This is a genomic window from Peribacillus suis (assembly GCF_059384845.1).
On sequence record NZ_CM182019.1, the window covers coordinates 2,536,395 to 2,651,737 of the forward strand.

Annotated in this window: 120 protein-coding genes and 2 riboswitches (1 of these 122 only partly in view); of the genes, 24 read left to right on the top strand and 96 right to left on the bottom strand. The window is 41.0% G+C overall.

The genetic code is table 11. The features are described 5' to 3' along the window. The 11 genes from sigF to spoIIM form a co-directional block, all read right to left on the bottom strand. Positions 1-398 carry the 5' portion of an RNA polymerase sporulation sigma factor SigF gene (sigF, locus tag AC503W_RS12325; RefSeq protein ID WP_402869281.1) on the bottom strand. 370 nt of this gene lie to the left of the window's left edge, so the window shows 398 of its 768 coding nt (coding positions 1-398); the start codon lies at positions 396-398; its stop codon lies beyond the left edge, outside the window. A 13-nt stretch (positions 399-411) separates the two neighbouring features. Then, on the bottom strand, positions 412-852 hold the full coding sequence (spoIIAB, locus tag AC503W_RS12330) for an anti-sigma F factor (RefSeq protein ID WP_402869282.1): 441 nt from the start codon (positions 850-852) through the stop codon (positions 412-414). A gap of 1 nt (position 853) precedes the next feature. Beyond that, positions 854-1,204 (bottom strand): anti-sigma F factor antagonist, encoded by a 351-nt coding sequence (gene spoIIAA / locus AC503W_RS12335; protein ID WP_402869284.1) that lies wholly within the window; start codon positions 1,202-1,204, stop codon positions 854-856. 130 nt (positions 1,205-1,334) lie between these two features. Further along, the gene (locus tag AC503W_RS12340) at positions 1,335-2,501 is read right to left on the bottom strand and encodes a D-alanyl-D-alanine carboxypeptidase family protein (protein WP_402956634.1); all 1,167 of its coding nucleotides are present in this window, start codon (positions 2,499-2,501) and stop codon (positions 1,335-1,337) included. A 207-nt stretch (positions 2,502-2,708) separates the two neighbouring features. Next, on the bottom strand, positions 2,709-4,013 hold the full coding sequence (locus tag AC503W_RS12345) for a pyrimidine-nucleoside phosphorylase (protein ID WP_402869288.1): 1,305 nt from the start codon (positions 4,011-4,013) through the stop codon (positions 2,709-2,711). Between the two features lie 66 nt (positions 4,014-4,079). Beyond that, complete coding sequence (locus tag AC503W_RS12350; RefSeq protein WP_402956632.1) at positions 4,080-4,892, bottom strand: purine-nucleoside phosphorylase; 813 nt, start codon at positions 4,890-4,892, stop codon at positions 4,080-4,082. A 12-nt stretch (positions 4,893-4,904) separates the two neighbouring features. Further along, complete coding sequence (deoB, locus tag AC503W_RS12355; RefSeq protein WP_402956630.1) at positions 4,905-6,092, bottom strand: phosphopentomutase; 1,188 nt, start codon at positions 6,090-6,092, stop codon at positions 4,905-4,907. A gap of 300 nt (positions 6,093-6,392) precedes the next feature. Continuing rightward, entirely contained in the window at positions 6,393-7,286 is an 894-nt protein-coding gene (gene xerD, locus AC503W_RS12360; RefSeq protein ID WP_402869293.1) for a site-specific tyrosine recombinase XerD, read from the bottom strand. Between the two features lie 5 nt (positions 7,287-7,291). After that, positions 7,292-7,519: a YqzK family protein gene (locus AC503W_RS12365; RefSeq protein WP_402869295.1), complete on the bottom strand. Its 228-nt coding sequence runs from the start codon at positions 7,517-7,519 to the stop codon at positions 7,292-7,294. A gap of 179 nt (positions 7,520-7,698) precedes the next feature. Further along, positions 7,699-8,157, bottom strand: coding sequence for a ferric iron uptake transcriptional regulator (gene fur, locus AC503W_RS12370; RefSeq protein ID WP_402869878.1), 459 nt, complete (start codon positions 8,155-8,157; stop codon positions 7,699-7,701). A gap of 123 nt (positions 8,158-8,280) precedes the next feature. Continuing rightward, positions 8,281-8,925, bottom strand: a complete 645-nt coding sequence (gene spoIIM, locus AC503W_RS12375; protein ID WP_402956628.1) for a stage II sporulation protein M — start codon at positions 8,923-8,925, stop codon at positions 8,281-8,283. A gap of 150 nt (positions 8,926-9,075) precedes the next feature. On the opposite strand from spoIIM, the gene AC503W_RS12380 reads away from it, so the two are divergent. Continuing rightward, the gene (locus AC503W_RS12380) at positions 9,076-9,639 is read left to right on the top strand and encodes a GNAT family N-acetyltransferase (RefSeq protein ID WP_402956626.1); all 564 of its coding nucleotides are present in this window, start codon (positions 9,076-9,078) and stop codon (positions 9,637-9,639) included. A gap of 179 nt (positions 9,640-9,818) precedes the next feature. Here AC503W_RS12380 and AC503W_RS12385 read toward each other — a convergent pair whose 3' ends face one another. The 3 genes from AC503W_RS12385 to AC503W_RS12395 all read right to left on the bottom strand — a co-directional run bounded on the left by AC503W_RS12385 (position 9,819) and on the right by AC503W_RS12395 (position 13,417). Then, positions 9,819-11,339, bottom strand: coding sequence for a CoA-acylating methylmalonate-semialdehyde dehydrogenase (locus AC503W_RS12385; protein ID WP_402956623.1), 1,521 nt, complete (start codon positions 11,337-11,339; stop codon positions 9,819-9,821). Between the two features lie 356 nt (positions 11,340-11,695). Then, a complete protein-coding gene (locus AC503W_RS12390; protein ID WP_402956621.1) occupies positions 11,696-12,865 on the bottom strand; it encodes an endonuclease Q family protein in 1,170 nt (389 codons plus the stop codon). After that, positions 12,866-13,417, bottom strand: coding sequence for an NUDIX hydrolase (locus tag AC503W_RS12395; protein ID WP_402869305.1), 552 nt, complete (start codon positions 13,415-13,417; stop codon positions 12,866-12,868). A gap of 75 nt (positions 13,418-13,492) precedes the next feature. On the opposite strand from AC503W_RS12395, the gene mciZ reads away from it, so the two are divergent. The 3 genes from mciZ (at position 13,493) to AC503W_RS12410 (ending at position 15,282) form a co-directional block, all read left to right on the top strand. After that, positions 13,493-13,651, top strand: a complete 159-nt coding sequence (gene mciZ, locus AC503W_RS12400; protein ID WP_402869307.1) for a Z-ring formation inhibitor MciZ — start codon at positions 13,493-13,495, stop codon at positions 13,649-13,651. Positions 13,652-13,708: 57 nt separating this feature from the next. Continuing rightward, positions 13,709-14,617 (top strand): aldo/keto reductase, encoded by a 909-nt coding sequence (locus tag AC503W_RS12405; RefSeq protein WP_402956619.1) that lies wholly within the window; start codon positions 13,709-13,711, stop codon positions 14,615-14,617. Positions 14,618-14,856: 239 nt separating this feature from the next. Next, the gene (locus AC503W_RS12410) at positions 14,857-15,282 is read left to right on the top strand and encodes an Ohr family peroxiredoxin (protein WP_402869311.1); all 426 of its coding nucleotides are present in this window, start codon (positions 14,857-14,859) and stop codon (positions 15,280-15,282) included. 58 nt (positions 15,283-15,340) lie between these two features. Here AC503W_RS12410 and AC503W_RS12415 read toward each other — a convergent pair whose 3' ends face one another. Together AC503W_RS12415 and AC503W_RS12420 are read right to left on the bottom strand one after the other, a co-directional pair. Next, a complete protein-coding gene (locus tag AC503W_RS12415; RefSeq protein WP_494914324.1) occupies positions 15,341-15,778 on the bottom strand; it encodes a MarR family winged helix-turn-helix transcriptional regulator in 438 nt (145 codons plus the stop codon). A gap of 251 nt (positions 15,779-16,029) precedes the next feature. After that, complete coding sequence (locus AC503W_RS12420; RefSeq protein WP_402869318.1) at positions 16,030-16,293, bottom strand: YqkE family protein; 264 nt, start codon at positions 16,291-16,293, stop codon at positions 16,030-16,032. A 124-nt stretch (positions 16,294-16,417) separates the two neighbouring features. Between AC503W_RS12420 and AC503W_RS12425 the strand changes: the two genes are divergently transcribed. Then, on the top strand, positions 16,418-17,326 hold the full coding sequence (locus AC503W_RS12425; protein ID WP_402869321.1) for an alpha/beta hydrolase: 909 nt from the start codon (positions 16,418-16,420) through the stop codon (positions 17,324-17,326). Positions 17,327-17,372: 46 nt separating this feature from the next. Here the strand turns inward: AC503W_RS12425 and AC503W_RS12430 are convergent, their stop codons facing one another. From AC503W_RS12430 to AC503W_RS12440, 3 genes are all read right to left on the bottom strand, one after another. After that, positions 17,373-17,696, bottom strand: coding sequence for an iron-sulfur cluster biosynthesis family protein (locus tag AC503W_RS12430; protein ID WP_402956617.1), 324 nt, complete (start codon positions 17,694-17,696; stop codon positions 17,373-17,375). 102 nt (positions 17,697-17,798) lie between these two features. Further along, positions 17,799-18,131, bottom strand: a complete 333-nt coding sequence (locus AC503W_RS12435) for a YolD-like family protein (RefSeq protein ID WP_402956615.1) — start codon at positions 18,129-18,131, stop codon at positions 17,799-17,801. A 25-nt stretch (positions 18,132-18,156) separates the two neighbouring features. Next, positions 18,157-19,416: a Y-family DNA polymerase gene (locus AC503W_RS12440; protein WP_402869326.1), complete on the bottom strand. Its 1,260-nt coding sequence runs from the start codon at positions 19,414-19,416 to the stop codon at positions 18,157-18,159. A gap of 396 nt (positions 19,417-19,812) precedes the next feature. On the opposite strand from AC503W_RS12440, the gene AC503W_RS12445 reads away from it, so the two are divergent. Next, on the top strand, positions 19,813-20,472 hold the full coding sequence (locus AC503W_RS12445; RefSeq protein ID WP_402956613.1) for an NlpC/P60 family protein: 660 nt from the start codon (positions 19,813-19,815) through the stop codon (positions 20,470-20,472). A 55-nt stretch (positions 20,473-20,527) separates the two neighbouring features. On the opposite strand, the gene AC503W_RS12450 is transcribed toward AC503W_RS12445, so the two are convergent. From AC503W_RS12450 to AC503W_RS12460, 3 genes are all read right to left on the bottom strand, one after another. Beyond that, positions 20,528-21,061 carry a DUF3221 domain-containing protein gene (locus AC503W_RS12450; protein ID WP_402956611.1) on the bottom strand — a complete coding sequence of 178 codons (534 nt, stop codon included), beginning with the start codon at positions 21,059-21,061 and terminating at the stop codon, positions 20,528-20,530. Positions 21,062-21,214: 153 nt separating this feature from the next. Continuing rightward, a complete protein-coding gene (locus AC503W_RS12455) occupies positions 21,215-22,006 on the bottom strand; it encodes an SDR family NAD(P)-dependent oxidoreductase (protein ID WP_402869331.1) in 792 nt (263 codons plus the stop codon). Then, positions 22,003-22,998 (bottom strand): MBL fold metallo-hydrolase, encoded by a 996-nt coding sequence (locus tag AC503W_RS12460; RefSeq protein ID WP_402869333.1) that lies wholly within the window; start codon positions 22,996-22,998, stop codon positions 22,003-22,005. The genes AC503W_RS12455 and AC503W_RS12460 overlap by 4 nt, the downstream gene beginning before the upstream one ends. Before the next feature lie 521 nt (positions 22,999-23,519). Here AC503W_RS12460 and proC point away from each other — a divergent pair. Continuing rightward, positions 23,520-24,365, top strand: a complete 846-nt coding sequence (gene proC, locus AC503W_RS12465) for a pyrroline-5-carboxylate reductase (protein WP_402956608.1) — start codon at positions 23,520-23,522, stop codon at positions 24,363-24,365. 374 nt (positions 24,366-24,739) lie between these two features. After that, on the top strand, positions 24,740-25,291 hold the full coding sequence (locus AC503W_RS12470) for a MerR family transcriptional regulator (RefSeq protein ID WP_402956605.1): 552 nt from the start codon (positions 24,740-24,742) through the stop codon (positions 25,289-25,291). A 172-nt stretch (positions 25,292-25,463) separates the two neighbouring features. Here AC503W_RS12470 and AC503W_RS12475 read toward each other — a convergent pair whose 3' ends face one another. The 5 genes from AC503W_RS12475 to rnz all read right to left on the bottom strand — a co-directional run bounded on the left by AC503W_RS12475 (position 25,464) and on the right by rnz (position 30,313). Beyond that, positions 25,464-26,258, bottom strand: coding sequence for an ABC transporter ATP-binding protein (locus AC503W_RS12475; protein ID WP_402869338.1), 795 nt, complete (start codon positions 26,256-26,258; stop codon positions 25,464-25,466). After that, a complete protein-coding gene (locus tag AC503W_RS12480; RefSeq protein ID WP_402956603.1) occupies positions 26,233-27,261 on the bottom strand; it encodes an ABC transporter permease in 1,029 nt (342 codons plus the stop codon). Before AC503W_RS12480 ends, AC503W_RS12475 begins: the two co-directional genes overlap by 26 nt. Positions 27,262-27,294: 33 nt before the next feature. Beyond that, complete coding sequence (locus AC503W_RS12485) at positions 27,295-28,290, bottom strand: ABC transporter substrate-binding protein (protein WP_402869342.1); 996 nt, start codon at positions 28,288-28,290, stop codon at positions 27,295-27,297. A gap of 206 nt (positions 28,291-28,496) precedes the next feature. Next, positions 28,497-29,315, bottom strand: coding sequence for a squalene/phytoene synthase family protein (locus AC503W_RS12490; protein WP_402956601.1), 819 nt, complete (start codon positions 29,313-29,315; stop codon positions 28,497-28,499). A gap of 65 nt (positions 29,316-29,380) precedes the next feature. After that, the gene (gene rnz, locus AC503W_RS12495; RefSeq protein ID WP_402869346.1) at positions 29,381-30,313 is read right to left on the bottom strand and encodes a ribonuclease Z; all 933 of its coding nucleotides are present in this window, start codon (positions 30,311-30,313) and stop codon (positions 29,381-29,383) included. Between the two features lie 216 nt (positions 30,314-30,529). Here rnz and zwf point away from each other — a divergent pair, with 216 nt between their 5' ends. Beyond that, positions 30,530-32,026, top strand: coding sequence for a glucose-6-phosphate dehydrogenase (gene zwf / locus AC503W_RS12500; protein WP_402869348.1), 1,497 nt, complete (start codon positions 30,530-30,532; stop codon positions 32,024-32,026). Between the two features lie 42 nt (positions 32,027-32,068). Here zwf and AC503W_RS12505 read toward each other — a convergent pair whose 3' ends face one another. Continuing rightward, positions 32,069-32,221 carry a hypothetical protein gene (locus AC503W_RS12505; protein ID WP_402869350.1) on the bottom strand — a complete coding sequence of 51 codons (153 nt, stop codon included), beginning with the start codon at positions 32,219-32,221 and terminating at the stop codon, positions 32,069-32,071. Between the two features lie 272 nt (positions 32,222-32,493). On the opposite strand from AC503W_RS12505, the gene AC503W_RS12510 reads away from it, so the two are divergent. Further along, entirely contained in the window at positions 32,494-32,667 is a 174-nt protein-coding gene (locus AC503W_RS12510; RefSeq protein ID WP_402956599.1) for an asparagine synthase, read from the top strand. A gap of 95 nt (positions 32,668-32,762) precedes the next feature. On the opposite strand, the gene gnd is transcribed toward AC503W_RS12510, so the two are convergent. The 5 genes from gnd to mce form a co-directional block, all read right to left on the bottom strand. Then, complete coding sequence (gene gnd / locus AC503W_RS12515; RefSeq protein ID WP_402869354.1) at positions 32,763-34,172, bottom strand: NADP-dependent phosphogluconate dehydrogenase; 1,410 nt, start codon at positions 34,170-34,172, stop codon at positions 32,763-32,765. A gap of 28 nt (positions 34,173-34,200) precedes the next feature. Continuing rightward, positions 34,201-35,466: a DNA polymerase IV gene (locus tag AC503W_RS12520; protein ID WP_402956597.1), complete on the bottom strand. Its 1,266-nt coding sequence runs from the start codon at positions 35,464-35,466 to the stop codon at positions 34,201-34,203. 328 nt (positions 35,467-35,794) lie between these two features. Next, positions 35,795-36,916 (bottom strand): tripeptidase T, encoded by a 1,122-nt coding sequence (locus tag AC503W_RS12525; RefSeq protein WP_402956969.1) that lies wholly within the window; start codon positions 36,914-36,916, stop codon positions 35,795-35,797. 147 nt (positions 36,917-37,063) lie between these two features. Further along, positions 37,064-38,614 (bottom strand): acyl-CoA carboxylase subunit beta, encoded by a 1,551-nt coding sequence (locus tag AC503W_RS12530; RefSeq protein ID WP_402869359.1) that lies wholly within the window; start codon positions 38,612-38,614, stop codon positions 37,064-37,066. Continuing rightward, a complete protein-coding gene (gene mce, locus AC503W_RS12535) occupies positions 38,611-39,033 on the bottom strand; it encodes a methylmalonyl-CoA epimerase (RefSeq protein ID WP_402869361.1) in 423 nt (140 codons plus the stop codon). Before mce ends, AC503W_RS12530 begins: the two co-directional genes overlap by 4 nt. Before the next feature lie 169 nt (positions 39,034-39,202). Here mce and prli42 point away from each other — a divergent pair, with 169 nt between their 5' ends. Next, positions 39,203-39,298, top strand: a complete 96-nt coding sequence (gene prli42 / locus AC503W_RS12540; RefSeq protein ID WP_402869363.1) for a stressosome-associated protein Prli42 — start codon at positions 39,203-39,205, stop codon at positions 39,296-39,298. A gap of 37 nt (positions 39,299-39,335) precedes the next feature. Here prli42 and AC503W_RS12545 read toward each other — a convergent pair whose 3' ends face one another. The 15 genes from AC503W_RS12545 to AC503W_RS12615 all read right to left on the bottom strand — a co-directional run bounded on the left by AC503W_RS12545 (position 39,336) and on the right by AC503W_RS12615 (position 58,182). Next, positions 39,336-39,851, bottom strand: coding sequence for a L,D-transpeptidase (locus AC503W_RS12545; RefSeq protein ID WP_402869365.1), 516 nt, complete (start codon positions 39,849-39,851; stop codon positions 39,336-39,338). 31 nt (positions 39,852-39,882) lie between these two features. Continuing rightward, positions 39,883-40,872: an aromatic acid exporter family protein gene (locus tag AC503W_RS12550; RefSeq protein ID WP_402956594.1), complete on the bottom strand. Its 990-nt coding sequence runs from the start codon at positions 40,870-40,872 to the stop codon at positions 39,883-39,885. Between the two features lie 188 nt (positions 40,873-41,060). Further along, a complete protein-coding gene (locus tag AC503W_RS12555) occupies positions 41,061-41,783 on the bottom strand; it encodes an amino acid ABC transporter ATP-binding protein (protein WP_402956592.1) in 723 nt (240 codons plus the stop codon). Then, complete coding sequence (locus AC503W_RS12560; RefSeq protein WP_402869370.1) at positions 41,776-42,435, bottom strand: amino acid ABC transporter permease; 660 nt, start codon at positions 42,433-42,435, stop codon at positions 41,776-41,778. Before AC503W_RS12560 ends, AC503W_RS12555 begins: the two co-directional genes overlap by 8 nt. A gap of 125 nt (positions 42,436-42,560) precedes the next feature. Then, a complete protein-coding gene (locus tag AC503W_RS12565; RefSeq protein ID WP_402956967.1) occupies positions 42,561-43,364 on the bottom strand; it encodes a transporter substrate-binding domain-containing protein in 804 nt (267 codons plus the stop codon). Positions 43,365-43,701: 337 nt separating this feature from the next. Beyond that, positions 43,702-44,139 carry a BrxA/BrxB family bacilliredoxin gene (locus AC503W_RS12570; RefSeq protein WP_402869372.1) on the bottom strand — a complete coding sequence of 146 codons (438 nt, stop codon included), beginning with the start codon at positions 44,137-44,139 and terminating at the stop codon, positions 43,702-43,704. A 127-nt stretch (positions 44,140-44,266) separates the two neighbouring features. Then, positions 44,267-45,424, bottom strand: coding sequence for a methylmalonyl Co-A mutase-associated GTPase MeaB (gene meaB / locus AC503W_RS12575; protein ID WP_402956589.1), 1,158 nt, complete (start codon positions 45,422-45,424; stop codon positions 44,267-44,269). Beyond that, complete coding sequence (scpA, locus tag AC503W_RS12580) at positions 45,424-47,616, bottom strand: methylmalonyl-CoA mutase (protein ID WP_494914335.1); 2,193 nt, start codon at positions 47,614-47,616, stop codon at positions 45,424-45,426. The genes meaB and scpA overlap by 1 nt, the downstream gene beginning before the upstream one ends. Beyond that, positions 47,613-49,496: a methylmalonyl-CoA mutase family protein gene (locus AC503W_RS12585; protein ID WP_494914336.1), complete on the bottom strand. Its 1,884-nt coding sequence runs from the start codon at positions 49,494-49,496 to the stop codon at positions 47,613-47,615. Before AC503W_RS12585 ends, scpA begins: the two co-directional genes overlap by 4 nt. Before the next feature lie 333 nt (positions 49,497-49,829). Next, positions 49,830-51,104 carry a dihydrolipoamide acetyltransferase family protein gene (locus AC503W_RS12590; RefSeq protein WP_402869380.1) on the bottom strand — a complete coding sequence of 425 codons (1,275 nt, stop codon included), beginning with the start codon at positions 51,102-51,104 and terminating at the stop codon, positions 49,830-49,832. Positions 51,105-51,127: 23 nt separating this feature from the next. After that, entirely contained in the window at positions 51,128-52,111 is a 984-nt protein-coding gene (locus tag AC503W_RS12595; protein WP_402869381.1) for an alpha-ketoacid dehydrogenase subunit beta, read from the bottom strand. Positions 52,112-52,123: 12 nt separating this feature from the next. Then, positions 52,124-53,119, bottom strand: coding sequence for a thiamine pyrophosphate-dependent dehydrogenase E1 component subunit alpha (locus AC503W_RS12600; RefSeq protein ID WP_402869882.1), 996 nt, complete (start codon positions 53,117-53,119; stop codon positions 52,124-52,126). A 22-nt stretch (positions 53,120-53,141) separates the two neighbouring features. Beyond that, on the bottom strand, positions 53,142-54,563 hold the full coding sequence (gene lpdA / locus AC503W_RS12605) for a dihydrolipoyl dehydrogenase (protein WP_494914338.1): 1,422 nt from the start codon (positions 54,561-54,563) through the stop codon (positions 53,142-53,144). A 69-nt stretch (positions 54,564-54,632) separates the two neighbouring features. Then, a complete protein-coding gene (gene bcd / locus AC503W_RS12610; RefSeq protein WP_402869385.1) occupies positions 54,633-55,730 on the bottom strand; it encodes a branched-chain amino acid dehydrogenase in 1,098 nt (365 codons plus the stop codon). A gap of 385 nt (positions 55,731-56,115) precedes the next feature. Continuing rightward, entirely contained in the window at positions 56,116-58,182 is a 2,067-nt protein-coding gene (locus AC503W_RS12615; RefSeq protein ID WP_494914340.1) for a sigma 54-interacting transcriptional regulator, read from the bottom strand. A 173-nt stretch (positions 58,183-58,355) separates the two neighbouring features. On the opposite strand from AC503W_RS12615, the gene AC503W_RS12620 reads away from it, so the two are divergent. Beyond that, on the top strand, positions 58,356-58,592 hold the full coding sequence (locus AC503W_RS12620) for a DUF2627 domain-containing protein (protein ID WP_402869389.1): 237 nt from the start codon (positions 58,356-58,358) through the stop codon (positions 58,590-58,592). A 45-nt stretch (positions 58,593-58,637) separates the two neighbouring features. Here AC503W_RS12620 and AC503W_RS12625 read toward each other — a convergent pair whose 3' ends face one another. The 28 genes from AC503W_RS12625 to AC503W_RS12760 all read right to left on the bottom strand — a co-directional run bounded on the left by AC503W_RS12625 (position 58,638) and on the right by AC503W_RS12760 (position 84,879). Further along, a complete protein-coding gene (locus AC503W_RS12625; RefSeq protein ID WP_494914342.1) occupies positions 58,638-59,369 on the bottom strand; it encodes a glycerophosphodiester phosphodiesterase in 732 nt (243 codons plus the stop codon). Positions 59,370-59,443: 74 nt separating this feature from the next. Next, the gene (locus tag AC503W_RS12630; RefSeq protein ID WP_402956579.1) at positions 59,444-61,021 is read right to left on the bottom strand and encodes a flagellar assembly protein A; all 1,578 of its coding nucleotides are present in this window, start codon (positions 61,019-61,021) and stop codon (positions 59,444-59,446) included. Between the two features lie 357 nt (positions 61,022-61,378). Next, the gene (spo0A, locus tag AC503W_RS12635; RefSeq protein ID WP_402869392.1) at positions 61,379-62,170 is read right to left on the bottom strand and encodes a sporulation transcription factor Spo0A; all 792 of its coding nucleotides are present in this window, start codon (positions 62,168-62,170) and stop codon (positions 61,379-61,381) included. A gap of 311 nt (positions 62,171-62,481) precedes the next feature. Beyond that, positions 62,482-63,783 (bottom strand): SpoIVB peptidase, encoded by a 1,302-nt coding sequence (spoIVB, locus tag AC503W_RS12640; protein WP_402869393.1) that lies wholly within the window; start codon positions 63,781-63,783, stop codon positions 62,482-62,484. Between the two features lie 153 nt (positions 63,784-63,936). After that, a complete protein-coding gene (recN, locus tag AC503W_RS12645; protein WP_402869395.1) occupies positions 63,937-65,652 on the bottom strand; it encodes a DNA repair protein RecN in 1,716 nt (571 codons plus the stop codon). Positions 65,653-65,674: 22 nt separating this feature from the next. Further along, entirely contained in the window at positions 65,675-66,124 is a 450-nt protein-coding gene (ahrC, locus tag AC503W_RS12650) for a transcriptional regulator AhrC/ArgR (protein WP_402869397.1), read from the bottom strand. A 334-nt stretch (positions 66,125-66,458) separates the two neighbouring features. Next, positions 66,459-67,286 carry a TlyA family RNA methyltransferase gene (locus AC503W_RS12655; RefSeq protein WP_402869399.1) on the bottom strand — a complete coding sequence of 276 codons (828 nt, stop codon included), beginning with the start codon at positions 67,284-67,286 and terminating at the stop codon, positions 66,459-66,461. A 4-nt stretch (positions 67,287-67,290) separates the two neighbouring features. Next, positions 67,291-69,183, bottom strand: coding sequence for a 1-deoxy-D-xylulose-5-phosphate synthase (dxs, locus tag AC503W_RS12660; RefSeq protein ID WP_494914345.1), 1,893 nt, complete (start codon positions 69,181-69,183; stop codon positions 67,291-67,293). A gap of 247 nt (positions 69,184-69,430) precedes the next feature. Continuing rightward, complete coding sequence (locus tag AC503W_RS12665; protein WP_402869403.1) at positions 69,431-70,324, bottom strand: polyprenyl synthetase family protein; 894 nt, start codon at positions 70,322-70,324, stop codon at positions 69,431-69,433. Position 70,325: 1 nt separating this feature from the next. Further along, entirely contained in the window at positions 70,326-70,559 is a 234-nt protein-coding gene (locus tag AC503W_RS12670; RefSeq protein WP_402869405.1) for an exodeoxyribonuclease VII small subunit, read from the bottom strand. Continuing rightward, positions 70,556-71,908 carry an exodeoxyribonuclease VII large subunit gene (xseA, locus tag AC503W_RS12675; RefSeq protein WP_402869407.1) on the bottom strand — a complete coding sequence of 451 codons (1,353 nt, stop codon included), beginning with the start codon at positions 71,906-71,908 and terminating at the stop codon, positions 70,556-70,558. Before xseA ends, AC503W_RS12670 begins: the two co-directional genes overlap by 4 nt. Positions 71,909-72,057: 149 nt before the next feature. Further along, positions 72,058-72,933, bottom strand: a complete 876-nt coding sequence (gene folD, locus AC503W_RS12680; protein WP_402869409.1) for a bifunctional methylenetetrahydrofolate dehydrogenase/methenyltetrahydrofolate cyclohydrolase FolD — start codon at positions 72,931-72,933, stop codon at positions 72,058-72,060. Between the two features lie 67 nt (positions 72,934-73,000). Next, the gene (gene nusB, locus AC503W_RS12685) at positions 73,001-73,393 is read right to left on the bottom strand and encodes a transcription antitermination factor NusB (RefSeq protein WP_402869411.1); all 393 of its coding nucleotides are present in this window, start codon (positions 73,391-73,393) and stop codon (positions 73,001-73,003) included. A gap of 465 nt (positions 73,394-73,858) precedes the next feature. Further along, positions 73,859-74,272, bottom strand: a complete 414-nt coding sequence (locus AC503W_RS12690) for an Asp23/Gls24 family envelope stress response protein (RefSeq protein WP_402869413.1) — start codon at positions 74,270-74,272, stop codon at positions 73,859-73,861. Positions 74,273-74,301: 29 nt separating this feature from the next. Then, the gene (accC, locus tag AC503W_RS12695) at positions 74,302-75,654 is read right to left on the bottom strand and encodes an acetyl-CoA carboxylase biotin carboxylase subunit (RefSeq protein WP_402869415.1); all 1,353 of its coding nucleotides are present in this window, start codon (positions 75,652-75,654) and stop codon (positions 74,302-74,304) included. 14 nt (positions 75,655-75,668) lie between these two features. Beyond that, positions 75,669-76,163: an acetyl-CoA carboxylase biotin carboxyl carrier protein gene (gene accB, locus AC503W_RS12700; protein ID WP_402869417.1), complete on the bottom strand. Its 495-nt coding sequence runs from the start codon at positions 76,161-76,163 to the stop codon at positions 75,669-75,671. A gap of 592 nt (positions 76,164-76,755) precedes the next feature. Beyond that, complete coding sequence (locus AC503W_RS12705) at positions 76,756-77,340, bottom strand: SpoIIIAH-like family protein (RefSeq protein WP_402869419.1); 585 nt, start codon at positions 77,338-77,340, stop codon at positions 76,756-76,758. Positions 77,341-77,354: 14 nt separating this feature from the next. Next, positions 77,355-78,026 (bottom strand): stage III sporulation protein AG, encoded by a 672-nt coding sequence (spoIIIAG, locus tag AC503W_RS12710; protein WP_402869421.1) that lies wholly within the window; start codon positions 78,024-78,026, stop codon positions 77,355-77,357. Positions 78,027-78,029: 3 nt separating this feature from the next. Then, positions 78,030-78,644, bottom strand: a complete 615-nt coding sequence (spoIIIAF, locus tag AC503W_RS12715) for a stage III sporulation protein AF (RefSeq protein WP_402869423.1) — start codon at positions 78,642-78,644, stop codon at positions 78,030-78,032. 16 nt (positions 78,645-78,660) lie between these two features. Beyond that, complete coding sequence (gene spoIIIAE / locus AC503W_RS12720) at positions 78,661-79,908, bottom strand: stage III sporulation protein AE (protein WP_402869427.1); 1,248 nt, start codon at positions 79,906-79,908, stop codon at positions 78,661-78,663. Positions 79,909-79,942: 34 nt separating this feature from the next. Further along, positions 79,943-80,323 carry a stage III sporulation protein AD gene (spoIIIAD, locus tag AC503W_RS12725; protein WP_402869884.1) on the bottom strand — a complete coding sequence of 127 codons (381 nt, stop codon included), beginning with the start codon at positions 80,321-80,323 and terminating at the stop codon, positions 79,943-79,945. Between the two features lie 23 nt (positions 80,324-80,346). Next, positions 80,347-80,550 carry a stage III sporulation protein AC gene (gene spoIIIAC, locus AC503W_RS12730; RefSeq protein ID WP_034308319.1) on the bottom strand — a complete coding sequence of 68 codons (204 nt, stop codon included), beginning with the start codon at positions 80,548-80,550 and terminating at the stop codon, positions 80,347-80,349. Between the two features lie 22 nt (positions 80,551-80,572). Beyond that, positions 80,573-81,088, bottom strand: coding sequence for a stage III sporulation protein SpoIIIAB (spoIIIAB, locus tag AC503W_RS12735; RefSeq protein WP_403079326.1), 516 nt, complete (start codon positions 81,086-81,088; stop codon positions 80,573-80,575). Further along, positions 81,081-82,013, bottom strand: a complete 933-nt coding sequence (spoIIIAA, locus tag AC503W_RS12740; protein ID WP_402869432.1) for a stage III sporulation protein AA — start codon at positions 82,011-82,013, stop codon at positions 81,081-81,083. The genes spoIIIAB and spoIIIAA overlap by 8 nt, the downstream gene beginning before the upstream one ends. Before the next feature lie 168 nt (positions 82,014-82,181). After that, the gene (gene efp, locus AC503W_RS12745) at positions 82,182-82,739 is read right to left on the bottom strand and encodes an elongation factor P (protein WP_402869434.1); all 558 of its coding nucleotides are present in this window, start codon (positions 82,737-82,739) and stop codon (positions 82,182-82,184) included. A gap of 26 nt (positions 82,740-82,765) precedes the next feature. Next, entirely contained in the window at positions 82,766-83,827 is a 1,062-nt protein-coding gene (locus AC503W_RS12750; RefSeq protein ID WP_402956571.1) for a M24 family metallopeptidase, read from the bottom strand. Beyond that, positions 83,824-84,273 (bottom strand): type II 3-dehydroquinate dehydratase, encoded by a 450-nt coding sequence (aroQ, locus tag AC503W_RS12755; protein WP_402956569.1) that lies wholly within the window; start codon positions 84,271-84,273, stop codon positions 83,824-83,826. The genes AC503W_RS12750 and aroQ overlap by 4 nt, the downstream gene beginning before the upstream one ends. Before the next feature lie 93 nt (positions 84,274-84,366). Further along, complete coding sequence (locus tag AC503W_RS12760; RefSeq protein WP_494914352.1) at positions 84,367-84,879, bottom strand: YqhR family membrane protein; 513 nt, start codon at positions 84,877-84,879, stop codon at positions 84,367-84,369. 347 nt (positions 84,880-85,226) lie between these two features. Between AC503W_RS12760 and AC503W_RS12765 the strand changes: the two genes are divergently transcribed. Next, positions 85,227-86,180, top strand: a complete 954-nt coding sequence (locus tag AC503W_RS12765) for a DUF1385 domain-containing protein (RefSeq protein ID WP_402986208.1) — start codon at positions 85,227-85,229, stop codon at positions 86,178-86,180. Positions 86,181-86,310: 130 nt separating this feature from the next. Next, a complete protein-coding gene (locus tag AC503W_RS12770; protein WP_494914354.1) occupies positions 86,311-86,685 on the top strand; it encodes an SA1362 family protein in 375 nt (124 codons plus the stop codon). Positions 86,686-86,704: 19 nt separating this feature from the next. Here AC503W_RS12770 and AC503W_RS12775 read toward each other — a convergent pair whose 3' ends face one another. Beyond that, positions 86,705-87,586 carry a patatin-like phospholipase family protein gene (locus AC503W_RS12775; RefSeq protein WP_402869446.1) on the bottom strand — a complete coding sequence of 294 codons (882 nt, stop codon included), beginning with the start codon at positions 87,584-87,586 and terminating at the stop codon, positions 86,705-86,707. A gap of 79 nt (positions 87,587-87,665) precedes the next feature. After that, a complete protein-coding gene (gene splB / locus AC503W_RS12780) occupies positions 87,666-88,691 on the bottom strand; it encodes a spore photoproduct lyase (RefSeq protein ID WP_494914358.1) in 1,026 nt (341 codons plus the stop codon). A gap of 135 nt (positions 88,692-88,826) precedes the next feature. On the opposite strand from splB, the gene AC503W_RS12785 reads away from it, so the two are divergent. Next, entirely contained in the window at positions 88,827-89,009 is a 183-nt protein-coding gene (locus AC503W_RS12785; protein WP_407408362.1) for a hypothetical protein, read from the top strand. Between the two features lie 29 nt (positions 89,010-89,038). Here the strand turns inward: AC503W_RS12785 and AC503W_RS12790 are convergent, their stop codons facing one another. Next, on the bottom strand, positions 89,039-90,283 hold the full coding sequence (locus tag AC503W_RS12790; RefSeq protein WP_403079318.1) for an MFS transporter: 1,245 nt from the start codon (positions 90,281-90,283) through the stop codon (positions 89,039-89,041). A 327-nt stretch (positions 90,284-90,610) separates the two neighbouring features. Between AC503W_RS12790 and AC503W_RS12795 the strand changes: the two genes are divergently transcribed. Both AC503W_RS12795 and AC503W_RS12800 read left to right on the top strand, forming a co-directional pair. Further along, entirely contained in the window at positions 90,611-91,453 is an 843-nt protein-coding gene (locus tag AC503W_RS12795; protein WP_494914361.1) for a sialate O-acetylesterase, read from the top strand. Continuing rightward, positions 91,450-91,989, top strand: a complete 540-nt coding sequence (locus tag AC503W_RS12800) for a PadR family transcriptional regulator (RefSeq protein ID WP_494917345.1) — start codon at positions 91,450-91,452, stop codon at positions 91,987-91,989. The genes AC503W_RS12795 and AC503W_RS12800 overlap by 4 nt, the downstream gene beginning before the upstream one ends. Before the next feature lie 202 nt (positions 91,990-92,191). Here the strand turns inward: AC503W_RS12800 and AC503W_RS12805 are convergent, their stop codons facing one another. Both AC503W_RS12805 and AC503W_RS12810 read right to left on the bottom strand, forming a co-directional pair. Continuing rightward, positions 92,192-94,762: a vitamin B12-dependent ribonucleotide reductase gene (locus tag AC503W_RS12805; protein WP_402869454.1), complete on the bottom strand. Its 2,571-nt coding sequence runs from the start codon at positions 94,760-94,762 to the stop codon at positions 92,192-92,194. Positions 94,763-95,149: 387 nt separating this feature from the next. Further along, positions 95,150-95,986, bottom strand: a complete 837-nt coding sequence (locus tag AC503W_RS12810) for a lipoate--protein ligase family protein (protein WP_403079315.1) — start codon at positions 95,984-95,986, stop codon at positions 95,150-95,152. Positions 95,987-96,182: 196 nt separating this feature from the next. Between AC503W_RS12810 and AC503W_RS12815 the strand changes: the two genes are divergently transcribed. After that, positions 96,183-96,566 (top strand): rhodanese-like domain-containing protein, encoded by a 384-nt coding sequence (locus AC503W_RS12815; protein ID WP_402869458.1) that lies wholly within the window; start codon positions 96,183-96,185, stop codon positions 96,564-96,566. A gap of 159 nt (positions 96,567-96,725) precedes the next feature. Here the strand turns inward: AC503W_RS12815 and gcvPB are convergent, their stop codons facing one another. The 3 genes from gcvPB to gcvT are packed head-to-tail and all read right to left on the bottom strand — an operon-like array spanning position 96,726 to position 100,648. Next, a complete protein-coding gene (gcvPB, locus tag AC503W_RS12820) occupies positions 96,726-98,183 on the bottom strand; it encodes an aminomethyl-transferring glycine dehydrogenase subunit GcvPB (protein WP_407406250.1) in 1,458 nt (485 codons plus the stop codon). After that, positions 98,180-99,523 (bottom strand): aminomethyl-transferring glycine dehydrogenase subunit GcvPA, encoded by a 1,344-nt coding sequence (gcvPA, locus tag AC503W_RS12825; RefSeq protein WP_403079312.1) that lies wholly within the window; start codon positions 99,521-99,523, stop codon positions 98,180-98,182. Before gcvPA ends, gcvPB begins: the two co-directional genes overlap by 4 nt. 18 nt (positions 99,524-99,541) lie before the next feature. After that, complete coding sequence (gcvT, locus tag AC503W_RS12830; protein WP_494914364.1) at positions 99,542-100,648, bottom strand: glycine cleavage system aminomethyltransferase GcvT; 1,107 nt, start codon at positions 100,646-100,648, stop codon at positions 99,542-99,544. A 97-nt stretch (positions 100,649-100,745) separates the two neighbouring features. Continuing rightward, a riboswitch (glycine riboswitch) is annotated at positions 100,746-100,830 on the bottom strand. A gap of 3 nt (positions 100,831-100,833) precedes the next feature. Further along, positions 100,834-100,928: riboswitch (glycine riboswitch) on the bottom strand. 320 nt (positions 100,929-101,248) lie between these two features. Between gcvT and AC503W_RS12835 the strand changes: the two genes are divergently transcribed. The 3 genes from AC503W_RS12835 (at position 101,249) to AC503W_RS12845 (ending at position 105,711) form a co-directional block, all read left to right on the top strand. Next, positions 101,249-102,937, top strand: coding sequence for a DEAD/DEAH box helicase (locus tag AC503W_RS12835; RefSeq protein ID WP_403079309.1), 1,689 nt, complete (start codon positions 101,249-101,251; stop codon positions 102,935-102,937). Then, a complete protein-coding gene (locus AC503W_RS12840) occupies positions 102,915-103,712 on the top strand; it encodes a YqhG family protein (RefSeq protein ID WP_403079308.1) in 798 nt (265 codons plus the stop codon). Before AC503W_RS12835 ends, AC503W_RS12840 begins: the two co-directional genes overlap by 23 nt. Before the next feature lie 193 nt (positions 103,713-103,905). Further along, positions 103,906-105,711, top strand: a complete 1,806-nt coding sequence (locus tag AC503W_RS12845; RefSeq protein ID WP_494917347.1) for an IS1182 family transposase — start codon at positions 103,906-103,908, stop codon at positions 105,709-105,711. Here the strand turns inward: AC503W_RS12845 and AC503W_RS12850 are convergent. The 9 genes from AC503W_RS12850 to AC503W_RS12890 form a co-directional block, all read right to left on the bottom strand. Continuing rightward, positions 105,621-105,833 carry a YqzE family protein gene (locus tag AC503W_RS12850; protein WP_494914373.1) on the bottom strand — a complete coding sequence of 71 codons (213 nt, stop codon included), beginning with the start codon at positions 105,831-105,833 and terminating at the stop codon, positions 105,621-105,623. The two genes, AC503W_RS12845 and AC503W_RS12850, sit on opposite strands and share 91 nt — an antisense overlap. Positions 105,834-105,901: 68 nt before the next feature. Continuing rightward, entirely contained in the window at positions 105,902-106,258 is a 357-nt protein-coding gene (gene comGG / locus AC503W_RS12855; RefSeq protein WP_403079307.1) for a competence type IV pilus minor pilin ComGG, read from the bottom strand. Positions 106,259-106,280: 22 nt separating this feature from the next. Beyond that, complete coding sequence (gene comGF, locus AC503W_RS12860) at positions 106,281-106,760, bottom strand: competence type IV pilus minor pilin ComGF (RefSeq protein ID WP_403079306.1); 480 nt, start codon at positions 106,758-106,760, stop codon at positions 106,281-106,283. Continuing rightward, positions 106,708-107,046 (bottom strand): hypothetical protein, encoded by a 339-nt coding sequence (locus AC503W_RS12865; RefSeq protein WP_402869475.1) that lies wholly within the window; start codon positions 107,044-107,046, stop codon positions 106,708-106,710. The genes comGF and AC503W_RS12865 overlap by 53 nt, the downstream gene beginning before the upstream one ends. Beyond that, positions 107,033-107,437, bottom strand: coding sequence for a competence type IV pilus minor pilin ComGD (gene comGD, locus AC503W_RS12870; RefSeq protein WP_402869477.1), 405 nt, complete (start codon positions 107,435-107,437; stop codon positions 107,033-107,035). The genes AC503W_RS12865 and comGD overlap by 14 nt, the downstream gene beginning before the upstream one ends. Positions 107,438-107,477: 40 nt before the next feature. Next, positions 107,478-107,786 carry a competence type IV pilus major pilin ComGC gene (gene comGC, locus AC503W_RS12875; RefSeq protein ID WP_402869479.1) on the bottom strand — a complete coding sequence of 103 codons (309 nt, stop codon included), beginning with the start codon at positions 107,784-107,786 and terminating at the stop codon, positions 107,478-107,480. An 81-nt stretch (positions 107,787-107,867) separates the two neighbouring features. After that, the gene (comGB, locus tag AC503W_RS12880; RefSeq protein ID WP_494914377.1) at positions 107,868-108,926 is read right to left on the bottom strand and encodes a competence type IV pilus assembly protein ComGB; all 1,059 of its coding nucleotides are present in this window, start codon (positions 108,924-108,926) and stop codon (positions 107,868-107,870) included. Then, on the bottom strand, positions 108,886-109,962 hold the full coding sequence (gene comGA / locus AC503W_RS12885) for a competence type IV pilus ATPase ComGA (RefSeq protein WP_403079302.1): 1,077 nt from the start codon (positions 109,960-109,962) through the stop codon (positions 108,886-108,888). Before comGA ends, comGB begins: the two co-directional genes overlap by 41 nt. A gap of 101 nt (positions 109,963-110,063) precedes the next feature. Beyond that, positions 110,064-110,444, bottom strand: coding sequence for a Spx/MgsR family RNA polymerase-binding regulatory protein (locus AC503W_RS12890; protein WP_402869485.1), 381 nt, complete (start codon positions 110,442-110,444; stop codon positions 110,064-110,066). Positions 110,445-110,658: 214 nt separating this feature from the next. Here AC503W_RS12890 and AC503W_RS12895 point away from each other — a divergent pair, with 214 nt between their 5' ends. Then, on the top strand, positions 110,659-111,360 hold the full coding sequence (locus tag AC503W_RS12895; protein ID WP_402956539.1) for a helix-turn-helix transcriptional regulator: 702 nt from the start codon (positions 110,659-110,661) through the stop codon (positions 111,358-111,360). Between the two features lie 85 nt (positions 111,361-111,445). Further along, the gene (locus tag AC503W_RS12900) at positions 111,446-111,688 is read left to right on the top strand and encodes a DUF2626 domain-containing protein (RefSeq protein ID WP_402869489.1); all 243 of its coding nucleotides are present in this window, start codon (positions 111,446-111,448) and stop codon (positions 111,686-111,688) included. 50 nt (positions 111,689-111,738) lie between these two features. Here AC503W_RS12900 and AC503W_RS12905 read toward each other — a convergent pair whose 3' ends face one another. Beyond that, on the bottom strand, positions 111,739-112,836 hold the full coding sequence (locus AC503W_RS12905; protein WP_407408271.1) for a class I SAM-dependent methyltransferase: 1,098 nt from the start codon (positions 112,834-112,836) through the stop codon (positions 111,739-111,741). A 111-nt stretch (positions 112,837-112,947) separates the two neighbouring features. Next, on the bottom strand, positions 112,948-113,574 hold the full coding sequence (locus tag AC503W_RS12910; RefSeq protein ID WP_402986246.1) for an MBL fold metallo-hydrolase: 627 nt from the start codon (positions 113,572-113,574) through the stop codon (positions 112,948-112,950). Positions 113,575-113,805: 231 nt separating this feature from the next. Here AC503W_RS12910 and AC503W_RS12915 point away from each other — a divergent pair, with 231 nt between their 5' ends. Then, positions 113,806-113,979 carry a DUF2759 domain-containing protein gene (locus tag AC503W_RS12915; protein WP_402869495.1) on the top strand — a complete coding sequence of 58 codons (174 nt, stop codon included), beginning with the start codon at positions 113,806-113,808 and terminating at the stop codon, positions 113,977-113,979. Between the two features lie 49 nt (positions 113,980-114,028). Here the strand turns inward: AC503W_RS12915 and AC503W_RS12920 are convergent, their stop codons facing one another. After that, positions 114,029-115,192: a YqgU-like beta propeller domain-containing protein gene (locus tag AC503W_RS12920; protein WP_494914380.1), complete on the bottom strand. Its 1,164-nt coding sequence runs from the start codon at positions 115,190-115,192 to the stop codon at positions 114,029-114,031. Positions 115,193-115,343: the final 151 nt, after the last annotated feature.

Sequence of the window (115,343 nt, forward strand, 5' to 3'; positions counted from 1 at the left end):
GTTTTTGAAAGTTCTTCTCTGGCCCGACGGATTTTATTCGCCATTTCCTTTAAAGAACGGCTTACTTTCACAGTACCATCATCACGGATAAACCGTTGAATTTCACCAATGATCATGGGGACAGCATACGTCGAGAATTTCACTTCAAACGTTAAGTCAAATTTATCAACTGATTTTAATAACCCGATGCAGCCAATCTGATACAAATCATCCGGTTCATAGCCACGATTGAGGAACCTTTGGACAACGGACCATACAAGCCTTAGATTGCTGTTGACAATTAAGTTCCTTGCATCCTGGTCCCCACTCTGACTGAGTTTAATCAACCTACGCAATTCCTCATCTTTTAAATGGGTCTGGCCTTTCTTGCTCTTCTCGTATTTAACCTCCACATCCATATGCAAGTCTCCCTTAATTGCACAAAGCTCTGCTTGTAGTTAAGTGCTTTTTTAATCGAATGATCGTTCCTTCGCCCTTATGCGAAATGATATGGATTTCATCCATGAAGTTCTCCATGATCGTAAATCCCATGCCGGATCGTTCAAGTTCGGGTTTCGTCGTGAATAGTGGCTGCTTAGCCTCTTCAACATCCTCAATGCCCAATCCTTCATCACGAATTGTCACTTCGACCGTATCTCCTTCGATGACTACAGAAATGTAGACCCACCCTTCCGGATCGTTTTCATATCCATGAATGATTGAATTCGTGACCGCTTCAGAAACGACCGTCTTAATCTCTGTCAATTCATCCATCGTGGGATCTAATTGAGCAATGAATGCCGCAACCGTCACCCTTGCGAATGATTCATTTTGGCTAAGTGCTGAAAATTTCGTTTCCATTTTATTTTTCATGTTAGGCAACCCCCAGTCTTTGCAAAGCGTTTTGTTCGGATAGTTCTAGTTTAACAATTTTAAACAAACCTGACATCTCAAATAACCGCTTTACTGCTGGAGAAATTGCACAGACAACCATCTCACCATTTTTCTGATGTACCTGTTTATACCGACCGATAATTACGCCCAATCCAGAACTGTCCATGAAATGCAGTTCATCCAAGTTAAGGATGATATGTTGGATATCATGCTTTTGAATGGCCGCCTCTGCCTGTTTTCTTAACTTTTCTGCTGTATGATGATCTAAATCACCTTTGAGACGAATGCATAATATTCTACTCTTCGCCTCCATATCAATCGTAAGACTCACTATATACAGCCTCCTTCACTGTCTTATAATGAGTCAAATTCTCTGTTTAATCTTCAGATTCCTTCTTCCTGGCAAAACTAGTGGCCATTCGCCTAAACTAGTATATTTACACGCCTTTCCGACAAGTTAATCATTTCGTTTGTGTAAACATGCCGAATGCCCGTTTATACAGTTGCCACCAACTGGCTTTTTCAACAGTTTCCTTTGAAACAATCGGTGATTCGACATATACTTTTCCGTCTTTAATCAATTGGAGCGTTCCTATTTGATCTCCTTTTTGAATGGGAGCCTTTAGGTTTTTATCGAGAATAACCTTTTTCGTAAAGTCTTTTGCCGCACCGCTCTTGGCCGTCAAAACAGATATTGGTTCACTTGTTACCCCTACTGCCATCTTTTTGCTGCCCTTGCTTACTTTCGATTCGCCCAAGACCTCTCCTCGTTTGTAAATCGGATAGGTAATAAATTGTGAAAAGGCATAATCAAGCATTTTCGTTACCTGGGCATTTCTTTCCTTCGGAGAAGCCGCACCGAACACCACAGCAATAACACGCATATTCCCTTTTTTCGCCGTAGCTGTCAGACAATACTTGGCTTCATTCGTAAACCCTGTTTTTAATCCATCGACTCCCGGGTAAAATTTCACTAGTCGATTCGTGTTCACAAGCCAGAATTTTTTATCTGTATTTTCACGGAGGTAGTCCTCGTATGTACCCGTGAATCTTGTAATCATGTCGTATTTCAACAATTCCTTTGCCATGATGGACATATCATGTGCCGAGCTGTAATGGTCCTTAACTGGTAAGCCTGTTGCATTTTGAAATTTCGTGTTCTTTAATCCCAGGTCTTTTGCTTTCTTATTCATCCGTTTGACGAATTCTTCTTCGGATCCAGCAAGATGCTCTGCCATAGCGACCGATGCATCATTTGCAGAACCGATCGAGATCCCTTTAAGCATTTGTTCGGTAGTCATTTCTTCTCCTAATTCAAGAAAGATTTGAGAACCTCCCATCGATGCAGCGTACTCACTCGTCCTGATTTTATCCTTCATGTTGAGTTCACCTTTATCGATGGCTTCCATGATTAAGAGCATCGTCATGATCTTCGTCATACTAGCAGGCGAAAGACGTTCATCTGCATTTTTATCATACAAAACTGTACCTGTATCCCGTTCAATTAAAATAGCTGATTTTGCATTTTCCGCTAAGTTGACACCTTTTTTTTCTGATGCTTGAGTATGCGGGATGCTAAAGCCAGTTGCTAGTAACACGATTAAAAATAGAGAAAGAATCCGCTTCATCTCCATAGCCTCCAATCTTTATATATTCCATTTTTTCCATATAAGCCATTTTTATACAAATAAGTTGGTGGAATTATTATTTAAAAAGGGAGAGGACAGTTTTAATGAGGAATATACAAAAACAGAGGACCTTGTTGCCTGAATAAAATTATGCTGAACGTAAAAAAAGGTCACTCTTTTAAAAAGAGTGACCTGCTTGGCGAATCATTATTCCATGATTTCTTTATAGATCAACGTTGGTTTTTCAACTTTTTCCTTGGAAATTGTAATGTTTTCGTATAATTTCTCTTTTACTTTTGAAACATCTTCAAAGTTACTGTATATGGTTACAAGTGATTCACCTTTAGCCACGGTTTCACCGATTTTCTTACGAAGCATAAGACCTACAGCCAAATCAATTTCCGATTCTTTAGTAGCACGTCCAGCACCTAATAACATGGCAGCCGTACCGATTTCATCAGCAACGATTTCCGATACATATCCGTCTTCTTTAGCTTCAAGCTCAAAAGTGTATGCAGCCTGTGGAAGTTTTTCTGGCTGTTCTACAACTGAGCCGTCTCCTCCCTGTGCCTCCAAGAAGATTTTGAATGAACGAAGCGCTGAACCATCCTTGATTGCATTTTCAAGCAGGGTTCTGGCTTCTTCAAGGGAGCCCGCTTTTTTAGCAAGGTACACCATATGACTTCCTAACGTTAAAGATAGTTCCGTTAAATCTTCCGGACCTTCACCTTTAAGCGTATCAATCGCTTCTTTAACTTCAAGAGCGTTCCCGATTGCGTAACCAAGAGGCTGGCTCATGTCTGAAATGACTGCCATCGTATTACGGCCGACATTATTTCCTATGCTCACCATTGCATGTGCCAGTTTCTCGGAATCTTCAAGTGTCTTCATGAATGCACCTGCACCCGTTTTCACATCAAGAACAATCGCATCTGCACCAGCAGCTATTTTCTTACTCATGATGGAACCAGCAATCAACCCGATGCTATTGACGGTAGCCGTTACATCACGTAATGCATAAAGCTTTTTATCTGCAGGAGTTAAATTACCACTTTGACCAATAACGGCTATCTTGTTTTTATTGACAAGTTCAATGAACTCATCATTTTCAATTTCCACATGAAACCCTTTAACGGATTCCAATTTATCGATGGTTCCACCTGTATGGCCAAGGCCGCGCCCTGACATTTTTGCCACTGGAACGCCTACAGCTGCCACTAATGGTCCAAGAACAAGTGTGGTCGTATCACCAACGCCACCTGTAGAGTGCTTATCGACCTTAATTCCCTCTATCATCGATAAATCTATTTGATCACCGGATTCTACCATGGCCATCGTTAAATCAGCACGCTCCTGCTCGTTCAGCTCTTGAAAATAGATTGCCATTGCCCATGCGCTCATTTGATAATCAGGAATCGTTCCATTTGTAAAGCCTTCCACAATAAACTGAATCTCTTCAGTGGAAAGTGTCTTTCCATCACGTTTTTTTGCGATTAAGTCAACCATTCTCATAAGTCATTCCCCATTCTTTAAAGACAGCCTTAGTTTCGACTGTGCTTGTATTATTTTAAATCCGATTTATAAATCTTTAACAATCGACTTAACAAACTCCAGAAAACTGCTTTTTACTTTTTCTGTCGTTTCAATAACTTCCACGTGTGACAGGGGCTGGTCCAAAATACCAGAAGCCATGTTTGTAAGGCAAGATATCCCCAGTACTTTCATCCCACAATGTCTAGCAACGATAACTTCCGGAACAGTGGACATGCCCACTGCATCCCCACCAAGAACTCTTGCCATCCTTACTTCTGCCGGAGTTTCATAGGTCGGCCCAGAATTCCCAATATAGACGCCTTCCTTTACATCCAAGCCCAGCGTAGAAGCGATCGTCTTAGCTTTTGCCCGCAATTCTTTATTATAAGCTTCTGACATATCAGGGAAACGAGGACCAAAGCGGTCTTCATTCGCACCAATCAATGGGTTAGTTCCCATTAAATTGATATGGTCCGTAATGATCATCAGATCTCCCGGTGCATAGCTTTCATTCACACTTCCAGCAGCATTGGTTACGATTAATGTTTCAACACCAAGCAGTTTCATCACACGTACCGGGAAAGTGACTTTCTCCATTGAGTATCCTTCATAAAAATGGAAACGACCTTGCATGGCTACAACCTGTTTGCCACTCAGGTTTCCGATGACAAGCTGACCTGCATGTCCTTCTACAGTCGAGACGGGAAATTCCGGGATTTCATGATAAGGGATAATTATCGGGTTTTCAATTTCATCTGCCAATACCCCAAGACCAGATCCAAGAATCAAGCCTATATCTGGAGTCCCATCCACTTTGTTCTTTATAAATTCAGCAGCTGTTTCAATGCTATTAAACATATTTACCCTCCCTTATTTCACGTCGCCTAAAATATTTTTCCCATATGTAGGCATCTTTATATCAAAGTTAGCGGCAACTGTTGCACCAATATCAGCAAAAGTATCTCTTACTGGTAACTCCGTGCCTTTTGTGAAACGTTTTGAGTAAACTAATAATGGAACATACTCACGAGTGTGGTCTGTACCTTCATGAATCGGATCATTCCCGTGGTCGGCCGTGATGATCAACAAGTCATCTTCTGTCAGCTTCTCTATCACTTCAGGCATTCTAGCATCGAACTCTTCCAAAGCCTTTCCGTAGCCTTCCGGATCACGACGGTGACCATATAAGGCATCAAAGTCCACTAGATTCAAGAAGCTTAATCCCTTAAAGTCTTGATCGATGGTTTGGATTAATTTATCCATTCCGTCCATATTGGAGACTGTACGTAATGATTCGGTGACTCCTTCACCATCAAAGATATCCGAGATTTTTCCAATTGCCAAAACATCCAACCCAGCATCTTTCATTTCATCCATTACCGTTCTGTTAAATGGCTTCAATGCATAATCATGACGGTTAGGTGTTCTTTTGAAACTTCCTGGCTCTCCAATGAAAGGTCTTGCAATAACGCGTCCAACCTTATATTCATCAGCCATCGTCAACTCTCGTGCAATTTCACAAATTTTATATAACTCGTCTAATGGGACTACGTCCTCATGAGCGGCAATCTGTAAAACAGAATCAGCGGATGTATACACAATTAAAGCTCCCGTTTTCATGTGATCTTCGCCAAGTCTTTCAATGATTTCCGTTCCGCTTGCAGGTATATTCCCTATGATTGAACGTCCCGTCTTCGCTTGAAGTTCATTGATTAATAACTCAGGGAAACCGTTCGGAAATACTTGAAATGGTGTAGTGATATTAAGACCCATTATTTCCCAATGGCCGGTCATCGTATCTTTTCCTGTTGACGCTTCTTTCATTTTTGTATAGTAAGCAATCGGTTGCTCTGTTTTTGCGATACCTTTAATATCCCGGATGTTGCCTAAACCCATTTTAGAAAGAGTCGGCATGTTCAATCCATTCATTCTCTCAGCTATATGGCCAAGTGTATCGGCTCCTTTATCACCGAATAAATCTGCATCCGGTGCTTCGCCAATCCCAACTGAGTCCATTACAACTACAAAAATGCGTTTAAATGCTGAATTTTTTTCCATGCTAATTCCCTCCAGTAAATAGTATTATACCCTTTTATATTCCCCGTATATTGTCCATTTAACCTACAATAACCGAAACGTCAGAAGTCTGACCTCTTTATTGTAAACGATACCAATCGTTTTAGACAATTGTTATGTACCTTAATCTTTATATAGGAAAACAGACTCATAATTTCAAAAAAGATTTTTATAGTTCCAGCTTATCATGGTCCAATAAATTGGGCCACCTATTCCTGATGGCTGTTTCACCATTACTTGTGCAGGAGGCCTTTCCTCCTACACTTTCAATCTACTAATTTCCTAAGCTCTTGGATGAAATTTAGAATATACATCTTTTATCCGAACATTCGTAATATGTGTGTAGATTTGAGTCGTCGAAATATCCGCATGCCCCAACATCTCCTGAACGGCCCGTAAATCTGCTCCATTCATCAAAAGATGGGTGGCAAAAGAATGCCTTAGTGTATGCGGTGTAATTTCCTTCTCGATTCTCGCCTCTTTCACGAGTTTTTTCAAGATCTTCCAAAATCCCTGTCTCGTCAACCTGTTTCCATGGTGATTCAAAAAAAGTGAATCCGTCCGATGCTTTGGACTGGCAAATTTACCACGGGCACTATCTAAGTAATTCCCGATGGCCCCCAGTGCTGTTTGTCCGATAGGGATGATTCTTTCTTTATCCCCTTTTCCGATACAACGGACAAAACCCATCGTCGCATGTACATCGCTCACATCCATTGAGATCAATTCACTGACACGCATTCCTGTCGCATACATCAGTTCAAGCATCGCTTTGTCACGTAATCCATATTCGTTCATTACCTTTGGGGCTTCCAATAAGGCTTCCACCTCTTCCATGCTTAACACCTTTGGAAGGCTTCTTTCAGGTTTGGGTGTTTCTATATGTAGAGCTGGATCCTGGTCAGTCACCTTTTCACGAAGGAGAAATTGATGGAAGGATCGGATTGAAGCAATATGGCGGGCAATGGTTTTCGACGATTTCCCTTGGTCTTTCAAATGAGCAAGAAAGTGTAAGATGTTTGCCCGACGTGAGTCATTCCAATCGGTAATCATTTCTACATTCATTAAATAGGCCCAATATGATTTCAAGTCACGTTCATACGAGACGAGTGTGTTTTTGGCAAGACCCTTTTCAATGGTCAAAAAATGAATGAAATCCTTAATTTGATTCTCCATATTCATTACTCCCCGTTTAAATAAAACAACATTAAGCGTTCAAACCATGCATCATCACCTGTATCAACAGCTTTTGATACTTTGACAGCTGTGCCTTTTGGTTCATCGTACCGATGATAACTATGATATTCCTGATTTAACCATACCATTCCTATGTAAAAAAGAACAGTGAAGCTAACGAAGAGTATCATCACTTTAGCTGTATGTAAAACTAGCTTCAATGACGTTTTCATGCTTTCCCCTCCCTATCCGAGCACTTTGTATCAATCTATGCCCATCGGGACAAGTTTTATACATCTTTCGGTAAAGAAGAGGAAAAAAAGTTCTATCTATTTCTAACCCAGGTTAAACAGGCAAACTATTTTCTTTTAAAACCAGAAAACCTTCTCCAGGTAGGGGAGAAGGTCCGACTTTATTCATCTTTATCTTCGACTTTGTCATGACATCGATGACAAATGCCATGAAAGGTTAATCTATGGTCTTTTATCTTGAAGTTCCAGTCACGCTCGACAATGGCTTCCACGTCTTCAAGTAAGTCTTGTTGGATCTCATCTACCGCTCCACATTCCACACAAACCAGATGATGATGGAAATGCGCTGCGCCTTCTTGTCTTAAATCATAACGGGAAACTCCGTCTCCAAAGTTAATTTTATCTACTATTTTCAATTCAGTCAGCAACTCTAGCGTACGGTATACCGTTGCTAATCCAATTTCCGGCGACTTTTCTTTGACAAGGAGGTAAACGTCTTCTGCGCTTAAATGATCCTCTTCGTGCTCAAGTAAAACGCGGACGGTCGCTTCTCGCTGAGGCGTTAATTTGTAGCTGGACGAGTGCAACTGCTTTTTTATTCTATCAATTCTATTTTCTATTTCCATACCAATATTCCCTCCCGCGCCGCTATCTTATACATTATATCAAATGAGGGAAAACTGTCAAAATAGATTTCCTTATTAATAGCAAAAAAATCATGATGAATGCGTAGCTATCCTTCATTACCCCAAGAAGCTTACGACATTTTTCATTAAGGAAGGGGATAAATATGCTTCAAATGCAGCTGCTGCAATTAAAAATACCCCAGACAAGATCAAGGAAAAAACATAGCGGGAAATAATCGGCTTTAAAGGCTCCCGAACCTGTTTAAGAAAAATGCGGCTGATCATCTTCATGGATAGCGATACGGCCAGAACCGTGATCACGATAAAGATCGGGACAATGAATATATTTTGCGGTAGGATTGCCACAAATGATAATAGGAATCCACTCCACCCCATTTGATTGACTAAAAATCCGACCGTAAATCCCACAACCATACCTTTTACAAATAACAGTACTAATATCACTGGCAAACCGATAACCGAAACCCCAAGAATCCAGATGACCCCAATATATTTAAGGTTATGCATAAGACTTTGACTGAACATATCGTGTGAAGAAGCAAATTCCCCTTTGGAAACTTGTCCGAAGAATTGTGATAAATAGTAGAACAAATCTTCCTTTTGAGTAAAGCTCAAACTGTTTACGAGAACAGCACCAAAAATGACACCCATTAAAAAGAGTACAGTGATAAAAACGTATAATGAGGAATGTTCGTTAACATGTTTCCTTACAGCATTTTGTATGGCAGATCTATTTTTCATCTTTTATCTATCCTCCCAACTCCACTTACTAGAATCTATGTTTTTTCTGTTTTATTTATGACAAGGATTCAAGCGTAATTTACAGAGTCGTAGAACATTTTTCACAAAAGACGTGTTATAATTTTCCATAAAGTTGTTTGGAGGGGTACTATGAAAGCTATACTAATGGATTTTCCAGAAAAAATTGAAACTTCTCGCTTATATTTAAGACCTTGCCTACCGGGAGATGGACTTGACGTTTATGAAGCCATAGTCCGTTCACGAAACGAGTTGAAGAGATGGCTTCCATTTGCCCAGCAAGAACCATCAATAGAAGCTTCAGAAAAGAATGTCCTGAAAGCATATGCTGATTTTATCTTAAAAGAAGATATTAGACTCCATATTTATAGGAAAGAAGACGGTCAATTCATAGGCTCCACTGGCCTCCATCGAATTAACTGGGACATCCCCAAGTTTGAAATCGGTTATTGGATCGATACGGAATACAGGAACAAAGGATATATAACTGAAGTGGTAGAAAGGTTAACAAGATTCGCCTTTAATCATTATGGGGCCAAGAGAATTGAAATCCGTTGTGATCCCAATAATCTTACCAGCAAACGGATTCCTGAAAAGCTTGGATTTACCCTGGAAGGGATTTTACATAATGATGCTTTAAGCGCCGACGGCAAGACATTACGAGACACTTGCATTTATGCAAAAATAATAAACTAAAAAGAGCCCTGGCAGCATCAGTTTTCCCTGTCAGGACTCTCTCCATTAGCTTTAAAAAGCAAAACTCCTCTTTCGCTTTCCATACTTTACGTTCCAATTAACTCTCTTTCTATGAAGCTTTATTAAAAGGATTTAAAGAATCCCTAAAATAGTTTCAGGGATTCTTTGTATTTCAATCTTCAATCATTATTGCTTGGAAAGGCAAATGTCGACCCCGTATTGGCGGACGATGTCAACCATCGTTCTGAGACAGTTTTTGTTTTTGTAAAGAAACGGGCTTGATCTGGTCCGAACATATGACCTTCACCGAATCTAGACCCTTTAAATCCAGCAAAATTATGGTAGCCGACAGGGATTGGAATCGGGACATTAACTCCTACCATCCCAACGTCAATTTCCGTTGTGAATTTCCGAGCTGCCGCTCCATCATTGGTGAAAATGGTGACACCATTCCCTAACTCATGTTCGTTGATCAGCTTAATCGCTTCTTCTAGTGAAGCGACCCGAACAACATTACGGGCGGGTCCGAACACTTCCTGTTCATATATATCCATTCCTGGCTTTACATGGTCAATTAATGTCGGGCCGACAAAGAAACCTCTGGATTCTTTCACGATGTCTAATTCCCGTCCATCACACACTACGGTTGCACCTTCTTCAATGCTCTTGTCAATCGCCGCAATTACCGACTCTTTTGATTGTTGGGATATAACAGGTCCGAAGTCAACTTCCCGGTCTGTGTAAGAGCCCACTTTCAATGCGCCGATTTTTTCTTTTAAAATCTTTATTAAACGATCCCCTGTTTCTTCTCCAACAGGCATGAGCGTTGAAATGGCCATGCAACGCTGGGATGCAGCTCCATATGCAGCTCCAATAAAAGAGTTTGCCACTTGTTCTAAATCCGCATCAGGCATGACAACCATATTGTTCTTCCCGCCACCAAGAGCCGTCACACGCTTACCATGTTTCGCTCCCGTCTCATAAATATATTGAGCCACCGGCGTAGAGCCCACGAAGGAGATTGCCTCCACTTCTGGATTTCTCAATAATTCATTGACAGCGTCCTTATCACCATTGATAACGGTCCAAATACCGTCCGGCAATCCTGCTTTCTTCCATAATTCACTCACGAATAAAGCTGTCATTGGAACTCGCTCCGAAGCTTTCAGAATGACTGCATTGCCTACAGCAATTGCCATGCTCGTCTGGGCCAGTGGCACCATGATCGGGAAGTTGAATGGAGAAATGGCTGCTACGACGCCAAGTGGGTACTTCGCCGAATAGACATTGATCTGTCCACCGACGTTGACGGAATATTCCCCTTTCACTAAATGGGGCGCTCCAATGGCAAGGTCCACAGATTCTATTCCACGGGTAATCTCGCCCTTTGCATCTTCTGCCGTTTTACCGCTTTCTGTACAAATCAGATCAATTAGGGCATCTGTATGTTCCGTAAGCAAGTTACGAAACTTGATCACTATATCCGCACGCCTTGCTACGGACATGTCACGCCAAGCGGGAAATGCAGCTTTGGCTTTATCAATGGCTCCCTTTACTTCTTCAATCGAAGCTAACGGTACTTTCGCAATGACTTCTCCACTTGAAGGATTGAATACATCCGAAAATCTCCCGTTTTGCCCTGCAACCATTTGACCGCCTATAAAATGAGATAATTCTTTTACTTTTATTGTTTCAGTCATTATAACTCCTCCTAATTGTTCGAGATTTTACTATATAGTAGGGGTGAAGCATTTCCTTTATGTAATCCGTCACCCACAAACTCACAAAATACTCAGATAATTAAACTCGGAATTTCAGTCGCGAGTTTACGCCAGCATATTGCGCCTATATTCGTGTCACTTCCTTATTATGATTTATTTCCTATTCCTATTGTGTAACTTCCTGGCTTTTTAGTCATTATACAAAGTGTTAAATGAATCCCTTTTCTATTTCACAAAAAGACTAATTGCTACGAAGTGATATCTATAACAAGCACAAAAGGCACTTCCATCTAGAAATGCCTTTTGAAAAGTTTATATCGGGAAAGCCTGTGTTATCACATCTTAACTTTCCCATATTTGCCGCCTCCTCCTGCATCAAAACCCAATATCCCTTTTCTTGCGGAATCTATAAAGTGGGCTAATTTCAATGGAACGACCTCTGAAAGCTGTTCGAGAGTCACCTCATGAAGGATATTCATCTCTGTTCCGAAGGCCCCCAATAGTCTGTCCATGGACTTCGGGCCAAGGCCCGGAATGAAATCAAGCGGAACCTGATGAATATACTGCGGACGGGACCTCTTTTCCTCCCCTTTTCCAGAAACGGATAATTCGGCAATACGTGTGGAAACTCCCTTAATGATCTTCTTGCCTCCGCATTCACTGCATGCCTCAGCATTTATGGCCATTTTATGAAGGCAACTTCCGCAAACGGTTTGATAATATTTACCCAATAAGGGATTCAATCCATAATTGGCTGTCACTTTACGACCTTCTTCTTCCTTAAGCGCTTTTTCCAACTCTGTAAAACTCGGTTCTTGAAGTAATAGCATTTGATATTCACGGGCTATCTTTCCAAGGGAGTGGGCATCGGAATTCGTCAGGAAGGTATACGATTTCAATTCTTTTATGTCCTCCACCAAATAGGTATCCGAGCTTAAACCAAGTTCGATGGCATCAATGAGCTTCGGATCGAACACTTCCGCCAGGCTTTCCTTTACGCCTTTACCGTACAAGCTTTTAAAGGGGGTGAAAACATGCGCAGGGATGAACAGCCCTCCAAGGGATTTGACGATTTCTTGCAACTTTCGCCCGTCACAATAAATCCTCTGGGAACTCAACGTAATATTTTTCACATAATTACTCATCCATGATGAAAACCTCTTCAGCACTTCCATATTTGGAAAATAGGCAAGAACATGAATCGGTCCATGGCAATTGTGGTCATATATTTCAATTTCCGACCCTGGGATGATGGTGAGGTTCCGATAATGAAGTCCGCCACCCTCCATTTCCGTAATTTCCCCATTGTGAATTCCAGCTTCTATCTCTTCAATAACCTCAGGAGAATGGCAGTCTATAACCCCTATCATATCGAGTCCTTTTCGTTCGCTTGCCACTTCGATTATGTTGCTGAAGGTCAACGTTTTAGCTCCGGTGATCTTAACCGCCTTCCCACTTCTCGTCCTGCCGATATGAATATGGAAATCAGCATAGTATTCTTTCATTTATTCATTCAACGCCTTTTTCAACTGCAAATATTGTACGGCGTAGGCCGTTTTGGCATCTTGGATCTTCCCTTCATCCAGATAGTTTTGAGCTTCCTTCAATGTCAGCTCGATCACCTCGACAAACTCATCTTCATCCAATGGTGCCGCATCTTTTTTCTTTTTCAAATTGTGGGCCAAATAGAGATGGACTAGCTCATCCGCAAAGCCTGGAGACGTATAAAAAGAGATGATATGCTCCATTCTTTCACATTCATAGCCCGTCTCTTCCTCAAGTTCACGTTCTGCCGACCGAACGGGTTCCTCCCCTTTTTCAAGCTTACCTGCTGGAATTTCAACCAGGCTTCTCTCCAACGCTTTACGGTACTGTTCGACCATGATGATCTTATCTTCAGCTGTAAGAGCGATGATTGCGACTGCCCCGGGATGCTTGATGATTTCTCGTTTACTCGTTTTCCCATCAGGAAGCTCGACATCATCCACTTGTAAATTGATTACTTTACCCGTGAATATCTTTTTGCTTGATAATGTTTTCTCTTCGAATTTTTTCAACTTGTCCACTCCTCTGTTCTAATTACAGCATGATTCTTCATACATTTTACCATACTAGGGATGGAGGGCGATTTGATGAAAATTCATGTGTTCGAAAATGGCATTGTTTTCTCCGGAAAGAGTTGGGAGATTGTTCAAAAACTCAAAAGTCTACAAAGTGACTATGTTTATGTCAATGACTGGATTGCAGATATCCATCGACAAGAACCTCACCCCTTAAAAAGGATCAAGTGAAATCTTTGAGTGAAAATGATTCCTCCTTTACAATGAAGATATAAAGGAGAGGATAACATGAAAAAACGCAGATTAGGAAATTCGGATTTGCTTGTATCCGAAATTGGACTTGGATGCATGTCTTTGGGAACCGATCAAAAAAAGGCAGCCGAAATTGTGAAGGCTGCTTTACATGAAGGCATCAATTACTTCGACACCGCTGACTTATATGATTTTGGAGTGAACGAGGAAATTGTGGGAGAAAGCCTAAAGCCAGTTCGCGATCAAGTGTACATAGCAACGAAAGTCGGAAACCGCTGGACGGAAAATAAAGAAGGCTGGAGCTGGGATCCATCTGGTGACTATATCAAGACGGCCGTAAAAGATAGTCTAAAGAGACTAGGCACCGACTATATTGACCTCTATCAGCTGCATGGCGGTACGATTGAAGATAATTTGGAGGAAACGATTGAAGCCTTTGAGGACTTAAAAAAAGAAGGTTTGATTCGGTACTATGGAATATCATCGATTCGGCCCAATGTAATAAAGGCATTTGTCGAGAATTCAGATATTGATTCCGTGATGATGCAGTACAGCCTGCTGGACCGCCGTCCGGAAGAGTGGATGCCACTTTTGGAAAATAAGCAGGTCAGCATCATTGCTCGGGGGCCTCTCGCCAAAGGGCTGCTAAGTGAAAAAATGCTTAACAAGGCTAGTGAGGACGGCTACCTCGATTATAGCTATCAAGCACTCAAGGACTTACTTCCACAATTAAAAGAGAAGATTTCCGGCAAGAAGCTGAATGCTGTGGCTCTGCAATATGTATTATCGAACCAATGCGTTGCATCTGCCGTAGCCGGGGCGAGCACGGTGCAACAGCTTCGCGAAAACTGTCAGGCTGCCAACAGCCCTTCTCTTTCAAAAGATGAACTTGATCTGTTGAAGCAACTCACCAAAGCAAGCAAATATGCAAACCACCGGGAATAAATCTAACCTGAACACCCTTTAAAGACTAGCAATCATTTCTCTGCAAAGCTATCCTTTCCGTACACCTACGGTTGGATAGCTTTTTTTTATTCCGGGAGTCATACCCTACACTTTTAAATAACTCAGCTGCAAAAGTGTAGGGTGAGTTCTTTCTAAGATCTTTTCTGTTGCTATTTCTTAATTGATATTATACAATTCAATTGTGCACAATCTAAATGAAAAGATTGGGGAGATAAACAATGACAAAAACACTATTTACGACGTCTGTAACGGTTGATGGAGGAAGAGAAGGAACGGCCATTTCAGCTGATGGAAACTTTACGGTTGATATTGCAATGCCCGGAACGCCAAGGGCTAAACAGATGCCTGAAGCTTCTAATCCTGAACAGCTTTTTGCAGCAGGATATGCGGCTTGTTTTGATAGTGCTTTACAATCGGTTGGAAAGATTGAAGGTGCTACATTTACTTCAAACGTCACAGCCAATGTCAGTTTATTGATGGGTGATATGCATCAATACAGCTTGGCTGTAACATTAGTCGTAAAGGGATCAGGAATCGATAAAAATTCATTTGAAACTTTCGTTCATAAAGCTCACCAAATGTGCCCTTATTCAAAAGCAATCAACGGCAATGTGGATGTTGCCATTGAAATTGAAGTAGAATAAAGCAATTTCACAAAAAAACGCTTGGGTTTGAAGTGAACCCAGGCGTTTTTCTATTCCTTCAAAGTGCTTGCAAGGTTTTTAATAGTTGAAGCAGCGACGCTTTCAAATCCTCAACCACTTGCTTATCTTCACCGGACATATCCGAAATGCGTTCAGGAATGAAACAGGCTTCTTCCCTTAAATCAAGTCCCTTTCGAGTCAGCTGAATCATGACAGACCTTTCATCTTTAGTGGACCGTTCACGAACAATGAGCCCATACTGCTCCATCCGTTTCAACATGGGAGTGAGCGTTCCTGAATCAAGTGCAAGTAACTCCCCTAATTTCTTCACTGTAAGCGTGTCTTGCTCCCATAGTAAAAGCAGAACGAGATATTGAGGATACGTTACGTTAAGTTTGGTAAGTAGTGGTTTATACTTCTTGGTCATTTCCCTTGAATTTGCATATAGAAGGAAGCATAGTTGATTTTCCAGTACAGATTCTATTCTTTTTTCCATTTCATCACCAACTAATAGTAGTCCATTCGATAAGCGGGTACCTATCAAACTTACTTTTAATATAATCGTTATGCTTTATAAAATAAAGCGATTCGGCCATCCAAACAGAATTACGAAGGAATTTAATTTGTTCCATGTCATTTTCTTCATACAAAAACATCCCCGTTATAAGTACATGGGTACCAACGAAGATGCTTTCCATTTATAGTTTTTTTGGTCGGGTCATAATAAACATCCCGATTTCATTAAAATCATTTATAGTTTTTCCAGTTAAGATCACTTTCACCCAACAGCTCTTCGAATGATTTATTTTTCTCACGCTGTTTTCTTTCTTGACGTTTCTTTTCTTCTTCTGCTGCTCTCTTCTCTTGTTCCGCATCGTTTAATTCTTTTTGTTTTTGGCGAAGCTGCGACATGATATCTTGATTGAGCATATCACCAAGTTTCAATGATGACGATGCTTCTTTTTCTTGCTTTTTACTTTGATTTTGATTGCGCGGCTGTTTCTTTTTCATCCTTAAAACCCCCTGACATTATACATTATTATACCATGACTCCGGTTTTACCCGTGACGATTTCTTAACAGTATTTTCTTATTTTTCAACATGGTAAAATAAACTAAAAACAAGGAGGTTCACCATGAAAAAATGGGGTCTCGCAATTGCCGGCATCTTGACGTATATGGTCGGCATCGGTATTTATTTTTCTAATCGGCTCATGTACATGAAGAAGAAGGAAGATAATTCCATCAAAGATCGTGAAGTCTTGGCTAAACGGTTCATTCAAGAGGATTTTGATACCCTGCCTAAAAGCGAAATCTGGGTACCTTCTCCATCTGGGTATTCCTTGAAATGCATGTTTATTGAACCTCATCCTACGAATAAGTGGATCATTATTGCTCACGGCGTGACAGAAAATAAAACGAACTCGATCAAGTACATGAACATTTTCCTTAAGCGTGGATTCAATGCGGTCATCTATGATCACCGTCGTCATGGAGACTCCGGTGGGAAAACAAGCAGCTATGGACATTATGAAAAATTCGACTTGAAAGCCGTGATTGACGAGTTAAAAAGACGTAAAGGTTCAGATCTTTTCTTCGGCATTCATGGTGAATCCATGGGGGCTGTGACCCTTCTTCTATATGCGGGCATGCTTGAAGATGGAGCAGATTTTTATATTGCCGATTGTCCATTTTCCAATTTTGAAAAGCAAATTCAACATCAAATCGGTATGGAAATCCCTTTTCCAACCTGGAGCATCTTTCCACTTGGGCGCATGTTCATCAAACTTCGTGATGGATATTGGACGAACGAAGTATCACCGATAGATTTCATTAGTAATATCGAAAAACCAGTGCTGTTCATTCATAGTGAACCTGATACTTTCATTCCCGCTTCCATGACACTTGAATTATATGAAGCAAAAAAAGGACCAAAACAACTTTACCTCGCAAAAAACGGGGCTCACGCACAATCATATAATGCTAATCCCAAGGAATATGAGGAACGGATCGACCAATTTCTCGAACAGCTTGTATTGAAATAGACAAAGGGAGAATCCCACGACTATCGGGATTCTCCCTTTGCTTTTTTTAGAGTTTATTAAAGTAACTCATCCTTGGATTCAAGATTTGATTCGGGCTTTTTAGCTGAAAGCAGTTTGCTTCGACCACAAAGTCTATTGTCATGATATCATCGAGAAAAATCATTTTAGATTTTTCGACATAAAGGGGAACTCCATTGGTCTCCACTTTTTGATTATCCTCCTCAAGCTCGTCAACGAGCCAAAGAGCTGTCACGCCACTTACTACGCAACCACAGCCATCTGTATCATATTTCAACTGTAAATGTCCTTCTTTTCCCTGTATTTTATCGGAAAGTTTTTCGGCTGCTCTATCTGTCCATTCAATGTACATCTCATTTCCCCCTATTCGTTCCATTCCCCCATTATAAACGATAAAAGGACCCCTGTCCTTTTCCCGCACTCTTGTGCATCCATGGGGATAATCCCACCATTCTTATTCCATCAATCTTACATCCGCTATATGGGAAAGTTGAATATAATGTGGTTGCTGAAAATGGTCAATAATATGAAGTCTTTGCAAGCATTCATCATAATAATGAATGCTTCCGATTAAAAGCTGGTATCGGGTTCTGTCATAATAGGCAATCATGACCTCTCTACCTTCTTCCATCGCTTCCCCCATCACAGCATTCATTTCTTCAAACTGCTGTTCATCGAGAATGCGTCTTGCTTCATGGCTATCCTCCGCCACCCAATCCCGCAACATCTTCACATGTTCCGGTAGCATCATGGATGTCCATTTGATACGCCCCCGATCATGAATCATTCTTTTTCCTCCTCTGACGACTTTGTCAAGCCTTATGCCCGCCAAGCAATCCGCTTCTATAAACGGCCGTCCCGGCTTTCGTATACGAAACCGCGCGCAACAGTGATTTTGAACCATATTTATGTCGAATGCGGTCAACGGTATAACTCAATTCCCGCTTTTTCCACCGTGAAGCATCAAATAAAGTCAGCTGCATCTCATTATCATCCACAATATTCGAGAGTGTGACCGAAACGCTACGAACCGTTTTTTGCTTATGATAGTTTTCATGAAAAAGTTCAAGACAGACTTTATACAATTCCATTGTGATATTTGTCGGTTCCTCAATCGAACGGGAGCGATGAAACCCACCGCCAAACTCATCCTTACTATAACCAATGCTCAGACTGATCGTCCGTCCAGCCTTCCTATGGGTACGAGCCCTTCTTCCGACTTCCTCACAAATTTCTACCATAACCTGCTTGATCTCGTGTTCTTCCTTGTAATCACGGAGTAAAATCTGACTTTTACCAAAGCTGACCTGCCCCTCGATGATCGGCGCCCCGAGATCTGACAAATCGATTCCCCAGGCATGATGATAAAGCTGATTGCCCATAATCCCGAACTTCGCTTCAAGCAATTGAAGGTCATAATTGGCAAGTTGCCCGACAGTGAATATTCCCATGCCATGAAGGGTCTTTTCCACCCTCCTTCCTATCCCCCACATTTCACGAAGCGGAGAAATCGGCCAAAGCTTAGCTGGTACGTCTTCATATGTCCACTCAGCTATTCCTGTATGTTTGGCCTCGAGATCAAGAGAAAGCTTCGCCATCAGCATGTTCGGCCCAATCCCGATTGCACTTGGAATCTGTAATTCCCTTTCAATGTCATCTTTTATTTTCCTGGCAATATTCCAGGCATCCCCCCATAAAGAAGCCGCTCCATCAACTTTCAAAAAACTTTCGTCCACACTGTATACATGAATCGCTTCTTTTGGAACATAGCGGTGAAACAAGCGCGTAATCTCCGTCGAAACTCTCAAATAAGTGGCCATTTTGGGTTCAACGACTAGAATGCGTCGATCTTTCGGTATCTCAAACTTCCGGGAACCGGTTTTTATACCGAATTCCTTCTTTAGCTTTGGAGAAGCCGCAAGCACAATGCTCCCCTCCCTATTCTTATCACCCACCACTGCCAAATAACATTCGAGCGGGTCCAATCCATGCATGACCGCTGAGCAGCTAGCATAAAAACTTTTCATATCAATACACATAATTGATTGTTTCGGCATCATGCTATAATCCATTTTTTCTTCACCCTATACAGAATATATGTTCGTGTTTATATTATATCCCTCATTCTAAACGAATAAACGTTCGCATTCAATGGAAGTTTCATGACAAATTTCCACCTATTTATGGGAACTTTTTAAATACCCATAAATACCCTTTAATTTAAAAGTAATCCATTATATCCAACTAGTTTTTATAAATATAATTAGTTGGTATCTTGCCTAAAAGGGGAACCGAGTCTTTTAACCCTTTTACTATTTAAGAAAAACGATTTCGCTGATTTTCACTAAGTATTACTACTTATTTTTTGTAATGAAAATGTAATCAAAAACTGGTTTGATTGTCACAATGGTATTGTAGGATAATATTGTTAAAGAAAAATAGAGAGATAGAGAGAGGAAATGAGATACATGAAGAAATGGATTGCCTCAGCTGCTGTTGCTTCTGCATTAATGCTGACGCCACTTCAGGCGTTTGCAAATATTGGAGATCAAACCCTCAGACCCGGAATGACACATAGTGATGTCAAACAACTACAGACCCTATTAAAAACTAAAGGTTATTTCACATATACTGGTTCATCGACTACTTACTACGGAACCTATTCAACAACTGCCGTAAAAAACTTTCAAAAAGCTAAAGGATTGACTGCCGATGGGATTGCAGGAAGAAATACCTTCAATGCGCTAGGTGTTTATAATGTCAATAATACAAGCATGATTAATTATGCAAAAACATTGACAGGCTCACCATACAAATGGGCTGGCACGACACCAGCAGGATTTGACTGTTCGGGGTTCATCTATTATGTATTCCAAAAATCACAAGGAATTACCCTACCACGGACAACATCCCAGCTTTACGCGAATACCGGATTGAAAGTATCATCGCCATCAAAAGGCGATCTTGTATTCTTTGATACTTCTTCTGGAAAGACGGGTGTTTCCCATGCTGGAATCTACATTGGAAACAATCAGTTCATTCATGCTTCATCTTCTAAAGGAATTACCATCACCGATATGAATAACTCCTATTGGGCGCCAAAATACCTGGGTGCAAAAACTTTATAAAAAAACATAAGACTAAAACGAAGCAGGGCAGAATCTATTTGATTCTGCCCTGTTATTATTTTAGATATAAGATTTCTTCAGTAGAATCGTCTACGGTCACAGTAAATGATGCATCCAAGTTGGAGCGATTCATCATTTCAATATTGTATACATGCTCGGAAGGGAAATGAATGATTTCAAGAACCATGAAACGCTGACTAGGAGCTTTAGTCACATGCTCCAGTGCAGCAGTTACGGCCTTTTGCTCTTCTAGACTCTCTTCATCCTTTAAAATCCGTATCAATTCTGCATCCGCTTTCGAAGGAAATGATTCTTCGACCTCTCCACCGTACCATGGTTTAACTTTCATCCCGATTGCCAAGTCTGAATAACTGAGCTTTGCCCCATGTTCATCTTGTATATACGTATGATTTTTCACCTTGTAATACGTCCGTTTTATCAGAATCCGCTTATCATCTAAATCTGTAATGAATCCTTCTTCTCCCTTGCCAATGGACTTATGGGGTTGCTCTTCAGAGAAGGATTGACAGCTTCCCAGAATGAAAAAAAGGAATAAAAAGATAAAAGACTTTCCCATAACGAGCTTCATACAAAATCCCTCCTATAAAACAGACGAATTCACCAATGAAATGGTTACATAAGATGGAAAGATAATCCAAATAAATTCAAAAAAAGGGAATGTCAGATGACACTCCCTTAATTTCTTATTAAAATAGTAATCTTCACTTATATTTAGAAGTATCTATTTTTTAAAAAATGCTTTTTTCCCAACGGTCTCAGTGATTCTTGGAAACAAGGTATAAAACTTACTCACCATATTCATCCAGGCGGGCAGATTGACTTCCCGTTTATTAGTTAGCATGGCAGCAACGATTTTGGCTGCTACATCCTCAGGCTTAAGCATGAATTTCTTAATGCCCTTCATATATGTCCCGGATTCATCCGCTATAGTAAAAAAGTTGGTTTCGATTGGCCCAGGATTGACGGTGGTCACATGAATGTTGTCTTCCATCAATTCAAGCCGGAGAGCATTCGAATAACCAAGCACCGCGAATTTAGTGGCTGAATAAAGTGTGGACTTAGGTGTTGCAATTTTCCCTGCCTGTGACGCAATATTAATGATGTGCCCCGCTTGTTTGCGCTTCATATGTGGAAGCACAAACTTCGTACAGGCCATCAAGCCGATTACATTGACAGCAAACATCCCTTTACTCTCTTCTAAATCCGTATCAAGGACTTCTTTAAACGTGCCGTGCCCGGCATTATTGACCAACACATCCACGGTGCCGACCTGGTCGTGGATGTCAACGAAGACCCTTTCCACTTGTTCTGTATCGGAAACATCCAACTTCCATACAAAAACATCGACCCCGTATTGGCTGGTCAGGCTCTCCTTCAGAGTCTGCAATTTATCCAGGCTCCTTGCCAAAAGAACGAGTCTTGCCCCAAGTCGGGCAGATTGAATCGCAATTTCCTTTCCAATTCCTCCCGAAGCCCCGGTAATGACAATGACTTTCCCGCTTAATTTACTCAATAGATTATCCCCTTAGAAACTGTCGTCGCACTTGAATATAAAATGACACCCGATTGCATTTCCAATTCGATTTCACCCAAATCCTCCAGATAATCCAACTGACCGACCGTTTCCGAGAGTGTCAAGTCGACTTCCTGACGATAAACTTTTGGGAAGAGGCGCTGACACACTTCAAATCCCGTTAAAGGTTTTTCTTGGAGCATGCTTTTCACCTGCATGGCCCGATTATGCTGTCGCTCAAATCTATATCGAATCAAATCGGACACTTTCTCTCCATCAATTTCTCCCCCATGTCCTGAATAAACCTTAGAAATCGGAAAGTCTAATAGTTTTTGAAGGGAGGCATTGTATTGAAGCAATGGCCGTTGACGAACGCCACCCACAATCAAGGGTGGCTCCATTAATGGATTAGGCGAAATTCTTGCAAGTAAGTGGTCTCCTGCAATCATTAAGCCGTCACTCTCCCGATAAAAGGAAACATGGCTTTGCGCATGACCAGGAGTCTCGATTACTCGCCATCCTGGAAGGCCCGGAAGTTCGTCACCCTCAGCCAAATGTGCTTGCATGTTCCTTTTACTAAGGAATTGGATTTCTTCTTTGTCATGGGTCAATCTATGTTTCAATTCTTCAGCCACGCCCAATTTCCCTGCAAAGTCTAGAAAGAAAGAATTATGGGTGTCAAGGAACTCATCGCTTAGAGTCAGCCACCGCTGATTGTTTTTATGACCATACACCGGGACTTTCTTATCGAAGAAATCGAGTGCACCAGCATGGTCTGGATGATGATGCGTCAAGATTATTTGTTCAATATCAGATAGTTGCAGCCCTAATTCCCCAAGTCCAGCATTCAGTGCCTCTTTTGATTGTACGGTTTTAACCCCCGTATCAATTAAAGTTAAGGCATCTCCTTTAACTATGTAAACATTTACATCGCCCACTGCAAACGGCGTCGGCAGAGAAAGCTTTGCGATATCCCCATTCCAATTCACCATGTCTATTTCCACCTTAATATTATATTTAAATAAGCTTATATATCCGTAAAATTTGGTATTTCCTTATTTTATTAGAAAACTGTGTATGTAATCACTATTTTACATATAATCCTGAACATTGTCATTATTTTCACATAATTAACGACTATATTTTAAGGCTCAGCATATATTACTATTGACAGAGTACTCATGCATCCTTCATAATCACAAGTAATTAAAGACGGCACGGCTATGATTGAGGCCAAGTAAATAATGGATGGCGTAAAGAGAGTGAAGTTCTTAAATGTGCTGAAAAGCTTCACCGTCCTCTCTATTATTGAACCTACCTTATGAGCCTTCAGTAAAACTGACGTTCATCCCACGTTAGCGGATTCAAGTGCAACTTCCTTTTTATTTTGTAGGAGTTGAACAAAGGTGGTACCACGGAAGCCAGACCTTTCGTCCTTTATTGGATGAGGGGTCTTTTTTATTTTATTTGGGAAAACTGACCGTTACTAGTATGCATTAAAGGAGTGAGTGAAATGAAAAAAATAGCTTTTATCGGGGCTGGATCAATGGCCGAAGCAATCATTTCCGGTTTGGTCACTCAGCAAGTAATAAACCCGGCTGACATTTTTGTGACCAACAAGAAAAATGATGAACGATTCACTTATCTAACAGAACAATATGGGGTTACCCCAACACGGTCTCTTCCGCAACTACTAGAGAATGCGAACATAGTAGTACTTGCAGTAAAGCCAAAAGATATTTTAACCACGATGCAATCCATAAAGGAATACATCCAGGAAGATATGCTGTTCATTTCCGTTGTGGCAGGGGTCCATACGGCAAGTCTTGAAGGGATTGCAGCCAAACCGGTCGCCATCGTAAGAGCTATGCCTAATACATCGGCAGCCGTTGGAAAGTCAGCCACTGCCCTATCGGCCAATGCACATACAAATGAATCGCAATTGCAGACGGCCATCACACTTTTCGAAACGGTGGGCTCGGTTGCCATTGTCGAAGAAACACAGCTTGATGCCGTAACGGGCTTATCCGGAAGTGGTCCCGCTTATATTTATTATTTGGTCGAGGCTCTGGAAAGATCCGCGGAATCCATTGGCCTTGATGCCGTAACAGCAAAGCAATTAATCCTTCAGACTTTAACCGGTGCAGCTGAGATGCTGCAGAAATCGCCAAAAACACCAGCGGTACTGCGAAAAGAAGTCACTTCACCGGGAGGGACAACGGAAGCTGGCCTGAAAGCACTTCAAGCCCATCATGTACAAGAAGCATTTATCTCCTGTGTTCAAGAAGCCACCGAACAATCCAAGCGGATGGGAAATCAAATCAGTAAAGAGCTGGCTAAATATGTAGTTCCCCAATAACAACAAGTAAACAGGCTGTTGATTCCCAACTGGGAGTTAACAGCCTATTGTGTCTAAATGGCCATGACTAAGATAATGAAGAGAAGCTGTCATCCATCCTTCAAGATTAACCCATATTTCAAATCGAATATTTCTAAAATCCCCTTCCCGCTTATCCAGCTTACTTGGCAAATACGTTTTTCCCTCCGAAATGATTGAATTACGTCGGGAAGAACACCCACTGGAAATACGACGGTACCGGTAAATAAAATCGACATGGCAGCAAAAACAGGTAGGAAATCCACTATCTTTGGCGAATCAGTACTTGTTTTGTCAACGGCAAAGGAATCGCTTCTTTTATCTAGAATTCTACAACCAAAAGGAGGGGAATCTAGATGAATACAAGTGCAGTTGCCAAGTTATTGAACGTTTCTCATAGTACCATTCAACGCTGGGTTACCCAATTGAACATGGAAGTAGAACGGAATCAGCTAGGTCATTACCAGTTTTCGGAGGAAGATATTGACTTATTGAGGAAAATCCAAGACCAGCTGAACGAGGGAGTGGTCTTACAAAAGGTGAGCATTTCAGAAAAGAAGACCAGAAAGGCCACTGTTAAACAACCTATTGAGTCGGAAAAAGGACAAGATCACCTAAACGAAAGAGTCTCCAGGCTAGAAAAAAGTCTGAAAACAAAAGCGGATGACGTTGTTTCCTATCAACTATTACAGCATAGAAGTGAAATGGAAGACATGCATAAGCTCGTCACTAAACTTGAAGCCCGTATTGAAGCATTAGAAGCGGCCACCATTCCACCAGCAGATTTTTATCTCGCTACCGAAGAAGCTGCCGCCGCTAAAAAAACAAAGAAAAAGTCCTTCATGAGAAACTTTTTTGGAACCAAAAAAGATGACAATTCTCCTTGGAGCACAGCTGATAGCGATTAAGCAGGAGGACCTTGCATTCTCTCCGAACGTCCACTGTCCTCTGCAGTCAACCCGTTCTCTTGGCCTTCCGTAAGGCGAGACTCAGTCACTCGATAGTAAACCCTTCCGATTCCGCCGAAAAAAGAGGCCTCGGTCCAAGGTCATTCACCTTGAGCGCTAGGCCTCTTTCACTTTATATCAACACCGCACGGTCATTTAGCATTTTTTCACCCTTGATACGCTGGAATTCATTCAAGAGCTTATCAACAGTCAGTGCCTGTTTTCTCGGGCCTCTTGCCTCGAAAATGATTTGGCCTTTATCCATCATGATTAAAGAATCACCAAGATCGATGGCCTGCTGCATATTGTGAGTCACCATCAATGTAGTTAACCGGTTCTTTTCAACAATTTCCTTCGTCAGGCTTGTAACAAGCTCTGCCCTGGATGGATCGAGAGCAGCTGTATGTTCATCGAGAAGCAGGATTTTCGGATCGGTGAAGGTCGCCATCAATAACGATAATGCCTGACGCTCCCCTCCCGATAATAACCCCACTTTTGCATTCATCCGATTTTCCAATCCTAAATGGAGTGTACTCAGGCTATCGTTAAAAAGCTCTTTCCGTCTTTTCGTTACCCCAAAGCCAAGACCCCTTCGATTCGTCCTGCCATACGCGATGGCCATATTTTCTTCAATGGTCATGTGCGGGGCCGTTCCGAGCATGGGGTCCTGGAAAACCCGCCCAATCATTTTCGCCCGCTTATGTTCTTCAATCGATGATACATTTTGGCCATCAATGATGACATCACCAGCATCGGGAAGGGTCTTACCGGAAATCATATTCATCAACGTGGACTTCCCAGCACCATTACTGCCAATGACCGTTACAAATTCACCCTTTGACAGCTGTAAATCCAGATTGCCAAGGGCAAGCTTTTCATCCGGAGTCCCTTCATTGAAGACCTTATAGATCTGATTTAGCTGCAGCAAATTCCTCTTCCCCCTTTGTAGGCTCGATACGGTGCAGTTGCAATTCTTTGAGTCTTTTTTTCTTACGACCTTTTTCTTTTTGTTTTTCGGAAATTTGCGGGATGACTAAGGCACCGATTACAATAAGCGCAGTGATTAATTTCACATCACCCGTATCAAGGAATTTTACACGTAGCGCCAATGTAACGACGATACGATATATGATGGCTCCCCCAATGACAGCTAGCGTGGCGCGTACAATCGTTTTTGCGCCAAATAACGCTTCCCCGATGATGACGGAGGCCAGACCGATTACGATGATCCCGATTCCCATCCCAATATCGCTAAAACCATTGTACTGGGCAACTAAAGCACCAGAGAAAGCAACTAGGGCATTCCCGATGGCAAGGCCTAATATCTTCATATTCCCTGTATGAGCCGAAAAACTCTTGACCATCGCTTCATTGTCACCAGTTGCCCGAAGCGCAAGGCCTACATCCGTTTTTAAAAAGGCGGACATCCCCAGTTGAATCATTACTACTACAATAAACATGACAATGAGAATGCCCCATGTTTTTGGCAAACTTTCACCAAGGCCAATGATTGAAAAAATCCCATTAAACATTTGATCCAAACCAGTATGAGACCATGCTTCTGAGATGTTCGTGATAATCGTCGTTTGAGAAAGCAAGGGAATGTTCGAAGCCCCCATGATCCTTAAGTTAATGGAAAAGAGCGCAATCATCATTAAAATACCGGCAAGAAGCGGATTTATCTTCCCTTTTGTATGCAGCAGCCCTGTCATCGTCCCTGCCACAAATCCGGCAAGCATGGCGCAAAACGTGGCCATAATCGGCGAGAAACCATTGACGATCATAATAGCGGCGACAGAAGCTCCTGTCACGAAGCTACCTTCGACCGTCATGTCCGGGAAATCGAGAATTCTGAATGTCAAATAGACTCCAAGTGCCATGATCGCATAGATCATTCCAGATTCAAAAGAGTTAAATATGGCTGTTGGCATTTTTATCTTCCTTCCCTGGAATAACGCAAAAGCTTATTTAACAAACTCAGCATTTGCTTTCCATTCTTCTTTTATTTCAACACCCATTTCCTTTGCAGCTGTTTCATTAATCACCAATTTTAATTTTTGAGGATATTGAACCGCGATATCACCCGGTTTTTTATCATCTTTTAATATTTCTACCGCTTTCTGGCCTGCTTCGTAGCCAATATCATAGTAACTGAAGCCATATGCTGCGAAACCGCCTGCATTCACGGAATCAAGTTCCCCGACAAATAAGGGGATATCCTGGTCATTCGCTACCGAAATCACTGATTCTAACGCTGAAACTACTGTATTATCCGTAATGATATAGAAAGCATCCGCTTTTCCAATCAACGATTCCGTTGCCTGCTTAACTTCGGCTGAAGTCGAGACGGATGCTTCCACGACTTTCAAGCCCGCTTTTTTTGCCTCCGCTTTCACATTTTTAATTTGAACGACTGAATTTTGTTCGCCCGTATTGTAAACCGTCCCTATTGTTTTCGCTCCAAGCTCTTCTGCCAGGAACTTCATGGAATTTTTGATGGCATCCGGATGAGAATCGGTCGTACCTGTCACATTTCCACCTGGTTTCTCCATGGACGTAACAAGTTCCGCAGCTACTGGATCAGTTACAGAAGTGAAGACGATTGGAATATCTTTAGTCGCATTCAATGAACTTAAAGCGCTTGGCGTCGAGTTAGCAAAAATCAAATCCACTTTATCCCCGACAAAGTTATTCGCTATCGTCTGGCTGTTGTTTTGATCGCCCTGAGCAATTTGGAGATCATATTTTGCTTTAATGTCACTATCCTTCAAAGCAGCCTGAAACCCTTCATATGCTTGATCCAAAGAATCGTGCTGAACGATTTGTGTCACTCCGACTTTGAAAGCATCCTTATCACTTTCGTTTTTTGCCGAGTCTTTCTCGTTTTCATTTCCACACCCTGCAAGTAAAATTCCAGTAATCAAGGTCAAGGCTGCCGTTGAATATAATCTCTTTTTCATAATGTTCCTCCGCTTTTCTCTTTTTTTAAAATTCTGTCTCTCTAACGAAGTCAACTTTTCCGCTTTTATGTACTAAATTATAATCGTTTACTGCCACTATTCCAATGTATTTTTTTAAATTTTTAGAATTTTACGATTACTCTTATGAAGTAATAAAAAAGCTACTGTATAAAGTTGTATAAACTTTATACAGTAGCTTGCTCTTCTTAATTATCGACGACCTGGTTTACGATAGTGGTAACCGTTGACCGATTGATTTTTTCTTTTCCTTCTTTTAACGCCTTCAAAGTAGCTTTAGCCAATTCCAAAGGAATTTTACAGAAATGGACAATATCCTTTGTCTCGATGTCTTCAATGTACCTATCCGCCAATTCAAGATTATATTCTGTATGGCTCAGCATCTCTTTGAAGCCCCATCCATTCGGATAAAAATTCACGCCGCGTTCTGCATCTTCTTCACGGTTCCGTAGGATGTTGACCGTTTGAAGGCCCTGTCCAAATGCAATGGCAAGATTGCGATCCGTATCTGTTCCATCATACCATTTCCAAATATCAGAGAGCATCACCCCAACTAAACCAGCGACATAATAGGTATACTCATCAAGCTCTTCCTTATCATGTATTTGCCAATTCTTCGAAACCCACTTCGCCATGCCTTCAGCCATTTCCTTGGTAGACTCAAGGACCTTACCAAGCACACCTGGAGGACAATAATCCATCCAATCTCCAAGTTGCAAGGTCACTTCCGGAAGCACATCCTTATATGGTTCAAAAACAGCCTGGATGTCCTCTTTACGATAATCGGTTTTCAATAGGCTGCTAACAGCCTGCAATAGGGCGATTTTATCTTCGGCACCTAGATTCGGGTGGTCTTCAATTTCATCAATGGCCCGCATGCAAAGATATGCCGAACCAATGGCTTCCTGTAATCCTGATGGCAAGTAACTAATAGGGATAAAAAAAGTACGACTTGTTTTCAAAAGAAAATCCATCGCCTTGTTATGTAAATTATTTTGTTCAGTCATTTTTTCACCCTCCTTATATCCAATAAGCAATTGAACTATTATACCAAATAATCGTAATGATTTCCCTATTCTTGTACATATAAAGGGATTTTAATCGACAATAAATCTTCTGCCATGGTTGTATTCGAAAGGATTGCACTGCTTTCCTCTTTTAACCGTTCTGCATCCTCAAGAGTATAGCGTGAGGAGATATGTGTTAAAACAAGGTGCTTAACCCCCGCTTTTTTGGCAGTTTCAGCCGCTTGTATAGTAGTTGAATGGAAATAGGCCGTTGCCAATTCCGTTTCTTCCGCAGAAAAGGTTGCTTCATGGATGAGATAATCAGCTGAGTCGGCAAGGACGAGGGCATTGTCGCAAACCCTAGTATCACCAAGTATCGTAATAATTCTGCCCTTCTGTGGTGCACTAAGATAGTCTTTCCCATTAATGGTCCGGCCATCTTCAAGACGGACCGATTCCCCATTTTTCAATGCTTTATAAAGGGGACCCGGTGGCACTCCTTGTTTACGCAACTGGTCAACCAGTAAACTCCCCTGCCGATCTTTTTCCACGATTCGGTAACCGACACTATAAATGCCATGATCAAGTTCCAGGGCCGTCACGGTAAACTGGTCATCTTCGAATATGACGCCTTCCTCAATTTCAATGATTTCCAATGGATATTTCAAATGAGTGGCACTCACTTGTAAACTCGTCGTGATATAAGCATCAATGCCTTTTGGGCCGTACACCGTCAATTTTTCGACTCCACCCTGAAAAGACCTGCTGCTTAAAAGACCAGGAAGACCAAAGATGTGGTCACCATGCAAATGCGTTATGAAAATCTTTTCAATTTTACGTGGTTTAACCGCCGTTTTTAAAATTTGATGCTGTGTCGCTTCCCCGCAATCAAAAAGCCATACTTTTCCCCGTTCTTCTAATAATTGAAGGGCGATTGCCGTCACATTACGCGCCTTTGCCGGAACACCAGCACCCGTTCCTAAAAAAACAAAATCCACATTCCTACCTCCGTTGCAAAAACTTTATACCTTACTATAGCATAACAGAGGCCCTGATTCATTTTTCAACTTTTAAAATTCGGTCTCTTTGAAGATTTTAATGAAATTACGAAAAAATGCGCAAATAGATTGCTTTGAGGGAAAGCTAACCGTAAAATTAAGAATTAGTACATATCCAACTTTAAGACAGAAATTACAGAAAGTTGAGGTTCTAACATGACAGAAAATAAACCTACAGCATTAATCATGATTTTTGGCGCTACCGGAGATTTAGCGAAACGAAAGCTGTTTCCTTCGATATATCGACTATTCCAAAAGGAAAAAATCAATAAATTCGCAGTGGTGGGTGTCGCCAGAAGGCCATTAACCAATACTGAGTTTCAAGCAAGTGTAAAAGACTCCATCCTGACATTTGGACATGCGGAGGAAAAGGTTGATGAATTCGTTTCCCATTTCCACTATCATTCACATGATGTAACTAGTTCAGAGTCCTATTTACAATTAAAGCAGGTTGCTGATAATTTAGACGGCCAGTATGATCTGGAAGGCAATCGTATCTTTTATTTAGCGATGGCACCGGAGTTTTTCGGAACCATTGCCGAACAGGTAAAAGCCCAAGGCTTGACCGATACCAAGGGTTACAAACGCCTTGTCATCGAAAAGCCATTTGGGCACAGTTTTGAAACAGCACAAATCTTGAATGAGCAAATACGTACCGCATTTGCTGAAGATGAAATTTATCGAATCGACCATTACCTGGGCAAAGAAATGGTACAAAACATTGAAGTCATCCGTTTTTCCAATGCCTTATTCGAACCACTATGGAATAACCGTTATATTTCCAACATCCAAGTTACTTCAAGTGAAACACTTGGTGTCGAGGAACGTGGGCGTTATTATGAAACGAGTGGCGCCTTACGGGACATGGTCCAAAACCATTTATTGCAAATGGTCGCCCTGCTTGCCATGGAACCTCCGATTGCCTTGACTACAGAAGAAGTCCGCAGCGAAAAGGTCCGAGCATTACGGTCACTCCGACAAATGAAAGTGGACGAAGTCAAAGAATATTTCGTCCGTGGTCAATATGGCTCAGGTACGGTAGGGGAACAAACACTCCCTGCTTATCGTGATGAATTGAATGTCGATCCTGAATCTAATACAGAAACCTATGTTGCGGGTAAATTGATGATTGATAACTTCCGCTGGGCGGGTGTTCCTTTTTATATCCGTACTGGTAAAAGAATGGATGTAAAATCAACGAAGATCGTTGTTCAATTTAAAGACATTCCAATGAATCTCTATTACAAAACCGAAGAAACCTTGCAACCAAACCTTCTTGTCATCCATATCCAACCTGAAGAGGGTATTTCCCTTTACTTAAATGTGAAGAAATCGGGAACGACGATGAATACGAAGCCAGTGAAGTTGACGGTTTCCAACAAAGGAATCGAACATATCAATTCACCTGAAGCTTACGAAAAGCTTTTATTTGATAGCATGCGTGGAGATGCCACAAACTTTACACATTGGGATGAGGTCGCACTTTCTTGGAAATTTGTCGATACCATTTCGAATGCCTGGGAAAATACGAAAGAAGCCTCTTTCCCCAATTATGAAGCGGGTTCGACAGGACCAAAAGCATCCGATGAGCTTTTAGCAGAAGATGGACATGTTTGGTGGCAAATCGAAAAAGAAAAAAGAAATAATCAGTAAACTAATAAGAGGATGCAGTGAACCTGCATCCTCTTCTCTATTTTATGAGGCACTCTTTTTGATGATTTTCTCTCGAATGGCATGGATAAAATCCTTCGATTCTGAATCTGTTCCATGATTAAGCCAAAAAGTCACACTTGATTCAATAACCACAAAAAATAAAACAAGGGCTACGATCATCCAGATGAAGTGCATAAATTCAACCACTCCTTTTCTTGCTTCACTATACGCTCATCATCCCATACATTTTATACAGGTACATAAACTGTTAAAGATGGTTGCTATAAATCTTACTACTTTCGGCATAAAAAAGAAATATACAAAGTACCCATTTTTTCATTGAGTTCAGTTTATTATTTCATCTCTCCTTTTTCCATATAGCCGAATGATACCGTCCAGCTGTGGTAACAATATAAATGGTGTTCTTTATCTGAATACCACTACTAACCGATGCGGAGGGATTTACGATGGATGTTCGTGAAGGATTAATTCCAACAGCGTTAGGAACTGCCGTAACTGCTGCAGGTTATGCCATGAAGCAGAACCGTGGCTCAAACAAGATGGTCGCTAATACGGTTTTTGGTTTCGGATTGGCACATGTTGTATTAGGGGTCATTGACCTTGTTGAGCATCGACGTTAGTAGAAGAAGGGAGCACACTTGTGCTTCCTTCTTTTTAAGTTGTCGAATAAAAAAACTGGCTAAAATAGAATGTCTATTCCAGCCAGTTTTTTTGATTATTTGTCCATCCATTCAGTGTGGAAGGTACCTTCTTTATCGATCCGTTCATACGTATGTGCTCCAAAGTAATCGCGTTGAGCTTGAATTAAATTGGCCGGAAGCGTTTCTGTACGGTAGCTATCGAAATAAGCGAGTGCAGAAGACAAGCAAGGAACTGGAATGCCGTTCAACACAGCGGTAGAGACCACTTCACGCAAAGCTCCTTGATAATTTTCGGCAATTTCTTGGAAATAAGGATCTAGAAGCAAGTTGTTCAAGTTTGCCTCGCGATCATATGCATCTTTGATTTTTTGCAGGAACTGAGCACGGATGATGCAGCCCCCACGGAAAATCATCGCGATGTCCCCATATTGAAGGTTCCAGTTATTCTCTTCAGATGCAGCCTTCATTTGAGCGAAGCCTTGTGCATACGAACAAATTTTACTCATATAAAGCGCTTTGCGAATGCTTTCAATCAAAGCCTTTTTATCACCGGTAAATTTAGCTTCCGGACCGCTGAGGACCTTGCTTGCTTCTACCCGCTCTTCTTTTATGGCTGAAATGTATCGTGCAAAAACGGATTCCGTTATGATTGGAAGTGGTACACCAAGATCCAGTGCACTTTGGCTCGTCCATTTACCTGTACCTTTTTGGCCAGCTTTATCTAAAATGACATCGACCATGGGCTTACCTGTCTCTTCATCATAGCGTTTGAAAATATCAGCAGTGATTTCAATAAGATAGCTATCCAACTCTCCCTTATTCCATTCAGTGAACACCTCATGAAATTCTTCAGCGGACAGACCCAGAAGATTTTTCAAAAGGAAATAAGATTCCGAAATCAGCTGCATATCACCATACTCAATTCCATTATGCACCATCTTCACATAATGTCCGGCACCACCTGGTCCGATATATGTACAACATGCATCCCCATCAACCTTGGCAGAAATATCCTTCAAGATAGGCGCTACCAAATCATATGCTTCCTTCTGCCCGCTTGGCATGATGGAAGGACCAGTCAGGGCTCCTTCTTCCCCTCCTGAGACACCAGTTCCAATGAAATGAATACCAAGTTCACTCAATTCCTCATTGCGGCGCTGCGTGTCCTTGTAGAACGTATTCCCGCCATCAATGACGATGTCCCCTTTTTCAAGAAGCGGCTTAAGTTGATCAATGGTTGCATCCGTAGCGGCACCCGCTTTTACCATCAATAGAATTTTCCTTGGTGTTTGAAGCGAATTCACGAATTCTTCAAGCGTATATGCCGGTACTACATTTTTGCCTTTCGCTTCTTCCATCATTTCGTCCGTCTTTGCAGCGGAACGATTATACACGGAAATTGAATACCCTCTGCTTTCGATATTAAATGCAAGGTTCTTACCCATTACAGCAAGTCCGATAACGCCAATTTGTTGTTTTGTCATGATTACCTTCCCTTCATTTGGATGTATGTCACCTTAGTCCATTTTTACTTCTGGTTCGCTCAAAAAAGTCTTTGCTAAAACTGGTATTCGTACCAATTGACCGTTCTTTCAAAGTAAGGCCCTTTTTAATAATATTTTCTCCATACTTATTTTGCAAGTGTTCCATCACTTCGTATAAAGGTTCTTTGTCAGCATCCTCTTCAAAGGAAAAGATATCGAGTTGTTTGAATGCAGATTCTTTTTCAATGACATCATAAGCCGTTACACCTAACAGGCGAATGGCCTCTCCATTCCAATTCTTCAAAAACAGCTCAGTAGCCCAATCCGAAATATCCGTTTTTTCAAAAAATGGATTGGAAACCATCTTACTTCTTGTAATGGTCCTCCAATTTTTATAACGGATGGTCACTCCAATCTTCTGACCTAGCAAACGTTTATTCTTCAAACGTACTGCAACTTTTTCCGAAAGCTTCTCCAATACCCCGACCAGCTCTCTTTGATTGGTAGTATCCTTAGGCAGGGTTGTCGAGTTCCCAATGCTTTTATGGTCAAAAATGGCCTCTGGATCAACAAGTCGCGAATCCATTCCGTTAGCCCGTTCCTTCAAACGGATGCCATTTATCCCTAGCAACTGTTTTAACTGGGTTTCGTTGGCCTTGGCAAGGTCTCCAATTGTCTGGATACCGATTGTCTGGAGTTTTTCTGCCGTTTTACCCCCAATCCCATGCATCTCCACCACCTGTAAGGGCCAGAGAACCTTGGGAACATCTCTTTTCCTTAGAACCGTGATCCCCATCGGCTTTTTCATATCCGATGCTGTTTTAGCCAAAAATTTATTTGGGGCGATGCCAATGCTACAAGGAAGATCCATTGTATTATATATACGCTCTTGAATACTTTTGGCAATTTCCAAAGGTGAACCCCATTCTGCACACTCACTGATATCCAGATACCCTTCATCGATGGAAACAGGTTCAACTATTTCCGTATACTGCCGCAATACTTCAAATATGGCGAGGGAAGCCTTTCGATATCGCTCAAAATTCGGCTTTTTAATGATTAATTGAGGGCATAGTTTTTTGGCCTGCCAAATGGGCATGGTCGTTTTAACACCATATTTTCTAGCTTCATAACTACAGGTAACGATGATTCCCCTTCTTTCTTCAACATTACCGGCAATTGCTAATGGCTTCCCTTTCAATGATTCATCATAGGACATTTCCACAGATGCATAGAAACTATTCATGTCTACATGGAGAATGACCTTTCCATTTTTAGGATACATATCCTTCATGTGACTGTCACATCCTTGTTGGTACAAATCTCAGGAAATTGGGTCCATATAAACTAAATCTTCTTCATTAAGATACCCCAATCTAACCTTGATAACCATTGAAGTAGTGCTTCATTCTAAGAAAAACAGTCATCATATTACTGATGACTGTACATATATTCCTGTATCCCTTTTATGTCCACTAAAGATGAACGAGTTTTTTTGGATCATTATTAATGTGACAAGTGACTTCCAATATTCGCTACACCCTGCATATATTCGGTTTTTTGGTGGCTAACACGCCAATTTACGATATTCTCGGGAAACTACTTCATCCATCTTCGCGTAATTATTCTGCCGAAACTTCCTGAATGATACTGATGACCATTTCAGCCAACTTTGTCAATTCTTCCACTGGAATTCTTTCATTCGTTGTATGAATGTCTTCATAGCCGACTGCTAGATTAACCGTAGGAATGCCAAATCCAGCAATTACATTTGCATCACTACCGCCGCCGCTTTTCACCAATTCGCATGGACGGCCAATTTTCTCTGCCGCTTTTCTTGCAACTTCGACCACATGGTCACCTGCTCCATATTTAAAGCCTGGATACATGACATTGACTTTCACTTCGGCCCGTCCGCCCATTTCGATGGCAGCAGTCTCGAAAGCTTCTTTCATTCTTGCTACTTGTTTTTCCATTTTTTCAGGAACCAATGATCTTGCTTCTGATAAAATTTCAACATGATCACAAACGATATTCGTTTGTTGTCCACCTTGGAAACGTCCGATATTGGCTGTCGTTTCATCATCAATGCGGCCTAAAGGCATTCTTGAAATGGCTTTGGCAGCAATCGTAATGGCAGAAACCCCTTTTTCAGGAGCTACGCCAGCATGGGCGGTCTTGCCTAAAATGGTTGCAGCTACCTTGGCTTGAGTAGGGGCAGCAACGACGATATTCCCAACTTTACCATCACTGTCAAGAGCAAAGCCGTATTTTGCCGTTACAAGAGAACGATCTAGAGCTTTTGCTCCTACTAACCCTGATTCTTCACCAACGGTAATGATGAACTCAATTGTTCCGTGCTCAATATTCTGCTCCTTAATCACTTTCAACGTTTCTAACATAACAGATAAACCTGCTTTGTCATCTGCCCCTAGAATCGTCGTTCCATCTGACACTATGTATCCATCTTTAATAGACGGTTTGATACCGTTACCTGGTACGACCGTATCCATATGTGATGTGAAATAAATGGTATCTACGCCAGGTTTCGTGCCTTTCAGCGTACAAATTAAATTACCAGCCCCATGACCCGTAACAGACATTGTATCATCTTCAAAAACATCCACGCCAAGTGCCGTGAATTTTTCTTTTAAAACTTTAGCTATTGCTGCTTCATTTTTAGTTTCTGAATCAATTTGCACCAATTCAAAGAATTCACTAACTAACCGTTCTTCATTAATCATCATTTAAACCTCCATAAAAGTAATCCTTTATAAGTATATCTCTAAAGCCGTTACCCGGCAAATAATCCGATAGGAAGATCTCCTTTCAATAAAAACATAAAAAAGCAAAAAAAGGAGCCTGGTTTCAGGCTCCCCTCATACTGGTACTTACAACGGAATATTCCCGTGTTTTTTCCATGGACGGGTTTCTTTTTTATTACGTAGCATTTCAAGCGATTGGATGATTTTAATTCTTGTTTCACGAGGGTCAATAACATCATCGACCATTCCAAGACTTGCCGCTACATATGGATTTGCAAACTTTTCACGATATTCCTCAATTTTCTCTGCACGTGTGGCTTCAGGATTCTCACTATTTTTAATTTCACGGGCAAATATGATGTTTGCAGCTCCAGCTGATCCCATCACCGCAATTTCAGCATTTGGCCAAGCAAACGTAAGGTCTGCCCCGATGGATTTACTATTGAGGGCCACATAAGCACCACCATAGGCTTTACGGAGAATGATCGTTAATTTTGGCACAGTTGCTTCTGAATAGGCATATAAAAGTTTCGCACCATGGCGGATGATCCCACCATGTTCTTGTTTAACACCAGGGAAAAATCCAGAAACATCTTCAAAAGTGATCAATGGTATATTGAATGAATCACAGAATCGTATGAACCTGGCAGCTTTATCAGATGAATCAATATCGAGTCCACCAGCCAACACTTTAGGCTGGTTACAAATAAGCCCCACTGATTTCCCTTTAATGCGTGCTAGACCAACCACGATATTCTTCGCAAACCCTGCTTGCACTTCCATAAATGAATCCTCGTCGACAATTTGATTGACCACTTTTCGGACATCGTATGGACGAATGCCTTCATATGGGACAACGTCCGTTAGATCTGGACGATAGTCGTCTTCATCTGTCGCTTCCAGAGCCGGTGGCTTTTCTTGGTTGTTTTGCGGGAGATAGCTTAAAAGACGTTTAACATCAGCTAAAACTTCTTCCTCCGAAGCACCCATGAAATGAGCATTACCACTGACCGTGTTATGTACCTTCGCTCCACCTAATCCTTCAGATGAAATTTTTTCCCCTGTCACCGTTTCGATAACTTTCGGTCCTGTAATGAACATCTGGCTTGTTTTCTCAACCATGAAAACAAAATCCGTAATGGCTGGTGAATAAACCGCGCCACCTGCACATGGACCCAATATGACAGAAATCTGAGGGATCACACCAGAATATATCGAATTACGATAGAAAATTTGACCGTATCCATCAAGGGAGACAACCCCTTCCTGAATCCGAGCTCCGCCAGAATCGTTCAACCCGATGAAGGGAGCACCATTTTCCGCAGCCAAATCCATAACATTGGCAATTTTCAGAGCATGCATTTCTCCGAGCGCCCCACCAAACACGGTAAAGTCTTGAGAGAACAGGTAAATGTCACGACCATTGACTTTCCCATAACCAGTTACTACTCCTTCTCCCGGTCCTTCTGCTTTTTCCATGCCAAAATTGGTGTTCCGGTGTTTGATAAAGGGATTCAGCTCAACGAAGGTACCCTCATCCACTAGAAGTTCGATTCTTTCCCTCGCCGTTAGTTTTCCTTTTTCGTGTTGCTTTTCAATTCTATCTTCCCCGCCGCCCATTTCTACCTTTCGGCGTCGATCGTACAAGTCATTGATAGTTTCATAGATATCAGTCATTTTTGCTCCTCCTTTAATTCAGTTCTTTCACATAGCTCATATAGGACACCCGACGTCGATTTAGGATGGATAAAAGCGACATCTGCGTGATGTGCCCCTTTTCTTGAAGTCTCATCAATCATACGAAGACCGGATTCTTTTATTTCCTGGATTCGATCCTCTATTCGCTCTACACCCAAAGCCACATGGTGAATCCCTTCACCCCGTTTTTCAATGAATTTAGCGACGGCGCTATCAGGAGATAACGCTTCCAATAACTCTAAACGAGTATTCCCTGCTAGGATAAATGCCACTTTAACGCCTTGGCTCTCAACCGTTTCTATTCCTTCAAGCTCCAATTTCAATGTTTCAGTGTAAAGCGGCAAGGCTTCCTCTATTGATTTAACCGCAATCCCGATATGATCAATATTCTTAATCATTTTACTATTCCCCCATACTATGTACTATTTTCACTCTATTGAATTTTCTATCAATTCATTATGTAACTATACCATTCTTTTGAATAATGAGAATATTGCACTTTTGCTTGTTTCTCCTATATGTTCAAGTTAAAATGAAAATAATCATACTGTTTGAGGAGAGAACATAATGAAAAATAAAAAAGTAAGAAAAGTTGTTGTCTATCTCATGCTTATCTCGATGTTATTGACGACCTTACTATCAGGCATCGCATTTTTATTGTAATAGGCTGCAGGAGGGGAGCTAAAAGCTTCCCTCTTTCTTATTTGATAGCCCCTATATTTCTGGCTAACGTGTTGAAACTTTCATTTGATAGAGTTATTAGAACCTTTGTCCCAATCGGAACCTTGTCATATAACCGCTCTACATCCGGTTTATGCATCCTCACACAACCATTGGAAATGTATTTCCCGATTGAGGATGGTTGATTGGTTCCATGTATCCCATAAATCCTGCCATCTGTATTCCTGGCATCAAAACCAATCCATCTTGACCCAAGCGGATTTCTGGGATCTCCACCAGGGATATTCTTTTTTCGATAGTAAGGATTAACCGCTTTTACCTTGACGGTAAATAACCCTTCAGGCGTCAATTCCTGACTCTTGCCTGTTCCGACTGGAAGTATCTCTTGTACCACGTTGTCGTCAATGAAAGCCAGTTTATTATTCGCTTTATTGATAATAATGAATGGCTCTCCGTGATTTACGGTTTGAGCAAGGGCCTGAGATGGTACAGCTGACAAGACAAGCAATAACAATAAAGAAAGGATTCGTTTCATTTCTATCAGTTCCTTTACTTTTTTGCTTAGTTTAAGCCAACGGCCTCTTTTTCATTCGATTATGACTCTCCTTAGGGAATCCCTTGAAAGAATGCTTAAGCAATAAATAGCGTTCCATTTCCTTCATAAGCTGCAATAAAGCTGCACGTGATTCAAACTCTTCCCGGGTTTGAGGAAGTTCCATCCCCTTAAAAAACTCTTCCATTTCCTCAAGTTGCCTCAAGTAAAGGATCGCCGTATTTTGAGGATGAACATTTTCAGCCAAATCCTCTATAAAGTCTGCCAATATACCGCTTTGCTTCACTCTTAAAGGAATATTTGTGACCAAAGGGAGAATCCTCTCAATAATTTCGAATTGCTTTTCCCTCATTTTGAAATAATGATAATGGAGATCTTCTTCCCGAAGAAAATGATTCTCCACATCCCTAAAGGCAAGACTTTTGGCTTCATTAAGAAGATTTGCTGTTTTTGTAATTTCCTTTCCATCCCATGTATGGTCATTATCCCGTAAATAGCGGACAACTGCCATTAAGATAGCACTAAAATTCATCTCAATTCTATCCTGGTAAGCAATTAATTTTTTTTCCACACTAGGCATGTATAGATTCATGATAAGTGCCACACCCACTCCAACGACAATCAAAATCGTTTCATTGACGAGCAGTGCAATAGTAATCTTTCCAGAGCCATAGAGATGTAGGATGATGACACTGCTTGTAACTATTCCCTGGCTAACATTCAAGGCAACTGTAGTCGGGATGAAGATGAGAAGGATTAGCCCGATTACAAGGGGATGGAAAGCTATACCCTGAAACAGTAAAGTAGAATAAAGCATTGCGATCATACAAGCCAAAAATCGATGCCAGGAGGCAAATACCGATTTCCTTTTTGTAACCTGTATACACAAAATCGTTATGATGCCAGCAGAAGAGAAATTATTCAAACCCAGCAATTGTGCAATAATAATTGCGATGGATGCCCCCATAGCAGTTTTAATCGTTCTATACCCGATTTTGAACATTGTTATGTATCACCTTGCTTCTTTCACTTCTATTATAATACTATCAGCTATTCAGATAATTTTACAGTCCTTTATGAAGGAAAATTCTAAATTATTAATAATTCATTATACCTATGATACATTATTTGGGTAAAATAAAAAAGGTAACTAAAGTTACCTTTTTTCACTACATGTTCATTTTTTTCATTTTAAAGCACTTTTTGAAGAAAATCTTTGGCACGCTGGCTTTTCGGGTTGGAAAAGAACTCATCCGGAGCACCTTCCTCAACAAGCAAGCCGCCATCCAAGAATAGAACCCGATCGGCCACTTCTTTAGCAAATCCCATTTCATGCGTAACAATTAACATTGTCATCCCGGTATGGGCCAGTGACTTCATAACGTCCAATACTTCTTTTACCATTTCCGGGTCTAATGCGGAAGTCGGCTCGTCAAACAGCATGACTTCCGGATTCATGGCCAATGCACGTGCTATGGCAACCCTTTGTTTTTGCCCGCCGGAAAGACGATTTGGATACGTTGTTTCCTTATCAGCCAATCCAACTTTATTCAAAAGCTCTCTTGCCTGTTTCACAGCGTCTGCTTTGGATAACTTTTTCACCTTCATAGGCGCATATGTCAGGTTCTCAAGCACCGTCTTGTGTGGGAATAAATGGAAATGTTGAAATACCATCCCGACATTCTCACGGACTTTCATAATATTAGTCTTTTTATCCGTAATATTTTGATCTTTGAACCAAATCTGTCCATCAGTAGGTGTTTCAAGCATATTGATACACCGGAGAAAAGTCGACTTTCCTGATCCGGAGGGACCGATTATCGCTAGGACTTCACCCTGTCCAATTTCTGTACTGATTCCTTTTAGAACGTTAAGTTTGCCATAACTCTTTTGAAGCTGATCTATTTTAATCACTGCGTCTCATTCTCCTTTCGATCACTTTACCTAAGATAGTGAGAATCATGACCATCACATAATAAATGAGACCGGCAAATAATATCGGCTCGAAGAATTTATAGGTCTCACCACCGACAATATAAGAACGGCGCATAATATCGCCTAAACCGATGATGGTTACCACGGCGGATTCCTTCGTTAAGGAAATGATTTCATTCACTAAAGAAGGGAGAATGTTCTTGATGGCCTGTGGCAAGATGATATTCAACATCATACTTGAATAAGGAACCCCAAGGGCAAGCGCGGCTTCCCGTTGCCCTTTATCGACCGCTAATATACCACCCCTGATGATTTCCGAGATATACGCGGCAGAGTTTAAGCCGAAAGCCAAGAAAGCAGCCTGAAACGCTTCGATTTGAATCCCTAAAATTTGTGGGGAACCAAAATAAATAAGCATTAATTGTAAAACTAATGGTGTACCGCGGAAAATCGATGTATAAAAGTCAGCAATCCAATTTAACGGCTTAATTCTGCTGATTTTCAGTATGGATAAGATGATCCCCAAAACAAAACCGATTACAGCCGCAACCGCCACAACTTTTAGTGTAGTCGGTATTCCCTCCATGATATATGGAAGGGAAGGCATAATCCTTTCAAAATCCAGATTCACTCCATTCATCCTCTCTTATAAAGACCTATAAAGGCCTTCCTTATTCACTTTATACTCAATAAAGCGTGGAAAAACGCTCAGAAGGCGTATTTTATCACTTCTGAACGTTTTCCCTTTTCTCTGTATTATTTAGTTTCACTGCCACCGAACCATTTTAGAATTAATTTTTCCATTTCACCATTTTCCAACATTTCGTTCAGTTCAGCATTGAAATCTTCCGTTAAATCACTGCCCTTTTGGAATGCAATAGCGGAACCAGCGTCTTCTTCCCCAGTTTCCATCTCATATCCTACTAAATCCGGATTGTCTTTCAAATATCCTTTAGCAACTGTATCTTCAATAATCACGGCATCAAAACGTTTCGCAACCATTTCCTGGATGATTTCAGGAATACGATTCCGTTTTTCAATCTTCATCCCGATATTTTCATTTTTATTCAAGTCATTTGCCAATGTCTCTTGAATGGAAGCAAGCTGTACGCCTACCGTTTTCCCTTTTAAATCATCTACCGTTTTTATCTTGCTGCCATCTGTCGTAATGATCATGTTTTTCGCTGTATAATAAATATCACTAAAATCAACGGATTTCTCACGTTTCGGTGTTGGAGTCATTCCAGAGATAACAAAATCCACCGATTTATTTTCAAGTGATGGAACAAGACTGTTAAAATCAATATCCTTCACCTGGATTTCATATCCTAATTTCTTACCGATCGCTTTAGCGATATCTACGTCAAATCCTTTGATTTCATCGCTTTTGGATGTTTCAACATATTCAAACGGTGGATAATCCGCAGATGTTCCCATTACTAGCACTTTTTTATCTTTATTACCTGATGTATTCTCTTCTTTTTTCTCTGAGGTTCCACATGCTGCTAAAATACCTACTAATAAAACAGAAGTAAGCAACAATGCTACCCGCTTTTTCAATTTCATCATTATTCCTCCAAGTAGTTTTTGATTCTTGTATGAGCCAATGGCCAAATTACGATAAACTTAAACTCGTATGCGAACTAATATTCATGCACTCTTGTGTATTTTAACACATTCTTATAATTATTCAATAAGCTTAATGAAAAATTTATTTTTTAGAATATTATTTTAACCAAATTCTAATATAATACTCTACCTACTACAAAATACACCTGGTTAACCAACCAATTTCTTCCGATTCCAACTGATTCCAAGCAAATTCACCAATAAAAAAACCGCCAAACTCGGCGGTTTTCCTAAAAGATACTAGTAAGCTTAATGCATAAGCAAAGTCTTACACTTCTTCACAATATTCATCGAAGTAAGCTTGCAATTTTTCCACTACAGACATTGGATGATGACCCTCGATTTCATGACGCTCAATCATCGTGATGATTTTTCCATCTTTCAGAAGAGCGAATGATGGTGATGATGGTGGATATCCTTCGAAATAATCACGGGCCTTCTCAGTCGCTTCCTTATCTTGACCTGCAAAAACAGTTACAAGCTGATTAGGACGTTTATCGTTATGAATCGCATGGGCTGCAGCTGGTCTAGCAATTCCCCCAGCACAACCACAAACGGAATTGACCATAACTAGCGTCGTACCCTTTTGGGCCAATACATCTTCTACTTCCTCAGCAGTCGTCAGTTCTGTATATCCAGCAGTCTTAATCTCATCGCGAGCTTGTTTGACCACGTCATTCATTAAAAAATTGAAATCCATATTCATAGTATAGTGCTCCTTCCAGCTTTTTCTCTTCACCACTATCATAACAATTGACGAAGCCCGATTCAATCAATTTAACTGGCCATGATTAAAAACATCAAGATTCCAATTGGTGATAAGAAAGGGAGAGCTATATCCGTTCGTTATCTGTGGGACCGCATTCATTCGAACTTAAGGATTCAGAGAACGATTGAAATGCTTGTTGTACGGCTTTAGTGACCGTTTTATTACCGGACATCACTTCATTTTCAAGCTTGGGCAGTAAGCCTTTGACAGTATCATTTTTATAGAACATGGTTTTAAGCTGATGGTCTATTAATGAATACAACCACTCTTTGGATTGCATTCTTCTCCGTTCCTGAAAAACACCCGATAACTTTGTTGTCTGCGAAAAGTCCTGTAATACGTCCCAAATTTCAGGAATCCCTTTTCCTGTAACAGAAGAACATGTATACGCTTTTCCAGCCCACCCCTTAGTGGCAGGCTGAAGGAAATGGAGAATACGACTGTATTCCGACCTTGTCCTGTTCGCAAGCGGAATGTTTTCACCGTCTGCTTTATTGACCACTATACCATCAACAAGTTCCATGATTCCTTTTTTCATGCCCTGCAATTCATCTCCGGCTCCTGTTAGGACAAGCAACATGAAAAAGTCGACCATACTTCGGACAATCGCTTCACTCTGCCCTACACCCACCGTTTCAATCAAAATCACATCAAAACCGGCCGCCTCACAAAGTAACATCGTTTCCCTCGTTTTCCTATGCACCCCACCCAAAGTTCCTTCTGATGGGGAAGGTCGGATAAAAGCTTGAGGATTCCGTGCCAGTTCCTCCATCCTCGTCTTATCCCCAAGGATGCTCCCTCCATTAATCGAGGAACTTGGATCGACAGCGAGTACCGCAACCTTATATCCTTTATTACATAAAAACGTTCCAAAGGTTTCGATGAATGTACTTTTACCAGCCCCAGGGACACCTGAAATGCCGATGCGGAGCGAAGCACCTGTGTGTGGGAGAATTGAGTGCAAAAGTTCTTGTGCCAACTCGAAATGATGTTCGGCATTGCTTTCCACTAATGTGATCCCTTTAGCAAGCTTTGCTCTCTCCCCTGTCAAGATTCCATCTTTCAATTGCGGTATCGAGATTCTCTCATTTTTCTTTTTGATAAATCTACTTTTTGATGCTTTATTATGACCAGCATCCAATTCCACACCTGGCTTTAACGAAGAAGCAAAACCATCCTGATTGTTAGGATCGACCCATTCCGGCTTCTTATCTTCACTCATTACTGTGCCACTTCCTCATATCCTAGGCGATGGTATATTTCTTGTAGCACTTTTTTAGCTGCCTGTGGGATGACCGTGCCAGGTCCAAAAATCGCTGATGCGCCGTTTTGCATTAAATAATCATAATCTTGTGCTGGGATGACTCCACCGACAATGACGATAATGTCTTCCCGGCCCAATTTCTTCAACTCGGCCATCAATTGCGGCAATAGTGTTTTGTGGCCGGCAGCGAGCGAGCTCATCCCAACAACATGCACATCATTTTCCACAGCCTGAAGAGCGGTTTCCTCCGGTGTTTGGAATAGTGGCCCGATGTCAACATCGTAGCCTAAATCAGCAAACCCCGTACCAACCACTTTCGATCCTCGATCATGGCCGTCCTGCCCCATCTTAGCCATCAATAAACGAGGGCGTCTGCCTTCATTTTCAAGAAATTCGTCAGTCATGGCAATTACTTCTTCAATTTCCGCCTCTTTCGAATAAGCTGAGCTATAAACACCACTAATAGAACGGATGGTGGCCTTATGGCGACCAGCCACTTCTTCAATTGCATCGGAAATTTCCCCAAGTGAAGCGCGGACTCGAGTTGCCTGTACTGCCAATTCAAGCAAGTTACCTTCACCAGTTCGTGCCGCTTGCGTCAATGCCTGAAGAGCTTCATCGACTTTCGCCTGATCTCTTTTTTCTTTAAGGATGCTTAAACGCTTAAGTTGACTTTCGCGGACGGCGGTATTATCTATCTCCAAGATTTCAATCGCATCTTCTTTTTTCAGGCGATATTTATTGACACCCACGATTGTTTCATCTTGAGAATCGATTTTAGCTTGACGTTTTGCTGCCGCTTCTTCAATCCTCATTTTCGGAAGACCGGTTTCAATCGCCTTTGCCATGCCCCCAAGACCTTCAATTTCTTCGATATGAGCCCAAGCCCTTTCAATCAGTTCATTTGTTAGCGATTCGACATAATAAGAACCTGCCCATGGATCGATGACCTTTGTAATGCCAGTCTCCTCTTGAAGATAAAGCTGTGTATTCCGGGCAATACGTGCTGAGAAATCGGTTGGAAGGGCAATGGCCTCATCCAATGCGTTCGTATGCAAAGATTGGGTATGGCCCAAGGCAGCTGCATGCGCCTCGATCAGTGTTCGTGCTACATTATTGAAAGGATCTTGCTCTGAAAGGCTCCACCCCGATGTTTGGGAGTGTGTTCGTAAAGCCATCGCTTTCTTATTCTTCGGTTCAAACTGTTTCATTAGTTTTGACCATATGAACCGTCCCGCTCTCATTTTTGCCACTTCCATGAAATAGTTCATTCCAACAGCCCAGAAGAACGACAAACGAGGGGCAAATTTATCAATATCGATACCGGCTTTCATTCCTGTCCTTGCATATTCCAGGCCATCCGCCAACGTATAAGCAAGCTCGATATCCGCAGGTGCTCCAGCTTCTTGTAGGTGATAACCGGAAATGGATATAGAATTGAACTTTGGCATATATTTTGAAGTATATTCAAATATATCAGCAATGATTTTCATCGACATCTCGGGTGGATAGATATACGTATTCCTAACCATGTATTCCTTTAAGATATCATTTTGAATGGTACCAGAAAGCTTATCCTGGGTGACTCCCTGCTCCTCGGCTGTAACGATATAAAAAGCAAGAATAGGTAAAACCGCTCCATTCATTGTCATGGATACCGACATTTGATCGAGTGGTATTCCATCAAATAGGATCTTCATATCCAAAATCGAGTCTATCGCCACACCCGCTTTTCCTACATCCCCAACAACACGAGGATGATCCGAATCATAGCCGCGATGTGTTGCCAAATCGAAGGCCACCGAGAGACCCTTTTGACCCATCGCTAAATTCCTGCGGTAAAATGCGTTGGATTCCTCTGCAGTTGAGAACCCTGCATATTGTCGTACTGTCCATGGCCGGTTCACATACATGGATGGATAGGGTCCCCTTGTATATGGAGCAATTCCCGGTACACTTTCCATGTGCTCCAAATTCTGACTATCTTCTTTCATATATAATGGTTTAACCTTGATTTGTTCATTCGTTTCGAATAAAAGTTCCTCGATGTTTTGTCCAACTGCTGCTTCTGCCTCTTGTTTCCATAATTCAACTGTTCCTTTACGCTCAGACTTAGCAGGATTTATGGTAGAGAAATTTGGTTTTTTCATTGTTCATTCACCCCTAGCTCTTGTAGTAGTTCTGTCAAGACCGCCACAACATTCGTTTTAACATGGATAAAGTCGTCCGCTCCAGACTCCAATAAAACGGTCTCCAATTCTGCCGATTGCTTTCCAGCGACATATAGCTTGATGTGTGGGTATTGCTGTTTAATCTCTTTTATGATGGATTCCGCCTTATCCGAGTAATCAAGATCACTTCCACATACACAGTATATGGAAAGCTTAGTTTCAGCTATATAATCCACCGCTTCCTTACTATCATGGCATCCTTCACTTTCCATCGTTTCAATTCCACCGGCTGCAACAAAGCCTTTTATAAAATCAGCACGAGGCTTATAAGATTTAAGTTCATTCAAGTTAATAAGGCCGATTGTCGGTGCTTTCCCGCCATTTTGTTTACACTCTTCACTTCGTAATCTTAACTGTTCAAATTGGGATGATATACGATCTAACTTGATTGGTGTAATATCTACTGGCCCCTGAACCACCATATATGATCTCTGTGTTTCAGTTGTAGGAACTTTGATTTTATCGGTAGGGTTCGGATAAACGTTGGTACCAATAATACTTTCTTTCCGTAGTGCCGCATTCTGGACCCTTTCCTCGTAGACTTTTGCTATGTCTGCTTGTAAAGCCCCTTGCATAATGGCATCAAGTACCCCGCCTGCCTCGTCAATCTCAAGGAACTTCACCCATGCTTTATCAGCCAATTCATCCGTCAATTGCTCGACATACCAAGATCCGCCGGCAGGATCGACCACCGTTGTGATATTCGTTTCCTCTTTAAGGATTAAATGCGTGTTGCGTGCTATTCTTTCCGAAAATTCATTACACTCACCTGAAGCATGATTAAATGGATGGATCTGCAAGTACTGAATCCCTCCAATTGCTGCAGCAAATGCTTGATTCGTGGTCCGCAGAATATTCACATGTTGATCATAGAGCGTTTCTGTCAACTCGGATGTAACTGCATGTATAACCATTTTAAAATACTCGGCATCCTCTTCAAAAGCTTCCGCTAGACCAGCCCAAAGTCTTCTAGCCGCCCGTATCTTCGCAATCGACATAAAGTAATTGGAATCCACTGCAAAGGAAAACACGATCTTTCCGACAATATCCCGTACGGAAATCCCTTGTTTTTGCCCTTCCCATATATATTGGACAGCAACTGCCAATCCATAGGCAAGCTCTTGAATTGCATTGGCTCCTCCATTATGAAAACTAGCCGTGTTAACAAGAATTGACTTTAAGTCCGGACCAATCTGTTGATAATCTTGGATTGTTTTTGCCCATTCTGCAAAATATGTTTCTGTATCTTCAGGAACTTGACCACCGACTAACCATTCTGCAATCGGATCTTCTGCAAGCACACCCTTAATTTGCGCATTTTGTTGATTTGCAACAGCTTTGAATTGAGGGAATAGTTCCTTTTGCTTTCCCTTCAGGTCAATGAAAACGGGAAGTTCATTTAATGATAGGCCATTAAAAAGTTTTGAAACCCTCGCACCCTCCGCAAGAAGATGAGCTGGATAGACGATAATATTCTGACCGCGCTCTAGTGCGGCGTGCATCTTTTCATTTGCCTCGTCAGCCGTGATACCGCTTACAGGATGTACGACAAACCATGGCTGCTCGTAATAACCGGTCGGAGCAATTCCACGTGTAAAGGGAGCAAATCCGGGAAGCTCTGTTTGTTCTCCATCTGAAACAGATTCCTCTGTATAGAGGGGATTTAAAGTAATGCCTTCATATGTATTCGTTTTTAATTTTTCGACACTTCTGCCTTTTAAACTAGTTTCTGCCGCTTCCTTCCACTCTTCTAATGAAGGTTTTGGAAAGGATATGTTTTTTACATCTTTCAATTCCATTTTAATCGCTCCCTTATATTTTGCTTTCCTACTGGTTCAATCGTCAATACGTAGACCGAACGCTCAGTCAATTACATAAGAAAAACACTCTCCCATCAATTTATATATATTCTATCATAATATTCTTATAATTTTAGCTAATATCAAAACCTGTTAAAAAAACCATATGATAGAAGATGGAGAATAATTATGAGAAGAGCCTCTATAAAATAATAGCAAAAATAAAAATATTGTCGACTATTTTCTAAATACTCTTATATTTCTATTCATAAACAGTTAAAGAGGCACAGAGAAAAGGAAGCACCTTTATGGTTACCTCCTTCTTTCTCCCTATTAATAAACAGATGTATTATCTGAGGTTATTTTTTCAATAATTTCTTTTACTCGCGCTAAGAATCTGCCGCATACAAGACCGTCCAATACCCGATGATCTAGTGATAAACATAGGTTGACCATATCACGGACCGCTATCATGTCATTGATGACGACAGGTCTTTTTACAATGGTCTCCACTTGTAGAATCGCTGCCTGGGGATGATTTATAATTCCCATGGACTGGACCGAACCAAATGAACCAGTATTATTGACAGTGAAAGTGCCGCCTTGCATATCCTCGACTCTTAACTTTCCTGCTTTCACCTTTGATGCCAGGTCATTGATTTCCCTAGCAATCCCTTTGATCGACTTTTCATCTGCATTTTTTATGACCGGAACAAATAAAGCATCTTCCGTTGCGACCGCGATTGAAATATTAATTTCTTTTCTTTGAATGATTTTATCGCCTGCCCACATTGAATTGATCTGAGGAAATTCGGTTAGAGCCTGCGCAATCGCTTTAACAAAGAATGCAAAGTAGGTTAAGTTATACCCTTCTTTTTGTTTGAAATCCGATTTAAGTGAATCCCTAAGTTTAACCATATTCGTCGCATCAACTTCAACCATTGTCCATCCATGTGGAATCTCATGCTTACTTTTCGACATATTCGAAGCAATCGCTTTCCTTACCCCAGTTACGGGTATTTCTCTATCTCCAGTCATGCTAGGAATGACAGTTTCTTTCTCATTTGATGGCAATGATTGGGGCAGATGTTCTTTTGGCTCGGAAGCAGTTCTTACTTCAGCTACCGATTGAGGGAGGTTTCCGGACTCAATGAGTTTCAATAAGTCTTTACGCGTTATCCTTCCTTCATTCCCCGTCCCATTCACTTGAGAGAGATCGATATCATGTTCCTGGGAGAGCTTTAGTACAGCGGGAGAAAACCGGACTTTATTCGGAGTCGGAGTTTCTACGTTAGGCTTCATGCTATTAACTGCATCATCATTTTTCTCTGCTGGGTCTTCTTTTTCCTCTTCCTTGGGCTTGGTTGATTCGACCTCAATGGAACATATAACTTCCCCCACAGCCAGCGTTTGATTCTCATCCGCCTTTAACTCCTTAACAATCCCCGTAAAAGAAGAAGGAACTTCAGCGTTTACTTTATCCGTCATCACTTCAGCTAGTGGATCATACTTCGTCACGTGATCTCCTGGCTGAACAAGCCATTTACTTATGGTCCCTTCTGTCACGCTTTCACCAAGCTGGGGCATTTTCATTTGTTCTATCGCCATCATTTAATCCTCCTTCTTTTCTATTAAAATTCAGCCAGTTCTCTCATCGTCTTCTCCACTTTATCAGGGGTAACCATAAAATATTTTTCCATTGTAGGTGCATAAGGCATTGCAGGGATGTCCGGACCAGCCAGTCGCTTGATTGGGGCATCCAAATCGAATAGGCAATGCTCGGCAATGATGGCTGCAACCTCACTCATGATGCTACCCTCTTTATTATCTTCTGTAACCAATAAGACCTTACCCGTTTTGGAAGCCGCTTCTATGATGGCTTCCTTATCCAACGGATATACGGTGCGCAAATCTAAAATATGCGCTGAAATACCATCCATTGCTAGTTTTTCTGCCGCTTGGAGAGCAAAGTGAACACAAAGCCCATAGGTTATGACCGTAATGTCCTCTCCCTCTCTTTTCACATCAGCTTTACCGATTGGCAGTACATAATCATCATTCGGAACTTCGCCTTTAATCAAACGGTACGCACGCTTATGTTCAAAGAAAAGTACCGGATCCTCGTCGCGAATGGCAGCTTTAAGCAAGCCTTTTACATCATATGGGGTGGAAGGCATCACAATTTTCAATCCTGGTTGGTTCGCGAACATAGCTTCCACGGATTGGGAATGATATAACGCTCCGTGAACTCCGCCACCATACGGAGCACGGATGACCATTGGGCAGTTCCAATCATTATTGGAACGATAACGGATCTTTGCCGCTTCGGAAACAATTTGATTTACAGCGGGCATGATAAAATCCGCAAATTGGATTTCGGCAATAGGTCGTAGTCCATACATGGCTGCCCCAATTCCTACACCAGCAATCGCTGACTCTGCAAGGGGCGTATCGATGACCCTTGATTCACCGAATTGCTCATATAGACCATTTGTCGCCTTAAAGACTCCGCCCTTTTTCCCGACATCCTCCCCCAAAACGAATACTCGCGAATCTCTTTCCATCTCTTCACGCATTGCCATTGTCACCGCATCTATATAAGAAATTACCGACATCCTTTTCCCCCCTTACTTTTGTTCGTAAACATGATCCATAGCGCTTTCAGCTTTCGGATATGGAGCATGTTCGGCGTAATCTGTAGCTTCGTTCACTATTTTCATCACTTCATCATTAAGTTGTTTTTCAAGGGTTTCATCCATGATACCCGCTTCCTTTAAATACGCTCCAAAAGTCATGATGGAATCTTTTGTTTTCGCTTCAGCCACTTCTTCAGCTTCACGATAACTGCGGTCATCGTCATCACTTGAATGGGGAGTCAGCCTATATGAAACGGTTTCAACTAAAGTGGGGCCTTCTCCTCTACGAGCGCGATCAGCCGCTTCTTTAACCGCTTTATATACCTCCAACGGATCATTGCCATCCACCGTGATTCCAGGCATGCCGTATCCAATTGCCCGGTCCGATACCTTTTCACAGGAAAGCTGTTTGGATATAGGAACGGATATGGCGTATTGGTTGTTTTCACACATAAAGATGACTGGAAGCTTATGGACGCCTGCAAAGTTGGCCCCTTCATGAAAATCACCTTGATTGGATGAACCTTCCCCAAACGTGACGAATGTCACCAAATCCTTTCCTTCCATTTTCCCTGCAAGGGCAATTCCCACTGCATGTGGTACCTGTGTAGTTACCGGAGAAGAACCCGTAACGATCCGGTTTTTCTTTTGTCCAAAGTGACCTGGCATTTGCCTTCCCCCGGAATTGGGATCCTCGGCTTTGGCAAATCCTGATAGCATCAATTCTTTCGCCGTCATTCCAAATGACAAGACGACTCCGACGTCCCGATAATAAGGCAATACGTAATCCTTTTGCCGATCCAAGGCAAATGCAGCTCCAACCTGTGCAGCTTCTTGCCCTTGGCAGGAAATCACAAAAGGAATTTTCCCTGAACGGTTCAACAGCCACATCCGCTCATCCATCCTACGTGACAGCAGCATGGTCCGATACATATCTAATACAGTTTCATCATTCAAGCCCAATTGTTCATGACGTGTTTCCACCATTATCAAAAAACCTCCTCCTTTTTTATGAGTGAATGGCAAGGCCATCCACTGCGAGAGCTGCCTCTCCGATTGCTTCCGAAAGACTCGGATGGGGGTGAATCGTCTTTGCCACTTCCCAAGGGGTGGCATCCAGTACCTTTGCCAGGCCAGCTTCGGAAATCATATCCGTAACATGCGGACCAATCATGTGGACACCCAGAATATCATTCGTTCTTTTATCCGAGATGATTTTGACAAATCCATCCGATTCCCCATAAACAAGGGCTTTACCGACAGCCCGGAATGGAAACTTTCCAATTTTCAATTCATATCCATCTTTTTTGGCCTGTTCCTCTGTCATGCCGACGCTTGCTGCTTCTGGACTGGAGTAGATGCATTTCGATATAAGCGAATAGTCGATCTTTTCCGGTTTTTTTCCTGCCATGTGTTCAACTGCCGTCAATCCCTCATGTGAAGCAACATGGGCCAACTGCAAACCGCCGATGCAATCTCCAATCGCGTACATATGCGTCTCTTTCGTTTGGAAAAATTCATTGGTGACAATATATCCATTTTCAATGACGATATCCGTATTATCCAAACCAATCGATTCAAGATTAGCCATTCTTCCAACGGAAACCAATAGTTTATCTGCCTCGAACTCCTCGAGTTTTCCGTTGATTTCTGCAGTGATGGACACTGATTTATCTTTTTTCAGCGTCTCTGGCAACACCTTAGCGCCTGTATGAAAAGTAATGCCTTTTTTCTTCAATAAGCGAAGCATTTCATCCGAAATTTCATGATCTTCTGTGGGAATGATTTTATCTGCATATTCTAGTACCGTTACTTCCACGCCAAAGTCATTTAACATCGAGGCCCATTCAATACCTATCACGCCTCCACCAACTATAATGATTGATTTTGGCAAGCTGTCTAGCTGAAGTGCTTCATCGGAAGAAAGGACAATATCCCCATCAATCGATAAACCTGGTAATGATTTTGGGCGTGAACCGGTAGCAATGATGATATTTTGTGGAATCAGCATTTCATTTTCACTACCATTATTCATTTCCACGGAAATTGTTCCTGGCATTGGTGAAAAGATGGAAGGTCCAAGTATTCGGCCTATTCCTTCGTAAACGTGGATCTTACCTTGCTTCATCAAGTGCTGGACCCCTCTATAAAGCTGGTCGACCACCTTGTTTTTCCGTTCCTGGACTTTGCTGAAATCCACATTCACGTTTTCTGTGAAAATACCGAATTCCTCACTTTTGATAGCCGTTTGGTAAACCTCTGCACTTCTTAGCAAAGCTTTGGAAGGAATACAGCCTTTATGTAAACATGTCCCGCCTACCTTTTCTTTTTCAACGACTGCCGTTTTTAAACCAAGCTGTGCCGCCCTTATTGCTGCAACATACCCTCCGGTTCCTCCGCCAAGAATGACAAGATCATATTCTTCAGCCATGTTCATTCCTCCTTGTTGGAAATTCCCATGTCCATCCTGATAACACAGGAATCCAAGTTGTTTTTTAACTCATCTACGTCGGTTCAAGATATGTTTCTCGTCTCGTAAAAATTGACTTCTGGAATTTCTCATTCTTTCAATCCGCTCTTCTGCCATTCTATCAGCTGCTTTATAGGTCGGGATTTTATCCCGTTTTGCTATTTCAATGACTCTTTCAATGCTATCATAAACACCTTCAACTTTTTTCAAGGCTCTTTCCCGATTGTACCCTTTCAGTTCATCCGCAACATTAATGACACCGCCCGCATTAATGACATAATCAGGTGCATAAATGATTCCTTTTTCATGTATTTGGTCCCCATGAATCGGTTCCTTTAACTGGTTATTGGCCGCGCCTGCAATCACCTTTGCCTTGATTTTACCGATTGTTCCATCATTTATGACAGCCCCTAATGCACAAGGTGCATAAATATCACAGTCCACTCCATAAATCTCATCCGGGTTTACAGCTTTGGCACCAAATGTTTCAACAGCACGATTTACACTCTCTTTATTAATATCAGTGACAATCAGTCTCGCTCCTTCTTCATTCAGGTGACGGCATAGATTATAAGCTACATTCCCTACCCCCTGAACGGCAATCACCTTTCCTTCCAAGGAATCACTTCCGAATGCTTCCTTTGCCGCTGCTTTCATGCCCCGGTACACACCATAAGCGGTGACCGGCGAAGGGTTCCCTGATGAACCGAACTCAGGTGAAATGCCTGTGACATAATCTGTTTCTTCATGAATAAGGTCCATATCTTCCACTGTGGTTCCGACATCTTCGGCAGTAATATAGCGGCCATTCAATCCCTGGATATACCTACCGAATGCCCTAAACATTTCTTCATTTTTGTCTTTACGTGGATCTCCGATAATCACGGTTTTTCCACCACCTAGATTCAAGCCTGCTGCCGCGTTTTTATAAGTCATTCCTTTTGAAAGTCTTAGCGCATCTTCTATGGCTTCTTCTTCTGAAGCATATGTCCACATGCGAGTACCACCAAGGGCTGGGCCAAGTGTGGTATCATGTATCGCGATGATCGCTTTTAAACCTGATTGTTTATCTTGACAAAATAATAGCTGCTCATAGTCATATCGTTCTAAATAGTTGAAAATTTCCATAATGGAATCCCCCTCAGATGTTTTCAAAATTGCCAAAAAAGAGAGGCCCATCCTTTATCCTCATTCTTTTCTGACATATAAAGGTTAAAGTCAAATTGTTAATTAGTGTTCTCTTGCCTATATGATAGTGCGCATTTCGCGATTTGTTACCCAAAAAATCCATATTCCATTCAATAACATGCAAATTACATGCCAACAAAATAAATATGGTGGATATATTCCTGTGAAAAGGGAGTGGGAATTGATGTAAAACGTGGAAGCAGAAGAGAAATCCAATCCTATAAGTTTTTTAATTTAATACATTCCATCTGCTTATCGAAGAATAATAAACGCCAAGAACGTGCATTTTTTTGCACACTATGCAATTATTTGCATGCATTTTTTTTCACACTCCCATTTTCTCCATTTTGTAATATAAACTTCTGACTGAAATGCCAAGCGCCTTTGCTGTAAGGGTTTTGTTCCCCTTATACGTATATATCGCCTCTTGAATAACCTTCGCTTCATACCTGTCCATTATTTCCATGAGCGTTTCTCCCGATACGTACGCTTCATTTCTTAATGATTTCTCTTGTATTAAAGGAATGTTATCTTCAATAAAGTCCGGAATGTGTTGGACATCCATGATGGTCTCGGTTAACTTCATGAAGATAATTGCTCTACCCAGGATATTTTCCAGTTCCCGAACATTACCTGGCCAATTATACATTTGCATTTTATGAATTGCTTCATCTGTAATTCCTTCGATGCTTCGCCCGTATTCCTGGTTGATCTTGTGAATCAAATGTTCTGCCAGTTCTTTTATATCTCCCTTTCGCTTCCGCAATGGGGCGATGAAAATGGGCATCCGGTTCAAACGGAAATAAAGATCTTCACGGAATGTCCCTTTTACTATGGCTTGTTCAAGGTTAATGTTGGTTGCAGCGATCACCCTGACATTAATAGGTATGGGATTGGTACCACCCACCCTTATCAGTTCTTGTTCCTGGAGAACCCGAAGTAATTTAGCCTGGATACTCGCCGGCAACTCACCGATTTCATCCAAAAATATACTTCCATGGTTGGCCTCCTCAAACAGTCCGGTTTTTCCGCCTCTTCTTGCTCCCGTAAAAGCACCCTCTTCATACCCGAATAGCTCACTTTCCAACAAAGATTCCGAAATTGCTGCGCAATTAACACGGACGAATTTATTGAACTTTCGATCACTTTCATTATGGATAGCATGGGCAAACAGTTCCTTGCCTGTTCCTGATTCACCTCTTAATAGAACGGTAGCAGGGGTTCTCGCAGACAATTTAGCCTGATCGATAGGTAACTTCATCTCTTCCGAAGTGCCAATGATATCATCAAAAGAATATTTTGCCTGAAGAGTACGGATGATTTGCCTTGCACGGTTCAATTCATGAGTTAACGATTGAATTTCAGAAACGTCATGAATGACTCCAACGCTTCCTTTCAATACTCCTTCAACAATGATTGGTGCAACATTCACAATTACTTCCTTATGTTTAGGACCAACACGCATGTTAACTCCGCGAACAGGCTTTCTAGTCTTAAGGACCTTCATATGCATGCTTTCCCCTTCATAAATATCAATGGCAGCCGGTTTGCCAATTACTTGATTTTTCGTCAATCCTGTTATCCTAGAGTAGGCTGGATTGATCAATAAACCATATCCCCGTTCGTCCACCACCGAAATTGCTTCATCACTAGACTGAATGATGGCCTCAAGCATGGTCTGAATCTCTTTTAAATCCGTTATTTGTTCAGCTAGTTTTACCGCTTCCGCTTCCGTTCTTTTCTTAAACAGCGAGAATGCGCCTATCATTTCATTTTCGTGACTTACCAAGGGAATCCTGGACGTAATGAAATCCATACCCGATTTACTGATGGAAATATGTTGGTTTTCTTCTCGTTCCCTCGTCTCCATCACCCTTAATAACCCACTGGAAGGAACAAGATCGAGGATATGTCGGCCAATTACCGTTTCCCGTTTTGTATTGGTTATTCGTTCAGCATTATGATTGAATAAGGTGACATAGCCGTCCTTATTGATCACTAACATGCCCTCACTCGCTGCATTCAATATCAAGTCCATTATGGAGGATGAATTTTCCAACTTATTAATCAGATGATTCTTCTCTTCGATGAGATTAACAAGAATATGGGCTACACTACCAGGAACCAGGATTGATTGCTGTCCTGTCTTCTTTTTTATCTCCTTAAAAACAGCAGGGTCACCGGTTGTATCAATAATGATATCCAATTCCCTATCCATCGCACTTTCCCAATTTGATACTGTACAAATTTTTCGTGCCTTTGCAGCCAGGATCCCTTCAGCAGCCTCATTCGTATCAGCCATACAATCAATGAAAAGGGTTTTGCTTTCCAGTAGGAGCTCCAATACAGCACTGCCCCCTTTTCCTCCACCAACGATCATCACCTTTTGCATGACTTCCTCCTTCTGCGATAGTAAGTTCCCGCCTATGATATCTTTGATTTTACCATATTGATTCCAAAATGACCGTTCACACATTCCAATGATTTTCTCAATTACCCATACTTGACAAAAATATATTATCCTTTATCATTTTTTATATGGAATTTCTGGAAGGGACTTGACACATGAAACGTTTAATCGCTTTTTCCATCCTTTTTATCCCGGGAGCATTTGCCGCGTACGGAATTAAGATAATGCGGGATATGGTATTCGGCATTCTCCAACCTCCCTATCCCATGCTTTGGATCCAATTTTTAATTGGACTGCTGATAACGATAGGAGGGATAGCCTTTATCGCAGGGTTTATTCTTCACCGGGATCGTAAAAAAGACAAAGTTCAAAGTAGATTTAACAAATTTTAAACACGTCGAACAAGGGGGCATGAATCACATGGCCCCCTGTTTTTTTTACTTTTCATAATTTGCCCTTACTATTTTTGCTTTTTCCGGAAAATCAGTGATGATGGCACTGCAACCCAATTTGAATAACCGCTTCATATCTTCTTCTTTATTAACGGTATAGGGCCGAACCAGGATCCCATCGTCCATGGAAGATTGAATGATCGAGTCTGGGGCTGATCGGATACTAGGATGTATCGCACTTCCACCAATCGCACGTGCATATACCCAAGGCATATACATAAATTCCCGGTACAATGGTGCGGTTTCTATTTCTGGTGCCAACTGATGGCAAAAAACCAGACTATAATGATTAAAGGAAGAAATAATGATTCGTTCTTCCATCTCATACGCCCGGATGAGCCTAATGACCTTTGCTTCTAGTCCCGGATACATAAAAAAGGTGTTCTTCAACTCAATAATGCAAAAGAGATGGGTATGGTACAACCACTTCAACAGTCCATCAAGCGTAGGAATTCGCTCTTCACACCCTTTATCCGCATAGGATGAAGCCGCATTCAAGGTTTGCAACTCTTTTAATGTCCTGTCTTTCACAAAGCCAGAGACACCTGTGGTTCGATCAAGCTTTTCGTCGTGAATAACGACTACTTCGCCATCCTTTGAAAGCTGCACATCCATTTCAATTCCCTCCGCTCCAACACGAGCAGCCTCTCGGAAAGCCATCATCGTATTTTCAGGATGGGTTCCTGCCGATCCTCGGTGTGCGAAAATTAACGTCATAAAAACTGCCCCCCACAAAAATTTCAGTAGATCTTCAATTTTATGAAAAGGCGCAGTCGGATATTAATTTAAGATTAATCAAAATGCAAATAATTATTTTCCGCATAGAACGTTCCTTTTGTTAAGTCGTTCAATTTTTTCTCCATGCTTTTAATTTGCAGTCGAGTATCAGGAAATGCCATTTGCCCGATGGTAATTTCCCCATCCCCCTTGGATTCAAGTGTATCCATCAATGATTTACGTTTTTCATCGATTTGAAAAATCTCACCATTCAAGCGTTCAAGCTGTTCTTTGGTATGTTCATATTGATAATTTTGCGAAACATTCAATTGTCCGACGAACATTTCATAGACCTCCAGCTTTTCCTTCATTAATTCCAGCTCTTGAACCTTTGCCTTATAACGGAGTAAAGTTTCATTCAATTCCTCTTTTAAATTCATACGATTAAAGCCCTGTACATTTACGATAGTCTTCCGTTCCATTCTATTCCCGATGACGGCAGCCCTGACTTTTCCATGAGCTTCAATAACGCCCCCAATCAATTTTCCTTTCTTTTCATCTGTATAGATATTTTTTGCTTTCAGAAAACTTCCAAGCGAATAATATCCGATATGTATGCTTTCCCCTGCATGTAAATGGCTTTCATTAGCATGCTTTACGTAAATATTTCTACCTGCAGAGATTTCGGAAACCCCTTTTCCAAAAATACCACCTTTAATGAATACATCCCCCTTTTTCGAATAAATTCCTTTTACATTACTTATCCCCAGCTCACTTAAAATGGATATATCCTTGGTTGCGGTTACCGAAAAATTGTCAAGAACCGATCCTTTTATGGTAACGCTTCCTTCGAATTCGATATTACCTGTTTCGATTCCGACATCCCCCTCAATGACAAGGTGATTTCCTACACTGATTTTCCCGCCTTTGAACTCCACCACTCCATCTGTCATGGCCCTGAGAACGATTTTACCCTCACTTTCAATTGCCTCCACAGTTTTTTGGTCATATTGAAGCTTTTTATTTTTCCCCTTCTGTGCGAGAACAAAGTCCCCTGTAATGGACCTTCCCATCGTCCCTTCTGTAGGAGGGGTCTTTTCACCAAGCCACTCTCCCTTTTTTACTTCATCAAGGAAATTCATATCGTAATAATCGGCCTTTCCATCCTCCCGTATCGCAGGCTTTCTATCCGACCTTTTGTAATAGGTGACCACAGCATCCGTTCCATGAACCGGCTCAATGCCTTTAGCCACAACAATTGATTCTTTCACTTGTAACTGATTTTGCAAGACATGCATTAAGATTCCTTCTGAAATATTCTCACGTTGTAGATCCTGTAAAATCATCCCCACTATTTCTGACTGGTGATTCATCAAATAATCCGCAGAACAATTAATCTTTACACTTGCTGTCAGCTTGTCTTCCGCTATCTTCCACTCCAAGAGTGGTTTTTGTTTACCCACTTTGATTTTTTCCCCGCTAGCCTGTATAAGTGCATCCTTTAAATCTTTAAAATTATCCAGTGAGATTTGTGGATATTTATTCAGGATTGGATTCAATTGCAGAATGGAAAAACCTTTTTGAAAAACGGTCATATATACTATTTCTTCTTCCATTTCCAAGATGAAATATTGATTTTCTTCATAAATCACAAACTTTCCTCCTCGTGCCTACGAATATATACCTATAATTATAAGCCATAATCTCATAAAAAAATCTAAAAACATACATATTTTACTAAGTAATTTGATATTTGCAAAAACTCATCCTATATGAAGCCCTATATCCAAACAAAAACGCCTTTTATTTATTGGATTCTTCAGGAATAATCCAATAAATAAAAGGCGTTTAATATAAAAAACTCATGGACTTACTCATACTTGCCTAAAAAAAGACAACTACACCTTATCAACTTAAAAGCGCCACGAGTTCTACTATATTTTATTTAGCGGCTCTAGCCTCTTTATGGTCAGTTGTTCATTAAAAACAATCCGTATCCCCTAACCCTGTCAAGAAGCTTTGTGTTCAAGACGTAGCTTATCTGCGACCATCGCAATGAATTCGGAATTCGTAGGTTTCGCCTTTGTCATGCTGACGGTATAACCAAATAAAGACGAAATCGATTCGATATTCCCACGACTCCATGCCACTTCTATGGCATGACGGATGGCACGTTCAACCCGGCTAGCCGTTGTATTATATTTTTTCGCGATATCCGGATACAGCACTTTTGTTATGGATCCCAATAACTCAATATCATTATAAACCATTGAAATGGCTTCCCTTAAATATAGATATCCCTTAATGTGTGCCGGCACTCCAATTTCGTGGATAATGCTTGTGATACTTGCATCAAGGTTTTTCGGTTTTGACTCATTTTGAGGACGGTAACTAAACTGACTATGGTTCTTTAGAACTGACTGTCCTTTGTTGCTCACTTGACGTATATGGTTGGACAAGTTCTCCATATCGAAAGGTTTCAGGATGAAATATGAAGCGCCTAAGTCCACAGCCTTCTTCGTAACATCTTCTTGACCGAATGCAGTAAGCATAATTACATTAGGCATGTTTCCCCGTTTAACTTCACGAAGTTTTTCCAATACCCCTAATCCGTCTAAATGAGGCATAATAATGTCAAGAATCAAAATATCCGGATCAACGCTTTCTAGCATCCCCATGCAATCTTGACCATTATGTGCAACACCGATTACTTCCATGTCATCTTGTGCAGAAATGTATTCTTCCAGAAGACCAACCAGCTCTCTATTATCATCTACCACGCATACCTTGATTTTTTTCACTCTTGATTTCCTCCTCAACTACAATGGTCTTTTTTCTATATGACTAAATTCTATTGTAATTGAACTTTTCGACAATGGAAACTAAATTCCTTTTATTTTCGAAAAAATAAAAGGAATTCAATATTATTCTCCGGATATCTCTTGTTTTCGACTTCGTTTGCTACCTGAAGAACTGCTTTGTCGAAAAATCTTCATTTATTTTCATTTTATCACATTTCTTTCAAAAAACCTCTTTTCCAAGATAAATCATTTTAGTTGCCATTGATATTGAACCAAGTAAAAAAAGGTATCCAGTTGGATACCTTCGATGGTTAGCTTGCTTTCTCATAATCCTCTTTGTCATATATATTGATACCGGCTTCGTTTAACATCCATTCAATATGGACTCCATATCCGCTTGTAGGATCATTGACAAATACATGGGTAACGGCACCGATTAATTTACCATTTTGTATGATTGGGCTGCCACTCATTCCTTGAACGATCCCGCCCGTTTTTTTGAGTAATTCTTTATCAGTCACTTTTAGAACCATTCCTTTAATTGCAGGAAACTTTTGTGGAATGGAGCTGACTATTTCCACATCAAAGGCTTCTACTTCTGAACCATCCACCACCGTAAGAATTTTGGCTGGCCCTTCCTTCACCTGGTGAGAAAGGGTGATGGGTAATGCCTTATCCATAACACCATTTTTGAAATCTTGATTTAGTTTCCCAAAAATCCCAAAAGGACTATTACGATTAATGTTACCTATTTTTTCTCTGTTAGCCGAAAAACGCGCCAATTTTTCTCCTGGGTCCCCATTACTCCCCTTTTCGATGGAAGTGACCATTGATTGTACAATCTGCCCATCTTTCACGACGATTGGTTTTTTTGTATCCATATCCGATATGACATGTCCCAATGCACCATACTTTTTCGTATCCGGGTGATAAAATGTCATCGTCCCGATACCCGCTGCTGAATCACGGATATACAGACCTAATTTGAAGATTCCTTCATTTTTATCTTTTAGAGGCATGAGCGAACTGTGAAGCACTTCATTATCACGATTGATCACGATCTTCAACGGTTCTCCCTTTTCACCTGCCTGCTGGACAAAAGGAGTGACGTCGCCCATCTTTTTTATTGTTTGGCCATTGATTTCCGTAATGATGTCCCCGACTTCCACTTTTGCTTTTTCACCAGGGGATTTTTTTCCTTGAGGTGTATCAACAAGATGATGACCGACCACGAGCACACCCAACGTGTTAAGTTTAACCCCTATTGACTGCCCACCGGGGATGACTTTAAAATCTTTCAGCACTCTTATATCAACCTTCTTGGCAGGTAAGCCTGCCACATCAAGCAACACCTCGTTCGTACCTGGCTTTTCGGCACCTAGTGTAATGGAGGCTTTCTCATCATGGACCGAAATTCCTTGACTTGAATCTGAAGCTTTTGCTGAAACAGGTAATGACTTGGAAATACTATAGTGACTACCCTCAAAGAGTACAAGCTGATTTGGAATTAAAAAATATTCACGAAATGGCTGGTATAACCCTAATGTTAATAGCGAAACAAGGAGAATTCCACCGATGATTCTGTTGATCCATACTAATTTCAATCCATTCACTCTCCTCGCTCTCTAAAACTTTATGGCTACCCCTTTAATTTAGCCCTCATGACAATCATTTATAACAGCTGGACAAAATAAAAGCTATCCGTTTTTGGATAGCTTTACAATGAATGCTTATGATAAATTATGATACCTTCTTACTTAGAAACATCATGAAGTGATTTTCATCTTTTTAGCAAGCTGAATCAATTCATTGGCATGCTGTTTGGTTAAATCCGTTATCTCGACACCGGATATCATCCGGCCAATTTCTCGGATTTTTTCGGTTTCTACCAGAGGCTTCACCGAAGTGTTGGTACGACCGGCCCTCACATTCTTGGCGATGAATAGATGAGTATCCGCCATCGCGGCAACCTGAGGTAAATGGGAAATGCAAAGCACTTGGGAACCCGTGGCCACTTTGTAGATTTTTTCGGCAATGGATTGAGCCACCCGGCCACTTACACCTGTGTCTACCTCATCAAAAATGATGGAGGTAATCCCTTGGTGCTTGGAGAAAATACTTTTCATCGCCAACATAATCCGGGACAACTCTCCTCCAGATGCAATCTTTGACAATGGTTTTAAAGGTTCACCAGGATTGGTGGATATATAAAATTCCATGTTATCGAGACCAGATTGATTAATCCCACGTTCTGATAGCTCATCAAAAGTATAGGCCGTTTGATGAAAATGTGGTTCGAATATGGTCTTTTCCATATATAGATCCTTTAATTCCTGATGAATGCTCTTCGTTAATTGCTGGGCGAATGTTTGTCTGAGCTCAGACAGATTTTTCGCTTCAATAATTAAATCCGCCTTTATAGATTTAAGTTCCTTTTCCAGTTTTAAGATATGACTTTCCCGATTTTGAAGCTTTTCGATTTCTTCTTCAATACCTGCACCATACTCTAAAATCTCTTCGATGCTGCGCCCATATTTTCGCTTCAATTGGTTAATTTCATTTAGGCGGCTTTCGATGAACTCCACCCGTTCCGTATCGTAATCCAAGGAATCCAATTGATCTCTAATAGTAGAAACCGCTTCCTCAAGCAGGAAATAACTATTTGAGACGGTTTCGGAGCTTTTTTTCAGTGCTTCATCCAAGTTGGCCGCTTCCTCCATATTACTCATGGCTACTGAAAGCCAATCCACGGCATGTTGCTCTCCATTTAAGGCATTATAACTTGTCTGGAGGGCCTCATGAATCTTCTCGAAATTGTTGATCCTTTTTCGTTCTTCCATCAACTCTTCATCTTCATGGAGCTTTAACTCCGCGTTTTGGATTTCATCGGACTGAAACTGGATCAAATCTAATCGATGGACCATTTGCTGTTCGTTCTGGCTCAAATTATTTAACTGCTTGGATGTCATTTCATAATTCTTATATAGCTTTTGGTATTCAGCAAGTGCGGCCGCGATTTTTTCCCCGCCAAACTGGTCCAGCAATGGAAGATGAAGTCGTTCATCCATTAATTCCTGATGTTCATGCTGACCATGAATATCGATTAATGTTCGCCCTATCTCTCGCAATATCGCGATCGTAACCAATTTTCCATTGACCCTGCATACACTTTTACCACTCAGTGAAATGTCCCTTCGCAGGATAGCCATTCCATCGTTCATATCGATGCCAAATTCTTTCGCCTTAACAAATACCGGATGGGTATCATCTTCTATTTGAAATAGGCCTTCTATCTCAGCCTTCGATTCACCATGGCGTATGAATTCTGCCGAACCACGCCCTCCAACCAATAGATGCACGGCATCAATGATAATGGATTTTCCTGCCCCAGTTTCCCCCGTTAATACCGTCAATCCTGTTTCAAAAGAAACGGACAGGCTATCAATGATCGCAAAATTCCTAATCGAAAGTTCTGTTAACAATCTAGATCACCTCTTCAAAATATTAGAGCATGTCCAAGAATTTGCCGGAAATGATCTTTGCGTCTTCTTCAGAACGGCAAATAATTAAACATGTATCATCACCGCCGATGGTTCCGAGTATTTCTTGCCAATTCAAATTATCTATCAGTGCACAAATTGCTTGGGCATTACCTGGTAACATCTTCATGACTAGCAAATTATTTGCAGCGTCAATGCGAACAAAAGCATCAACCAGCATTCTTTTTAATTTCTGTAATGGATTAAAACGTTGGTCAGCCGGTAAGCTGTATTTATACCTGCCGTCAGATAACGGTATCTTTACAAGGTGAAGTTCCTTAATGTCTCTTGAAACAGTTGCTTGTGTAACGTTATACCCCGCATTTTTAAGTTCTTCCACTAAATCGTCCTGTGTCTCAATATCATTATTCGTAATTATTTCCCTTATTTTTATATGACGCTGTCCTTTATTCATAAGTAGAAGCACCTCTCAACTGTTGCTCATTTTAATTATCATCGTTGCCCTAACTTTAGCAAGCTGACCATATGTAATTGCTTTGCTTTTCCTAATCCTCACAAACGTCCCTAACACACAAGAAAACCGTCGAAGAAAGAGGCTAATATTAATGTTAGCGGATTTTTATACAATTGTACAACTTTTTTCTCTAATATACATTTCTTATCCCTTATTTTGTACTAAAACTTTCTTTGCATACTTTTCTAAACCTTGGTGCATGAACATGAACCATTTCAAGAAAAAAAGCTCCTTTAGCTAACCATTCAGCCAAAGGAGCCATACGAAGACTTATCTATTCTTTTTTAAATTGGGCATGAGCTTCCCCAACGATATCATCCACCGTTTTGGATAGTAGCATATCTCCCACTTCTTTTGGGCCCTCCCAAAATAAATGGAGCAGAAATTCTATGTTGCCGTCCCCACCAGTAATAGGAGAGAAAGAAGCATCTTTAATATCGTATCCTTCCATTTGTGCAAAGGAAATAATCTTGTTCAACACTTCTTTATGAATTTTAGGCTCACGGACAATCCCTTTTTTGCCAACTTGACCCTTCCCCGCTTCAAATTGAGGTTTTACAAGTGCCACGACGTCGCTTTTTGGAACAAGCAAGGTTTTTAACACAGGTAAAATCAAAGTGAGCGAGATGAAAGATACATCAATGCTTGCAAAGTTAGGCATCTGTCCATCTAAATCAGCAGGTGTGACATAGCGGAAATTAGTCCGTTCCATGACCTTAACCCGCTCATCTTGTCTTAGCTTCCATGCAAGTTGATTATAGCCAACATCAAGAGCATAAGACATGATGGCGCCATTCTGTAAAGCACAATCGGTAAAGCCCCCAGTGGATGAGCCGATATCCAGAAGGATCTTTCCATCGACGTGTAAATCAAATTCTTTCAATGCCTTCTCAAGTTTAAGACCACCTCTTGATACATAAGGCATCACTTTCCCTTTTATCGTCAATTCAAGATCAACCGGCACTTTTTCCCCTGGTTTTTCATATCTTTCTTCATTTGCATAGACAAGCCCAGCCATCACCATACGCTTTGCTTTTTCACGCGTTTCGGCCAATCCTTGTTCTACTAATAAAACATCTAATCTTTCTTTCGCTACTTTCATATTGTCAGGCCCTTTTTTCTTTTTTTGGCGTTATCATTTTAATCTTTTTCTTAACCGTATCCGTTGTTAGGCCGATTTCTTCCAGTAACTCGTCCACACTACCGTGTTCAACGAAGTAATCTGGTATGCCCATTCGGTCAATGATTGCCCCGTAGAACCCTTGGTCATGTGCATATTCAAGTACTGAACTACCGAATCCACCTTGAAGAATGGCTTCTTCAATTGTCAATATTGGCATTTTCTCGCCAAGTAAGCTGCTAAGCATCTTTTCATCAAGAGGCTTTATGAAACGAGCATTGATAACCTTTACAGAGTAGTCCTCTTTTTCAAGTTGGGCTGCTGCTTCAAGAGCCATCGGAATAGTTGTCCCAAATGTTAAAATGGCAACGTCCGATCCTTCTTTCAATACTTCCCATGAACCAATCGGGATTTGTTGTAATTCTGTATCCATGACGACTCCCTGTCCATTTCCGCGCGGAAAACGCATGGCTATGGGACCATCATCATATTTAATGGCTGTATTGACCATATGCTGACCTTCATTTTCATCTTTAGGCATCATCAATACCATATTAGGAACATGGCGTAGGAACGCGATATCGAACACACCTTGATGCGTTTCCCCATCAGAACCGACAAGACCGGCACGGTCAATGCCAATAAAGACATTCAAGTTTTGACGGCAGATATCATGTACCACCTGATCATACGCTCTTTGCAAGAAGGTTGAGTAAATCGCCAAAAACGGTTTCATTTTCTGGGTTGCCAACCCGGCTGCGAAAGTAGCGGCATGCTGCTCAGCAATTCCAACATCATAAAAACGCTCAGGAAATTCATTCGCAAAACCGACTAACTTCGATCCAACGGGCATCGCAGGTGTTATCGCGACGATACGTTCGTCATTTCGTGCAAGCTTGCGTACCGTTTCACTTACTAACGCACTCCAAGCCGGCCCTTTACTAGGTGATTTAACGAAGTCACCCGTTTCAATTTTGTATGGGCCTGTTCCATGCCAATTGCCTGTCGTATCAAGCTCAGCAGGTGAGTACCCTTTTCCTTTTTTGGTAATTACATGCAACAGGACAGGACCCTTAGTTTTCTTGGCAAATCTCAAGTTATCTAACAGTTCTTCATAATTATGGCCATCTACTGGTCCAAGATAGGTAAAACCTAACTCCTCGAAAAACATGCCGGACACCAACAGGTATTTCATACTGTCTTTCAAGCGTTCGGCCGTTGCTGCTAGTTTGCCACCGACTGCGGGAATCTTTTTCAAGAACATTTCCAACTCGTCTTTTGCCCAGTTGTATTTTCCTGCTGTCCTTAATCTTCCCAGTATCGAGTGCAAGGCGCCTACATTAGGGGCAATGGACATTTCATTATCATTCAATATAACGATCATGTCCTTTTTCTCATCACCGATATGATTCAAGGCTTCAAGAGCCATTCCACCTGTAAGGGCGCCATCCCCTATCACTGGTAGGATAAAACTCTTTTCTCCTTTGATATCACGGGCTGCAGCCATTCCCATGGCAGCGGAAAGAGAGGTCGAGCTATGTCCCGTTTCCCAAACATCATGAGGGCTTTCAATCATTTTTGGAAAACCACAAAGCCCTTTGTATTTCTTTAACGTATTAAACTCTCCGGCTCTTCCTGTTAAGATTTTATGAACATAAGATTGATGACCTACATCCCATAAAATTTTATCATTCGGACTATCAAATTCTTTATGAAGCGCGATTGTCAACTCGACCACGCCTAAATTGGGACCGATATGCCCACCAGTTACCGATAATTTCTCCACGAGGAATTTACGAATATCCACACTTAATTCGACAAGCTCTTCATTATTCATTTTCTTCAAAAATGAAGGGTCTTTTATAGATAGAAGATCCAAACAGGACCACTCACTTTCTGTCATTTCCGGTTGTAAGCATAATCAGAGCCTCAAAAGCGACTATTATAGAAGGCTTGACCGAAAAATTCTTTTTAAGTTAAAAAATAGCCGCCAACACCCAGGTGATTTCGGCGGCTTTATATACCAATTTTATCACGTATCGTCATTTATGAATTCATTTTATGTTGCATAAATTTTCACAATGAGTATACCATAAAACTTTGTTTGATAACAAATTTGGTAATGCTCAATGATCTCGATTCGCTATTAGATCCGTTAATTCATTCAATAGGCCCGTTTGTAATTTCGTTTCCGCTAAGGAAGCATGCGCCAATTGGATATGATGATTCAATTTGTCCTTGGCTCCCTGTAGCGTCAGCAGGGAAGGATAGGTGCTTTTGTGGTTCGCCGCGTCACTGCCGACAGGCTTACCAATAAGCTCGACCGAACCTTCAATATCCAGGATATCATCCCGGATTTGAAAAGCAAGTCCCAAGTGATAAGCAAAATCGCGGAGATGCTGACGTTGATTGGCATCGGCTCCAGCTAAGATGGCACCTGAAAGGATACTTGCCGCCAATAGTTTCCCCGTTTTATGTTCATGAATATACTCCATTTCACTAAGGGTCAGCTGCTTTTCTTCGCCTTCCATATCTGCTACTTGTCCTCCAACCATTCCTTCTGCACCGGCGGATTTTGCAATTTCAGTTACTAAATCCAACTTCATCTCCGCACTCACTTCGGGGTCAGACATTTCAGCCACCAATTGGAAGCTATATGTAAGTAAGGCATCACCCGCGAGTACGGCCACCGCTTCACCGAAAACTTTATGATTCGTCGGTTTTCCGCGTCGGAGATCATCATCATCCATCGCTGGCAGGTCATCATGAATCAAAGAATACGTATGAATCATTTCAATTGCCGCTGCAGCCGGAATCCCCAACCTCAAATCTTTTCCGAATGCCGACAATACCGAGAAGACCAATAAAGGACGGATGCGTTTTCCGCCTGCCTCCAAGGAATAGGCCATAGCTTCTTTGACACTTTCTGGAGCGTTCAATTTCTTCACATATTCAACGACTTCTTTCTCTATTAACGCTTTATACTCTTTCGAAAAAGTTTCGAACGTTGCCGTACTCATATTATTCTTCCTCCTGAACCGCAAAGTTTTCCAGTTCTCCATCTTCGCGTAAAATTTGCGTTAATTGATCCTCGACAGTTTTCAACTTGGTATGGCATAGTCTGGATAAATCCATTCCTTGTTTATAAATGGAAATGGCTTTTTCCAATGGTACATCTCCTTCTTCCAACTGTTCTACAATTTTCTCGAGGTTCTCCATCGCTTCTTCAAATGTAATATCCTTTTTGTTAGTCATGGCTCAATCCGCTCCTTTATTTCGGTTATCTCACATTCAAGTGTTCCGTCTTTTATCGAAACAGCTATCTTATCTCCAGTGGATACTTGCTGTGTGCTTTTAATTAACGTCTCATCTTCAGTAAAGACTAACCCATAGCCCCGCTCCATGATCTTCAGTGGGCTTAGGGCCGATAGAGTGGCAGTCATTGAAACGAATCGCTGTGATTTTTGACGATAGATGGCTTCCATAGTCTTACGCAGCGCTTTTTCGTACTGCTGCAGGTTTTCCTTTGAAGTCCTGACCAATTGCTCAGGATGCTGTTTATTCAGAACTTCAGTCATCTGATTCAATTCATCCCTTTTCTTCAGGAAATATCGCGTACTGGTTTTCCCTAACCTCTCTGTTGCCCTATCCAACTGTTCAAGTTTTTGTTCGTACATTTTATGAGGGTAACGGAATGCGTAAGACCTTTCAAGCCTACTCAAATGTGTACGATTGGCATTCACTTGCTCCTGGATGGAACGTGTCAAACGATTCTTGCGATTCATCAACCTTTCCAATATTTCATTCAGGTGAGGCACTGCAAGCTCCGCTGCCCCCGTAGGAGTCGGCGCACGCATGTCAGCAACAAAGTCAGCAATCGTGAAATCCGTTTCATGCCCCACTGCTGAGATAATGGGAATATCCGAATCATATATCGACTCAGCTACTATCTCTTCATTGAAGGCCCAAAGTTCCTCGATGGAACCACCGCCCCTCCCAACTATCAGCACATCGGATTCTGCTCTTGCATTGGCCAGTGAAATCGCCTGTGCAATCGATTTAGCAGCATTATTTCCTTGTACAAGAGCTGGATAAACAATGATTTTAGTAATGGGATAACGCCGCTTGATGGTCGTTATAATATCCCTTAAAGCTGCCCCAGTCGGTGATGTAATGACCCCCACCGATTTGGGGTATTGCGGAATCGCTTTCTTATGTTTAGCCAGGAATAATCCTGCTTCTTCCAGTTTTTTCTTTAACTGTTCATATGCAATGTATAGATCCCCCACACCGTCAGGAGCCATGCTTTTCACATAAAGCTGATACTGTCCACTGGCTTCGTATAGGGATATATCTCCCCTTACAAGTACCTTCATCCCATTTTCAGGTGTGAATTTCATCCCTTTGTTGTTAGCCGCAAACATGACAGCCAGCAAACGGGCTTTCTCGTCTTTTAAAGTAAAGTACATATGCCCGCTTGTATGCTGTTTGAAATTGGATATTTCCCCTTTTATGTATGCATTTTGCAAATGCGGATCCACATCGAACTTTCGTTTTATATATTTTGTTAAAGCCGACACACTTAAATATTGTTGGTCGCTCATATAATGTCTCCTTCCGACAGAATCGGATATAAAGGGAACCAGCCTTTACTGCAGACTTATAGTCCCAGTTAATCTTTACATAGAAAAAAGCGGTCTCTTGTTATTATAAAACAAGAGGTCCGCTTCTTTAAAATAATTTGGCATTTTTTTTAACTTTTCATTGTTTGTTTATCCAAGTTAAGTGTTTTCTGAGCAGATTTAACAGTATTCTTCATGAGCATCGTAATCGTCATCGGACCTACGCCTCTAGGTACAGGGGTAATGTAAGAAGCTTTTTCCTTCACTTCTTCAAACGAAACGTCTCCACAAAGCTTACCTTCATCATTTCTGTTCATGCCAACATCAATCACGACGGCACCCTCTTTAATGTGGGCACTGGTGATTGTATCTCTTTTACCGACGGCAACCACGACCACATCAGCTTGTTTAGTAAAGTAAGCAAGGTCACTCGTCTTAGAGTGGCAATATGTAACCGTTGCATCCGCATTCAAAAACAACTGTCCTGATGGTTTCCCTACGATATTGCTTCTTCCGACAATAACGACGTGCTTGCCTTCAAGGTTATAATCGATATGTTCAAGCATGACCATAATTCCATACGGCGTGCACGGCAAGAAAGCATCCTGTCCCGTCATCATCCTGCCAATGTTGATTGGATGGAACCCGTCAACATCCTTCTCAGGTGAAATCGCTTCAATAATCGCTTTTTCCTGAATATGTCCAGGTAACGGCAGCTGCACCAAAATCCCATGAATGCTGTCATCCTGGTTTAATTCATCGATGTTCTGTATTAATTCCTGCTGTGTTAAATCCGCAGGTTTTTGGATTAACACGGAATGCATGCCTAAATCTTCACAAGCTTTTTGCTTATTTCGCACATAGGTTTGTGAAGCCTGATTGTCACCGACTAATATAACGGCCAATCCGGGCACAACATTTTTTTCACGTAATTGTTGGACTTCCTTGCTAATATCCTGCCTTACCGACTCTGCAATTTCTTTACCATTAATGATTTGAGCTGACATGTGTAGTTCCTCCCAAGTTAACTTTCGCTAAAGAAATTGCGGAGACCCATCAGTACCTAAAATAGCTTTAGTTGCCGACTTTTTCTTTGACTTTGGATAAAACGGCATTCACAAAGCTGCTTGATTGGTCATCACCGAATTTCTTAGCAATTTCAATAGCTTCATTCATCGCAACACTTACCGGGACATCATCACAATGGATCATTTCATAAACTGCGATACGCAGTAGATTCCGATCGATATTTGCGAGTCTTTCCAATGTCCAGTTTTCCAAATTATCTCTGATCATTCCATCAATCTGTTCACGCTTTTCCGCTATCCCTGTAACTAATGTTTCGAAATACTCGTCAGTGGGTGCACCGTTCAGCACACTTTCCATAGCTTCTTCCGGTTCTGACTTGGCGATATCTATTTGGTATAGTGCTTGAAGGGATTTTTCACGGGCTACTCTTCTTTTCATAATCTTACTCCTTTGACATCTACTATTATATATGAAAATGCTAGTACAGACGAACAATAATCAACAATTTATCGAAAATATTAAGTTCTTTATCGTAATTTCTATAGATTCATCTATTTTCCGCTAACAAAAACGTCAAAATACTCTCCATGACATGAACCTCTATGCAATTTCTCATGAGGATTCACGTTAAATGGATGTTTCGCCATTTAACTTTTGTACAACGGATCATGTTATATTTTTTCGAAACTGCCAAAAGTCCCTGCTTAGCTTTCATGATCATATTTCATCTTTTACACTCTAACAGAAAACCCACGTAAATTAAAGGGAAACTTCCATACACCGCCTTATTATGTTCGTATAACAGAATATTATGAGAGCGGGATGGATTCATTGAATAAAGACTCAAAACAAAAACCCGACATATAGTCGGGTTTTTGCAGGTTTTAGTTAGAATGATGCCGATTACACTTCTTGCTCGTAATCCGTTTCATTTTTTGCATTTTCGAAAGCTATTCCAACAACATGAATGTTTACTTCTCCCGCGTCGATAGCAGTCATATTTAGTAACGCTTCACGAATATTGTCTTGAACTTCCTGTGCAATTTTCGGAATAGACACACCAAATTTCATCACACAATATAGATCGACTTTGATCGTTTCACCTGTTAAGTCTACTTTAACACCTTTGCCGTGGTTCTTCTTGCCAAGCTTTTCTACTACGCCTGTCGCAAAATTCCCCCGCATATGTGCTACACCTTCCACTTCCGATGCAGCAATACCCGCGATAACTTCTATAACCTCAGGTGCAATCTCAACTTTACCAAGTCCACTATTGTATTCATCCATTTCGAGTAACTTGCCTTCCAATTCACTCATTCTAAAAGCACCTCCTGTCTTCCTTTACATTATGAGTTCATTACATCATAAATTTCAAGGAATTTGGTATTAAATTCTCCAGAAACAAATTGTTCATGCTGAAGTAACTTAATATGGAAAGGAATTGTAGTCTTAATTCCCTCAATGACAAACTCGCCTAAAGCTCGTTTCATTTTCTCGATTGCTTCTTCTCTTGTCGGTGCATGGACAATTAATTTAGCAATCATGGAATCGTAATATGGCGGTATTGTATATCCTGGGTATGCTGCAGAATCCACACGGACGCCATATCCACCTGGTGGTAAATACATCTGGATTTTCCCTGCGGAAGGCATGAAATTCTTTTCAGGATTTTCCGCATTGATCCTGCATTCGATTGACCAACCGTTAAAGGTCACTTCCTCCTGTGAAAGAGAAAGCTTATCGCCAGAAGCGACTTTGATTTGTTCTTTAATCAAGTCTACACCTGTGACCATTTCCGTAACAGGATGTTCCACTTGGATACGTGTATTCATTTCCATGAAATAGTACTTCCTATTCACATAATCATAAATGAATTCCACCGTACCTGCACCGGAATAATTAACGGCAAGAGCAGCTGTAACGGCAGCTTGTCCCATTTCCGCACGTGTCTCCCCATCAAGGGCCGGAGATGGTGTTTCTTCAACAAGCTTTTGTAAACGTCGTTGAACCGAGCAGTCACGCTCTCCTAAATGAATGGCATTCCCGTGGTTATCAGCCATCACCTGAATTTCAACATGACGGAAGTCCTCTATATACTTTTCAATATATACGCCCGGGTTGCCGAAGGCCGTTGCTGCCTCTTGTTGCGTTATATTAATGCCTTTGACGAGCTCTTCTTCCGTTCTCGCAACACGGATCCCTTTACCGCCGCCACCAGCTGTAGCTTTAATGATGACTGGGTAACCCATTTCCTTGGCAAGTGCCACACCTTCATCCGTGTCCTTAATGATTCCTTTTGAACCTGGTACGATAGGAACACCGGCTTTACGCATGGTCTCCCTTGCCACGTCCTTAGTTCCCATTTTATTGATGGCTTCAGGACTTGGTCCTATGAATATAATATTACATTCACGGCATAGCTCCGCAAAGTTAGCATTTTCTGCAAGGAAACCATATCCAGGATGGATGGCATCCGCACCTGTTTTCTTGGCTGTGCTGATAATGTTCGTTGTATTTAAATAACTATCTTTTGATAGTTTAGGACCAATGCAGTAAGCTTCGTCAGCAATTTGTACATGTAGTGCCTCTTTGTCGGCTTCTGAATAAACCGCTACAGTTTCAATACCAAGCTCCTTGCAAGCCCTAATAATCCGGACTGCAATTTCACCGCGATTTGCAATCAATACCTTCTTAATCATTTAGAAACAGCTCCTCATTCAGGCTTTACTAAAAATAATGGTTGACCATATTCTACAAGTTGGCCTTCTTTTACAAGTACTTCTACAATTTCCCCGTTTACTTCCGCTTCAATTTCATTGAAAAGTTTCATAGCTTCCACGATGCAGACAATTTTGTCCGCCGTTACTTTGGAGCCTACTTTCACGTATGCATCAGCATCAGGAGAAGGAGATTGATAGAACGTTCCCACCATTGGGGATGTGATTTTATGTAAGTTTTCTTGCTCATTTATAGGAGTTGCTGGTGTTGCTGCTTCTGGCGCTTTAGCTACTGGCTGGGCTGCTGGTGTAGGTGTGACTTCAACAGCCGCTTTAGCTTGTACGACTTCTTGAGCAGGTGCTGGATAAGCTACTGTACCCGCTTCCGTTTTCTTCAGCAAAATTTTGGTTCCTTCATTTTCATAAACAAATTCACCGATGTTAGATTGATCGACTAACTTAATAATTTCACGAATTTCTTGGACCTTCATTTTAGGCACCCCTTGTCTGATTTAATGGAAATTTGAGACAATTCAATATGTATATGTAATTTGCCCATCGTCTTTGGCCTCTGCCGTCTCTAGCACCGGAGCCGTTTCTTTTAAAACACCGAAAGACATTTCACATATCCCTTCTGTAATATAACAGAAGTAAATCCCTCAAAAAATATGTCTAGCAGGAAGTTTTGAATTTTTTAATACCTGCTTCTAATATCATACAATATTAGCTTGTATATATTCAATGATAGATTAGTTGGGACTTGCTATTTACAGTTCTATATTACACTTTTATCTTAAGATTGTGAATTTTTTAAATCTATTTTTAAAATATAATTCGGAATTTCCCCCTATTAAAACGGTAAAAACCATGTAAAACCGCCTTTTTTATTACTTTAAAGGGATTACATTGGATAATGCCGAGGGGAGGTATTTTTATTTTTTTGTCTCCTTTTTTTGGAACCACCAAATCGCGACCATCCATTTTTTTCCGAAAAAAAAGGCCTTTTCTACTAAAGAAAAGAACCAGCATGCATATTTCCTTTTTCGAAAAACTGTTGTGTATCAGTTTCCACTCACTTTAAAATTATTTTTCCGGTTGGAAATTCACGACTACATTTTGTGCATTCTCCACTTCTTTACGTACAAGGCGTATGATGTTATTAGCTTCCGTCTTCGTTTGTTTATCAGCTTTTACACTCACTTTTACATCCGTTCCATCAACCCGGACAAGCGCAGCATTATAATCCATCGCTACAATTAAGTTTTCAATGATATTTTCCTTCACTTTCGTTTCACTTAATTGTTCGATTTTAGCATAAGCTTCATCTCTTTCTTCAGCGGATAGATCGGTATCCCCCATTTTAACCGTTAACTCTTCATTCAATTTCGCACGTTCGTCCTCAATTTGCATTCTTAATGCCTCAAATTCGTCACCGGAAGCAATGGTTACAGAAGAACCATTATCCCCTGTGGAAGTCTCCGTTTCCTTTTTGCTTTCTTCTTTACTGTCTCCTTTGCTTTCCGTTTGACTTTCTGTCTGATTTTTTTGTTCTTCCGTTGCCGGCAAATCTGCTGCATTTTCTTCAGGAGCCGTTAAATAGTAGACCGAGAGCACCACTACTAGACTTAACATCGTCAATAACCAAACCGTTTGTTTTTTCAATAACATGTTCGTTTTCCCCCTTATTTTTTAGGCATGACAGAAACCCGGTGACTTGACACATCAAGCGAGCGTGTTACAGCTTCGACAATCCATTTCTTAATTTGTATATTATCTGCCCCTTTAGCGACAACGAGGACCCCTCGTACGCTTGGCTTTTGGGTTTCGGAAATGATTGGTCCCTCTTTTTCCCCGTTTTTAATCAGGACAAGCTGTTCATCTACCGAGGTGTCTTCGACGGTTCTTTTTCCGCCTTCCTGGTCGGTTTCTTGAGTCACTTGTTTTTGAGTGGTTTTATTTCTTTCATAGACTTTTTTCTCGGATGCATCCACATAGATTACGACTTTTACATCCTCCACACCTACAATGGATTCCAGGGCTTCCTTCATTTCGTTCGCCAGGTATACTTCATAATCTTTTGTCGACTTGAAGTCGGTCTGGTTTTTCTGACCGAATGTTTCCACATCCTCTTCTTCCTGCTTATTATTACTGAATACCGCTTTATCGCCCGTTATCTTCCCGGCTTGGTTCGTGGTGGTCAATAGATTCCCGGCCATCATGATTCCCACACCCAAAAGGACAACAATTAAGGCATAGATATACATCGAAGGTTTTTTATCTTGCGGATCTTTTTGGTCCGGATCTTTGTTCAATAGTTTGTTTAGCCAGGATAATGGACCCTTATCTTTATTCATATCTCAGTCACTCCTCTCCCCGGCGATTTCAATGATTTCTTCATCGACAGACCAACTTGCTGCCAGAAACTTCTTGACGGCTTCGAGGTTCAACATAGTAGGTGTGGTCTTTTCCCGGGTGCTGATGTCCACCTTAGCCACCGTCTCTATCGCGGAGGATGAGTCTCTTTTTTCCGCCTCCTCCAATGAAATATTGATATGCTGTAGTTCTTCTAAGCTCGGACTTTCTTCATTCGTGACTCCGACTTCAATCGAACTGATCTTCACTTGGTACTCCTCCACCAACTCCTCTTCCACTTCTGTCTGTAGGTCAACAGCCATTTGTTCTAAAATATATGCACCTTGGGTAGCTTGTATTTCTTTTTTCTTCATTTCTGTTAAATTTCCTAAATCTTTTTTATTTGGGTTTTCAAATTCACTTGTCACAGTGGAAAGAATTTTATCAAAATCCGTATGAAATAGTCCCAAAATTGGAGTAAGAATTATCGCGATCAATAATAGTCCGATGACCATTTTTGCATATTTTTGCAGTGCTGAACTGGGAAGCAGCATATCGATCACGGTTGCCAGCAATACAAATACGATAATATTTGTTATCCAACCAGCTAAAAAGCTCACTCACACTTCATCCTTCCTAGCGGACCATCAGCGTTATATTCCCGGCTGCGATAATTACGGTGATGCATAAAAAGAACATGAGAGATACGATGGCCAGCGCTGCAAAAATATAAATCATACTCTTACTGATAATGTCGAGACAATTGATGACGGGTCCTCCTCCAAGTGGTTGCAAAAGACTGGCAGCCAACTTATAGACAAAAGCGATCATTAAGATCTTTATGGCCGGGAAAGCAATGATGAGCAGAAGGATGACGACACCTGCCAAGCCCACCGTATTTTTAAGAAGGACTGATGCACTAATGACTGTATCCGTCGCATCAGTGAACATACGCCCTATCACCGGAATGAAATTACCGGTAATGAATTTTGCCGTCCTGATCGTCACTCCATCGGCAACGGCGGATGAGGCACCCTGGACGGAAATCACACCGAGAAATATCGTCATGAAGGCACCCAGAATCCCGATAGCAAAATTACGAAGCAATTGCGCGAGTTGGGTCACTTTGTAATGTTCAGACAATGTGCTGACAATACTTAAAATGGCAGCGAAGAATAAGAGAGGCAGGACGACATATTGGATCAAGATCCCACTGGTATTCATCAGGAACATTAAGATTGGATGAAAGAATGCAGCGGATACAAGACCACCTGAAGCCGCTATTAAAGCTAATAACAAAGGTAGGAGCGCCATTAGAAAGGAAATCATTAGATCAATCGTATCTTTTGTATATTCAATGGCCACATGGAAACTATTCAGTGCCAATATGATCAATACCATATAAACGATCGCATAGGCCACCTTACTCACTGAGCTCTGTTCAAAAGCATTCTGTAGTGCTTGCAGAAACATGCTGAACACGGTCAAAAGAATAAGCGATCCCAGTAATTTACCGTTTACAAGGAGTTCATGAAAGACGAATTTCATTATGCCTTTAAACCATTGTTCGAATGAAAATTTCTTCTCACCGCTCACAAAATCCATAAAACTACCCTTTTGGCTTTCCGGTAAGAAACCGCCATATTCCGTTACGATGTCATCCCAATATTGCTTGAGCTCGTCAACGCCTAATCTTTCAATTTGGGCTTGTACCAGTTCTGATTGCATGATTGGTTCCTGGTTATCCCTCCATGTCTGTTCTTCCTCAGATTGCTTAATGGGCTCATTCTTGATTTCACCATTTTCGGCAGCATGTCCAACAGATGTATGCAGGAAAAAGAATAAAACGAATAGGAAGAATAAGAAAGGCATCTGCCGCTTCATACATTCACCTCAATTGACTAGTTGGAATAGTCCATTAACTAGGGAGCATCTGTATTACCGTTTCAATAATGACCGTCAAAATGGGAATGGCCATGGCCAAGATCAAAATCTTCCCGCTCAGTTCTATTTTGGAAGCTAATGACCCTTGACCTGCATCTTTTGTGATTTGAGAAGCAAATTCAGCGATATAAGCAATTCCGATAATTTTCAAGATTGTCTCTAAATAAACTGTATTGACATTCGCATTCACAGCTATCTTTTCAAGCATCAAAATGATTTCGTATATTTTATCCGCCAGAAAGAGAAAGATTGTACAACCTACAAAAACGACTAACAAAAAAGCAAAATTTGGCTTCTGCTCCTTGACTATCAAGGCTAAAAAGGTGGCTACTAGGGCAATTCCGACGATTTTTATGATTTCAATCGCGATTACCCCCTTTACTGGAATAGGAATACGGACTTAATTTTTTGAAATAGATCCTCTACCACGGAAGCTACCATAAACAAAATATAGATAAAGCCAAAAAGTGTCACCCACTGAGCATATTCCTTTTTCCCTACCTGATCGAGAATCGTATGAAGAAACGCCACGACAAGCCCCACACCCGCTATCTTGAATATGATGTCCACATCAATGCCCATGTTTATCCCTCCCGCATATGCCCTACATCAGCAAAATGATTAATAATAATCCTGATAAAAAGCCTAGGCTCTTCATCATCTTTTCATACTTTCCCTGTCGTTCCAGTGCATCGTTCTCTTCCCGTTCCAAGTGTGCCATCGTTAGCATGATTTGTTTTTGCTGATGATATTTATCACTTCTCCCGAGGGTTTCACCGAACTGAGATAGGATTTCAAACTCCCCTTGCTTTAAAGCAAGGGACTGCCATATCTTTTTCAAGCTAGCGTCCCAAGCCTCTTTTACAGTGGTTTCGCCTGATTCAAGTCGATTGGCAAACGTATGGAAAAAGTGGGAAAGTGGTTTTGGCATTTGCTTGGAGAGCTTCTGGGCTGCTTCTTTCAAAGGGGTCTGCCCATACATGATTTCAGCTTCAAGCGATTGCATGGCGACTTTCAGTTGACGTAACTGGCGGGGGCGCATACTCAATTTCTTGGCGGCTTCAAAGCCCGCCCATGTTGTGGCTAAAATAATGATGGCCGCTCCAATCATCTTAAACATGAGGACTCACGGCTCCACCTAAGAATAATTGGCCACCCGCCGCATCGAACACCCTATAACTCCGGTCTCCTGTCTTACTTCTTTGTAATTCAATAAAGCGTTCAAAAATATTCTGTCTTAAGATTTCCGATACAAAAGGACGTTTTTTCACTTCCTCCAGTGTATGGCCATGCGTAGTGATGATCAGTTTAATTCCTGCATTTACGGCTTCGAGTACCGCTTGTGTATCCTCTGCCCGTCCAATTTCATCCACAACCAATACATCCGGGGACATAGAACGAATCATCATCATCATCCCTTCCGCTTTGGGGCAGCCATCAAGGACATCCACCCTTGGGCCGAATTCAAGTTGAGGAACTCCATGAACACAACCAGCTATTTCCGATCGTTCATCCACAATCCCCACTTTTTGAGGAGGGATGCCCTTCCGATCGATTCCACTCGAGATCATTCTGGCAATATCACGCAAAATGGTCGTTTTCCCTGACTGGGGGGCACCGATTAAAAGGGTATGCTGCCATTCCCCATTATATAAATAAGCCGTGAGTGGTTCAGCTGCCCCTATCTTTTCACGTGCTACCCGAATATTAAAGGAAGAGATATCCCTTATCGCCTTGACCATCCCATTTTCCAGTATGACCTTGCCCGCTAGTCCTACACGATGTCCCCCGGCAATGGTGATATAACCGCGCTTTAATTCTTCTTCTAGCGTATATAGCGAAAATTGGCCTATAGAATTCAGTAATTGCTCTGCATCACTCGGGGTCACTTCATAAGGGAAAAAGAAAGGATTTCCCCCTACTATCACTTCTAACGGCCTGCCGACTCGAATCCTCAGCTCTTCTATTTTTTCTATCATCATCGGGGTCATCCCTTGGAGATGTGCGCATAGTTTTTTCGGTAGAAAAGAAAGTACCATTTCCATTTAGGCAATCCTCCTGTATACACCACTTTCAATAAAATGTATGCCGGGAATCATATAATGATGACAAGCTAATCAAAGAAGCATCGCCTGAATTCATCTTTGTGACTAAAAAAACATAAAAAAAAGCCCGGGATGATTAATCCCGGACTTCTTATGACTTAGGTTAACTTAGGCACGTGATACGTATGAACCTTCGTTTGTGTTAATCAATAATTTGTCGCCTTGGTTGATGAAGAATGGCACTTGAACGGAAAGGCCCGTTTCAAGTACAGCAGTTTTTGTTCCACCTGAAGATGTATCGCCTTTAATGCCTGGCTCTGTTTCAGCAACTTCAAGTTCAACTGTATTAGGAAGCTCGACGCCTAGTGTTTCCGCTTGGAAAGTCAAGATATGTACTTCCATGTTTTCCTTTAAGAATTTCAATTCGCGTTCGATACTTGATGCTGGAAGTTCGATTTGGTCGTATGTTTCGTTATCCATGAATACATGGCTGTCTCCACTTGCATAAAGATACTGCATTTTGCGGTTCTCGATATGTGCTTTCGCCACTTTTTCACCGGCGCGGAAAGTTTTTTCTTGGATGGAACCTGTACGAAGATTACGTAATTTAGAACGTACAAATGCCGCTCCCTTACCTGGTTTAACGTGTTGGAATTCAATAACCTGCCAAATTCCATTATCTACTTCAATGGTTACACCTGTGCGAAAATCGTTTACTGAAATCATAAATTTGTCCTCCTACATGTACATGTTTACAGAATGATTAACTCTTTTGATGAATGAGTAAGTGCTTCGTTACCACTTAATGTAACGATTGTATCATCTTCAATGCGTACTCCGCCAATTCCCGGTAGGTAAATCCCCGGTTCAACGGTAACTGCCATGCCTGGTTCTAAAATGATATCAGACCTTACGGATAATGCGGGACCTTCATGGACTTCAAGACCAATTCCATGTCCCGTCGAGTGTCCAAAGTATTGTCCAAACCCTTTTTCTTCAATTAAATTGCGAGTTAGTGCATCCGCTTCCCTACCCGTCATCCCAGGTTTAATCCCAGCCATGCCGCGTAATTGAGCTTCTAAAACAATGTCATAAATATTAATAAGTTCTTCACTTGGCTTACCGACTGCTAATGTGCGGGTGATATCCGATACATATCCATTATAGTACGCACCATAATCCAATGTGATGAAGTCACCTTTTTCGATAGTCTTATCCGTTGCAACACCATGTGGAAGAGCAGATCGAACACCTGATGCGACAATGATATCGAAAGAAGATGAAGTTGCGCCTTGTTTCCTCATGAAGAATTCAAGTTCATTGGACACATCCAGCTCAGTGACGCCTGGACGAATAAAATCAAGAATATGTGTAAAGGCAGCATCAGCGATAGCAGCCGCTTCCTTTAATATCTTAATCTCTGAAGAAGTCTTTATCAAGCGTAAATTCTCAATTACTCCCGACAACGGCAAAAGTTGAGCTTTGATAGCCTTTTCATAAGCCTTAAATGTGGCAAATGTCATATGGTCTTGTTCAAAGCCCAATTTGGTAATTTTCATCTCTTCAACTTGTTTCCCGACTTCTTCAAGGAGTGTTCCTTTATGTTGAACGATTTCAAAACCCTTAGCCTGGGTCCCGGCCTGTTCTACATATCGGAAGTCCGTGATGAACTTAGCCTCTTTCTGTGAAACCAGCACGACACCGGTACTTCCCGTGAAGTTAGTCATAAACCGGCGGTTATATGTACTTGTAATTAATAACCCATCAACGTTCACTTTTTCCATTGATTCGCGCAACCGTTCCAGTTTATTCATTTAATTCTCCCCCTTGCAATTTTCGTAATGGCCTGTAATGCCAATTCATATCCATGTATTCCCAATCCGACAATCTGTCCAGCTGATACCGGGGCAGTAACCGATTCGTGACGGAAACTCTCACGGGCATGTATATTCGAAATATGCACCTCAATAACCGGAACATCAATACCGGCAATCGCATCACGAATCGCATAGCTGTAATGCGTGAATGCTCCTGGATTAATGATGACCCCATCGAATCCATGATCTTCTGACCAATGTAGTTTATCGATGATCTCACCTTCATGATTAGATTGAAAACAGCTCAAGTCCACATCTAACCCTTCTGCTTGCTCATTCAATTGGGCTTCCACATCTTCTAGGGTAGAGGAGCCATAATGAACCGGTTCCCGTTTACCTAATCGATTAAGGTTCGGACCATTAATTAATAAAATTTTTATCATCTTTCCAACACCTGCTCATGGTTAAATAATGCTTTCCATGAATATTCTATCATAATTACAAATTGTCTTACTACTTTTTTACAAACGGCCCGATCAGCTTCCCGATTGATTTTCAGCGATTTCTTTTTGACGCAGATATTCCTGATGGTCATAGGATATAGAATATCCTACAAAAAGACCGTATAATATAAAAATGCAAACACTGGTTATGATGGAATTGGATGACATCTTCGAAACAGCGGGCAAATCTGAAAACATTGGCTTGAAAACAAAAACCAGTAATGCCCAACAAATCACACCATAAATCAGACCAGCAAAAATGCTTTTAATTTTTTTAAAAAGCCCATAATATATGAAAGCAACACCAATGGAGAGGATTCCGAACACTAGCAAAGTCATCATCGTTCCCTGCCAACGGTCAATCCAGGACATATCCGACCAGGAAGTTAAGATGAATTTCGGACTAAACTCCATAAACTTAAAATAATGTGCCGCCACTCCGGCTAAACTAGCAAAGATTCCCCCAAAAATACCAATGGCAAATACATTGGCAAGCAACAAACTTTTATTCTCTTGCTGATGATTACCTGTTTCATTTGTAGACACCTTAAACACCTCCGATATATAGTATGTCCTTTCTTAAATAGGAATATTTTCTTTTTTGGGCCTTCGAGGGTAGATTTACTAGAGGTTTTTGTTATTATTCTGTATGATTAACTCATAAATAATGTACTTTTCTCAAAGGATAATATCCATTCAATGTTGAAGTTTATATGTATAAGAATGTTTCTTCCTGAGATGGTTCATTTATGTTCGTGTTTAGGAATAAGTTCCCCGCTCATCATCAATAGATTGATGAAAGGTCGATTTATAAAAACCTGAACATATTTTAGGCTATACATGTTAGCATCCATGAGAGAGCTACGTGAAAAACTATTTAGGTTGGTGTAGAAATGTCTGAGGTTCAAAAACCCGTTTATGGAGGGCAGGCTGTCGTGGAAGGCGTCATGTTTGGCGGCAAGCATCACACAGTCACCGCTGTCCGTCGCAAGGATTCAACGATCGTGTATTACCATTTACCACGAGAATCAAAGCCTGTGATGAATCGGCTAAAAAAAATCCCATTTGTACGGGGAATCGTTGCCCTTATACAATCAAGTGCAAATGGCTCTAAACATCTTAATTTTTCCACAGAACAGTATGAAGAGGAAGCTGAAGGAACCAAAGTAGAAAAGAAAAAAGAAGTCAAGGAGTCTTCAAGGTTTAGTGTATGGTTAAGTGTGGCTGTTATCGGTGTTCTATCATTCCTATTCGGGAAATTGCTGTTCACCCTCGTTCCCGTTTTCCTTGCAGAATTGACAAGACCCATTTTCTCTAGTCACCTGGCCCAGATCCTAGTGGAAAGTTTATTTAAATTGATACTACTGCTCGTATATATTTACGTAGTATCCATGACCCCATTAATCAAGCGCGTGTTCCAATATCATGGGGCAGAGCATAAAGTGATTAATTGCTTTGAAAGTGGCAAAGAATTGAATGTGGCCAATGTCCAGGCAAGTTCAAGGCTTCATTACCGTTGCGGCAGTAGCTTTATTCTATTTACTGTCATTGTCGGCATGTTTGTGTACCTTCTCGTCCCGACCGATCCTCTTTGGCTCCGTGTCGTGGATCGCGTTTTACTTATCCCTGTTGTCCTAGGCATAGCTTTTGAGGTATTGCAGTTGACGAATAAAGTGAGAGATATTCCTGTTCTTCGTTACCTTGGATATCCTGGTCTTTGGCTTCAATTGTTAACCACAAAATCCCCTTCAGACGATCAGGTCGAGGTTGCACTCGCTTCCTTCAATGAGCTCTTAAAGATGGAAAAAAGTACGGAGGAAGGTTTAGACTCGGATGTTATTGTGTAAAACACTTATAACTGACTTTCGGAATAATATGATAAGTATTACTCCCTCTTTATTTTTTGGGAATATTTTGAATGGATAATGTTTAAAATAAGCTAAAAATGCTTATGATGCTCTTAAGGAGGTGTCTTTGTTGAAACGTTTCATATCTATTTTGATATACGGAATCATCGCCCTCGGAGTCTTCGGACTGATAAGCAGAATGGTTACTGACCCAATCGGACTCCTAAAGAATATTCTGATTATTGCCACGGTCGCTGGGATTATTTATATGATCTACACCGGATTAACAAAGAGTAAGCCAGTGAAAAAAGAGCAACAGGCATTTCGTAAGGCTGCACGTCAGTCGAAAAAGCGGCTAAAGAGCAAAACTTCGAAAAAGGATAATGTGGCTAGCTTTTCGGCAGCGAAAACGTCCAAGAAAGGTTTAGCACGTAAGAAAACGGAGAGTCACTTGACGGTCATTGAAGGAAAAAAAAATAAAAAGAAAAATCGGGCCTCATTTTAGGAGCCCGATTTTTTTCTTTTTAATAAGTCCATCGTTTTAAAAACTCCCTTGTGTAAATTCGTCCACGTTCTATTAATTCCCCCTTCATCTCATCATTCATATTGAAATCCATCGCGGAAATCCCCTTCATCGGAATAAACACGATGTTGTTAACATGTTTTTTGGATATATAACGTGCATCGTGAGCATCCTTCATCGTTTTGAACAGGGCCGAGAATAACTCCACTGCGTTTCCTACCTCATGTGGCTTCCATATTTCATCCGCACTCAATCGCAAACCGATGACGGGTCGTTCCTTTCGTACATGTTCAGAATTGAATAACCACATGGGGAAGTTGCTCAATACTCCTCCATCAACGAATAGGGCCGTACTTTTCCCTACATTCAGCTTGACTGGTTCAAAAAAATAGGGAATGCTACAGCTCATCCTTACCGCTTTAGCCACTGAAAAAGTATGAGGGTCAATCCCATAGTTCTTCAAATCATCAGGTAGGACGACCAACTTCCCATTTGTGATATCCGAAGCGATTATGCGAAGAGATTGAGGGGGAAGATCTTTGAAGGTAACCACATTTCTGATAGCCAGTTTTTGAGCTACCCATTTTTCTAATGCCTCCCCCTTGTATAATCCCAATTTCCAATAAACTAAAAGCCATTTTGCAAAAGGAATCGGTATAAGACCGTGTCTCCTATCCAATAAACCAGATAGGTTTATATCAATAAAGAGTTTCTCCATTTCTTCCCCTGTATACCCAGCTGCTATGAAGGCAGCTATAATAGAACCCGCACTTGTTCCTGCAGTTCTATGAAATGTAAATCCACGTTCCTCCAACTCTTGGAATCCACCCAATAATCCATAGCCTTTTATCCCGCCTCCGGAAAATACGCCGTCAATGATCATAGCTGCCCTCCCCACCCGGTCTATTCATTTTTAAGCAGGAGCAGGGCTTATTATGACTGTTTTGGCGAAACTTTTCTCTTTAAGTAAAGTACTGAACTACAGCTTTCGGAAAAAACTCCTCTATATACTCTCTAATTGTCGTTTCCAACTCTTTTGCTTCTTCATTTTGATAAACGTATTTACCGATTCCATAACGGCCCCATTTATATTTCCGTTTGGTTTCATCCAGTTCCAACTTTGTTTTGGGATAATTTTTTTGAATCACTCTTTTAGCAGGCCCCGTAAAGCGGTGTTGTATTAATTCAAACGTTAAATCCGGTATGTCGACTCCTTTTAAGCCCTCGCTCAATCGTTGGAAAAGTTCATAATACCCTCCCTGCCAATCTTCATGCCTATAAATGGGAGCGACGATGAATCCTAATGGGTAGCCCGCACCCGCCACTTTTCGTGCTGCCTCTATCCTCTCGTCAAAGCTTGAGGTACCAGGTTCAAAATTCTTGATCACATACCTTGAATTGATGCTGAACCTGAATCTTGTCTTACCATTATGCTTTGCATCCAAGAGATGATCGACATGATGAAATTTGGTTACAAACCGAAGCACACCATATTCACTTTTGCCAAAGTATTCGATAGCCCGTTTTAATGAATGTGTCAAATGGTCAATGCCGACGATGTCAGATGTACAAGCGGCCTCGAAACGGGTAATTTCTGGTTTTCTTTCGTTCATGTAGTTTTCTGCAGCCTCAAAAATCTCATCCAGATTAACATAGGTCCTTATATATGGTTTGGTACCAAGCGTTGTCTGTAAATAGCAATAATGACAGTGCCCCATACAGCCTGTGGCCAAAGGAATGGCATACTCGGCCGAAGGTTTAGAGGTATCGAATTTCAATGTCTTTCTGATACCTACAACCAGTGTGGATTTAGCTACACGATACTTTTGAAAATCATTATCTCCGGGTAAGTCCCGAATTTGATTATGAGAGGTCGTTTCACGGATTTCGATACCCATGTCCTCAAACTTCTTTTTCAGTTCTCTTCCTAAGGGGTATTCAAGGGTCCGTGGTTCGATATAAACAAGCTGTGGGATAAAGGGTTTCATATCCATCTCCATTCATTGACCGATCCGGTCATAGTTTTAGTTAAACTAGACAACCTATATATAAGGATAGCTTTTGCCACTTCTAAAATCCTCATGATGGTTTTTATTCTGTAAATAATGGAAAGGAGATGCAATATGTCAAAGAAGCAAAATGCATTCCGAAAAGTAACCGAAAATAAAGAAATGACTGTCACAGTTAATGAAAATCCAACTTCACAGCGTATCCCTGGAGACTCTGTCGACAAGTACTCCATTTTAAGAAGTGCAAATCTTGAGCTGGCCGAAAAAGAAATCTTCCAACAAATGGAAAACAACTGACAGATACAACAAAGAGAAAGCCGATTCCTTTAGGATTCGGCTTTCTTGTCGTCCGGTTTCAATGTTTTTTTATTAATGATTTTAAAGACGAGGAATAGCAAGATGAGACCAATCACGGCGGAAATAATATAACTCATGTTTAAATGATTTTTCATTAACACAGACATGAGCGGTGGTCCTGCCGCGACACCGATAAACCTGGCCGCGCTATAAAAAGACGAGATGGTTCCTCGTTGTTCCTTTTCGATATTCTCAGTGATGAGCGCATCCAATGTTGGAAGTAGCGCCCCAATGGCAATCCCCAATATACTCACTAGAATGAGCATGATCACGAGTTTGTCCTTTGTATATCCTACAAATGCCACGCTTGCCGACATCAGTATTAAACTGACCAAAATGATCTTTCTCATCAAAGGAATGCTTCCTTTGATTTTCCTTCCCGCTATATAAGAGGAGATACACAGGAATAATAAAGGGATAGCCAATATAAAGCCTTTTTTCACTCCTTTTAGATGATGCAATTTCTCCAGATTATCCGATAAGAAAAATAGCACCGCAAAAAGAATGAGCATGACGAAAACACCCAATATGAAGACTACGGACAGCCATTTTCCTTCTTTCTTAAAGGTAGCCTTCGTTTTTTTTAAGAATTCCTTGAACTTAAGAGGCTCATCTTCATTTTTTGGAACCTTGATGCAAAAGAATACGAAAATGATTGAGATCAGGCTAAAAAAGGAAATGGAAAAGAACGGAAGGAACCAAAGGACAGCTGCAAACAAAGATCCTAAAATCGGACTTAAAACTTTGCCGAACGTATTTGACGTTTCGATGATGCCAAGCGTCGAGCTGGTCTTTTCATCGTCATCCTTATAAAGGTCCCCCACTAACGGAAGAATAATCGGTGACGCCCCAGATGCTCCAATCCCTTGAAGGATCCGCCCAATGATTATCCAGGTATATGGACTGTCCATTTTCCAGGATGCGAACCCTGCAATCAATCCTCCAATTAAAGCTAATATTAGACTTGGTAGTATGACTTTTTTTCTTCCTATGCGATCAGATAAGTAACCCGCCACGGGGATAAGAAAGATGGACGCGACCGAATAACTGGTGATTATCATACTCGATTGAAATGAAGTGATATTCACTTTCTCTTCAAAAACCGGTAGTACGGGTATAAGCATTGAATTCCCCAGGGTCATAACGAGAGGAATCGAAGCCATGCTTACAATACACCACACGCTAACCTTACTATTACCTTTCTGGTTTTCCATTCAAGCACCTCATTAATGTTGATAATGAATAGTCTAACCATAAAACTGAAAATACTTCATAAAGACGTTTTCCAAAAAAAGGGTTAAGACGTGCTAATAGGGAATAACACAAAAAGTCGTCGAGGAAAGCTCCTTAGCTTACCTCAACGACTTTTTGTAGCTTTTTAATAAGTTTAAGTATGACATATAAAGTAATCAGCATGATGGGATTCTATATTTTTCGTTAGTAAAAGTTCCTTGTAGACAAACAAATTGACGATAGTCTAATTAGACTATATAATGATGAAAGTCTAATTAGACTATATTATACAAAGGCGTGAAAATTAAATGACAAAATCTTTTTTAATGTTAGGTCAATCAAATATGGCAGGACGTGGATTCTTGCATGAAATAGATCCTATCTATAATGAAAAAATAAAAATGCTACGCAATGGTCAATGGCAAATGATGGCCGAACCGATTAATTACGATCGTCCTGTTGCTGGTGTAAGTCTCGCAGCATCTTTTGCAGAGGAATGGTCGAAAGTCAATCCTGATGATGAAATTGGCTTAATTCCTTGTGCGGAAGGCGGCAGTTCTTTAAATGATTGGCATCCAGAAGGTACCCTTTTTAAACATGCTTTATCTGAAGCTCGATTTGCGCTTGAGTCTAGTGAAATCTGCGGTATTCTTTGGCACCAAGGCGAAAGTGATAGCAACCATGCTCTTCATGAAACATATTATGAGAAATTGGTCCTGATTATTGATACTTTAAGAAAAGAATTAGAACTTGAAGATGTCCCTTTAATCATTGGTGGACTTGGTGACTTTTTAGGGAAAATAGGTTTTGGAAAATACGCAACAGAGTCTCAACAAGTTAATGAACAGTTACTCCGATTTGCTCATACTCAGCAAAACTGTTACTTTGTAACGGCAGAAGGCTTAACAGCCAATCCGGACGGTATTCATTTGGACGCTGTTTCGCAACGAAAATTTGGTTATCGCTACTACGAGGCATTTTCGAAAAAGTGCGATGTCCTAACACCTCTTTCGAATGAAGAACAATCATTAAAAACCAATACTGACTATTCAAAAACAGAACAAATTTATATTTATAGTATGAATATGGCTTTAAGCAAAATCACATACGCTGAATTTGAAGCAAAAATGATGAAGGTGATGCAATCATAATCCCCTTGCTTATACTTGGCCTGCTGATCCAAAATCCTGGAGCGCATGGCTACGAACTACTAACTTTAATGGAAAAACGACATTATAAGTATATCGTTAACTTTACGAAGGGTTCATTTTATTACAACTTACAACAACTTGAGGAAAAAGGCTTGATTGAACAAGTTCATCAAACAATTTCAAGCAATGGGCGCGAAATCCATCGTTTTATTATCACAAATTCAGGAATGGAAGAATTCGAAAAATTAATGGTGAAGTTTGGAACTAAATCCGAATATGTCAACTTAAAATGCTATGTGGCGTTACTCTTCGCAGATGATTTCGATAAATATAAATTATTAAAATTAATTCAAGCACAAATTGACCAGACTGAAGCTCGAATTGCTCTCCTCGATGATTATCTAGCCATCACAAAAGAATTTCCTGGTAAAATCGATTATTTTCGCCGCATGAACGAAAATTCTCGTTCTCATCATCAAGTGAACTTAAAATGGTTTAAAGAATTGAAAGAAGAAATAGAAGAGCCCAATGCATAAATATAATATCCCCTATCAATATTACTTAGTAAAATTGATAGGGGATATTTATTTAAGGAATCCATAAAAAGGTTTTCAATAATAGAACATTCCTCTACTTGAAATCACACTGAAATCCTCTAGACATTAAAAAACAGCCCTTTGGACTATCTTAATCCAAAGGGCTGTTTTTTTATGAACGATACATCTTTTCATTACTGGTTTAAAGCCCGCACTTCAATTGGGCACCACAATTCGTACAAGTATTGCATCCGCCCATTTCCTGGACTTCACCCTTACGGCAAACTGGACACGTGTTACCCACTTCCGAACCTATCGTTACATTAGTCGAACGCAGTTCATTGATGGTATCAACCAGAACGACTTTTTTCTTTTCTTCCACATCTGTTAAGCCATCCATTTCAAGCTGCTGTTCCATTTGGTTTTCTTCAGCTTTTAATGTAAGAACCTGGCTGTCACGGCTTCCATCTACATAAACCGTTCCACCTTTTGCGCCGCCTTTATATAAGCGCTCGTACACTTTTTGGACCTGCTCGACGGTATACCCTTTTGGGGCGTTAACCGTTTTACTGATTGAGCTATCAATCCAACGTTGAATGATGCATTGAACATCCGCATGGGCTTCAGGAGCCAATTCCATCGCCGAAATAAACCATTCAGGAAGGTTATCAGGATCGGCTTCAGGATGACGATCCAAGTATTCCTGAACGATGTCCGCTTTGACTTCAATGAATTTCCCTAAACGTCCGCTACGGAAATATGTGAACGAGAAGTATGGTTCAAGACCTGTCGAAACGCCTACCATCGTACCTGTGCTGCCCGTAGGAGCCACGGTCAATAAATGGGAGTTCCGGATACCGTGCTCGGCAATGCTTGTACGAATATCCTCAGGCATCTTCTTCATGAATCCAGTATTCGTGAAGCGCGTTCTAAGCTCATTCGTTTCTTCATCCGACGTTCCCTTCAGGAACGGGAAGCTGCCTTTTTCTTTTGCAAGTTCAACCGAAGCCCTGTAAGCAGACGTAGCAATCGTTTCAAACACTTTGTCCACCAGGATTTTTCCTTCTTCTGATCCATACTCGGTTTCACAATAAATTAGCAAATCATGCAGTCCCATGACACCTAATCCAACCCGTCTCTCGCCGAGTGCTTGTTTTTTGTTTTCCTCTAGGAAATAAGGGGTTGCATCAATGACGTTATCTTGCATCCGCACGCCCACTTCAACTGTTTTCTTAAGTTTTTCGAAGTTAACGGTCTTATTATCTTTATCCGCCATCTCAGCTAAATTGACCGCTGCCAGGTTACACACTGAAAATGGAGCCAATGGCTGTTCACCACATGGATTCGTAGCAACGACTTGCTGTCCATAAGCTTTTGCATTCGTCATCTCATTGGCATTATCAATAAAGAATATTCCCGGTTCTGCTGAGTACGTCGCACAAATGTTAATCAGGTTCCAAAGCTCCTTAGCACGGATCTTACGGTAAACCCGGACTTTATGGCCCATTTTTTCCCACTCGCGTACGTCTCCTACATTGTGCCACTCATCATTATAAATCGCCATTTCTTCCGCGTCGTAGCTTTCGACATCAGGGAAGCGCAACTCATACTCCGTATCTTTTTCGACGGCTTCCATGAACTCTTTGGTTAAGCAGATTGAGATATTGGCACCAGTCAAAAAGTCCGGATTGTGGACGCTATACGTTCCGCCTACGCGAACTTTTTCTTCAGCATCCCTAATGATTTTTTCACTGAATCCACCTAGACCCGGAATCTCTTTATAATTAATGATTCCTTGGTACATCGCCGTTTCTTGTTCGGTATGCGGTGTGAACTTCAATTTATCCGATGCATATTTCTTTATGGTTTCATCTTTTGTGTTCTCCATTAGGTAACGAAGAATCCTTGGGTTTTGCATTTTTGAAATAATGAACTCCGCAATATCTGGATGCCAATCAGTAAGCATGATCATTTGGGCACCGCGTCTACTTCCACCCTGTTCAACCAAATGAGTCAATTTCGCTATATCATCAAGCCATGAAACAGAACCTGAAGACTTGCCATTGACCCCTTTCGCAAGGGTGTTTCTTGGACGGAGAGTAGAGCCATTCGTACCGACTCCACCACCACGGCTCATGATCTCCATGACTTGCTTTCTATGCTCGGAAATCCCTTCGCGTGAATCTGGTACAAACGGCATGACATAACAATTAAAGTACGTTACATCCGTGTTAGAACCAGCGCCATATAATACCCGGCCGGCCGGCACGAAATTAAGGTCCTTTAATTCTTCATAAAATTTATTGAACCATTCCGTTCTTTTTTCTTCAGTCGTTTCCACTGAAGCCAAACCAGTTGCATTACGCTTGGCAATTTGCTCGTAATATATTTCAAGCGGCTTTTCGATGATATCAAGCGGCCGATTAATGATTCCTGTTTCCACTTCTTCCGGATTATCCAGCACTCCGCGGAACTCTTCATCCACTAAAACCTTTGCCTTTTTCGATTCCCAATCTATTTCGACGATATGGCCAAGACCACGTGCAGGAAATTTCGGATCTTCTTTAATTGTCAATACTACAAAATCGCCAGCAGAGAGTGTGATTTTTTCAGTATCCTTAAAAGAATAACGGTCAAGCATAACTAGACGGGACACGCCCTTATGCATCATTTTCATATCAGCCGTTACAGGATGAACTTGGGGAAATAAAGATATATCTTTATTCAACCTTTCTAGATCAACCTTTAAAGCTTCTTTAATTACAACCGACATAATTCCCTCTCCTTTACATGTTTCAGATCCGTTCTTGTTGCAAAAATCAATATGTAACCTACATGTCCGTTTCGCTTAACAAGTTACACTAAATTTATCATAGCGAAACACAAAATTCAACATGTAGTGTTTAAGTATTTATTTTAACCACTATATATTGTGTTGTGGTTGATTGTCTTTTAATTTTGTCAAACGGTGAATCAATTAATTGAGTTAGTAAAAGGGAGGAAAATGTCGATTTATAATAAAAATTAGACAGATTTCAATGAATTTGAACATTGCATTTTGCCCGCCTCTTTCAAAGCACTGACGTTACAAGGAATACATGCTTGTTCACACAAATCTGAAAAAACTTATTTATTCCCGACTCTCGCTTCCCCTCTTTTTCTACCTCAAAAAATTCCAGTCATCACTTTCATATTTATTTTTGGCGATGTCCTTCACTTCCTGTAATTGCTTTTCACTCAGCACATATGGTTTCAAATCAATCGACAGACCCTCAGAAAAACCGTTTTCAAAGGCTACCTTCGCCTCGGAAATAGTTATTTTTCTACCAGCAATGTCATTGATGGCCACTGCTTTGTTTCTCAGATTGTTTTTTATCTTCTCTTTTACTTTATCATCGGAGAACTTGAATACACTAAATAGCTTCTCCTCATCAAGTTCAAGCAGGATGGCTCCATGCTGAAGGATAACACCTTTTTGTCTCGTTTGTGCGCTGCCCGCAACTTTCCTTCCCTCAACCACCAGTTCATACCAGCTTGGCGCATCAAAGCAAACTGAGGACTTTGGAGATTTCAGCATCTCTTTATCCTGTTCAGTTTCAGGCACAGAGAAATAGGCATCCAGTCCGAGGTTTCTGAACCCCTTCAATATTCCTTCAGAAATCACCCGATATGCTTCGGTCACTGTATTCGGCATTCCCGGATAAGACTCTGGGACAATGACGCTATAGGTGAGTTCATGTTCATGCAAAACAGCCCGACCGCCTGTAGGCCTACGGACAAAACCTAAGCCTTGCCTTTCAACTTCCGCCAAATCGATTTCGGTCTCAGCCCTTTGAAAATACCCGATGGATAATGTAGCCGGGTTCCACCCGTAAAACCGGATCATGGGAGGGATTTCCCCATTACTCTGCCAATTCAAAAGTGCTTCGTCCATTGCCATATTATAAGCAGGTGAACAATTGCCTGAATCAATGAATCCCCATTTTTCTTTCGTCACGATTACCCCTCTTTTCACGTAGGCTTATTAAACCCTCTAAAAAAACTCACAAGTAGTAGTTTACCAGAGTTTAGCAACGTAAAAAAGAAAGTAAGCTATTCCACCAAATATTTATAAAATTTTTTTGATTATTGGAGAAACCAATTATATAATAGACATTGTCTGTATTCGTTTAGGTAGAAGGGAGTTTTTATGGTTGGATATCTTATATACACTGATTATCATCATAGTAGCCATCGTTGCATATTCACTATTTAATTGGTTCCGTCAACGTAAAATCGTTAAAACCTTAACACAGGAAGAATTTATCGCTAATTACAGAAAAGTTCAATTAATTGACGTACGGGAACCTAATGATTTTGATAATGGACATATCTTAGGGGCAAGAAATATCCCTATGACACAAATGAAGACCCGCTTAGTGGAGATTAGGCAGGACAAGCCTGTATACTTGTATGCTCAAAGTGAAATCATTAGCGGAAGAGCGGCAGCCATGCTATATAAAAAAGGCTACAGGGAACTTTTTCACTTAAAAGGCGGTTTCAAAATGTGGACAGGGAAGATCAAGGCGAAGAAATAAGGCCAATTGCCCAAACCTTACATCTTATCCGTTTTTGAAACATATCATACTGTTCAATAGGGAACTCATGCTTAACAGGCCAAGCATGTTATTTCCCGAGATACATATGAATTTCACCAACTAAAAAACCCCCGCCATCTGGCAGGGGTTTTTTCAGCATCATGCTTGATAACGAAGAATTGGTTTTCTAGCGGCCAATGTTTCATCCAGGCGTTTAATAACCGTGGTATGGGGTGCCTCCTGAACGATTTCAGGGGTTTCTTCGGCTTCCTTGGCTATTTGTATCATTGCATCTATGAAAGCGTCCAGTGTTTCTTTTGACTCCGTTTCCGTCGGTTCGATCATCATTCCTTCTTCTACATTTAACGGAAAATATATGGTAGGTGGATGATACCCAAAATCAAGTAGTCTTTTCGCAATATCTAATGTACGGACTCCCAACTGCTTTTGCCTCCGACCACTCAATACAAATTCATGCTTACAATGGCGATTATATGGCAAATCGAAAAATGGTTCCAAACGTCGCATCATATAATTTGCATTGATGACGGCATTCTCCGTAACGGCCTTAAGTCCATCCGGTCCCATTGACCTTATGTACGTATAAGCCCTTACATTGATGCCGAAGTTCCCATAATAGGGTTTGACCCTTCCAATGGATTGTGGACGGTCATAATCAAGGACAAACTGATCGCCCTCTTTTGTCACGATCGGTTTAGGCAAATAGGGAATTAAATCCGACTTCACCCCAACCGGACCTGAACCAGGTCCTCCTCCGCCATGGGGTCCAGTGAATGTTTTATGGAGATTTAAATGAACAACGTCAAAACCCATATCTCCTGGACGCACTTTGGAAAGAACAGCATTCAGGTTAGCCCCGTCATAATAAAGCTTTCCACCGGCGTCATGGACAAGCTGTGCCATCTCCAGGATGTCCTCTTCGAATAAGCCTAATGTATTTGGATTCGTAAGCATTAATGCTGCTGTATCTGGTCCTACCACTCGCTTCAAGTCTTCAAGGTCCACGAGCCCGAATTCATTGGATTTTACCGTAATCGTCTCTAGTCCGGCAACTGTTGCCGAAGCCGGGTTCGTTCCATGGGCCGAATCGGGGACGATGACTTTCGTACGGTTTACATCTCCATTCGCTTCATGGAAAGCCCTGATCATCATGAGCCCAGTCCATTCACCATGCGCCCCGGCAGCAGGCTGCAAGGTCACTTGATCCATTCCTGTAATTTCCGTCAAATGTTCCTGAAGGTCAAATAACAACTCTAGGGCACCTTGGACGGTTTCTGGGTCCTGGTATGGATGAATATGGGCAAAACCATTGTACCTGGCGACATTTTCATTAATTTTCGGATTATATTTCATCGTACAGGAGCCGAGTGGATAAAACCCAGAGTCCACTCCATGGTTCCGTTTGGATAAAGCCGTATAATGACGCATGATATCAAGCTCGGAAACTTCCGGAAGCTCGGCTTCCTCCGTACGTATATATTCCACAGGCAGGATTTCTTCTAGTGGAGTATCCGCTACATCCATTTCAGGAAGGCTATACCCGATTCGACCGGCTGTACTGATTTCAAAAATGAGTGATTGATCTTGATTATTCATAGTTGATCCCCCAGTTCCTGCGCAAATGCATCGATTTCTTCTTTTGTTCTTAATTCCGTTACAGCCACTAGCATATGATTTTTCAACTCGGGATAAACGGAGCCCAGGTCAAAACCACCAATCATTTCTTTTTCAAAGAGCCTCTTATTGATATCTTTGTAGGGAAGAGGCAACTTAATGACAAATTCATTAAACGAAGGTCCTTCAAAGACCACTTCAATTCCTTGTGCTTGGAGCGTCTTTTTTGCGTAATGGGCTTTTTGAATATTCTGGACGGCCATTTCTCTGACGCCTTTTTTCCCTAGAGCAGTCATGGCTACAGAGGCTGCCAATGCGTTCAATGCCTGATTGGAACAAATATTGGATGTAGCTTTGTCACGGCGTATATGTTGCTCACGTGCTTGGAGCGTCAATACGAAGCCCCGTTTTCCATCCTCATCCACTGTCTGACCGACTAAACGGCCCGGGACTTTCCGTAGCAGTTTTTTCGTGACCGCGAAATATCCGCAATGAGGTCCGCCGAATGCGGCAGGAATGCCGAATGGCTGAGCATCACCTGTCACGATATCGGCACCGAGTTTTCCCGGCGGAGTCAATGCACCAAGTGCAAGCGGATTACTCGATACGATAAACATCGATTTCTCGTTATGTATGATTGCTTCCATTTCCTTCAACGGTTCGATGCGTCCAAAGAAGTTGGGGTACTGTACGATGACACCTGCAATATCATCTGAAGCCAGGTCTTTTAAAGCAGCAATATCTGTGACTCCGTCTTTATGAGGAATCTCGATGACCTCCACCCGTTGACCCTTTGCGTAGGTTTTCACCACTTCCCTTGATTCAGGATGGACAGTAGATGATAATAGAATCTTTTTCCGGCGCGTTTGTCCGGCGGCAAGCATGGCCGCTTCGGCTAAGGCTGTTCCACCGTCATACATCGAGGAATTCGCCACCTCCATACCCGTCAATTCACATATCATCGTTTGATATTCAAAGATGGCCTGAAGCTCTCCTTGAGAAATTTCCGGTTGATAGGGAGTGTAGGCTGTATAAAACTCCGAACGGGATAGGACGTGATCGACGATGACAGGCGAATAATGATCATACACGCCAGCCCCAAGGAAAGATGCATAGTTTTTCAAATCCGCATTTTTGGAAGCCAGTTTCGATAGTTCCTTCATTAAAGCTGGCTCTGATTTTGCTGGTTTTATGTCATATTCACCTTGAAATCGGACATTTTCTGGTATATCGCTGAAGAGATCATCGACGGTTGTGACCCCTATAACTTCCAACATTTCTTTTTTATCCTGCTCTGTCATCGGTAAGTAACGATGTTTCATCTTATGGACCATTCCCTTCTATTTTCGTGTATTTTTATAAAAAGGTGTTTGGATAACAATGGCTTTCAGTCTCTTAGAACGGATTTCCACTTCTACTTCCGTGGATAGACTTGAGTGATTTTTATCGATAAGGACCAATCCTACATTTTTATTCAATGTTGGTGACTGAGTCCCTGTCGTCACTTCGCCAATGAGTTTCTCCCCGTTATATACTTTATAGCCATGCCGAGGTATGCCTCTGTCAATCATTTCGATGCCAACAAGCTTACGTGGTGCCCCTTTTTCCTTTTGTTCGGCAAGCACGGCTTTCCCAAAAAAGTCTGACGCCTTATCCGGTTTAACCGCAAAACCAATCCCCGCTTCGATTGGGGTGATATCCGGCGAAAGCTCTTGACCATAAAGCGGTAGTTTTGCTTCGAACCGAAGGGTATCACGGGCCCCCAGTCCAATCGGTTGTATCCCATCATCTTTACCAGCTTCCAAAATTTCTCTCCAAAGGGCTGGACCATCCTCACTTCGGCAATATATCTCGAAACCATCTTCCCCCGTATACCCTGTACGTGAAACCATCGTGGATATATTATGAATGTGGACGTCTTCTTTAAATTTAAAAAAGCCAATTGTGCTTAAATCAGTTTGGTCGGTAATCTTCTGCAATACTTTCTCCGCTCGAGGACCCTGCAGAGCAAGTTGCGCATAATCGTTTGAAACATTATTGATGCTGACACCTTCCATACCATTCGCCTGAAGCCAATTGAAGTCTTTCTCGATGTTGGCTGCATTGACCACAAGCAGATAATCCTCTTCCGCTTTTTGGTAAACGATAAGATCGTCCACGGTCCCCCCATTTTCATAACACATGGCTGTGTATAGCGCTCCGCCCTGTTTCAGCTTGGCTACGTCATTCGTCAGCATCTTTTGTAAAAAAGAAAGGCTCCCGAAACCTTTTACCTCAATCTCTCCCATATGCGACACATCAAATAAGCCACCTCTTGTACGCACAGCTTCGTGTTCATCTTTTATGCCGGTAAACTGCACAGGCAGTTCCCACCCACCAAAATCGATCGTTTTTCCACCGTGCTCACTGTAAACCTCGAATAATGGCGTTCTTTTTAAATTGCTCAAAAAATGACCTCCTTCAATTTTTTTGCTTGTTCTCTTTCAGCTGATATTCCTTAAAAAAAGACACAAAAAAGGACAGAGAAAGCCAAAATGGCTTTTTCTCTGTCCTGAAACCTGAAAGTTTACCTATTATTATAGGTTTTCCCCTTTGGTGGCCGTCATTAAATAATTGGCGCTCTCCAGAGTCGCGTCCGATAAGAGTTCATTTGCCTGAGAGATTCACTGCTAAGTTTGCTCCTTCGGCGCTACATATGTAGATGGTAGTCTCTCCCCTTATCCTCACCCGCATATTGATGGAAAAGACTGAAAATTCTCCACCTGATGGTCATCCATTTGCGTGAAATGGGTACCAATCTGCTCATTGTTGATCTTTGGATAAAGCACTATCCAAATGCTAATACTATAATAACTAAAATTATTATCCAAGAAGAATATTTTCCTTCTAACTTCAGTACTATTGCAATTTTCTAAATATATTTACATCCTACCCTAAGATACTTTACTCTGCAATAACTTTTGTGGAGAAAGATTTTATTACCCTATAAAAAGGTTCATGGTTTAAAGAAACTAAGAAAATTATGTTTTAAGAAGGAGCAAGAATCAATGAAAATCAATATATCCTTCAGTTCTGAATGGAATGATGAATTTCTGCAAAAGATGGAAAACGACGGTCCATGGGGAAATTGGGATCTTTATAAACTGGCCATCCAAATGGAAGAGAACCTAATTATTCCTGATTTTGAAGGCTTACAAGCGCCAAAGCACCTTCAACAACTGACTCCCCTTCCCCATCAATTAGAGGCAGCACGTCAGGTGGTTGAACAGATGAATGGCAAAGCCATATTGGCTGATGAGGTCGGTCTTGGTAAGACTATCGAAGCAGGATTGATTTTAAAAGAATATATGATTCGGGGACTGGTTAAAAAGGTTTTGATCCTTGTACCCGCATCACTTGTCACCCAATGGGCTTTCGAACTGAATACGAAGTTTCATATTCCTGCAGTCGTTCAAAGGAAGAGTTATGTATGGGAATCATGCGATATCGTCATATCCTCCATCGATACGGCTAAGCGAGCCCCCCATCGGGATATCATTTTCAATCAAGAATATGACTTTATCATTATTGATGAAGCTCATAAACTTAAAAATAATAAAACGAAAAATTATGAATTTGTCCAAAATCTTAAAAAGAAATTCTGTTTATTGCTGACTGCTACACCCATTCAGAATAAAATCGAGGAAATCTTTAATCTCGTTTCATTATTAAAGCCTGGACACCTAGGAAATGCCGCACTCTTTTCCGAAAAATACAAAGGGAAAGGCCGGAACATTCTAGAAGATGAGCACTTAAAGGAGCTTGTCAATACGGTCATGATAAGAAACCGACGTGCCGATACTGGAATTGAATGGACGAAACGGCGTGTAGAGACAATCATCATTGAATTTTCACCAACTGAACAAGCCTTGTATGATGCCGTAACGAAGTTTAAACCAATATCAGACGGAACAAAAGGAAGTGCTTTTTCTTCACTCACCCTTCAAAGGGAAGCATGCAGCAGCCGAGAAGCAGTCTACTATACATTGAAGAATATGAAGGAAAAATACAAAGAACCATCGGCTGACTTTGAAGCAAGATTAGATGATCTGTTTGAGAAAGTAAACCTCACCGAACAAAATTCAAAGGCAGAGAAGGCTTTGGAACTTATTAAGAAAATTGATGACAAGGTCATTATTTTCACCGAATATCGCGCTACACAGCTTTATCTACAATGGTACCTGCAACAGCATGGCATTTCATCCGTTCCATTCCGCGGAGGGTTTAAGCGTGGTAAAAAAGATTGGATGAAGGAACTATTCCAGAAGAAAATCCAGGTATTGATTGCCACCGAAGCCGGAGGAGAAGGAATCAACCTACAGTTTTGCCATCACTTGATCAATTTTGATTTGCCTTGGAATCCAATGAGGTTGGAACAAAGGATTGGACGGATTCATCGACTTGGTCAAGAAGAAGACGTCATGATTTATAACTTTGCCACTAAAAATACAGTCGAAGAACATATTTTGAAATTGCTATATGAAAAAATCCACTTATTTGAAAAGGTAATTGGAGAACTGGATGATATTTTAACGAAGTTGGATATTAACAATATCGAGGAATATTTAATTGATGTTGTCGGAGAGTCCAAATCAGAAGGAGAAATGAAAATTAAAATGGATAATTTGTCATCCATGATTCAGTTCGCACAAGCTATGAAGGATGGTGAAATCCATGCAGCAACAGGAAATTCATGATTTTTTAATAACCTACTTTCAATCCAACGCATGTGAGGTGTTGGAAAATACCTCTTCATATCTCACTGTTCAGTTAACGATCGAAATGGATAAGGAACTTATGAACAGACCTTTTTATTGGCACTATCTCGAAAAAACCGGTGGGATACCGAGTCCTGGCATGCTTACGTTCATCACCCAACCCGAACTGGCACCGCCTGACTTGAAAGGGGAAATCATTCATTTTGGTTCGCCACGGCTCCACCAAATTATCCAGTCGACCAAGAGGCTGGCAGGTTTCATCAGGCTTTTTGAGGATAGGCCTCCCTTAAAGACGGGCCAAAGTCCACTTTTTCCTTGGCTCACCCAAAATGTAAAAATCTCTTATCAGTGTGACAGAAAAAAAGATATCTTCATGTCCATAGGACTTAATTTAATTTCCGGTGAATTCATAGAAGGATTTCATGAGCGTCTCCTGTCGGTCAAGGTCACTCCCAAAATACCGGATTATTCTTTTACACTTTCCCCCTTGATCATGCCTAAAAGCGGGCTATCCAGACTGGATACATATATTCGTAAAAGCTTCGAGAATGATGATCATACCTGGGCGGAAGAAGCGATGGAACGGTGGCAGACAGACTTGAATCTATTGGAACATTTTTATAAGGATATGGAAGATAAAAGCGAAAGCTATTTTACTGAGAAACAGGCATTGCAAGCCCAATATGAGCCAAATATCCAAATTACCATCATCAATGGCGGGCTATTCTATTTATCCGACCAATCATTAGCATAATGGTCTCTTTAGCCAATCATTAAGAAAAGGGGCTGTCCCAAAAGTCAGGAATATGACTTTTAGGGCAACCCCTTTTTTTTATAAATTTATGCACAAAAAAATCGCCCTTTTTAGTAAAATGAAGTTACCAGACAACATTTAGAAAGGACGATTTTTTATGAGCAATCCAAAGATTACTACAGAAAATTATAACATGGAACAAACTTTACTACCACTCTGCATACATGAGGAAACTGTCGTTCCCCAAAAACGAAATGTCACACCTACTTTTATTCCCTATGATAATCAACAAACAACTGTGATTTTTGATATTCAGGATCTGATTCCAGCTTACCACGTCGCGCGTGTAATCGATCAAATGATTGAATCAGTAGAAGATAAAGTCTTTTTCGAGCACTATAATGGTGGCGGACGTAGCTCTTACCATCCCAAAATGATGACGAAAGTCATTTTGTATGCCTATTCTCAAAAAGTCTATTCCTGTCGTGAAATCGCCAAACTGGTTGAAGAAAATATCCCAACAATGTGGCTGGCTGCCTTGCAGAAACCGGATTATCGAACGATTAATCGATTTCGTACACAACAAATGGAAAAGCTCCTTCCGAAGCTATTTGAAGAAATGATCCATCAACTAATAGAAGAAAAGCACATCACAATGGAGAACTATTTCCTAGACGGAACAAAAATTGAAGCAAGTGCAAACAAGTATTCATTTGTGTGGAAAAAGGCGACGACCAAATTTGAGGCGAAGCTACAAGAAAAAATTGAAGAAACGTACCAACAGATTCAGACCATTACAAATGAAGAAGGGCATGAACTGTCTGCTCAAGACGAAACGTCCTTTTTAACGGCAGAGGAAAAACTAACTCAAATAGAAAAAGCATTAGTGAAAAAAGTTGAAAAAGAAACGAATGGTATCCAGCTTGAAGAAGATGTCCAGGTACGAAAAGAAAAACGACGGGAACTCAGTCCGGTTAAGAAACTATTGAAATTAGTGCGTGAAGACTTAGGTCCACGATTAGTAAAATATAAACAACAAAACGCTCTATTTGGCGATCGAAATAGTTATTCTAAAACTGATACGGATGCGACATTTATGCGAATGAAAGATGATCATATGAATAACGGACAACTAAAACCTGGTTATAATATTCAAATGGCAACGGAAAATCAATTCATTCTTTTTTATACGATACATCAACGTCCAACTGATACACGGTGTTTTAAGCCCCATATAGAGGCACTGAAGAATACATCGCTACCATTCCCGAAAAACGTCATCGCAGATGCCGGCTATGGCAGTGAAGAAAACTACCTCTACTCTTTGGAGGAAGAATTTGAAGCTTTGATTCCTTACAATACTTTTTTAACGGAACAAAAACGGAGCTATAAAAAAGATATTCGTCATGCGAGTAACTGGGCATATGATGAACAAAAGGATGAATACACCTGTCCAAATAACCGTAAGGTTTTATTTAAGCGTTACTCGACCCGTACGGATAAAAATGGATTCACACGTGACTTTAAAATTTATGAATGTGAGGATTGTACGGATTGTCCATTAAAATCGCAATGTACAAAGGCGGCAGGAAATCGCCAAGTGCATGTTAATCCAGTTTATGAAGAACTAAAAGCGAAAGCAAAAGTGAACCTTTGGTCTGAATCGAATGCACAAATTTACGCTCGACGAAAAATCGAGGTAGAGAGTGTTTTTGGTCATATCAAGGGCAATAGGTCGTTCCGTCGCTTTTCGCTTCGGGGCTTAACGAAAGTCCAAACGGAGTTTGGCATCGTAGCCATGGCACATAATTTACTGAAGATAGCTGGCTTGCATCAGCTACTTTCAATGAATAATTATAAAAATAGAAAAACAGGTGGAGAAAAACAACTCGTTTTTCTCCACCTGTTTTATTTTAGGGACTTATTAGACAGCCCCTTTCTTTTTTTGACTTTTTTAATGAACATGGACACGGCGAAAGGGACAATCCCAAACCAGTGAGAAACTCTAGGCTCCTTATCCTCTTTCCGATGACGGCGCTTTTCTTTTCTTTCTCTCTTTGTTAAATTGAAATACTGTACGATTTGCTGTGTAATATATTTGATATAAGCGTTCGTAGACATACATTATCACCCATGACCAAGTATGCCCCATATTCGTATTCCATATTCGTTCACCATAAATCGACATGTTAGTCCTTCAGTTTTTCTATCCATTCTATCACTCTACCTAGTTTTTTATCATATAGAATGATGATTCGGCCTGTTCGCTTATTTTTGGTGATAGAAGAAAATTCGATATAGGCATATCGCACATCCTGCTTCGTTACCTTATAGTGAACATCACCATTAGGATAGGCGATTTCCCCCTGAATGCTTTTGGGTACCTCATCCTCCCATTCGGCTGTCACTTCATTAACGGCCAGATGCACTAAGTGATCGGAAAGTAAGGTCTCTTCTACTTCTTTATAAAATTTTTTATCAATAACGAATTGATCAATCATCAGTATCGTGAACATGATAAAAACACTAGCTATAATCATAACCATTGGGAATATGACTCCTTTTTGATTATTCATCAGCCACCAACTCACTTTTAATGAAGGGATGGAACCTTCGTATAAAGGTCTGACCTGCTTTATCCGTTATATTAAGTACGATGACGTTGCCATCCTTTTCAACCTTCACATTCGAAATGTTCTGGAGTATGACCTCATGGCCCTCCCCGTTAACCCGTCTTCTAAGCTTGTCATTATATTGCTCGATTAAAGACAAATCCTCTCCTGAAAGTAAATATAATTTATTCCCCACAACATCCTGGCTTTTGGAGCTTCTGACTTCCTGTTGCATTTGCAACGTAAAGAGCTCCCACTCTTTAGGATGTATTCTATTTTTTGTTCCTATCTGGGATTGAATGATTGAGAAAAACTGGAGGATAAAAAGGGAAAGGGTCAGCAGGATCATTAAGGAAAAGAGCATTTCAATCATGGTAAACCCTTCACTTTTTCGCAACATCACAAATCGATTCATACTTCCCCTTTGCATTTTCATATCGGACACATCCTTCAACCATATCCGGAAACTCCTTTTGGACATTCCAGGTCAATTCATACGATTTTTCCTGGTACGTAATTTCTTCGTGGATAGCCTGTATTTCCCCATCCATATATGCCAACAATCTTTCATACAGCAAATGATGGGCATCCGCCCTCAAAACTACGTTCTTACGATTGGACATCGAATCTTCAAGAATAGGAAGCATGGAAATCACTAGGAATACACAAATGGAAAAAGAGGCTATCATTTCCAAGTAGACGTATCCTTTACTGTTTCTCAATCCTGAACCTCCCTTTACCGATATTGACCACCAGCTTGTATTTCCCCTTTGAAGTATCAATGGTCATCGTACCGGCTTTTGAAGCATTTCCATATTGATTGAAATAAAAAGAAGCCCCTAATGTCCCATTCATGAACTGTACGTCCGGCGGTATCTTTCTCTCTAGTATCACTTCTTCCTTATAAGAGTAAATCGTGTAAATATCGTTATCCACATAGAAATAAATCAAGCTTTCGTGACTTATTGCATACTGTTGTGCATAAAAAATATCTTCATTCAATTGATTAAGGAACATCTTATTTTGCATTCCCTTTGAAAAACTTGGATATAGGTTAAGGCCTAGAGTGCTTAATAGAATAAATACCACAAGGACAATCAGGGTCTCGGACATGGTGAATCCTCCGGAGGAAGGGTTATCCTCCCCGAATATTCTACTCAACGACTGTAACCTTTCCTTTATTGTCAATGCTGATGCTGTCCCCATTCGGACAGGATTTCTGTTTAAGGTATCCTTGAGTTTCCAAATCATTAATACCGGAAGGCAACTTGGAATTGTCTATCTCATAAGCTTGGACTTGGGCCTGAACCATTTTGACAAAAGCCTCACACCCCTTAGAATGGATGGTCGATTGATGCTTCGTGATGTTCGGTATGGTGATAATCAGCAGAATCGAGATGACGAGCAATACAATAAGCATTTCAATTAACGTAAAGCCTTTTTCGTTTAAATATTTCTTCATATTAATCTGCTAATTACGAAAATAACAAGAATGCACTCAATTATTTTCTGAGCAGATTCACCTCCCATTTTTTCTTGTACCTTATATTCCATCTAGTAGAGAAAACATCGGCAATAAGACAGCCATATAAATAGAAATAATCAATAGCCCGATTATAGAAAAAAGAAGAGGTTGTATGACTTTCATGATGGCGTTCATCCTCTCTTCAATCTTTTCCAATAAAAAACGGCTGTAATGGAGTAACTCAGAATCAAGCCTGCCATACTTTTGTCCATTCGCTGCGATAATCGACAAGTTCTTATCAAAGTACGGTTGCTCTTGAAAGATGGTTTCTAGCGACCTGCCCTCCATTAAATCATCTTTAATGATGGAGCAAAGCTTTTGATAAAATGGTTGCTGCTGGTTTACGGAGAATAATTTAATGCTCTCATTAATAGAAAGTCCACCAGCGAGGAGACCGCTGAACTGACTTGCAAAAAAATACGTTTCATACAACTTGATAAAGGGTCCTGCCAACGGAATCTTCATCAATAATCGCCGTTGTCTTAATGGACATAGTTTGTCGAACCAGAATTGTTTGAATAAATAGAAGATAAGGAGCATTCCAAGTAGGATGAAGGGGATCATCGGGAGGATGACTGAGGATGCAGCCAACACATTCAGGATCATATTCTGTTTAACATTCATCGTCTGAAAAATCGTCTGAAACTTGGGGAGAAGGACACTTTGCAGTACATAAAATACAATGCTCACAAAAAAGAACAGGAAAATCGGATAGATCATGAGTTTTTTCACTTTTTCTGTATCTTCCGTCCGTTTCTTCCAGTAGTCCCCACCTTCCTTCAATGCTCGATCAAGGTCGCCATATTGTTCGCCATAAAATATAAAACTTACAAGCTCTGGATGAAACGTAAGATTCGTCAACACTTGATGCAAAGGGTGCCCACTCCTTAAATCCTGAATGGCCTGATTGAAATCCCCGGCCTTTTTCCTGGATTCCTGAAATTCCAGGAAGTGGATCGCCTCGGCTAAAGGATAACCATGAGCTAATAATTCGCCCAGCTTCGTTATAAAGACAGCTTGTTCTTTCAACGTCCATTTACTTTTTGGTTTCTTCGTAAACCAACCGTTCAAATTCATCGAGATTCACATAGCCCATCGCTACCGCTTTCCCAATTTCGTCTTTCAGCTGACGATAGGTGGCTTTCCCCTTTCCTTTTTCCTCTTTCGTCACCTTCAAGACTTCCGCTAGACTTTTTCCAGTCAGCAACTCATATACGCTGGCCCTTTTATTTCGGTAGGTCATGGAACAATCGGGTGCACACTCGCCCTCACAATGCGGGCATTTCAATTCCACCAGTCTTTGCGCCGTCACACCAATCAAACTCTGTTCAATCTCCAGCCAGCTTACACCGAACTCTAGAAGCCTAGAAATGGCTCCTTGAGCATCCCTTGTATGCATAGTAGTAAGGATTAGATGCCCGGTCAATGCGGCCCGTACTGCAATCTTTGCCGTTTCGGAATCCCTAATTTCCCCGACCATGATAATATCGGGATCATGTCTAAGTACCGCTTTTAAACCGACTGAATACGTAATGCCGGCCTTTTCATTAATTTGGACCTGTAACACTTTATCAGATTCATTTTCTATAGGATCCTCAAGCGTGATGACATTTCGGTTAATCATTTCTTGTGCATGATGAAGCAAGGAGTATAATGTTGTCGTTTTCCCACTTCCAGTAGGACCCGTGAAAATGATCATCCCATGGGAATGTTTCAAAAGCGCTATCAGTTTTTGAGCGGTATTGGGAAATAAGGATAACTGTTCTAGAGGTAGGATATTCTGTTGAGGAATTAAACGGATAACCAAACTCTCGGAGTGAGCTGTGGGTAGGGTGGAAAGGCGAAGTCCAACCACTTTATTGGCGAGATTGACGGTAATGGCTCCGCTTTGGGGCCTTCTTTTCTCGCCAATATCCATTGCGGCAAGAAATTTAAGATGGGAAATGAGCCTCTCGGTTTCAAAAAAGGATAGGGTTTCTTGTGGTACGAGCTTGTTGTCGATTCTAAATTGAATAAGTGGGCCTTCCTTGCGTGGTAAAACGTGGATGTCCGATGCCGAGAGTCTAATGGCACTGGTAAGGATTTTTTCTGCTGTTTTTTCAGTTGATATCAATCATTCATCACCTCCAGATTTTCTTGTAGTAGAATTTCGACGTTATAAGACAAATTCCTTCTAAATAAAAAAAATTCTCGAAAAAAAATTCGAGAATAGACTTATATGCTCATTTTCAATTCTGAGTTATGGGAAACCAAATTTCGTAAAGCATCTTCATTATGACCAATCACTAACTTTTCACCGTCTATGAGAATCGGACGTCTCAATAATTTAGGCTCATTCGTCAATAGATGGAGTACATCGGAAAGCATCATCTCATCAATGTTCACGTTTAATTTTTTGTACGCTTCGCTTCTTGTTGCCAATACCTCATCCATTCCTTCGGTTGTTAATTCAAGTATTCTCTTCAATTCTTCTTCATTCGGTGTATCTTTGAATAAATGACGCTCATCAAAGCTAACATGGTTGGCTTTCAACCACTTCTTTGTTTTACGGCAAGAAGTACAACTTGGATAAGAATAGAAAGTTAATCGATTCATCCTTCATCACTCTCCGTTCACAAATTATTGTTTTTGATTTCCATAATGGAATTGTACAACATTTGTATAATGTTTGTATATACATTTGCACTATAAATCCAATTGAAATGTGAACTTTTTCTTAAATAAGGGAAATTTGTTCTTTCTTTCATTCCAATTTTTTTTGCCTGTATTATAATATAATTAGTTAAACTTGGAATTTTAGGAGGGCACAATGGAACAAACGTTAAGAATTACCAACGTATTAGCCGATCCAACCCGATATTATATCTATCAATATATCGTGAATAATCATCAAGGAGTCTCCGTCCAGCAAATTGCAGACTCCTTTGAAATCCATCCAAATGTTGCCCGTCTTCATTTATCAAAACTTGAAGATGTTGATATGCTTACTTCAGAGGCACGGAAAACTGGAAAAGGTGGCCGTCCGAGCAGGATTTACCACTTATCGGATAAAGTCATTCAACTTCATTTTCCTTTCAGGGATTATCAGTTACTTTCAAAAATTGCCATCCAGACTATGATGACACTCGGCGAAGCAGGCATACAGGCGCTCTATGAAACTGGAAAAACATTTGGAGAAGAGTTGATCCACCAACAAATCAAACTTAAATCAACCTCCATCGATGACTTGACCTTTGATGAAAAAGTCAACATGCTTAAAAATGCAGCATCAATTGCAGGGTTCTCTCCTGAAATACAGGCAGATGAGGCGGAAAATAAAATTCACTTCAGAATTTATAACTGTCCCTTTAAAGAAGTTGCCAAAATTGACCCTAGCACTATCTGCACCATGCATAACTCCTTCTTAAAAGGAATGTTTGAGTCGTTGTTTACCAATGTCCACATCGTGGAATTGGATAATATGATGGAAAATTGCGTAACATGTTCTTATAAGGCATCCATCCTCGCCTAGAAACAAAAGGCATCCTTTACATTACCTTACAATTTCATTTATAATTATTTAGTATGAACACGACTAGACACAGGGAGGTATTCAGATGGAACGCATGTTTAGAGTTTGTGGATTTTGGACAGGGGTTATGGCAATTTTCTTTTATCTTGGCGATATGTACCAAACATCTTTACTTTTCTTCGCACAAACCGGATTTTTTGTACTATTGAGTTACCTGAAGTTGTCTGAACGCATGTATATTTACGTTTTCGGTGCCTATCTTACCGTTTTCTTTGCAGGATTTTCCTACTGGAGCGTATTTATGATGACCCCAGGCGCTGCACATTAAGAGCAAAATACATAACCCATGGACTCTTGGTCCATGGGTTTTATCATGTCTCATTCACGAAACAATTTCACCTTTTCGTCTATATTCTTTGTTTGTACTAAAACCCTAAAGTATTCACTTTGGCCTCCAGGCATGATTAAGCTTCGTATCGCACGGTTACGCTTAGCATGTTCGGAGAATGGGTTTGTTCCTTCGTGATCCCTCAGCCCTTCAAGAATCCCCCCTTTCAGTAAAAAGTCCCGTTGCACCAGGAGATCTCTCAAGGATAGACCCCGGTTAGTCCCAAGTTTGATTAGGGTATCAAAATGGATATGCGTAGTCAGATCCGCTTCCCCTGGTCGTTGGAGTATGTCATTGACCATGTTATGTTGATAAAAACCTCTTAAGCTACCTTGCTGATGAGCTGGTTCGCCCCATTCCAGTTCCGTATAGCCATAATCAAAGGTAAGAAGGATACCCGCATGGAGGCGATTAACGATTCTCTCAAATTCCTCTACCATCTTTAAAGGTACCTCATAACGCTGATTTTCTTTTAATGCAATATTATGCTCCTCCAAGTAGGAGTGGATTTCCTGATTTTCAAGGGATTCCTTTATTTCCACTAATTTATCTTCTTTCACCGTGATGAATATTTCTACAAGCTCTCCATTTTTCTTTTCGATAACATGGACCGGCAATGCATCAAAAAGTTCATTAGAAAACAAGATTCCCTTCACTATTGGGAAGTCTTCGAGATCAGTGGCAAAAACGACCTGTTCGCATGGACGTATCCGCATTTGTTGCAGTTTCCTATGATAAGGACTGCTATCCACCAGGATATATGTAAAATCCTCCCACAGCATTGGTTCTTCTTCTCTTATATACTTGAGAATGTCATGGGCCAGCTTTCCATTTCCAGCCCCCATTTCAACGACACAAGGCGGCAACCCCCTTTCCTTCATTAAGAAGACAAACCACCTAGCAAGAGTCCTACCAAATGCATCGCCAACATTACCAGATGTATAAAAGTCACCGTTCATACCAATCTTCTCTTTTTCACGCATATAATAGCCTAAAGTAGGTGAATAAAGAACAGCTTCCATATAGTCCTGATAGGATATTTTTTTATGTGGACTATTTCCTATCAGTTCATACAGGAACTTTTCCAAATTCCCACCTCCTTTTTCCGAGTACCTTCAGTATAATTACACGAGTCAAAATATTCAATCAATTATAATTCAAAGAAAAACAGGTACCTGATCCGGCACCTGTAGCATCTCTTATTTCAGAAAGGGATTCGTATTCTTTTCATCTAAAATGGTCGTAATGGGACCGTGCCCTGGAAAGACAATTGTATCATCAGAAAGGGGCAATAATTTCGTATCAATACTTTTTAAAAGCACTGATTCACTGCCACCTATCAAGTCCGTTCTTCCTACACTTCCCTGAAACAAGACGTCCCCGGAAAAGAGAAGCCGCTCTTCCTTTGCATAATAGGAGACGCTGCCCGGCGAGTGTCCCGGTGTTTCAAGCACTTCAAAAGTGAATCCGCCAATAGTAAGCTCCTGTTCGTTGGCAAGGATATGGTCTGCCGGCTTCATGCGCATCGGATTATCGGGGAACCAGTTCTGTGAACCATTCAGGGCAGGGTCAAGCAGCCATTTGGCCTCCCTTTCATGGATATACGCAGGAATTTCATAATGATCGCGGATGGCATCCAGTGCTCCGATATGATCAAAATGCGCGTGGGTTAATAAAATGGCCAGCGGTTTAAACTTTTTAGTTTGTATGTACTGAATTATTTTCTGCGGCTCCTCGCCCGGGTCAATAATTAAGCAATTCTGTCCGTCGGAAACGATATAACAATTAGTTTGCAACGGTCCTAGAGGTATTTGAGTCCATTTCATCTTCAACAACTCCCATATTTTCATTACCCTTATCTTACACCAATTTGGCTCTTTTGTTGATACAGTTTACCCATGACATAGAAGTGTCATCTTTTAGGCCTCGACAAACAATTGAAAAAATATTAAAATATTAACAAATGCAATCTTTTCTACATATTTTTGGTAGTTACTTAAATCTCTGGGTATATTATTAGGGATTGGGTTTTCAATTAGGGAAAAGGGGGTTTTGATATGGTATTAATGGTCATTTTCGGACTTGTGGCGATACTTGGTTTAGCAGCGGTAGTTACCACAATTAAAAAAAGAAACTTCTTGGGATTCATTTTCGCAGCAGGCAGTGCCGCCGTATTTGGCTGGTTTACTGTCATGACTATCATCAACAGCGGTTTTCCAGTTGCACATTAAAAGAAAAAGCTCGCCATGTGGCGAGCTTTTGATTTAGTCATTATATTTCTTAGAATAATTTTTTTATTTGATGGGTTTTCATATCAATGATTTTTTCAAATTGATTCCCATATAAGCATAGACTGCCATCAAGCGAACAGCTCAATGGTTCATTTTCCATGTCCTTCATCAATTCTTCTTGTGTACCCGTTTCCCAATTCAATTTAGTTAAAGTAAACTTACTTTCATATTGGTCAGCGTCTTTTGATTCTACAGGAACGAACGTTAAAAGTTCCTTATTCTTTTCAATCATGTCGTAGGCTGGTATAACCCAATCTGAAAAGCTTTTCAATAGTGGTACGGAAAAAGAATGGATCGGTTTGTTTGTCTCATCATAAAATGCGTATGTACCTCGATCTTGTTTTTCTGTCTCCACTTGAATAGTCATAAGCGCGTGTTTCACTTTTTTAAAATGAATGACATCCAGCATTAAGTTTTCCACTGCCCCATCATTCAACGCTTTTCTTTCTAAAGGAGCCGTCAAAGCGGGTTCTTCCCTATCCCAATCAAGAAACATCAACCCATTTCCACTATCCCATTGAGCGAAAGGCTGCGGAAAATCAAGTGAACGAACCGTTTGCTCTTCTGGGTTTATCACATAACTGCTGTATGTCCAATCTTCATAAAAACTGGTTAGAAACAACATATCCTCTTGGAACGAATTCCACTCAAAAGATAATTCGTAGGCAGGTAACACGAGAGAATATTGTGGGTTACCCGTTCGGTCCAAGATCGTAATCGCCGTTTTACCTGCTGATGTGAAGGAAGAAATCAACACATGTGCCCCTGTTGGACTGATTGACACTTCACTAAAATCCGAAGAAGGCTGATAAAAAACAGCTGAAGTATTCGTTTTCAAATTCCATTCCATCAGCTGTGGTGAATCCATACCATCTTTCTTTTCGGAAAACAAAATGGTGTTGGAATCGAGCCAACCATAAATAGCTTCGATTTTTCCCTTTTCTGAAGCCGGGATTTCTAATCTGCTCAATGAAGATTCCTGATTGTGTTGGGATTTTTCTTTTTCCGTATCAGCTACGGGTTTACTAAGGTCATTGGAAGGCTCACAAGCCGAGAGAAGAAGGGTAGTGGAGATACACAACAAAACGATACTTACCATCTTACAGATAGGCAGCAATTGAGTGAGGGCTGCATTAAACACTTTAATCTCCACACACCTTCCTTTAAAACTAAACGCCTGGCATATGTGTGAGCAAGACATTAGAAAGAGTAAGAGATTACAAATGAACCTCTTATGTTCTTCATTATAAAGTAAAAAAGAAGAAATGTGGCGATTAATCACCTTATATTTATTTGGAAGTATA

Excerpts from the sequence above, each read along its gene's own strand:
- spoIIAB (WP_402869282.1), bottom strand. The coding sequence starts at position 852 with ATGAAAAATAAAATGGAAACGAAATTTTCAGCACTTAGCCAAAATGAA.
- AC503W_RS12340 (WP_402956634.1), bottom strand. The coding sequence starts at position 2,501 with ATGAAGCGGATTCTTTCTCTATTTTTAATCGTGTTACTAGCAACTGGC.
- AC503W_RS12345 (WP_402869288.1), bottom strand. The coding sequence starts at position 4,013 with ATGAGAATGGTTGACTTAATCGCAAAAAAACGTGATGGAAAGACACTT.
- AC503W_RS12350 (WP_402956632.1), bottom strand. The coding sequence starts at position 4,892 with ATGTTTAATAGCATTGAAACAGCTGCTGAATTTATAAAGAACAAAGTG.
- deoB (WP_402956630.1), bottom strand. The coding sequence starts at position 6,092 with ATGGAAAAAAATTCAGCATTTAAACGCATTTTTGTAGTTGTAATGGAC.
- xerD (WP_402869293.1), bottom strand. The coding sequence starts at position 7,286 with ATGGAGAATCAAATTAAGGATTTCATTCATTTTTTGACCATTGAAAAG.
- AC503W_RS12365 (WP_402869295.1), bottom strand. The coding sequence starts at position 7,519 with ATGAAAACGTCATTGAAGCTAGTTTTACATACAGCTAAAGTGATGATA.
- spoIIM (WP_402956628.1), bottom strand. The coding sequence starts at position 8,925 with ATGAAAAATAGATCTGCCATACAAAATGCTGTAAGGAAACATGTTAAC.
- AC503W_RS12380 (WP_402956626.1), top strand. The coding sequence starts at position 9,076 with ATGAAAGCTATACTAATGGATTTTCCAGAAAAAATTGAAACTTCTCGC.
- AC503W_RS12385 (WP_402956623.1), bottom strand. The coding sequence starts at position 11,339 with ATGACTGAAACAATAAAAGTAAAAGAATTATCTCATTTTATAGGCGGT.
- AC503W_RS12390 (WP_402956621.1), bottom strand. The coding sequence starts at position 12,865 with ATGAAAGAATACTATGCTGATTTCCATATTCATATCGGCAGGACGAGA.
- mciZ (WP_402869307.1), top strand. The coding sequence starts at position 13,493 with ATGAAAATTCATGTGTTCGAAAATGGCATTGTTTTCTCCGGAAAGAGT.
- AC503W_RS12405 (WP_402956619.1), top strand. The coding sequence starts at position 13,709 with ATGAAAAAACGCAGATTAGGAAATTCGGATTTGCTTGTATCCGAAATT.
- AC503W_RS12410 (WP_402869311.1), top strand. The coding sequence starts at position 14,857 with ATGACAAAAACACTATTTACGACGTCTGTAACGGTTGATGGAGGAAGA.
- AC503W_RS12415 (WP_494914324.1), bottom strand. The coding sequence starts at position 15,778 with ATGGAAAAAAGAATAGAATCTGTACTGGAAAATCAACTATGCTTCCTT.
- AC503W_RS12420 (WP_402869318.1), bottom strand. The coding sequence starts at position 16,293 with ATGAAAAAGAAACAGCCGCGCAATCAAAATCAAAGTAAAAAGCAAGAA.
- AC503W_RS12425 (WP_402869321.1), top strand. The coding sequence starts at position 16,418 with ATGAAAAAATGGGGTCTCGCAATTGCCGGCATCTTGACGTATATGGTC.
- AC503W_RS12430 (WP_402956617.1), bottom strand. The coding sequence starts at position 17,696 with ATGTACATTGAATGGACAGATAGAGCAGCCGAAAAACTTTCCGATAAA.
- AC503W_RS12435 (WP_402956615.1), bottom strand. The coding sequence starts at position 18,131 with ATGATTCATGATCGGGGGCGTATCAAATGGACATCCATGATGCTACCG.
- AC503W_RS12440 (WP_402869326.1), bottom strand. The coding sequence starts at position 19,416 with ATGGATTATAGCATGATGCCGAAACAATCAATTATGTGTATTGATATG.
- AC503W_RS12445 (WP_402956613.1), top strand. The coding sequence starts at position 19,813 with ATGAAGAAATGGATTGCCTCAGCTGCTGTTGCTTCTGCATTAATGCTG.
- AC503W_RS12450 (WP_402956611.1), bottom strand. The coding sequence starts at position 21,061 with ATGAAGCTCGTTATGGGAAAGTCTTTTATCTTTTTATTCCTTTTTTTC.
- AC503W_RS12460 (WP_402869333.1), bottom strand. The coding sequence starts at position 22,998 with ATGGTGAATTGGAATGGGGATATCGCAAAGCTTTCTCTGCCGACGCCG.
- proC (WP_402956608.1), top strand. The coding sequence starts at position 23,520 with ATGAAAAAAATAGCTTTTATCGGGGCTGGATCAATGGCCGAAGCAATC.
- AC503W_RS12470 (WP_402956605.1), top strand. The coding sequence starts at position 24,740 with ATGAATACAAGTGCAGTTGCCAAGTTATTGAACGTTTCTCATAGTACC.
- AC503W_RS12480 (WP_402956603.1), bottom strand. The coding sequence starts at position 27,261 with ATGCCAACAGCCATATTTAACTCTTTTGAATCTGGAATGATCTATGCG.
- AC503W_RS12485 (WP_402869342.1), bottom strand. The coding sequence starts at position 28,290 with ATGAAAAAGAGATTATATTCAACGGCAGCCTTGACCTTGATTACTGGA.
- AC503W_RS12490 (WP_402956601.1), bottom strand. The coding sequence starts at position 29,315 with ATGACTGAACAAAATAATTTACATAACAAGGCGATGGATTTTCTTTTG.
- zwf (WP_402869348.1), top strand. The coding sequence starts at position 30,530 with ATGACAGAAAATAAACCTACAGCATTAATCATGATTTTTGGCGCTACC.
- AC503W_RS12505 (WP_402869350.1), bottom strand. The coding sequence starts at position 32,221 with ATGCACTTCATCTGGATGATCGTAGCCCTTGTTTTATTTTTTGTGGTT.
- AC503W_RS12510 (WP_402956599.1), top strand. The coding sequence starts at position 32,494 with ATGGATGTTCGTGAAGGATTAATTCCAACAGCGTTAGGAACTGCCGTA.
- gnd (WP_402869354.1), bottom strand. The coding sequence starts at position 34,172 with ATGACAAAACAACAAATTGGCGTTATCGGACTTGCTGTAATGGGTAAG.
- AC503W_RS12520 (WP_402956597.1), bottom strand. The coding sequence starts at position 35,466 with ATGAAGGATATGTATCCTAAAAATGGAAAGGTCATTCTCCATGTAGAC.
- AC503W_RS12525 (WP_402956969.1), bottom strand. The coding sequence starts at position 36,916 with ATGATTAATGAAGAACGGTTAGTTAGTGAATTCTTTGAATTGGTGCAA.
- AC503W_RS12530 (WP_402869359.1), bottom strand. The coding sequence starts at position 38,614 with ATGACTGATATCTATGAAACTATCAATGACTTGTACGATCGACGCCGA.
- mce (WP_402869361.1), bottom strand. The coding sequence starts at position 39,033 with ATGATTAAGAATATTGATCATATCGGGATTGCGGTTAAATCAATAGAG.
- prli42 (WP_402869363.1), top strand. The coding sequence starts at position 39,203 with ATGAAAAATAAAAAAGTAAGAAAAGTTGTTGTCTATCTCATGCTTATC.
- AC503W_RS12545 (WP_402869365.1), bottom strand. The coding sequence starts at position 39,851 with ATGAAACGAATCCTTTCTTTATTGTTATTGCTTGTCTTGTCAGCTGTA.
- AC503W_RS12550 (WP_402956594.1), bottom strand. The coding sequence starts at position 40,872 with ATGTTCAAAATCGGGTATAGAACGATTAAAACTGCTATGGGGGCATCC.
- AC503W_RS12570 (WP_402869372.1), bottom strand. The coding sequence starts at position 44,139 with ATGAATATGGATTTCAATTTTTTAATGAATGACGTGGTCAAACAAGCT.
- meaB (WP_402956589.1), bottom strand. The coding sequence starts at position 45,424 with ATGAGTGAAGATAAGAAGCCGGAATGGGTCGATCCTAACAATCAGGAT.
- scpA (WP_494914335.1), bottom strand. The coding sequence starts at position 47,616 with ATGAAAAAACCAAATTTCTCTACCATAAATCCTGCTAAGTCTGAGCGT.
- AC503W_RS12585 (WP_494914336.1), bottom strand. The coding sequence starts at position 49,496 with ATGGAATTGAAAGATGTAAAAAACATATCCTTTCCAAAACCTTCATTA.
- AC503W_RS12590 (WP_402869380.1), bottom strand. The coding sequence starts at position 51,104 with ATGGCGATAGAACAAATGAAAATGCCCCAGCTTGGTGAAAGCGTGACA.
- AC503W_RS12595 (WP_402869381.1), bottom strand. The coding sequence starts at position 52,111 with ATGTCGGTAATTTCTTATATAGATGCGGTGACAATGGCAATGCGTGAA.
- AC503W_RS12600 (WP_402869882.1), bottom strand. The coding sequence starts at position 53,119 with ATGGTGGAAACACGTCATGAACAATTGGGCTTGAATGATGAAACTGTA.
- lpdA (WP_494914338.1), bottom strand. The coding sequence starts at position 54,563 with ATGGCTGAAGAATATGATCTTGTCATTCTTGGCGGAGGAACCGGAGGG.
- bcd (WP_402869385.1), bottom strand. The coding sequence starts at position 55,730 with ATGGAAATTTTCAACTATTTAGAACGATATGACTATGAGCAGCTATTA.
- AC503W_RS12615 (WP_494914340.1), bottom strand. The coding sequence starts at position 58,182 with ATGCAAAAGGTGATGATCGTTGGTGGAGGAAAAGGGGGCAGTGCTGTA.
- AC503W_RS12620 (WP_402869389.1), top strand. The coding sequence starts at position 58,356 with ATGAAACGTTTAATCGCTTTTTCCATCCTTTTTATCCCGGGAGCATTT.
- AC503W_RS12625 (WP_494914342.1), bottom strand. The coding sequence starts at position 59,369 with ATGACGTTAATTTTCGCACACCGAGGATCGGCAGGAACCCATCCTGAA.
- ahrC (WP_402869397.1), bottom strand. The coding sequence starts at position 66,124 with ATGAATAAAGGACAGCGTCATATAAAAATAAGGGAAATAATTACGAAT.
- AC503W_RS12655 (WP_402869399.1), bottom strand. The coding sequence starts at position 67,286 with ATGAAAGTAGCGAAAGAAAGATTAGATGTTTTATTAGTAGAACAAGGA.
- AC503W_RS12665 (WP_402869403.1), bottom strand. The coding sequence starts at position 70,324 with ATGAGTACGGCAACGTTCGAAACTTTTTCGAAAGAGTATAAAGCGTTA.
- AC503W_RS12670 (WP_402869405.1), bottom strand. The coding sequence starts at position 70,559 with ATGACTAACAAAAAGGATATTACATTTGAAGAAGCGATGGAGAACCTC.
- xseA (WP_402869407.1), bottom strand. The coding sequence starts at position 71,908 with ATGAGCGACCAACAATATTTAAGTGTGTCGGCTTTAACAAAATATATA.
- folD (WP_402869409.1), bottom strand. The coding sequence starts at position 72,933 with ATGTCAGCTCAAATCATTAATGGTAAAGAAATTGCAGAGTCGGTAAGG.
- nusB (WP_402869411.1), bottom strand. The coding sequence starts at position 73,393 with ATGAAAAGAAGAGTAGCCCGTGAAAAATCCCTTCAAGCACTATACCAA.
- AC503W_RS12690 (WP_402869413.1), bottom strand. The coding sequence starts at position 74,272 with ATGAGTGAATTGGAAGGCAAGTTACTCGAAATGGATGAATACAATAGT.
- accC (WP_402869415.1), bottom strand. The coding sequence starts at position 75,654 with ATGATTAAGAAGGTATTGATTGCAAATCGCGGTGAAATTGCAGTCCGG.
- accB (WP_402869417.1), bottom strand. The coding sequence starts at position 76,163 with ATGAAGGTCCAAGAAATTCGTGAAATTATTAAGTTAGTCGATCAATCT.
- AC503W_RS12705 (WP_402869419.1), bottom strand. The coding sequence starts at position 77,340 with ATGTTATTGAAAAAACAAACGGTTTGGTTATTGACGATGTTAAGTCTA.
- spoIIIAG (WP_402869421.1), bottom strand. The coding sequence starts at position 78,026 with ATGAATAAAGATAAGGGTCCATTATCCTGGCTAAACAAACTATTGAAC.
- spoIIIAE (WP_402869427.1), bottom strand. The coding sequence starts at position 79,908 with ATGAAGCGGCAGATGCCTTTCTTATTCTTCCTATTCGTTTTATTCTTT.
- spoIIIAC (WP_034308319.1), bottom strand. The coding sequence starts at position 80,550 with ATGGGCATTGATGTGGACATCATATTCAAGATAGCGGGTGTGGGGCTT.
- spoIIIAB (WP_403079326.1), bottom strand. The coding sequence starts at position 81,088 with ATGTTTAAGATGATTGGAGCGGCCATCATTATTTTAGCCACAACATGG.
- spoIIIAA (WP_402869432.1), bottom strand. The coding sequence starts at position 82,013 with ATGGAAATGGTACTTTCTTTTCTACCGAAAAAACTATGCGCACATCTC.
- efp (WP_402869434.1), bottom strand. The coding sequence starts at position 82,739 with ATGATTTCAGTAAACGATTTTCGCACAGGTGTAACCATTGAAGTAGAT.
- AC503W_RS12750 (WP_402956571.1), bottom strand. The coding sequence starts at position 83,827 with ATGAATAAACTGGAACGGTTGCGCGAATCAATGGAAAAAGTGAACGTT.
- aroQ (WP_402956569.1), bottom strand. The coding sequence starts at position 84,273 with ATGATAAAAATTTTATTAATTAATGGTCCGAACCTTAATCGATTAGGT.
- AC503W_RS12765 (WP_402986208.1), top strand. The coding sequence starts at position 85,227 with ATGTCTGAGGTTCAAAAACCCGTTTATGGAGGGCAGGCTGTCGTGGAA.
- AC503W_RS12775 (WP_402869446.1), bottom strand. The coding sequence starts at position 87,586 with ATGATCATTGACGGCGTATTTTCCGGAGGCGGGATAAAAGGCTATGGA.
- splB (WP_494914358.1), bottom strand. The coding sequence starts at position 88,691 with ATGAAACCCTTTATCCCACAGCTTGTTTATATCGAACCACGGACCCTT.
- AC503W_RS12785 (WP_407408362.1), top strand. The coding sequence starts at position 88,827 with ATGTCAAAGAAGCAAAATGCATTCCGAAAAGTAACCGAAAATAAAGAA.
- AC503W_RS12790 (WP_403079318.1), bottom strand. The coding sequence starts at position 90,283 with ATGGAAAACCAGAAAGGTAATAGTAAGGTTAGCGTGTGGTGTATTGTA.
- AC503W_RS12795 (WP_494914361.1), top strand. The coding sequence starts at position 90,611 with ATGACAAAATCTTTTTTAATGTTAGGTCAATCAAATATGGCAGGACGT.
- AC503W_RS12805 (WP_402869454.1), bottom strand. The coding sequence starts at position 94,762 with ATGTCGGTTGTAATTAAAGAAGCTTTAAAGGTTGATCTAGAAAGGTTG.
- gcvPB (WP_407406250.1), bottom strand. The coding sequence starts at position 98,183 with ATGAATAATCAAGATCAATCACTCATTTTTGAAATCAGTACAGCCGGT.
- gcvPA (WP_403079312.1), bottom strand. The coding sequence starts at position 99,523 with ATGAAACATCGTTACTTACCGATGACAGAGCAGGATAAAAAAGAAATG.
- AC503W_RS12835 (WP_403079309.1), top strand. The coding sequence starts at position 101,249 with ATGAAAATCAATATATCCTTCAGTTCTGAATGGAATGATGAATTTCTG.
- AC503W_RS12840 (WP_403079308.1), top strand. The coding sequence starts at position 102,915 with ATGCAGCAACAGGAAATTCATGATTTTTTAATAACCTACTTTCAATCC.
- AC503W_RS12845 (WP_494917347.1), top strand. The coding sequence starts at position 103,906 with ATGGAACAAACTTTACTACCACTCTGCATACATGAGGAAACTGTCGTT.
- AC503W_RS12850 (WP_494914373.1), bottom strand. The coding sequence starts at position 105,833 with ATGTCTACGAACGCTTATATCAAATATATTACACAGCAAATCGTACAG.
- comGG (WP_403079307.1), bottom strand. The coding sequence starts at position 106,258 with ATGGTTATGATTATAGCTAGTGTTTTTATCATGTTCACGATACTGATG.
- comGF (WP_403079306.1), bottom strand. The coding sequence starts at position 106,760 with ATGAAAATGCAAAGGGGAAGTATGAATCGATTTGTGATGTTGCGAAAA.
- comGD (WP_402869477.1), bottom strand. The coding sequence starts at position 107,437 with ATGTCCGAGACCCTGATTGTCCTTGTGGTATTTATTCTATTAAGCACT.
- comGC (WP_402869479.1), bottom strand. The coding sequence starts at position 107,786 with ATGAAGAAATATTTAAACGAAAAAGGCTTTACGTTAATTGAAATGCTT.
- comGB (WP_494914377.1), bottom strand. The coding sequence starts at position 108,926 with ATGAATTTGAACGGTTGGTTTACGAAGAAACCAAAAAGTAAATGGACG.
- AC503W_RS12890 (WP_402869485.1), bottom strand. The coding sequence starts at position 110,444 with ATGAATCGATTAACTTTCTATTCTTATCCAAGTTGTACTTCTTGCCGT.
- AC503W_RS12895 (WP_402956539.1), top strand. The coding sequence starts at position 110,659 with ATGGAACAAACGTTAAGAATTACCAACGTATTAGCCGATCCAACCCGA.
- AC503W_RS12900 (WP_402869489.1), top strand. The coding sequence starts at position 111,446 with ATGGAACGCATGTTTAGAGTTTGTGGATTTTGGACAGGGGTTATGGCA.
- AC503W_RS12910 (WP_402986246.1), bottom strand. The coding sequence starts at position 113,574 with ATGAAATGGACTCAAATACCTCTAGGACCGTTGCAAACTAATTGTTAT.
- AC503W_RS12915 (WP_402869495.1), top strand. The coding sequence starts at position 113,806 with ATGGTATTAATGGTCATTTTCGGACTTGTGGCGATACTTGGTTTAGCA.